Origin of the sequence: Mucilaginibacter lappiensis (assembly GCF_900155965.1) — a bacterium.
GTDB lineage: Bacteria > Bacteroidota > Bacteroidia > Sphingobacteriales > Sphingobacteriaceae > Mucilaginibacter > Mucilaginibacter lappiensis.
The window spans coordinates 115,344-225,758 of sequence record NZ_FTMG01000005.1 but is presented as its reverse complement, the minus strand read 5'-3'; the positions used below and the strand labels follow the sequence as shown (position 1 = coordinate 225,758).

The 110,415-nt window shown below is 40.7% G+C and carries 128 protein-coding genes and 3 tRNA genes (1 of these 131 cut by a window edge); 94 read left to right on the top strand and 37 right to left on the bottom strand.

Going from position 1 to position 110,415, the window contains the following annotated elements; all coding sequences use genetic code 11:
- Both BW976_RS29720 and BW976_RS12360 read left to right on the top strand, forming a co-directional pair.
- Nucleotides 1–190, top strand: a 190-nt coding sequence (locus BW976_RS29720; protein ID WP_217696244.1) for a hypothetical protein, incomplete at its 5' end; no start/stop codon positions are given.
- 253 nt (nt 191–443) lie between these two features.
- Nucleotides 444–689 (top strand): GlsB/YeaQ/YmgE family stress response membrane protein, encoded by a 246-nt coding sequence (locus BW976_RS12360; protein ID WP_076373599.1) that lies wholly within the window; start codon nt 444–446, stop codon nt 687–689.
- A gap of 83 nt (nt 690–772) precedes the next feature.
- On the opposite strand, the gene BW976_RS12355 is transcribed toward BW976_RS12360, so the two are convergent.
- A complete protein-coding gene (locus tag BW976_RS12355; protein ID WP_076373720.1) occupies nt 773–1,453 on the bottom strand; it encodes a GNAT family N-acetyltransferase in 681 nt (226 codons plus the stop codon).
- A gap of 127 nt (nt 1,454–1,580) precedes the next feature.
- On the opposite strand from BW976_RS12355, the gene tam reads away from it, so the two are divergent.
- Nucleotides 1,581–2,348, top strand: a complete 768-nt coding sequence (tam, locus tag BW976_RS12350; protein ID WP_076373598.1) for a trans-aconitate 2-methyltransferase — start codon at nt 1,581–1,583, stop codon at nt 2,346–2,348.
- Nucleotides 2,349–2,409: 61 nt separating this feature from the next.
- Here tam and BW976_RS12345 read toward each other — a convergent pair whose 3' ends face one another.
- Nucleotides 2,410–3,618 (bottom strand): FAD-dependent oxidoreductase, encoded by a 1,209-nt coding sequence (locus BW976_RS12345; RefSeq protein ID WP_076373597.1) that lies wholly within the window; start codon nt 3,616–3,618, stop codon nt 2,410–2,412.
- A gap of 6 nt (nt 3,619–3,624) precedes the next feature.
- On the bottom strand, nt 3,625–4,311 hold the full coding sequence (locus BW976_RS12340) for a GIN domain-containing protein (protein ID WP_084192172.1): 687 nt from the start codon (nt 4,309–4,311) through the stop codon (nt 3,625–3,627).
- 157 nt (nt 4,312–4,468) lie between these two features.
- Between BW976_RS12340 and BW976_RS12335 the strand changes: the two genes are divergently transcribed.
- Nucleotides 4,469–5,449 carry a helix-turn-helix transcriptional regulator gene (locus BW976_RS12335; RefSeq protein ID WP_076373595.1) on the top strand — a complete coding sequence of 327 codons (981 nt, stop codon included), beginning with the start codon at nt 4,469–4,471 and terminating at the stop codon, nt 5,447–5,449.
- Between the two features lie 95 nt (nt 5,450–5,544).
- On the opposite strand, the gene BW976_RS12330 is transcribed toward BW976_RS12335, so the two are convergent.
- The gene (locus tag BW976_RS12330; RefSeq protein ID WP_076373719.1) at nt 5,545–5,970 is read right to left on the bottom strand and encodes an SRPBCC family protein; all 426 of its coding nucleotides are present in this window, start codon (nt 5,968–5,970) and stop codon (nt 5,545–5,547) included.
- 237 nt (nt 5,971–6,207) lie between these two features.
- On the opposite strand from BW976_RS12330, the gene BW976_RS12325 reads away from it, so the two are divergent.
- From BW976_RS12325 to BW976_RS12315, 3 genes are all read left to right on the top strand, one after another.
- Nucleotides 6,208–6,627, top strand: coding sequence for an SRPBCC family protein (locus BW976_RS12325; protein WP_076373594.1), 420 nt, complete (start codon nt 6,208–6,210; stop codon nt 6,625–6,627).
- 44 nt (nt 6,628–6,671) lie between these two features.
- Nucleotides 6,672–7,139, top strand: coding sequence for a MarR family winged helix-turn-helix transcriptional regulator (locus BW976_RS12320; protein WP_076373593.1), 468 nt, complete (start codon nt 6,672–6,674; stop codon nt 7,137–7,139).
- Nucleotides 7,140–7,205: 66 nt separating this feature from the next.
- Complete coding sequence (locus BW976_RS12315) at nt 7,206–7,550, top strand: hypothetical protein (protein ID WP_245834687.1); 345 nt, start codon at nt 7,206–7,208, stop codon at nt 7,548–7,550.
- Nucleotides 7,551–7,602: 52 nt separating this feature from the next.
- On the opposite strand, the gene BW976_RS12310 is transcribed toward BW976_RS12315, so the two are convergent.
- The 3 genes from BW976_RS12310 to BW976_RS12300 form a co-directional block, all read right to left on the bottom strand.
- Nucleotides 7,603–8,658: a flavin-containing monooxygenase gene (locus BW976_RS12310; protein WP_084192170.1), complete on the bottom strand. Its 1,056-nt coding sequence runs from the start codon at nt 8,656–8,658 to the stop codon at nt 7,603–7,605.
- A gap of 136 nt (nt 8,659–8,794) precedes the next feature.
- Entirely contained in the window at nt 8,795–9,583 is a 789-nt protein-coding gene (locus BW976_RS29805) for a LuxR C-terminal-related transcriptional regulator (protein WP_076373592.1), read from the bottom strand.
- Between the two features lie 243 nt (nt 9,584–9,826).
- Nucleotides 9,827–11,005, bottom strand: coding sequence for a YXWGXW repeat-containing protein (locus BW976_RS12300; RefSeq protein ID WP_076373591.1), 1,179 nt, complete (start codon nt 11,003–11,005; stop codon nt 9,827–9,829).
- 562 nt (nt 11,006–11,567) lie between these two features.
- Between BW976_RS12300 and BW976_RS12290 the strand changes: the two genes are divergently transcribed.
- The 3 genes from BW976_RS12290 (at nt 11,568) to BW976_RS12280 (ending at nt 13,843) form a co-directional block, all read left to right on the top strand.
- Entirely contained in the window at nt 11,568–11,933 is a 366-nt protein-coding gene (locus tag BW976_RS12290; RefSeq protein WP_076373590.1) for a GntR family transcriptional regulator, read from the top strand.
- Nucleotide 11,934: 1 nt separating this feature from the next.
- On the top strand, nt 11,935–12,885 hold the full coding sequence (locus tag BW976_RS12285; protein WP_076373716.1) for a slipin family protein: 951 nt from the start codon (nt 11,935–11,937) through the stop codon (nt 12,883–12,885).
- Between the two features lie 70 nt (nt 12,886–12,955).
- A complete protein-coding gene (locus BW976_RS12280; protein ID WP_076373589.1) occupies nt 12,956–13,843 on the top strand; it encodes a retropepsin-like aspartic protease in 888 nt (295 codons plus the stop codon).
- A gap of 123 nt (nt 13,844–13,966) precedes the next feature.
- Here BW976_RS12280 and BW976_RS12275 read toward each other — a convergent pair.
- From BW976_RS12275 to BW976_RS12265, 3 genes are all read right to left on the bottom strand, one after another.
- Nucleotides 13,967–14,051: transfer RNA gene (locus BW976_RS12275), tRNA-Leu, on the bottom strand.
- Nucleotides 14,052–14,102: 51 nt separating this feature from the next.
- Nucleotides 14,103–14,175 (bottom strand) — tRNA-Gly (locus tag BW976_RS12270).
- Between the two features lie 68 nt (nt 14,176–14,243).
- Nucleotides 14,244–14,726, bottom strand: a complete 483-nt coding sequence (locus BW976_RS12265) for a regulatory protein RecX (RefSeq protein ID WP_076373588.1) — start codon at nt 14,724–14,726, stop codon at nt 14,244–14,246.
- 59 nt (nt 14,727–14,785) lie between these two features.
- On the opposite strand from BW976_RS12265, the gene BW976_RS12260 reads away from it, so the two are divergent.
- Nucleotides 14,786–17,248: a bifunctional UDP-N-acetylmuramoyl-tripeptide:D-alanyl-D-alanine ligase/alanine racemase gene (locus BW976_RS12260; protein ID WP_076373587.1), complete on the top strand. Its 2,463-nt coding sequence runs from the start codon at nt 14,786–14,788 to the stop codon at nt 17,246–17,248.
- A 97-nt stretch (nt 17,249–17,345) separates the two neighbouring features.
- A complete protein-coding gene (locus BW976_RS12255) occupies nt 17,346–17,942 on the top strand; it encodes a DUF502 domain-containing protein (protein WP_076373586.1) in 597 nt (198 codons plus the stop codon).
- A gap of 94 nt (nt 17,943–18,036) precedes the next feature.
- On the opposite strand, the gene BW976_RS12250 is transcribed toward BW976_RS12255, so the two are convergent.
- Both BW976_RS12250 and BW976_RS12245 read right to left on the bottom strand, forming a co-directional pair.
- Nucleotides 18,037–19,305, bottom strand: coding sequence for a TCR/Tet family MFS transporter (locus BW976_RS12250; RefSeq protein WP_076373585.1), 1,269 nt, complete (start codon nt 19,303–19,305; stop codon nt 18,037–18,039).
- Nucleotides 19,306–19,397: 92 nt separating this feature from the next.
- Nucleotides 19,398–20,654 carry a TCR/Tet family MFS transporter gene (locus tag BW976_RS12245; RefSeq protein WP_076373584.1) on the bottom strand — a complete coding sequence of 419 codons (1,257 nt, stop codon included), beginning with the start codon at nt 20,652–20,654 and terminating at the stop codon, nt 19,398–19,400.
- 336 nt (nt 20,655–20,990) lie between these two features.
- Here BW976_RS12245 and BW976_RS12240 point away from each other — a divergent pair, with 336 nt between their 5' ends.
- Together BW976_RS12240 and BW976_RS12235 are read left to right on the top strand one after the other, a co-directional pair.
- Complete coding sequence (locus tag BW976_RS12240) at nt 20,991–21,527, top strand: hypothetical protein (protein ID WP_076373583.1); 537 nt, start codon at nt 20,991–20,993, stop codon at nt 21,525–21,527.
- Between the two features lie 254 nt (nt 21,528–21,781).
- On the top strand, nt 21,782–22,927 hold the full coding sequence (locus tag BW976_RS12235; protein WP_076373582.1) for a TlpA family protein disulfide reductase: 1,146 nt from the start codon (nt 21,782–21,784) through the stop codon (nt 22,925–22,927).
- Between the two features lie 55 nt (nt 22,928–22,982).
- Here the strand turns inward: BW976_RS12235 and BW976_RS12230 are convergent, their stop codons facing one another.
- From BW976_RS12230 to BW976_RS12220, 3 genes are all read right to left on the bottom strand, one after another.
- Nucleotides 22,983–23,690 (bottom strand): LOG family protein, encoded by a 708-nt coding sequence (locus BW976_RS12230; protein ID WP_076373581.1) that lies wholly within the window; start codon nt 23,688–23,690, stop codon nt 22,983–22,985.
- A 4-nt stretch (nt 23,691–23,694) separates the two neighbouring features.
- On the bottom strand, nt 23,695–25,200 hold the full coding sequence (locus BW976_RS12225; RefSeq protein WP_076373580.1) for a sodium:solute symporter: 1,506 nt from the start codon (nt 25,198–25,200) through the stop codon (nt 23,695–23,697).
- A 163-nt stretch (nt 25,201–25,363) separates the two neighbouring features.
- On the bottom strand, nt 25,364–26,032 hold the full coding sequence (locus tag BW976_RS12220; RefSeq protein ID WP_076373579.1) for a DUF6624 domain-containing protein: 669 nt from the start codon (nt 26,030–26,032) through the stop codon (nt 25,364–25,366).
- Nucleotides 26,033–26,248: 216 nt separating this feature from the next.
- Here BW976_RS12220 and BW976_RS12215 point away from each other — a divergent pair, with 216 nt between their 5' ends.
- Nucleotides 26,249–27,682 carry a glycoside hydrolase family 76 protein gene (locus tag BW976_RS12215; RefSeq protein ID WP_076373578.1) on the top strand — a complete coding sequence of 478 codons (1,434 nt, stop codon included), beginning with the start codon at nt 26,249–26,251 and terminating at the stop codon, nt 27,680–27,682.
- 11 nt (nt 27,683–27,693) lie between these two features.
- Here BW976_RS12215 and BW976_RS29370 read toward each other — a convergent pair whose 3' ends face one another.
- The 5 genes from BW976_RS29370 to BW976_RS12195 form a co-directional block, all read right to left on the bottom strand.
- Nucleotides 27,694–27,930 carry a hypothetical protein gene (locus tag BW976_RS29370; RefSeq protein WP_175614099.1) on the bottom strand — a complete coding sequence of 79 codons (237 nt, stop codon included), beginning with the start codon at nt 27,928–27,930 and terminating at the stop codon, nt 27,694–27,696.
- A gap of 76 nt (nt 27,931–28,006) precedes the next feature.
- Nucleotides 28,007–28,480, bottom strand: coding sequence for a hypothetical protein (locus tag BW976_RS12210; protein WP_076373577.1), 474 nt, complete (start codon nt 28,478–28,480; stop codon nt 28,007–28,009).
- A gap of 29 nt (nt 28,481–28,509) precedes the next feature.
- Nucleotides 28,510–30,054: a serine hydrolase gene (locus BW976_RS12205; RefSeq protein ID WP_076373576.1), complete on the bottom strand. Its 1,545-nt coding sequence runs from the start codon at nt 30,052–30,054 to the stop codon at nt 28,510–28,512.
- A 138-nt stretch (nt 30,055–30,192) separates the two neighbouring features.
- Nucleotides 30,193–30,948 (bottom strand): DUF4595 domain-containing protein, encoded by a 756-nt coding sequence (locus BW976_RS12200; RefSeq protein WP_076373575.1) that lies wholly within the window; start codon nt 30,946–30,948, stop codon nt 30,193–30,195.
- 98 nt (nt 30,949–31,046) lie between these two features.
- Nucleotides 31,047–31,943: a DMT family transporter gene (locus BW976_RS12195; protein WP_076373574.1), complete on the bottom strand. Its 897-nt coding sequence runs from the start codon at nt 31,941–31,943 to the stop codon at nt 31,047–31,049.
- A 101-nt stretch (nt 31,944–32,044) separates the two neighbouring features.
- Between BW976_RS12195 and BW976_RS12190 the strand changes: the two genes are divergently transcribed.
- The 3 genes from BW976_RS12190 (at nt 32,045) to BW976_RS12180 (ending at nt 34,290) form a co-directional block, all read left to right on the top strand.
- Entirely contained in the window at nt 32,045–33,457 is a 1,413-nt protein-coding gene (locus tag BW976_RS12190) for an aminotransferase-like domain-containing protein (RefSeq protein ID WP_076373573.1), read from the top strand.
- Between the two features lie 77 nt (nt 33,458–33,534).
- Nucleotides 33,535–34,080 (top strand): DUF2975 domain-containing protein, encoded by a 546-nt coding sequence (locus BW976_RS12185; RefSeq protein WP_076373572.1) that lies wholly within the window; start codon nt 33,535–33,537, stop codon nt 34,078–34,080.
- A gap of 3 nt (nt 34,081–34,083) precedes the next feature.
- Nucleotides 34,084–34,290, top strand: a complete 207-nt coding sequence (locus BW976_RS12180; RefSeq protein WP_076373571.1) for a helix-turn-helix domain-containing protein — start codon at nt 34,084–34,086, stop codon at nt 34,288–34,290.
- A 96-nt stretch (nt 34,291–34,386) separates the two neighbouring features.
- Here BW976_RS12180 and BW976_RS12175 read toward each other — a convergent pair whose 3' ends face one another.
- A complete protein-coding gene (locus BW976_RS12175; RefSeq protein WP_076373570.1) occupies nt 34,387–35,877 on the bottom strand; it encodes an MAC/perforin domain-containing protein in 1,491 nt (496 codons plus the stop codon).
- 279 nt (nt 35,878–36,156) lie between these two features.
- Between BW976_RS12175 and BW976_RS12170 the strand changes: the two genes are divergently transcribed.
- The 8 genes from BW976_RS12170 (at nt 36,157) to BW976_RS12140 (ending at nt 42,200) form a co-directional block, all read left to right on the top strand.
- Complete coding sequence (locus tag BW976_RS12170) at nt 36,157–36,783, top strand: DJ-1/PfpI family protein (RefSeq protein ID WP_076373569.1); 627 nt, start codon at nt 36,157–36,159, stop codon at nt 36,781–36,783.
- 74 nt (nt 36,784–36,857) lie between these two features.
- Complete coding sequence (locus tag BW976_RS12165) at nt 36,858–37,439, top strand: dihydrofolate reductase family protein (RefSeq protein ID WP_245834686.1); 582 nt, start codon at nt 36,858–36,860, stop codon at nt 37,437–37,439.
- 669 nt (nt 37,440–38,108) lie between these two features.
- Complete coding sequence (locus BW976_RS12160) at nt 38,109–39,146, top strand: alpha/beta hydrolase family protein (protein WP_076373567.1); 1,038 nt, start codon at nt 38,109–38,111, stop codon at nt 39,144–39,146.
- Nucleotides 39,147–39,195: 49 nt separating this feature from the next.
- Nucleotides 39,196–39,813, top strand: coding sequence for a recombination mediator RecR (gene recR / locus BW976_RS12155; RefSeq protein WP_076373566.1), 618 nt, complete (start codon nt 39,196–39,198; stop codon nt 39,811–39,813).
- A 4-nt stretch (nt 39,814–39,817) separates the two neighbouring features.
- Nucleotides 39,818–40,651 carry a glycosyltransferase family 2 protein gene (locus tag BW976_RS12150; RefSeq protein ID WP_076373565.1) on the top strand — a complete coding sequence of 278 codons (834 nt, stop codon included), beginning with the start codon at nt 39,818–39,820 and terminating at the stop codon, nt 40,649–40,651.
- Nucleotides 40,638–41,453 carry an SDR family oxidoreductase gene (locus tag BW976_RS12145; RefSeq protein ID WP_076373564.1) on the top strand — a complete coding sequence of 272 codons (816 nt, stop codon included), beginning with the start codon at nt 40,638–40,640 and terminating at the stop codon, nt 41,451–41,453. The genes BW976_RS12150 and BW976_RS12145 overlap by 14 nt, the downstream gene beginning before the upstream one ends.
- Before the next feature lie 102 nt (nt 41,454–41,555).
- Nucleotides 41,556–41,720 (top strand): hypothetical protein, encoded by a 165-nt coding sequence (locus tag BW976_RS29365; protein WP_175614098.1) that lies wholly within the window; start codon nt 41,556–41,558, stop codon nt 41,718–41,720.
- A gap of 3 nt (nt 41,721–41,723) precedes the next feature.
- Nucleotides 41,724–42,200 (top strand): nucleotidyltransferase, encoded by a 477-nt coding sequence (locus BW976_RS12140; protein ID WP_076373563.1) that lies wholly within the window; start codon nt 41,724–41,726, stop codon nt 42,198–42,200.
- A 20-nt stretch (nt 42,201–42,220) separates the two neighbouring features.
- On the opposite strand, the gene BW976_RS12135 is transcribed toward BW976_RS12140, so the two are convergent.
- On the bottom strand, nt 42,221–43,165 hold the full coding sequence (locus BW976_RS12135; protein ID WP_076373562.1) for an ion channel: 945 nt from the start codon (nt 43,163–43,165) through the stop codon (nt 42,221–42,223).
- 277 nt (nt 43,166–43,442) lie between these two features.
- Here BW976_RS12135 and trpD point away from each other — a divergent pair, with 277 nt between their 5' ends.
- The 4 genes from trpD to trpA all read left to right on the top strand — a co-directional run bounded on the left by trpD (nt 43,443) and on the right by trpA (nt 47,119).
- A complete protein-coding gene (gene trpD, locus BW976_RS12130) occupies nt 43,443–44,432 on the top strand; it encodes an anthranilate phosphoribosyltransferase (protein WP_076373561.1) in 990 nt (329 codons plus the stop codon).
- Nucleotides 44,433–44,434: 2 nt separating this feature from the next.
- Entirely contained in the window at nt 44,435–45,079 is a 645-nt protein-coding gene (locus BW976_RS12125) for a phosphoribosylanthranilate isomerase (protein WP_076373560.1), read from the top strand.
- Nucleotides 45,063–46,244 carry a tryptophan synthase subunit beta gene (gene trpB, locus BW976_RS12120; RefSeq protein ID WP_076373559.1) on the top strand — a complete coding sequence of 394 codons (1,182 nt, stop codon included), beginning with the start codon at nt 45,063–45,065 and terminating at the stop codon, nt 46,242–46,244. Before BW976_RS12125 ends, trpB begins: the two co-directional genes overlap by 17 nt.
- Before the next feature lie 107 nt (nt 46,245–46,351).
- Entirely contained in the window at nt 46,352–47,119 is a 768-nt protein-coding gene (gene trpA, locus BW976_RS12115) for a tryptophan synthase subunit alpha (RefSeq protein WP_076373715.1), read from the top strand.
- A gap of 92 nt (nt 47,120–47,211) precedes the next feature.
- On the opposite strand, the gene BW976_RS12110 is transcribed toward trpA, so the two are convergent.
- Both BW976_RS12110 and BW976_RS12105 read right to left on the bottom strand, forming a co-directional pair.
- Entirely contained in the window at nt 47,212–47,832 is a 621-nt protein-coding gene (locus BW976_RS12110; RefSeq protein ID WP_076373558.1) for an L-threonylcarbamoyladenylate synthase, read from the bottom strand.
- A gap of 602 nt (nt 47,833–48,434) precedes the next feature.
- Nucleotides 48,435–48,977: a YceI family protein gene (locus tag BW976_RS12105; RefSeq protein WP_076373557.1), complete on the bottom strand. Its 543-nt coding sequence runs from the start codon at nt 48,975–48,977 to the stop codon at nt 48,435–48,437.
- Nucleotides 48,978–49,141: 164 nt separating this feature from the next.
- Between BW976_RS12105 and BW976_RS12100 the strand changes: the two genes are divergently transcribed.
- On the top strand, nt 49,142–50,782 hold the full coding sequence (locus BW976_RS12100) for an FMN-binding glutamate synthase family protein (RefSeq protein ID WP_076373556.1): 1,641 nt from the start codon (nt 49,142–49,144) through the stop codon (nt 50,780–50,782).
- 12 nt (nt 50,783–50,794) lie between these two features.
- On the opposite strand, the gene BW976_RS12095 is transcribed toward BW976_RS12100, so the two are convergent.
- Nucleotides 50,795–51,919, bottom strand: coding sequence for a hypothetical protein (locus BW976_RS12095; protein ID WP_076373555.1), 1,125 nt, complete (start codon nt 51,917–51,919; stop codon nt 50,795–50,797).
- 159 nt (nt 51,920–52,078) lie between these two features.
- Complete coding sequence (gene mgtE / locus BW976_RS12090) at nt 52,079–53,449, bottom strand: magnesium transporter (protein ID WP_076373554.1); 1,371 nt, start codon at nt 53,447–53,449, stop codon at nt 52,079–52,081.
- 271 nt (nt 53,450–53,720) lie between these two features.
- Between mgtE and ychF the strand changes: the two genes are divergently transcribed.
- Nucleotides 53,721–54,824 carry a redox-regulated ATPase YchF gene (ychF, locus tag BW976_RS12085; RefSeq protein ID WP_076373553.1) on the top strand — a complete coding sequence of 368 codons (1,104 nt, stop codon included), beginning with the start codon at nt 53,721–53,723 and terminating at the stop codon, nt 54,822–54,824.
- A 35-nt stretch (nt 54,825–54,859) separates the two neighbouring features.
- Complete coding sequence (locus tag BW976_RS12080) at nt 54,860–55,315, top strand: nuclear transport factor 2 family protein (protein WP_076373552.1); 456 nt, start codon at nt 54,860–54,862, stop codon at nt 55,313–55,315.
- A gap of 159 nt (nt 55,316–55,474) precedes the next feature.
- Here the strand turns inward: BW976_RS12080 and BW976_RS12075 are convergent, their stop codons facing one another.
- Entirely contained in the window at nt 55,475–56,905 is a 1,431-nt protein-coding gene (locus BW976_RS12075; RefSeq protein WP_076373551.1) for an MATE family efflux transporter, read from the bottom strand.
- A gap of 346 nt (nt 56,906–57,251) precedes the next feature.
- On the opposite strand from BW976_RS12075, the gene BW976_RS12070 reads away from it, so the two are divergent.
- A complete protein-coding gene (locus tag BW976_RS12070; RefSeq protein ID WP_139332285.1) occupies nt 57,252–57,470 on the top strand; it encodes a hypothetical protein in 219 nt (72 codons plus the stop codon).
- Nucleotides 57,471–57,536: 66 nt separating this feature from the next.
- Here the strand turns inward: BW976_RS12070 and BW976_RS12065 are convergent, their stop codons facing one another.
- The 5 genes from BW976_RS12065 to BW976_RS12045 form a co-directional block, all read right to left on the bottom strand.
- The gene (locus BW976_RS12065) at nt 57,537–58,559 is read right to left on the bottom strand and encodes an alpha/beta hydrolase (RefSeq protein WP_076373549.1); all 1,023 of its coding nucleotides are present in this window, start codon (nt 58,557–58,559) and stop codon (nt 57,537–57,539) included.
- 245 nt (nt 58,560–58,804) lie between these two features.
- Nucleotides 58,805–59,218: a helix-turn-helix domain-containing protein gene (locus BW976_RS12060; protein WP_076373548.1), complete on the bottom strand. Its 414-nt coding sequence runs from the start codon at nt 59,216–59,218 to the stop codon at nt 58,805–58,807.
- A complete protein-coding gene (locus BW976_RS12055; RefSeq protein ID WP_076373547.1) occupies nt 59,218–59,613 on the bottom strand; it encodes a hypothetical protein in 396 nt (131 codons plus the stop codon). The genes BW976_RS12060 and BW976_RS12055 overlap by 1 nt, the downstream gene beginning before the upstream one ends.
- A 2-nt stretch (nt 59,614–59,615) precedes the next feature.
- The gene (locus BW976_RS12050; RefSeq protein WP_076373546.1) at nt 59,616–60,236 is read right to left on the bottom strand and encodes a hypothetical protein; all 621 of its coding nucleotides are present in this window, start codon (nt 60,234–60,236) and stop codon (nt 59,616–59,618) included.
- Nucleotides 60,237–60,270: 34 nt separating this feature from the next.
- Entirely contained in the window at nt 60,271–60,918 is a 648-nt protein-coding gene (locus BW976_RS12045; RefSeq protein WP_076373545.1) for a LexA family transcriptional regulator, read from the bottom strand.
- Nucleotides 60,919–61,052: 134 nt separating this feature from the next.
- Between BW976_RS12045 and BW976_RS12040 the strand changes: the two genes are divergently transcribed.
- The 12 genes from BW976_RS12040 (at nt 61,053) to BW976_RS11980 (ending at nt 67,819) form a co-directional block, all read left to right on the top strand.
- Complete coding sequence (locus BW976_RS12040) at nt 61,053–61,292, top strand: helix-turn-helix transcriptional regulator (RefSeq protein ID WP_076373544.1); 240 nt, start codon at nt 61,053–61,055, stop codon at nt 61,290–61,292.
- A gap of 249 nt (nt 61,293–61,541) precedes the next feature.
- Nucleotides 61,542–61,934, top strand: coding sequence for a hypothetical protein (locus BW976_RS12030; protein ID WP_076373542.1), 393 nt, complete (start codon nt 61,542–61,544; stop codon nt 61,932–61,934).
- A 22-nt stretch (nt 61,935–61,956) separates the two neighbouring features.
- Nucleotides 61,957–62,256, top strand: coding sequence for a helix-turn-helix domain-containing protein (locus BW976_RS12025; protein ID WP_076373541.1), 300 nt, complete (start codon nt 61,957–61,959; stop codon nt 62,254–62,256).
- Nucleotides 62,253–62,696 carry a hypothetical protein gene (locus BW976_RS12020; RefSeq protein WP_076373540.1) on the top strand — a complete coding sequence of 148 codons (444 nt, stop codon included), beginning with the start codon at nt 62,253–62,255 and terminating at the stop codon, nt 62,694–62,696. The genes BW976_RS12025 and BW976_RS12020 overlap by 4 nt, the downstream gene beginning before the upstream one ends.
- A gap of 21 nt (nt 62,697–62,717) precedes the next feature.
- Nucleotides 62,718–63,413: a hypothetical protein gene (locus tag BW976_RS12015; protein ID WP_076373539.1), complete on the top strand. Its 696-nt coding sequence runs from the start codon at nt 62,718–62,720 to the stop codon at nt 63,411–63,413.
- A 129-nt stretch (nt 63,414–63,542) separates the two neighbouring features.
- Nucleotides 63,543–64,454: a hypothetical protein gene (locus BW976_RS12010; RefSeq protein WP_076373538.1), complete on the top strand. Its 912-nt coding sequence runs from the start codon at nt 63,543–63,545 to the stop codon at nt 64,452–64,454.
- Nucleotides 64,455–64,456: 2 nt separating this feature from the next.
- Nucleotides 64,457–64,645, top strand: coding sequence for a putative quorum-sensing-regulated virulence factor (locus BW976_RS12005; RefSeq protein WP_076373537.1), 189 nt, complete (start codon nt 64,457–64,459; stop codon nt 64,643–64,645).
- Nucleotides 64,646–64,773: 128 nt separating this feature from the next.
- The gene (locus BW976_RS12000) at nt 64,774–65,157 is read left to right on the top strand and encodes a hypothetical protein (RefSeq protein ID WP_217696243.1); all 384 of its coding nucleotides are present in this window, start codon (nt 64,774–64,776) and stop codon (nt 65,155–65,157) included.
- Nucleotides 65,158–65,211: 54 nt separating this feature from the next.
- A complete protein-coding gene (locus tag BW976_RS11995) occupies nt 65,212–65,844 on the top strand; it encodes a hypothetical protein (RefSeq protein ID WP_076373536.1) in 633 nt (210 codons plus the stop codon).
- Nucleotides 65,844–66,089, top strand: coding sequence for a hypothetical protein (locus tag BW976_RS11990; RefSeq protein ID WP_076373535.1), 246 nt, complete (start codon nt 65,844–65,846; stop codon nt 66,087–66,089). The genes BW976_RS11995 and BW976_RS11990 overlap by 1 nt, the downstream gene beginning before the upstream one ends.
- Before the next feature lie 36 nt (nt 66,090–66,125).
- Nucleotides 66,126–66,518: a PcfK-like family protein gene (locus tag BW976_RS11985; RefSeq protein ID WP_076373534.1), complete on the top strand. Its 393-nt coding sequence runs from the start codon at nt 66,126–66,128 to the stop codon at nt 66,516–66,518.
- Between the two features lie 2 nt (nt 66,519–66,520).
- A complete protein-coding gene (locus tag BW976_RS11980; RefSeq protein ID WP_076373533.1) occupies nt 66,521–67,819 on the top strand; it encodes a PcfJ domain-containing protein in 1,299 nt (432 codons plus the stop codon).
- A 2-nt stretch (nt 67,820–67,821) separates the two neighbouring features.
- Here the strand turns inward: BW976_RS11980 and BW976_RS11975 are convergent, their stop codons facing one another.
- Nucleotides 67,822–68,055, bottom strand: coding sequence for a hypothetical protein (locus tag BW976_RS11975; protein ID WP_076373532.1), 234 nt, complete (start codon nt 68,053–68,055; stop codon nt 67,822–67,824).
- Between the two features lie 116 nt (nt 68,056–68,171).
- Here BW976_RS11975 and BW976_RS11970 point away from each other — a divergent pair, with 116 nt between their 5' ends.
- The 11 genes from BW976_RS11970 to BW976_RS11920 all read left to right on the top strand — a co-directional run bounded on the left by BW976_RS11970 (nt 68,172) and on the right by BW976_RS11920 (nt 78,644).
- Nucleotides 68,172–68,669 carry a hypothetical protein gene (locus BW976_RS11970; RefSeq protein ID WP_076373531.1) on the top strand — a complete coding sequence of 166 codons (498 nt, stop codon included), beginning with the start codon at nt 68,172–68,174 and terminating at the stop codon, nt 68,667–68,669.
- Nucleotides 68,670–68,861: 192 nt separating this feature from the next.
- Nucleotides 68,862–70,037: an ATP-dependent DNA helicase gene (locus tag BW976_RS11965; protein ID WP_076373530.1), complete on the top strand. Its 1,176-nt coding sequence runs from the start codon at nt 68,862–68,864 to the stop codon at nt 70,035–70,037.
- Nucleotides 70,038–70,040: 3 nt separating this feature from the next.
- Nucleotides 70,041–71,510, top strand: coding sequence for a DEAD/DEAH box helicase (locus BW976_RS11960; RefSeq protein WP_076373529.1), 1,470 nt, complete (start codon nt 70,041–70,043; stop codon nt 71,508–71,510).
- A gap of 5 nt (nt 71,511–71,515) precedes the next feature.
- Nucleotides 71,516–74,032, top strand: a complete 2,517-nt coding sequence (locus tag BW976_RS11955) for a bifunctional DNA primase/polymerase (protein WP_076373528.1) — start codon at nt 71,516–71,518, stop codon at nt 74,030–74,032.
- A gap of 96 nt (nt 74,033–74,128) precedes the next feature.
- Nucleotides 74,129–74,599, top strand: a complete 471-nt coding sequence (locus tag BW976_RS11950) for a Panacea domain-containing protein (RefSeq protein WP_076373527.1) — start codon at nt 74,129–74,131, stop codon at nt 74,597–74,599.
- A 2-nt stretch (nt 74,600–74,601) separates the two neighbouring features.
- The gene (locus BW976_RS11945) at nt 74,602–74,973 is read left to right on the top strand and encodes a hypothetical protein (protein WP_076373526.1); all 372 of its coding nucleotides are present in this window, start codon (nt 74,602–74,604) and stop codon (nt 74,971–74,973) included.
- A 455-nt stretch (nt 74,974–75,428) separates the two neighbouring features.
- Nucleotides 75,429–75,905, top strand: coding sequence for a VRR-NUC domain-containing protein (locus BW976_RS11940; RefSeq protein WP_076373525.1), 477 nt, complete (start codon nt 75,429–75,431; stop codon nt 75,903–75,905).
- A 4-nt stretch (nt 75,906–75,909) separates the two neighbouring features.
- The gene (locus BW976_RS11935) at nt 75,910–76,089 is read left to right on the top strand and encodes a hypothetical protein (RefSeq protein WP_076373524.1); all 180 of its coding nucleotides are present in this window, start codon (nt 75,910–75,912) and stop codon (nt 76,087–76,089) included.
- Nucleotides 76,086–76,505, top strand: coding sequence for a hypothetical protein (locus BW976_RS11930; RefSeq protein WP_076373523.1), 420 nt, complete (start codon nt 76,086–76,088; stop codon nt 76,503–76,505). The genes BW976_RS11935 and BW976_RS11930 overlap by 4 nt, the downstream gene beginning before the upstream one ends.
- A gap of 2 nt (nt 76,506–76,507) precedes the next feature.
- Nucleotides 76,508–77,227 carry a terminase small subunit gene (locus tag BW976_RS28880; RefSeq protein WP_084192168.1) on the top strand — a complete coding sequence of 240 codons (720 nt, stop codon included), beginning with the start codon at nt 76,508–76,510 and terminating at the stop codon, nt 77,225–77,227.
- Entirely contained in the window at nt 77,202–78,644 is a 1,443-nt protein-coding gene (locus BW976_RS11920; RefSeq protein ID WP_076373522.1) for a PBSX family phage terminase large subunit, read from the top strand. The genes BW976_RS28880 and BW976_RS11920 overlap by 26 nt, the downstream gene beginning before the upstream one ends.
- Nucleotides 78,645–78,650: 6 nt before the next feature.
- On the opposite strand, the gene BW976_RS11915 is transcribed toward BW976_RS11920, so the two are convergent.
- Complete coding sequence (locus BW976_RS11915; RefSeq protein ID WP_139332284.1) at nt 78,651–78,860, bottom strand: hypothetical protein; 210 nt, start codon at nt 78,858–78,860, stop codon at nt 78,651–78,653.
- A 211-nt stretch (nt 78,861–79,071) separates the two neighbouring features.
- Between BW976_RS11915 and BW976_RS11910 the strand changes: the two genes are divergently transcribed.
- From BW976_RS11910 to BW976_RS11880, 8 genes are all read left to right on the top strand, one after another.
- Nucleotides 79,072–79,368 (top strand): SH3 beta-barrel fold-containing protein, encoded by a 297-nt coding sequence (locus BW976_RS11910; protein ID WP_076373520.1) that lies wholly within the window; start codon nt 79,072–79,074, stop codon nt 79,366–79,368.
- Between the two features lie 25 nt (nt 79,369–79,393).
- Nucleotides 79,394–79,612: a hypothetical protein gene (locus BW976_RS11905; protein ID WP_076373519.1), complete on the top strand. Its 219-nt coding sequence runs from the start codon at nt 79,394–79,396 to the stop codon at nt 79,610–79,612.
- 21 nt (nt 79,613–79,633) lie between these two features.
- Nucleotides 79,634–79,810, top strand: a complete 177-nt coding sequence (locus BW976_RS29360) for a hypothetical protein (protein ID WP_175614097.1) — start codon at nt 79,634–79,636, stop codon at nt 79,808–79,810.
- 88 nt (nt 79,811–79,898) lie between these two features.
- A complete protein-coding gene (locus BW976_RS11900; protein ID WP_076373518.1) occupies nt 79,899–80,225 on the top strand; it encodes a hypothetical protein in 327 nt (108 codons plus the stop codon).
- A gap of 83 nt (nt 80,226–80,308) precedes the next feature.
- The gene (locus tag BW976_RS11895; protein ID WP_076373517.1) at nt 80,309–80,494 is read left to right on the top strand and encodes a type II toxin-antitoxin system HicA family toxin; all 186 of its coding nucleotides are present in this window, start codon (nt 80,309–80,311) and stop codon (nt 80,492–80,494) included.
- Between the two features lie 89 nt (nt 80,495–80,583).
- Nucleotides 80,584–80,973 carry a helix-turn-helix domain-containing protein gene (locus BW976_RS11890; protein ID WP_076373516.1) on the top strand — a complete coding sequence of 130 codons (390 nt, stop codon included), beginning with the start codon at nt 80,584–80,586 and terminating at the stop codon, nt 80,971–80,973.
- 2 nt (nt 80,974–80,975) lie between these two features.
- A complete protein-coding gene (locus BW976_RS11885) occupies nt 80,976–81,368 on the top strand; it encodes a hypothetical protein (protein WP_076373515.1) in 393 nt (130 codons plus the stop codon).
- Nucleotides 81,365–81,952: a hypothetical protein gene (locus tag BW976_RS11880; RefSeq protein ID WP_076373514.1), complete on the top strand. Its 588-nt coding sequence runs from the start codon at nt 81,365–81,367 to the stop codon at nt 81,950–81,952. Before BW976_RS11885 ends, BW976_RS11880 begins: the two co-directional genes overlap by 4 nt.
- 336 nt (nt 81,953–82,288) lie before the next feature.
- On the opposite strand, the gene BW976_RS11875 is transcribed toward BW976_RS11880, so the two are convergent.
- The gene (locus BW976_RS11875) at nt 82,289–82,939 is read right to left on the bottom strand and encodes a DUF4145 domain-containing protein (protein WP_076373513.1); all 651 of its coding nucleotides are present in this window, start codon (nt 82,937–82,939) and stop codon (nt 82,289–82,291) included.
- A gap of 98 nt (nt 82,940–83,037) precedes the next feature.
- Here BW976_RS11875 and BW976_RS11870 point away from each other — a divergent pair, with 98 nt between their 5' ends.
- From BW976_RS11870 to BW976_RS11835, 7 genes are all read left to right on the top strand, one after another.
- The gene (locus BW976_RS11870) at nt 83,038–84,492 is read left to right on the top strand and encodes a phage portal protein (RefSeq protein WP_076373512.1); all 1,455 of its coding nucleotides are present in this window, start codon (nt 83,038–83,040) and stop codon (nt 84,490–84,492) included.
- Between the two features lie 357 nt (nt 84,493–84,849).
- Nucleotides 84,850–84,922 (top strand) — tRNA-Met (locus BW976_RS11865).
- Nucleotides 84,923–85,700: 778 nt separating this feature from the next.
- Entirely contained in the window at nt 85,701–86,021 is a 321-nt protein-coding gene (locus BW976_RS11860) for a hypothetical protein (protein ID WP_076373511.1), read from the top strand.
- A gap of 267 nt (nt 86,022–86,288) precedes the next feature.
- Nucleotides 86,289–86,534, top strand: a complete 246-nt coding sequence (locus tag BW976_RS11850) for a hypothetical protein (RefSeq protein ID WP_076373509.1) — start codon at nt 86,289–86,291, stop codon at nt 86,532–86,534.
- A gap of 359 nt (nt 86,535–86,893) precedes the next feature.
- Nucleotides 86,894–87,211 (top strand): hypothetical protein, encoded by a 318-nt coding sequence (locus BW976_RS11845; RefSeq protein ID WP_076373508.1) that lies wholly within the window; start codon nt 86,894–86,896, stop codon nt 87,209–87,211.
- Between the two features lie 87 nt (nt 87,212–87,298).
- Nucleotides 87,299–87,874: a DUF4468 domain-containing protein gene (locus BW976_RS11840; protein ID WP_076373507.1), complete on the top strand. Its 576-nt coding sequence runs from the start codon at nt 87,299–87,301 to the stop codon at nt 87,872–87,874.
- A gap of 178 nt (nt 87,875–88,052) precedes the next feature.
- On the top strand, nt 88,053–88,856 hold the full coding sequence (locus BW976_RS11835) for a DNA adenine methylase (protein ID WP_076373506.1): 804 nt from the start codon (nt 88,053–88,055) through the stop codon (nt 88,854–88,856).
- Between the two features lie 264 nt (nt 88,857–89,120).
- Here BW976_RS11835 and BW976_RS11830 read toward each other — a convergent pair whose 3' ends face one another.
- Nucleotides 89,121–90,317, bottom strand: coding sequence for a hypothetical protein (locus tag BW976_RS11830; protein WP_076373505.1), 1,197 nt, complete (start codon nt 90,315–90,317; stop codon nt 89,121–89,123).
- Nucleotides 90,318–90,876: 559 nt separating this feature from the next.
- Here BW976_RS11830 and BW976_RS11820 point away from each other — a divergent pair.
- From BW976_RS11820 to BW976_RS30035, 22 genes are all read left to right on the top strand, one after another.
- Nucleotides 90,877–91,545: a hypothetical protein gene (locus BW976_RS11820; protein ID WP_076373503.1), complete on the top strand. Its 669-nt coding sequence runs from the start codon at nt 90,877–90,879 to the stop codon at nt 91,543–91,545.
- Nucleotides 91,546–91,558: 13 nt separating this feature from the next.
- Nucleotides 91,559–92,221, top strand: a complete 663-nt coding sequence (locus BW976_RS11815) for a hypothetical protein (protein WP_076373502.1) — start codon at nt 91,559–91,561, stop codon at nt 92,219–92,221.
- A gap of 1 nt (nt 92,222) precedes the next feature.
- Nucleotides 92,223–93,305, top strand: coding sequence for a hypothetical protein (locus BW976_RS11810; protein WP_076373501.1), 1,083 nt, complete (start codon nt 92,223–92,225; stop codon nt 93,303–93,305).
- The gene (locus BW976_RS11805; RefSeq protein ID WP_076373500.1) at nt 93,305–93,649 is read left to right on the top strand and encodes a hypothetical protein; all 345 of its coding nucleotides are present in this window, start codon (nt 93,305–93,307) and stop codon (nt 93,647–93,649) included. The genes BW976_RS11810 and BW976_RS11805 overlap by 1 nt, the downstream gene beginning before the upstream one ends.
- A 3-nt stretch (nt 93,650–93,652) precedes the next feature.
- A complete protein-coding gene (locus tag BW976_RS11800) occupies nt 93,653–93,970 on the top strand; it encodes a DUF6706 family protein (RefSeq protein WP_076373499.1) in 318 nt (105 codons plus the stop codon).
- A gap of 17 nt (nt 93,971–93,987) precedes the next feature.
- Nucleotides 93,988–94,275: a hypothetical protein gene (locus BW976_RS11795; protein WP_076373498.1), complete on the top strand. Its 288-nt coding sequence runs from the start codon at nt 93,988–93,990 to the stop codon at nt 94,273–94,275.
- Nucleotides 94,268–94,729, top strand: coding sequence for a hypothetical protein (locus tag BW976_RS11790; protein ID WP_076373497.1), 462 nt, complete (start codon nt 94,268–94,270; stop codon nt 94,727–94,729). Before BW976_RS11795 ends, BW976_RS11790 begins: the two co-directional genes overlap by 8 nt.
- A complete protein-coding gene (locus BW976_RS11785) occupies nt 94,726–95,154 on the top strand; it encodes a hypothetical protein (RefSeq protein ID WP_076373496.1) in 429 nt (142 codons plus the stop codon). The genes BW976_RS11790 and BW976_RS11785 overlap by 4 nt, the downstream gene beginning before the upstream one ends.
- Nucleotides 95,155–95,189: 35 nt before the next feature.
- Nucleotides 95,190–95,756 carry a hypothetical protein gene (locus BW976_RS11780; RefSeq protein WP_076373495.1) on the top strand — a complete coding sequence of 189 codons (567 nt, stop codon included), beginning with the start codon at nt 95,190–95,192 and terminating at the stop codon, nt 95,754–95,756.
- A gap of 79 nt (nt 95,757–95,835) precedes the next feature.
- Nucleotides 95,836–96,384: a hypothetical protein gene (locus BW976_RS11775; protein ID WP_076373494.1), complete on the top strand. Its 549-nt coding sequence runs from the start codon at nt 95,836–95,838 to the stop codon at nt 96,382–96,384.
- Between the two features lie 32 nt (nt 96,385–96,416).
- Entirely contained in the window at nt 96,417–96,566 is a 150-nt protein-coding gene (locus BW976_RS29355) for a hypothetical protein (protein ID WP_175614096.1), read from the top strand.
- A gap of 2 nt (nt 96,567–96,568) precedes the next feature.
- Nucleotides 96,569–97,084 carry a hypothetical protein gene (locus BW976_RS11770; RefSeq protein ID WP_076373493.1) on the top strand — a complete coding sequence of 172 codons (516 nt, stop codon included), beginning with the start codon at nt 96,569–96,571 and terminating at the stop codon, nt 97,082–97,084.
- A 1-nt stretch (nt 97,085) separates the two neighbouring features.
- Nucleotides 97,086–102,098, top strand: a complete 5,013-nt coding sequence (locus BW976_RS11765) for a phage tail tape measure protein (RefSeq protein WP_076373492.1) — start codon at nt 97,086–97,088, stop codon at nt 102,096–102,098.
- Nucleotides 102,095–102,613, top strand: coding sequence for a hypothetical protein (locus BW976_RS11760; protein WP_076373491.1), 519 nt, complete (start codon nt 102,095–102,097; stop codon nt 102,611–102,613). Before BW976_RS11765 ends, BW976_RS11760 begins: the two co-directional genes overlap by 4 nt.
- Nucleotides 102,613–105,279 (top strand): SGNH/GDSL hydrolase family protein, encoded by a 2,667-nt coding sequence (locus BW976_RS11755; protein ID WP_076373490.1) that lies wholly within the window; start codon nt 102,613–102,615, stop codon nt 105,277–105,279. The genes BW976_RS11760 and BW976_RS11755 overlap by 1 nt, the downstream gene beginning before the upstream one ends.
- 5 nt (nt 105,280–105,284) lie before the next feature.
- Nucleotides 105,285–105,470 (top strand): hypothetical protein, encoded by a 186-nt coding sequence (locus tag BW976_RS11750; protein ID WP_076373489.1) that lies wholly within the window; start codon nt 105,285–105,287, stop codon nt 105,468–105,470.
- Between the two features lie 80 nt (nt 105,471–105,550).
- Nucleotides 105,551–108,097 carry a phage tail protein gene (locus BW976_RS11745; RefSeq protein WP_175614095.1) on the top strand — a complete coding sequence of 849 codons (2,547 nt, stop codon included), beginning with the start codon at nt 105,551–105,553 and terminating at the stop codon, nt 108,095–108,097.
- A 94-nt stretch (nt 108,098–108,191) separates the two neighbouring features.
- Nucleotides 108,192–108,566, top strand: a complete 375-nt coding sequence (locus tag BW976_RS11740; protein ID WP_076373487.1) for a hypothetical protein — start codon at nt 108,192–108,194, stop codon at nt 108,564–108,566.
- Nucleotides 108,553–108,939, top strand: a complete 387-nt coding sequence (locus tag BW976_RS29350) for a hypothetical protein (RefSeq protein WP_175614094.1) — start codon at nt 108,553–108,555, stop codon at nt 108,937–108,939. The genes BW976_RS11740 and BW976_RS29350 overlap by 14 nt, the downstream gene beginning before the upstream one ends.
- Nucleotides 108,858–109,400 (top strand): CHAP domain-containing protein, encoded by a 543-nt coding sequence (locus BW976_RS11735; protein WP_221283326.1) that lies wholly within the window; start codon nt 108,858–108,860, stop codon nt 109,398–109,400. The genes BW976_RS29350 and BW976_RS11735 overlap by 82 nt, the downstream gene beginning before the upstream one ends.
- Nucleotides 109,397–109,990 (top strand): hypothetical protein, encoded by a 594-nt coding sequence (locus tag BW976_RS11730; protein ID WP_076373486.1) that lies wholly within the window; start codon nt 109,397–109,399, stop codon nt 109,988–109,990. Before BW976_RS11735 ends, BW976_RS11730 begins: the two co-directional genes overlap by 4 nt.
- A 123-nt stretch (nt 109,991–110,113) precedes the next feature.
- Entirely contained in the window at nt 110,114–110,320 is a 207-nt protein-coding gene (locus BW976_RS30035) for a DUF6965 family protein (RefSeq protein ID WP_076373485.1), read from the top strand.
- Here the strand turns inward: BW976_RS30035 and BW976_RS11720 are convergent.
- Nucleotides 110,304–110,415, bottom strand: partial view of a hypothetical protein gene (locus tag BW976_RS11720; protein ID WP_076373484.1) — the 3' end only. The gene runs 278 nt beyond the window's last position; 112 of the gene's 390 nt are visible here — the last part of the coding sequence; its start codon lies beyond the right edge, outside the window; it ends in the stop codon at nt 110,304–110,306. The two genes, BW976_RS30035 and BW976_RS11720, sit on opposite strands and share 17 nt — an antisense overlap.

Genomic DNA, 110,415 nt, shown 5'->3' with positions numbered 1-110,415 from the left:
AACTCGCGACCCCGACCTTGGCAAGGTCGTGCTCTACCAACTGAGCTACTTTCGCGTTGGGAGTGCAAATATAGACAGAAAACCATATTCTGCAAGCAGAAAAATGAATTTGAAATTTTTGGTACCACAAAAAAGCTTAAAGTTATCAATGGACTTTTATCAAAATAAGGAAATAAAACCATCATCATAAAAAAACTGGTGTGATACAATTATATATCTTGTGTAGTGCTAATGTGTTGAATGTCAGTTTTAAATAATTGTACATGATATGAATAAGTATTACAAAATTATAGATACCTTTATGTAAACCTAAATAATTGAATAAGGGCATTTTCGCCCATGAAATTATTAAAACACGCTTCACAATACTCATGGCCTATAGTGTATAACGCAATATAGCCTAATTGCTCATTTATCAATTTTTAACTTAAACTCATATAATTATGCACTTATTATTTCAAATTTTATTAGGCGGTATTGCCGGTTGGCTCGCCGGGAAGGTGATGAAGGGGGATGGTTATGGAATTATCATCGACATTCTGCTGGGTTTAGTCGGCGGTTGGGTTGGTGGTGAAATTTTAGGATGGCTTGGTATCCATTGGGGTGGGAGTATTGGCTATCTTATTACAGCCTTTTTGGGTGCCGTGTTACTGGTATGGATCTCAAGACTCATCAAAGGCAATTCGTAGATAACTTATACAGCCGTTATCGTAAAATAAGGAGGCCCGGTATTTTTATGTCGGGTCTCTTTGTTAATAGTTATATAAATTCTTTAATTTTTCTGAATAATATTAAAGGTCATTTCTTTTCTAGCTACAAAGCCCAGTTTTTGATAAAGCTTAATGGCTGTTGCGTTATCAGTACGTGAGTGAAGATAGGGGATTCCTGATGCTGCTATAATCTGGCGTATGTGATAATTAATAAGCGTGCCGGCATAGCCCTTGCCATGATAGCTGGGGTGGGTGCACACGGCGCTAACTTCTATATAGGGCGATGGCTGCGTACGATACCCTGCCATCGCAATGAGCTCATCATTATGGAAGATGCCTTTGTAATTTCCAAAGTCAATAGTGCGCTCAGTAAAAGGCCCAGGATTGGTCATTTTGGTTAATGAAAGCATGGCTGGTATGTGTTGATCCTGTAAGGTAATCAATTCATGATTTAAAGTCTCTGGTGGTATCGGTCCATCAAATACCATCTGTAATATTTTCATATTGTTCAATACTTTCCACTGTGCAGGAATGGTAATCTCTTCTGCCGAAACAACAGCTAAAACCCGCTGCTCTGTTACCAGATCGTGTAGGGTATTAAAATTAGCGACTGAATAGTTTTCAAAGCCAACAAAAGGGGCTACGTTTTGGGCAAAATATTTAACCTGGCTGTTGCCATAGGCCAAATTGTTGTTTCCTGAAATTAAGGCATTCCAGATGGGGTTATCGAGCAGGTGTTCCATGATATAAGTGTGATGAGCAAAATTAAAAGAAATATCGAGGCTGATCGTCATTTTAAACTAATAACGAACAGAGTGTGTAAGACAACTTTTTTGCTCATATTATGTTTAATAGTAAACATAAAAATATATGAGTTGGTCATCAGAACAATATTCAAAATTTGAGAACGAACGAAACCGTCCTATCCGAGACTTGCTTTTTAATATCCCGATAACCCAGGTAAATACTGCTGCAGACATAGGATGTGGTCCTGGTAATTCTACAGAATTATTACGAGACCGGTTCCCTCATGCTCAAATAATGGGTATGGATAGTTCTGAAAATATGATTGAAGCGGCCCGTAAACGTATGCCCGATGTACATTTTGCGGTTGATGATATTTCAACATGGCGCGATCCTGGACCTTATGATGTTATCCTGGCGAATGCGGCTTTGCAGTGGGTATCTGATCATAAAACGTTATTCCCAGCATTGATCAGCAAGCTTGCTAAAGGAGGCTGCCTGGCTGTGCAAATGCCCGATAATTTTGAGGAGCCCGCGCACCGTCTCATGCGCGAAACCGCCGAAAACGGTCCCTGGGCTGCTAAATTAAACCAAGCATCAAAACGAATAAAAAGGGAAACAGCCGAATGGTACTATCGTAACCTGCGAGATAAGGTTGCTACACTGGATATCTGGCGTACAGTTTATCATCACCCGCTTCATGGTGGTGCCGCGGCAATTGTGGAGTGGTTTAAAGGAACTGGTCTGCGCCCCTTTATTGAGCCACTCGATGATGCCGAACGCAAGGCTTTTCTGGCTCAATATGAAGAAGGAATAGCGAAAGCATATCCTCAATACCCAGATGGTTCGGTATTGTTGCCCTTTCCGAGATTGTTTATTGTGGCAACTGTTTAAAACCCTATAAGCTCCTAAAAATAAAAAAGCCTCCCAATATTATTACCGGGAGGCTTTTTTGCTAATCATTCCATTCAATTTTATAGCTGTACTTCCAGTCGACCGCCCCTAATCCGAATAGTTTGAGAAAAAGTGACATGATGGTATCCCTAATCCAGGCCGAAGCAGGCGAGTGCACTTTTTTATCAGTATTATGTTTATTGGCGTCGGCACGTACTTTCTCTGTTCGTGGTTTTCTGATTGATTGAAAATCGAAAAAAGCTTTAGAATGCTCAGTTATTGTATGTTTTCTGAGCAGCTTGGCTAATAGCATGGCATCTTCCAAAGCTAACGATGCACCCAGGCCGCTGGTGGGGCTCACCGCATGTGCGGCATCGCCTATTAAAATTGTTTTGTCTTGGTACCATTTGGGTAAACTGGGCATATCATACATTACGGTTTTGATGATATGATCTGAGTTGGCTACCAGTTGGGGTACAGGCGAATAAAAATCTTTATAATCTGCTGCTAATTTATTCTTTAGTGCCCCGCTCGAAAGCTTCATTAAAGTTTGTTTAGCATCCTGCTCCGCTAATTCCACACTACACCACCACATGAGTTCATCTGTAGTCTGGAAATTAAACCCAAAGAACCCACTTAACCCAAATGACAAGTTAAGTGCATCATGATCATATTGGCCCAGGTATTGCTCAATAGTTGATTTTTGTACAAAGCCACCGGCGCCATAAAAACCGGTATATTCTTCGGGGAAAGCATCGTTAAAGATGATTTTCCGGGATGCGGAGTGGATGCCGTCGGCACCTATGATCAACGCACCTTCAAAACTGCTTTCGTCATCAAAAATGGCGGTTATTCCTTCAGTACTTTCATTAATGTCTTTTAGCCGTTTTTGAAAATTTACTTCAATGCCCTGTTCAAACACCTCCTGGTAAAGTATCTGCTGCAAAGCTGCCCGCGGGATCATCACGAATGGTTGTCCAAATTTTTTGATGGCATTGAGCTTTATCCGGGCCAGGAATTTTCCTTTATAGTTTCTGAAATTATTATAATCAACGATTTTTCCGGCATTGATTACTTGTTTGCTTAGTCCAAGCTCCTGCAATACATTTATGCCATTTGGGGCCAGACCTATACCGCCACCTATGTTCTTTGCATTGGGATATGCCTCAAAAACAGTTGAAGTGATGCCCGCTTTTTTCAAAAACAAAGCCAGGGACAGGCCAGCATACCCGGCCCCTATAATAATTACGGGTTTATGGTTAGTTTCCATCTTATTTTATTTAACGTGTTTAATCATGCCGTTTCCGTATTGTTTTACATCTGTTAATACAGCGTTGCCGGCGTAATGCACATCGCCCTGGCCCCAATGGGCAATACTGATCGATCTGTTAGCGTACAATTCTACATTACCCTCTGCCATATTTCTGATACTTAGCTCATCTGCATCCATTTCCAGGGCAAATAAATTTCCTTCACTCTGATTTTTGATAGTCAGTGTACCGCATTTACCTTTAAGGGTAACATTTCCGGAGCATTGGCTTAGTACTTTTATAGCAGGGGCACAAATGTTGAGGTTGGTATTGCCAATACTTTGTATTTTTATTTCAAGCGGGTTATCCAGCGTAATGGCCTTACTACAGTTTACATCGCCTCCATCGCAGCGTACATAAAGGGTGTCTATCTGGCGTAAATAAACCTTGATGATACACTTGGTAAAAGATGGTTTTCTGAATTTTGCTTCAGATGATATATACAGTGTACGGCCCGAGTTAACCACTTCAAAATAATCAAACAGGTTTTCGTCGGTTTCTATTATTACTTTTTCTTCATCAGATGGCAGTAATTCTATCAGCCCTTTTGCTGCCAGGTGTAGCCTGATAAATGAGCTTACGGGTATCTCTTTGGAAACTATGTTCCCATTTCCTTTTATTTCAATCATTTGTCTTAATTTTTTAAAATTCATTTTTTGATTACTATGCCTGGCGTCAGTAACAAGAAGTACTTTTCTGTATCTTACTATTGATAGCCTGGGTTTGATCAGTTTTTGTATTACAAAGGTGCCCGTAACCTGGCAGTCGCCTGTTACATCAAAAGGAGTATGATTTATATAATACGGAGCAATGCCATTTGAATTAAAAGATGCGGCCAGTAATAATATTCTGCATAGCCACGCGCTTAATGAGGCAGGCTTTAATACGGATGAGTTAAAAACAGAATTGGTTAATTTGAATTTACCGTTTGGGGATATACAAACGCGTATCTGGATATTTAATGGTATCCGGATGAGTTATTCAGAATCTGTTTTCAGGGAGCAGATTACCCTGGATTGGCGGGGCGATATGAAAATGGTAACCATGTACTTTAGCTTGAAAGGCAAATTGCTTATGGTAGACAAGTACCTGAACAAGCAGTTTGAGTTGAACACTAATCAGCACAATCTTTTTTATGGGAACGAGGCAGAAGGTAAGATGAAGGTAGAGGAATTAAAAATGCGATCGTTCATGATCCAGTTTACCGAAGATGCTTTCCTGAACATCACGCGCGATGGTAACGATACACTGAAAAGGTTTGCTGACAAAATATTAAAAGGAGAGCCGGCCGCGTTATCTGCAGATAATTTAAGTATCAATCTGGCCATTCAAAGCTGTATTAATGCGGTTGTTAGCTGCAAATTTGTGGGACCGTTGAAAAAGATGTTCCTGCTTTCCAAAGCCATCGAAATACTGGTTTTACAAGCAGAATCATATAATCAATTACTTAGCCCGATAAAAATATACGCTAAAACAGATTATGATAAGGAACGTCTGGTATATGCCCGGGATTATTTGATGCAGCATATGGAAGTACCGCCCAGTTTATCCCAATTAGCCCGTGCAGCAGGTATTAACGAGTATAAATTAAAGCGGGGATTTAAAGAGATGTTTGGTGCCACCGTATTTGGATATCTGGCCGAAAGCCGCCTGGAACTGGCCAAAATTGATCTGCTAGAGGCGCATAAATCAGTTACTGAGATCGCATTTGAATTGGGTTATTCATCCGTTCAGCATTTTAGTACTGCCTTTAAAAAGAAATTTGGGGTAGCCCCAAGCCAGTTAAGGTAATATATCACCCCATAAACAACAAAGCCCGATATAATATCGGGCTTTGTTGTTGGCAGAACAGAAAATCTATCCTGATCGCTATAAAAAAAGTTTTATTACAGAGTTTCGGTATACTTCTTGAAATTATCAAGAATAGCCTGCCATCCTCCGCGTTGCATTTCGATAGGGTTTGTACTTTCCGGATCAAAAGTTTCAATTACTTTAGTGCTGTTACCCTGGTCTTCAAAAATGATCGAAACCTTTCTGCCGTCGCCAACAGTGTATTCAATAAGGCGATTATCTTCTACAGCGGTGTAAATACCCCCAAAATCAAAGCTAAAACTGCCATCCTTAGCTGCCATAGTGGTTGTGAAACTACCACCCACGCGCAGGTCATTATCTGCATAAGGTGCATGCCAATCATCAGATGCCTGGCACCATTTGGTAATATGCTCGGGCTTTGTCCATGATTCCCAAACTTTTGCTACAGGAGCATTTACGATACTCTCTACAGTAATTGCGATGTTATTTGCTGTTTCCATTTTTAATTGATGTTTTGTTTTGATAAAATAAAGGTAGGGCAACATCTTTAAAAACGCAGGGGGCAATTACGACAATTATAGGGTGTAATTATTACGTCTCATTGTGGCTATAAACTGTTAGGTAGAAAACATGATCATAAGAGCTGAAAAAAATCTGAAGAAGTATTTTAAATTAAATTTGCATATAATATGTATACTTATTATATTTGAACATACAATAAACTAAATCTTAAAATCATGTGGCAAAGAACCTATTCAACCGTAACAACAGAAGTCACCAGAGAACAATTATGGAAACTGTTTGCAGATGTAAACAACTGGCATAACTGGGATACCAATATAGAGTTTGCCAAAATAGATGGCCGGTTTGAAGCCGGCAATAGTTTTATATTGCGGCCAAAGGGTGGCCCTGATGTGAAAATAAAGCTGCTTGAAACCATCGAGAATAATAAATACATTGATGTAACTAATTTCCCGCTGGCCAAAATGTACGATGAGCACTTATTTGAAGATACACCCGAGGGTGTAAAAATAACCAATACCATTTGGGTAACCGGGGTGTTAAGTTTTATTTGGGTGAAACTGGTGGCTCAAAAAATTGTTGATGACACACCAACTGATATGCAAAAACAAATTGCGGCTGCCAAAAAACTATAATATCTACCCGGATAGATTAACCCATCCGGCTAAAAACATAAAAAATGGAATCGACTGATAACACCTTTAGTGTCGACAAAGCCGAAGATAGCAGCGGCTTTTTATTGTGGCAGGTTACCAATTTGTGGCAACGGGAAATTAAAAAAGCATTAGTAAAATATGACCTTACTCATTCGCAATATGTGTTGTTGGCAAGTACACATTGGCTAGCCTTGCAAAAACAGGATGTAACCCAGGTTTTACTCTCCACACACACCAAGATCGACCCAATGACAACTTCAACGGTGTTACGCGCCTTACAAACCAAAGGACTGTTGCAAAGACAGGAGCATGCCACAGATACCCGAGCCAAGAGCGTTGCCCTTACCGAAACAGGTAAGCAGGTGATCAAACAAGCGGTGATAGTAGTAGAGGATTTTGACCGTCTATTTTTCGCAGCTTTAGGTGCAGGTGCTGCCGAATTTAATAAAAAACTGATAGCTCTACTGGCTTATACAAATGAAGCAGAGTAATTGGGCTGTTAGTAAAATAACAGGGACTTTCATTGGATCAACGAATATTCCAATAACAGATAAATATTGAGTAAGCTGAGTTTGTTCCCCATCATTATTGTTGTTCCTTTTCTTAAGGTAAGTGGTATGGCTATTTTTCCTTTTGTCCTGGTAAAACACCAGGATTTAAAAAACGATGATCAGCTCATCAGGCACGAAACTATTCATTTAATGCAGGAGTTGGAACTGTTGATCATACCCTTTTACATTCTTTATCTGGCTAACTATTTAGTTAACCTGATCAGATATCATGATCATGAAAAAGCATACCTGAATATTGTTTTTGAACGTGAGGCATACGCTCATGAAACCAGCAGTAGCTATTTAAAACATCGCAAGTTTTGGGGATGGTTAAAGTTTATAAAAGCTTAGATAGCTCTTAGAAACCGACAATTCGAAGCCGCAGCCTTTAAATTGAGTTGTATCAGCCTGTTTTTTTGATGTGTTCTGCAATATATGCTGCATCAGGGCCCACGCCACCCACCAGGCTCGAGGTTGAATTATATTGAAAAGGCATTCCGATAAAATAAAGACCTTTTTGATCAGGTACAATCCCTCTGGGCGCAATGGGCCATCCGTTTTCCTTTTTAAAGTAAAAATTTATCCATGAAAAATCAGGCTGATAGCCGGTGCACCATATCACAATGTCTGGATAAACCACTTCTCCATTTTCCAATTCCGGGAAACCATTATTTAATCTTACCACTCGCGGTTTACAGATAACCGCAGATTGATTGAGCCGGCCAAGTAATAACGGAGATATTGCACCTCCCTTAAGGTAACCTACTCTCACTTTTCTGCCCAACGGATTACGGATAGTGAAAATGTTTTTAAAGATCAACCAGGAAAATCTTCCAATTTTAAAAAGAAAAGCCGGTAAAACCGTTGTTGGCGCACCTGCAAGGGTAGGTTTCCTGCTGGCAGGTATCTCCAATGCTATTTCAACACCCGAGGTAGCCGAACCAACTATAAGTACCTCTCCATCTGGTAGGGATGTTATATTTTTATAATTTGATGAATGGATCTGAAATATTTTTTTATTAAGCTCTTCTGCAAACGAAGGGATTTTAGCAATATGGCTTGCTCCTGTGGCTATTACTACATGTTTGCAATTAATTATTCCGGATGTGGTAATTAGAGCATATCCCAATCTGGTTTTATCTAATCTCCATACACGTGTGCCTAATAATATGGGGAGTTTCAATTTGGCAGCATATGATTCAAGATAATCTGCCATGTTGTTTTTAGATGTACGACCCGAGGTTTCAAATTCATTTAATAATCCCGGCAATTCGTTATGAATTTTAGGAGTGAATAATTTTAGCGAATCCCACCTTTTACGCCAGGAGTTACCTATTTGCTCTTCTTCATCAATGATCAGAAAATCGCGCTGTTGTTCTTTTAGATAATATCCCATGGCTAAACCAGCTTGTCCGCCTCCAATAACAACTGTATCGTATACCATTATCTCGTCTTTCATAAAGTCTTCTTACCCTTTTTAATGAACGGAGGCAAAATTGTATTAAAATAGAGCATGCAACAATCACGGAAAATGATGATTTTTAAATACAATTATGAAAGATGCCGGAAAATTTGCCAGGAAAGAAGAGGCAAGATTATGAAACCCTGGCGGTACGACTGATCAGTTCGGCTGAGTTTTTTACTTTTAGTTTTTCCAATAAATGCCTGCGATGTGTTTCAACTGTATTGTTACTTATAAAAAGCTTATCCGAAATTTGTTTTGATGAAAGTCCTTCACCAATACATTTTAAAACCTCTTTTTCCCTTTTAGTTAACACGTCCAGATCTGCTGAATACTGATCAACCAAAGTTTGATCGGCACCTGGTTTGTTTTTAGATTCGAGTAATTTGGCCCAGGCTTTTACCATCACATTATCCTGCTCTTTTTTCAGGCGAAATTTTTCCAGGCTCGATTGATAATCATTTTTTTGTTGAGTAATATCGGTGAGTTTACCAACAGCCTTAGTTTGGTCAGGCTGGTGCTTATGAATAACAATTACTTTTGTCTCCCGTATCCATAAGTAATTTTGATCCTTCATCCTAAACCTAAACTCCACTACTTGTTTGTTGTTTTTTTTACCGGGAATAATTAGGTGATATTCGTTAATGGCATGAGTAAAATCAACGTATGCTGCCAGCACCCTTTCAACATCATCCGGATGGATAAGTGATACCCAAAGATCAAAGCCTTTGGCTTTAAATTGATCTTCATTTAAACCAATTTCATTTACAAGGGGGCCTTGCATGTAGCAAAGTTTATTGGTGTGACAATCAACAACAAAAAATGCACTTTCGCCGTCGTTAAATTTAGGTTTAAAAAAACTCTGAGGTATCTTGAAATCAGGACCCAGGAAAGCCGGCAGTTCCTCTAAAAAATTATTCATAAGTAAATAAAACTAAGATTTGATTTTTTCAATTCAGACCATGGATGCTTTATGATCAAATATTATTGGTTAACCAAAATTAACGTTTTATGTTTGCGATATAAAGTTAGATATTGCCTGCCAAATTTTATAACCAGTTAACAATGAGGATGTAATTTGAAAGGTGATAAAAGTCAGGCTTAAATAATATAAAATAAAAGAGCCATCGTTTTAAACGATGGCTCTTTTATTTGCCACTGGAAATTACCCGTGACGCTGATGGGAGATTTGTCTACTGGCTCTATTTTGTTGATGATTGATCTGTCTGTGCTGCTGAGCAGTCAATCGTCCGTCATTGGCTCGCCTGTCGGTATTAACATTACGGTTAATGTTTTGTTCGCGGTTTTCAGTCCTTGCAGCTTGCCTGTCATTCATTTGTCCGTTGCGGATTCCCTGAGCTATTCTTTGTTGCTGATTAGCTTTTCTTTGCCCAACTTCATTGTTACCATAATTGGCATTGTTAGCATTATGCTTATCTGCATCAATAGAATTGCTTAGTTTGTTCTGCTGGTTATTAACCTGATTGCGTTCCTGTCCGGTTAAATGCCCGCCATTATCCGCCCTGTCTGTACGAACTTCTTTGTTCAGGTTAGCTTCGCGGTTTTCGAGGTTTTTAGTTTCGCCGGCATTTAGTTTGCCAGACGATATACCATTGGCAATACGGCCTTGTTGATTAAAGCTGCGTCCGTTTACTCTATTCATAGCAGTAGTTGCCGGTGCGCCGTGATTAACAGATGCAAACTGATTATGATCGCGACTAGCGGTTTGCTGATGATCCATCTGATTTGATGTAGGCTGCATGTGGTTTTCATTCATAGCACTGCGTTCCTGCTCATTTGGACTTGCATTAACTCCCCCCGGGCCATTAAAACTGGTGCGATTATTATTTATAGTAGTATTATTATTGATCACTGTTTTATTGATATAGGTGTTATGTACAACGGTAGTGTTTACATTAGCTACAGCTGTATTATATCTAAAGACATTACCGGCCCAAACACCGCCACCAAAACCAACACCACCATAACCAAAGCCATAATTAACCCCACCATAAAAACCTACGTGAGGGCCCCAGTAACCGGCATGGAAGCCATAAACACCACCTACATAACCCCAATATGCGGGAGTCCATAATACGCCTACGTGTGGAGGCCTAACCCAAACACCAGGTACCCAGTAGTAACCATCCGGATCTGCATAGGCCCAATAACCGGGTGTCCAGATGTAGCCATCGCCAGGGCAAACGGGTTGTGTATAAACAGGTAAAGCTGGTGGTGCAATACGTGCTGATATATTAATACCTAAACTTACCTGTGCGTAAACCTGCGGCATTACGATTGTAAAAGCTACAAGTAAAACAATGCTTTTTAATATCTTTTTCATAGTCTGTTTTTTTCATAGAGACGATTGCCGGTTAAGAAGGTTTAATGAATATTTAATGAATAACTCTTTTTGATTTTTGAGAGGGTCTTTTAAGGTTGGAAATTCGCCGGACTATTTTATCCACTTGACCAATCCGGCAGAAACTATTGAAAAAGAATATTATTTAATTTGTTGTCGCTAACAAGAATATTTCCCCGCTTGCGGGTAAAAGATTATCAGTTCTGTTTGTAAAATAAAGCTGTTCCATGTCTTTTGTTGATGTTGTTTTGGTATCCTTAAAGCCAGCTTCATGGGCTAAAGCCAATACTTCATCAGGGGTAAAAAAACTAATGAAAGGGGTGCCCTCACGCCAGTATCGGGGCTTTTTTATGCGGAACAGGAACTGAACCCGAATTTCGTTTGCAGTGGCGGAGGTTCCTTTACCTTACCTTTTAACTAAAGTCATCTTGATTATAATTTGCAAAATAATTCTGATATGCTTTAGCATGACGAAAATTAAATTTTGAAAATTAAAAACTTGTTGTATGTTTGTACTATATGTATAGTACAATAGTATTTTAATATGATTAAGTTCAAATTAGATCCTAAAACAGGCACCCCATTTTATCGGCAGATAATTGATCAAATTACATTTGGAATAGCAGCAGGAAATCTGAAAACGGGCGAACAATTACCAACTGTACGTTCTTTAGCCGTGGATTTGAAAGTAAATCTGAATACGGTAGCGAAGGCATACAAAGAATTGGAAATTCAGCGGATTTTAGAAACACAGCAGGGGACGGGCACATTTATAAGTGAAATAAAAATTCAGATATCAGACTATGAGAGAAACGCCAAATTAAAAGACATCTGTAACGAGTTCTCCACCATTGCATTTAGCTATGGTTTTTCAACAGATGATATTATTAATCAACTTAAAAAACAATGATATGATAAATACTAAAAAAAATACCAAGTTGGCGTTTAATCCAATTTCAGGAATGATTTGTCTTGTATTGATAGGAGTTTCTATTTGGGGTTATTACACAGGATACATTAATGCCGTAATACTCGTTTTATTTCTCATCATTTCCCTGTTTATTGCTAATGCGGTAAATATTGCCGACCAATGGGAAAAAGCTGTTGTTTTGCGTATGGGTAAATACACGGGGCTAAGAGGGCCCGGCATATTTTTTACTATCCCCATAATTGACAAAGTAGATAATTATATCGACCAGCGGGTTAGAGTTACAGAATTTAAAGCCGAACAGACGCTGACAAAAGATACCGTACCTGTAAATGTTGATGCTGTAGTATATTGGACTGTGTGGGATGTTGAAAAAGCCGCGCTTGAGGTGCAGGATTATGAAGTAGCTATTGCTTACATCGCACAAACAGGATTAAGAGATGTAATAGGCAAACATGAACTGGCTGAGCTATTGCAGGAACGGGATAAGGTAACGGATTTACTACAAAGAACGCTGGATGAGCATACCAACCCCTGGGGGATAACCTGCCAGAATGTAGGTATTAAAGATATTGTTATCCCTCAATTATTAGCCGATGCCATGAGCAAGGAGGCCCAGGCCGAAAGAGAACGCAGGGCAAGGGTGATCCTGGGGACAGCCGAAACAGAAATTGCCGAAAAATTCGCTTTGGCAAGCCTGCAATATGTTAATAATCCCGTAGCCTTGCACCTGAGAGGGATGAATATGTTATTTGAAGGCTTGAAAGAAAAAGGATCTATGGTTATTGTGCCAAGTTCGGCATTGGATTCCATGAATCTTGGAGCGATGGGTGGATTGATCTCATTAGCAAAATCAAATGAACCGCAACAGATACATCAACCTGAACAAGTTATTGAACCCGAGAAGAAAAACAAACCCGGAAAGAAAGCATAATCCGGGAAATCTCCAAAAGTTGAGTTCAATTTATTCTACTATATTTATGAATAAATGAAAAAAGAATATCATGAAGGTCAATTACGTAATTTGCTTGTTATTGCTGCTGCCTTTTCACAGTTTTTGCCAGTCTGTTAATAAAGACGAAATTCCTTTCGAATTACTACCATCGGGGCATATCCTGGTTAAAGCAAAAATAGATAATGTACAAGGTAACTTCATTTTTGATACAGGAGCAGGGATAACCGTATTTACCAAAACGTTTTTTAAAAAACTGGTACACACTACGTTAGAAGATGGCGGTTATACAGCCTTTAGAGCCACCGGAGAACGCGTGGATCTGGATCTCTACCGGGTTGCTGATTTTGAGTTTGGGGGCTTGAAGAAGGCCGAAGAAGAAATAAGCTACGCAGACTTTGACATTGCAGGTATCGACGGAATTATATCTTTGAAGCTATTAGAGTCCAGGCCCTTTACTATTGACTTTGAGAAAAAGGTGTTGAGGCTTGAATCGCCGGCTAATCTCGCGATGATAAAAAGAACGGCTAAAAAGCTACCTGTTCAATTGGAACAATCCCGTGAAAAGTCCCTTGTTATTTTTTCATACTTTAAAATTAATGATAAGCTGAATTTACAACTTGCGCTCGACGCCGGAGCAGGAAAGGATATTTACAGGCTGAATACCAAATACCTTAAACCTTTAAATGTAGATATAGCCGATACCCTAAAGGTGAAGAAAATACAAAAGAAAAGCGAAATGAATGAGGCATTCGCTTCTACAATTTACATAACACATCTAAAAACCCTGGCCGCGGACGACCAACCAACCATTAATGTAAAAGACTTTTCAGTTCAATTTGTGAACGGCCTTATTTATGATGGTATTATCTGGATCAACTGGTTAGGAAAAAGAATAACTTTTGATCTTCAAGATAAAATGTTGCTGGTGCAGCGTTGAAATACAAGCATAGTGCATCCAACTCTCTGACTTCGGATGCACTATGCTTGTAGTCTTCAGACTACCGGAATAAAAAAGATATAAAAAACAAAAACCCTGATACGGGCATGTATCAGGGTTTTGTACTCAGAGCGGGAATCGAACCCGCACTCCGTTTACGGGAACAGGATTTTAAGTCCTGCGTGTCTACCAGTTCCACCATCTGAGCAGGTGTTAACCTTTTAAAAATAAAGCCCAACTTTTTGAAGGAAGGGCTTTGAGCGAAAGACGAGATTCGAACTCGCGACCCCGACCTTGGCAAGGTCGTGCTCTACCAACTGAGCTACTTTCGCGTTGGGAGTGCAAATATAGACAGAAAACCATATTCTGCAAATACAAAAATGAAATATTTTAAAGTTTTTTATAAGTCGCTGTTTTTCAAAACTTCAGCTATCAGGTCGGCTTCATATCCGCGGCTCATGGCGTACTGCTGTAGTTTGTACCGACGTTTAAACTCATTTTTTTCGTTTACAGCGGTTGCTTTTTTCTCCAGCAAGCGGGTCAGTGCAGCCATATAGTCGTCAGGGTCAATGGTGAGCAGCGCCTTTTTGATCAGTACATCGGGTACCCGTTTTAGTTTCAGGCCTTGTTTTATTTTGATCCTGCCCCAGGCTTTTTGGTTGAATTTGCCTTTTACATAGGCTTTGGCAAAACGATCCTCATTCAAAAAATTCCCCTCTATCAGTCGGCCGATAGTTTGTTCAACGGCATCGGGCCAAAGTCCCCATTCGTAAAGCTTGTCACGGACCTCCTGCTGCGAGCGTTCCTGGTAGGCGCAAAAATGTTCGGCCTTGGCCAATGCTACTTCCGGGTTGCTTATCTTAATTTTTTTAGGCTCGTCCATCAATGTCAAAATTCGTTAAAAATTCTTCTATTGTTAGATAATATACTCAAATTCGTGCCATGCATAACAATCAATACACCATCACCGAAGTTAAGCAGATCATTAACGCCGAAGGTAACATTGTAAACGACAGTATCGTGAGCACCCTGCTTACCGATAGCCGCCGGATCAGCAACGCGGCCGAAGGATTGTTTTTTGCATTGAGCGCCCGGCGCAACGGGCATGAGTTTGTGGCCGAGGCCTATGCCGCGGGTGTACGTAATTTTGTGGTGAAACACGGGCCAGAATTTAATCTACCCGGAGCCAATTTTTTGCGGGTTGAAGATCCGCTGGCCGCTTTACAGGCATTGGCTGCAGCTCATCGGTGCCAGTTTAAGTTACAGGTGATTGGCATAACGGGTAGTAATGGTAAAACCATTGTAAAAGAGTGGTTATATCAATTACTTACTGCCGATAAAAATATTGTACGTAACCCCAAAAGTTATAATTCGCAAATAGGTGTGCCGCTATCGGTATGGCAGATCAACAGCCGTAATGATCTGGGAATTTTTGAAGCAGGTATTTCCACTGTAAACGAAATGGAAAAGCTCTGGGCTATCATCAGGCCGCAGATAGGGGTACTGACTCACCTGGGTTCGGCGCATGACGAAGGTTTTACCAACAGACGCCAAAAGGTGCTGGAGAAGCTGTTGCTGTTTAAGAGGAGTAAAAAACTGATTTATCATTATGAGGATTTGCTCGATTATCAGAAAGATATTCCCGTAAAAGAGACTTTTACCTGGAGCCGCAAGTTTAAAGTGGCCGATTTGTATGTTTTCAGCGAGACGGTGATCTCCAAAAAATATTACCTGCGGGCTTACTATCAAAAGAAGGAAATAGAATGCCTCATTCCGTTTTCTGACCAGGCTTCGGTAGAAAATGCGATTACCTGCTGGGCCACTATGCTGGCCCTTGGCTATAGTCCGGCTGAGGTGGACAGACGAATTGAACGCCTTAACCCGGTGAGCATGCGCCTGGAGTTGAAGAATGGCATTAACAATTGCTCGGTTATTGATGATACATATAACTCCGATCTGCAATCGCTGGAAATTGCGCTTAACTTCCTGGGGCAGCAAAATCAGCATCAGAAAAAAACGCTTATCCTGTCAGATATCTTACAATCGGGTTTGCAGCAGGACGTGTTGTACTGCCAGGTAGCTACGCTTATCGGCACTCAAAAGATCGATAGGTTTATTGGTGTAGGTACTGCCCTCATCAATAACCAAACCTGTTTTGCACTACCCGAGCAGCACTTTTTTGCCGATACTAATGCATTGGTACAGCAGCTCAAGACGCTCAATTTTAAAGAAGAGACTATCCTGATCAAAGGTTCGCGCAGTTTTGAGTTTGAGCGCATCAGCAGTGCATTGACCCAAAAGGCGCATGAAACCATCATGGAGATCAACCTGAATACCCTATTGGGTAACCTTAACTTTTATCGCTCCAAATTAAAACCGAGCGTAAAAGTAATGGCCATGGTCAAAGCATTCTCTTACGGTAGCGGTACTTTTGAGGTGGCCAATATGCTGCAATACAACAAAGCCGATTACCTTGCCGTAGCCTATATTGACGAAGGAGTGGCCTTGCGCCAGGCTGGTATCAATTTACCGCTGATGGTGCTTAATCCCGAAGCTTCGGCATTTGATAAACTAACCGAACATAAACTGCAGCCAGTAATTTACAGTTTTGGCCTGTTGGATGATTTTGTATCCTATAGCCGAGATCATGGCCTGTCAGGCTATCCGGTGCACCTGAAAATTGATACGGGTATGCACCGCCTGGGATTTGAGGGCTTTGAGATAGATATGCTGTGCGATATGCTGGAGCAAAACCGGTATATTCGGGTAGAGTCGGTATTTTCGCACCTGGTAGCCAGTGAGGCCCCCCAACACGATGAGTTTAGCAAAAAACAGATCAAGAGTTTTGAAAAAGCTTTTAAGGAGATAGAAAGAACATTGGGCTATAAGGTGATCAAGCATATTTGTAATACAGCCGGCATTATCCGTTTCCCGGGTGCTCATTATGATATGGTGCGGTTGGGTATTGGTTTGTATGGTATCGATTCGTCGGTACCGGCCACCGATCAGGCTTTGCAACCTGTAGCACGCTTAAAAACCAGTGTTGCCCAGGTTAAAAAAATAGGAGCAGGAGATACCATTAGCTATGGCCGTAGTGGCAGCCTGTTAAAGGATGGCAAAATAGCCACTGTACGCATTGGTTACGCAGATGGTTACCTGCGTGCCTTTGGCAATGGGGTGGGTAAAATGCTGGTAAAAGGTACGTTGGTACCTACCGTAGGTAATATTACTATGGACATGTGCATGCTGGATGTAAGCGGCCTGGATGTTAGCGAAGGGGATGAAGTGATTATCTTTGATGATAAAAACCGCATTGAAGAACTAGCTAAACAAATAGGCACTATTCCCTATGAAATATTAACTAATGTTTCACAAAGGGTAAAAAGAGTGTATTTTTATGAATAAGTAAAGAGAAGTAAGAAATAAGAGTCAAGAATTAAGACTTCCTTGATTTATTTTTCTTGATTCTTGACTCTTATTTCTTGGCTCTATTAAAAAAGATATGAACAGATTAGTGGGCGCTTTATTAAGGTATTTTGTAAAAGGGTTGTTAGTGGTGGTACCCATAGGTGCGGCGTTCTTTTTAATTTATTGGGCGGTATCAACTATAGATAAGGCGCTGAACTTAAGTGATGTGCTTTGGGTTGATAAAGAAGGCAAACACGTATATATTCCCGGTTTAGGTATCCTGAATGTGCTGGTAGTTATCCTGATAGCGGGTATACTAGTGACCAATGTAGTTACCGACCCTATAAAACGCTGGTTTAATCGCTGGCTTAACCGTTTGCCGCTCATCAAATTTCTATATTCCTCTATTAAAGATCTGACCGAAGCCATTGTTGGGGAGGAGAAGAAATTCAATGAACCTGTTATTGTAGAGGTAAATGAATTCGGGTTAAAGAAAATAGGGTTCATTGTACAAAAAGATTTAACCTCGCTTGACCTCCCCGGCGAAGTAGCTGTTTATTTCCCTTATTCCTACTCTTTTGCAGGGCAGGTGGTGATCATATCCGCCACCAAGGTTAAACACCTGGACAAAAACGCAGCCGACATGATGAAGTTCGTCATTTCCGGCGGAGTAAGTGGACTGGATCATTAAGCCTGAAGCCGAAAGCTTAAGGCTGAAAGCAAAAGCTTTGATTGGCAGCTGAGTAAGCAACCTTCGGTTAGTGTAAAAAATGAGCTCTCCGCTTTTAGCCTTCAGCTTTAAGCTTTTCGCTTTGAGCCTTTGGTTTTCCGCTTTTGCTCTTTTTAAAGCTTCTGATGGCTAAAAACACACTGATCAGCATTAACACTGCTCCCAGGATATACGGTGCGCCAGGGAAATAGGCTGTAGTATTTCGATGGGTGAACAGGTGAAAAACAGAACTCATTAACAGTGGGCCAATAATAACAGCCACGCTGGTTAAGCTGGTTAATGAGCCCTGTAATTCGCCTTGTTCTTTTGGCGATACGGTGCCGGTAATTAGGCCTTGTAAGGCCGGTCCGGATATGCCGCCCAGGCAATAGGGTATCATATACAGGTACATGAGCCAGCCATGATTTGCAAAAGCTATCAGCGTTAAACCAATGGTGTAAAAAAGCAAACCAGCCACAATGTTTTTTTCCTGCCCGAATTTGGGGATGGTGTACCTGATGAGGCCTCCTTGTATGGCCACCAACACTACACCGATAAAAATACCCAGGGTGCCGATGCTGTTTAGCGTCCAGTTAAATTTTTCGATCAGGAAAAAAGATAAAACATATTCTACCGCTTTTTGGGCCACATAAACCAGGGAAAATGAAGCTACGAGCCCGGTAAGCGCCGGGTATTTGCCCAGGTTGCGTAAAGAACTGATGGGGTTTGATTTTTTCCACTCAAAGCGGCGACGGTTTTTAAGAGCCAATGACTCGGGCAGTACAAAATAACCATAAGCAGCATTGATCAAAGCAAAAGCAGCGGCGGCCATAAAGGGATATTTTACGTTAAGATCACCAAGATATGCCCCCAAACCTATGCCGATGATAAACCCTAGTCCGGATGCCGCACCTACCAGCCCGAAGTTGGCCGCCCGGTTTTTCCCTGTACTGATGTCGGCAATATAAGCTGTAGCGGTTGAATTACTGGCCCCGGTAATACCAGCAATGGTTCGCCCAACAAAAAGCCAGCCTATGGTAGGGGCAAAGGCCATAAAAATATAATCGATACCAAAACCAAGCAGCGAGCTCAGCAGTACGGGGCGGCGGCCATACCTGTCGCTCAAATTACCCAGTACAGACGAAAACAGGAACTGCATGGAAGCATAAGTAAAAGTTAAATAACCGCTGTACTGGGTAGCGGTACTTACATCAATATGGCCTAATGTTTCCAGTAATTTAGGCATTACCGGTATAATAACCCCCAGGCCAAGCACATCAACAAATAAGGTAACAAATATAAATCCCAGCGCTGCCGAGTGTTTTTTATTAGGTTTAGAGGTCATTAAAGGTATAAAGGGTTAAAGCGGATAAAAGTTTTGACATAACTCATTTTGCACTTTTACCCGGCTAATCAGGTTTCAAAAATTGATGATTTTTATGGCAACGATTCTACCTTTACTTCCTCTACCGGATGCTTCTTAGCGGTTCTGAAACTTCGTATGGCCAATATCGTGCTCAGCAGCATCAATACACCGCCCATCATAAAAGGTGCCCCGGCAAATTGTACTGGCGCGCCCTTGCTGGTAAAGTAAGCGAACAGGCTGGTCATCATTGGCGGCCCGACAATGGTGGTGGCGCTCATGAGGCTGGTTAACCCGCCCTGCAACTCACCTTGTTCATTAGGAGGCACCTCCTGGCTTATCAGGCCTTGTAATGCGGGGCCTGCTATACCGCCCAGACAGTAGGGAACCAGTATGGCAAACATCATCCAGCCTTTAGTGGCAAAGGCAAAAAGGAAAAGACCCGCACTATAAAATAATAAACCAATCCATATACTTTTTTGCTGACCCAGTTTGGGGATAGTGATACGAATAAGCCAGCCCTGTACCAGTGCCGACATCACTCCTACAAAGCCCAGCGAATAACCTACCCAGGCCTCGTTCCAGCTAAATTTTTCCATGGTGAAAAAAGTCCAGGTGCTTTGTACCGCCTGTGCAGCTATGTATATCAGGATCAATGATACCACCAAACCACTTATAGCCGGGTATTTTTTTAATTGCATTAACGAACCAACGGGGTTTGCCCTTTTCCACTCAAACTTGCGGCGATGATCCATCGACAGTGATTCTGGCAGAATGAAAAAGCCATATAGCGCATTAATGAGCGCCAATACAGCTGCCGCAATAAATGGTAGTTTGGTGCTGTATTGCCCAAGTATGCCTCCTAATACCGGACCGATGATAAAACCCAAACCAAACGCTGCACCAATAAGTCCGAAGTTTTGCGCACGTTTTTCAGGAGTGCTGATATCGGCAATGTAAGCTGAGGCTGTAGTAAAACTGGCTCCGGTAACACCGGCTATAAGCCTGCCCACAAACAACCAGCCTATGGATGGTGCAAAGGCCAGGAATGTATAATCGATACTAAAGCCCAGCAAGGATGCCAGCAGTACTGGTCGCCGACCATATTTGTCGCTCAGGTTACCCAGCAACGGGGCGCAGATAAACTGCATAAAGGCATAGGCAAACGCGAGCCATCCCCCATAACGCGAAGCATCGCTCAGATTACCATGAATAAGGTGTTGTATCAGTTTGGGTAAAACAGGTATGATAATACCAAAGCCAATAATATCTATCAACAGGGTAACAAAAATAAATCCTAAGGCAGCCTGGGGTTTAACTTTAGTATTCATGAGTATATGTTTTTTGCAAATTATTTACAGATCAAATTTACCTTCCTGTATTAAAACCTGAAAGGGGCTATTACGACACATTTAGGGGTGCATCGTGACATAATGATATCCTTTAGGTGATTAAAAAGTATTGGTAAGAAACTTAAAGATAGAAAAGACTCACTAATGTACTATTTGTTACAGAGAAGATATCCACAATGATAGTATTTGGTTGCCATTGAATGGCAGTGGTTCAAAATATTAATGTTAAATATTCTTAATTAATGTTAAATATTCTTAAAAAAACTGGATATATAATATTTTGTTCATAAATTAACTAAAAATATAGTTTAAGCTATGAAAAATCATAAATTCCTCCTTGTTTTGCCGGCTTTGCTGCTGCTTCAAAACGCTTTTGCTCAGGTTGGTCACCTCTCCTTATCCGATAGTTACCCTGCCGCTGCCGAAAAAATAAAAATAAGCTATAACCCGGTCGGAACGCCGGTTGAAGGGAAAAAGGATATTAGTGCAGAAGTTTTTTATATTGATGGTAAGGACTATCCTGCTGTTGATGTTGACCTTAAAGCAGATGGCAATACATTAACCGGTGAGTTTACTATACCAACAACTGCGAAAGCATTTTTTGTTAAAATATTTAGTGACGATGTTATTGATAATAATAATGATAAGGGCTACGTATTTTTAATTTATAAAGATAAAAAACCGGTTGAAGGTGCTTATGAAAGCAATGGCTTTATATTGGCGAGCGGCTTAGGTACTCATTTTGCTAAAATTAAGAAAGATAACGAAGCTGGTTTAACGCTGATGATAAAAGAAAGGGAATTATTCCCTGCAACTGAAAGAAATTCGATGAGGAGTATTATCGGCTGTTAATAGAAAAAAAAGATCCGCAATCAGAGGAAATAGTTACCAAAAAAATAGCCTTACTTGAAAAAAGTGATCAGGAAAAAGATCAAAGATTTGCATTAAACCTATTAGCATGGAGTAAGGGAAGAGCCGCCAATGACTCATTACAAGCCATCATAAAAACAAGATTCCCGAATGGTGAGACGGTGAAAAGTGCAGATGCGATGAGCATGTTAAAGGAAAAGGATTTAAGTAAAAAAGATTCACTGTTAAAAATATACATGAGTAAATACCCTGAAAAAACTGATGTGAAAGATTTTTACCTTGATTATATCAGAATGCAATTGGTCTCGGGTTATCTGAAAGATGGAAATATTGCGGAGAGTAATAAATATGCTGCTCAGGTAAAGGATAAATTAGGGTTGGCAAGAGGGCTGAATAATGTGGCCTATGAGTGGGCCCAGAAAGGTGCAAAACTAGCCGAAGCAGAAAAATTATCCAAACAATCATTGGATATTATGCAGGAGAGTATGAAAAAGCCGGTTGCCAGACCTTATAGTTCTCTTAAAAGTGTAATTAAAGATAATAACAAAACTTATGATGGGTATGCCGATACCTACGCATTTATTTTGTATAAAGAGGGTAAATACGCCGAAGCACTAAAATACCAACAAGGCGTATATGACCACAATACCAGTAATAGTACCGGAATAAATGAACATTATGTGCTGATATTAAATGCATTGGGTAAATATGCGACTTCTAAACCGATAATTGAAAATGCTATAAAAAGCAACAATAGTTCGGCTGTTTTAAAAGAGGAATTAAAGAAAGCTTATATTGGTTTAAACAAGAGTGAAGCAGGCTACGACCAATACCTGGCGCCGTTGATGGCTATTGCCAATAAAAAGAAAATAGAAGAGCTTGCCAAACAAATGATCAATCAACCGGCTATCCCTTTTTCATTAAAAGATTTGGATGGCAATACGGTTTCATTAGCTGGTTTAAAAGGTAAAACCGTAATAGTCGATTTTTGGGCTACCTGGTGCGGCCCTTGTAAGGCATCCTTTCCCGGGATGCAAATGGCCGTAAATAAGTATAAGGATGACCCCAATGTGAAATTTTTATTCATCGACACATGGGAACGTGAGGCTAATTACGTTGACGGAGTTAAAAAATTCATTGCTGATAATAAATATACTTTTAATGTGCTGCTTGACGAAAAGAATGATGCCGGAAAGCAAGCAAAAGTGGTATCACAGTTTGACGTTCCTGGCATTCCAACAAAGTTTATTATTGATAAAAACGGGATTATAAGATTTAAGAAAGTAGGCTTTGAGGGTTCGGCAGATGATCTGGTTGATGAAATCAGTACGATGATTGATCTGGCTAATGAGCCGCAATTGGCCCAGGTAGGGGGTAAATAAAATATTTAATAAAAAAAGAATGCCACCCGAAGCGTGGCATTCTTTTTTACAATTATTAAAAATTCGGCTTCAATACATACTTGTTGTAGAAACGGGTGATATGCTCCACGGCTTCTTCGGCGGTATCAACTACACGATACAGATTAAGATCGTCGGGGTTGATGTTGTGCTGCTCGGCCAGCATTTTTTCTTCCACCCAGTTAAACAGGCCCTTCCAGTATTCTACCCCAACAAAAATAATAGGGAAACGGGCAATTTTACCTGTTTGTATCAATGTGATCGCTTCGAACGACTCGTCCATAGTGCCGAAACCACCAGGCAGGATGATAAAGCCCTGCGAATATTTCATGAACATTACCTTGCGGATAAAGAAGTAATCAAACTCCAGTATCTTATCCCTGTCGATGTATTTATTATGAAACTGCTCAAACGGCAATTCGATATTTAAACCCACCGATTTACCGCCAGCTTCAAAGGCGCCTTTATTGGCTGCTTCCATAATACCAGGGCCGCCACCGGATATTACGCCATAGCCATGCTCGGTTAGCAGGCGGGCGCTATCTTCGGCCAGTTGATAATACTTGTTATCGTTATGGGTACGCGCCGATCCGAATATGGATACACATGGGCCTATTTTAGCCAGTTTCTCAAAACCGTCGACAAATTCGGCCATTATTTTAAATATCTGCCAGGAATCGGTCACTTTGATTTCCTGCCAGTTTTTGTTTTCAAACGCTTGTCTTATTTTTTCTTCGCCTGTCATTATCTTATTCTGTAGTGTAATTAACTATAACGTTGCTATTTTGTTTTTTTGATGTAGAGGTAAGCAACAATCCCACAAAAGTAATTAATCCGTTTACAATGATCAGCTCATTGCTAAAAACATAGCCTCCTAAAAGCGTGGCTGATTCTCTGCTCAAAAAGTAACATACCGCCGGCGATATCAGACAAATAAACGGCACCAGCTTGTCGCGTACCTGCCGGTTGCTCACAAACAGACCAAAGGAATACAGGCCCAATAGCGGCCCATAAGTATAAGAGGCCACCTCAAAGAGTTTACTTACTACCGCATCATTATTAATGGCATTAAATATCACAATGGTTAAAAACATTAGCCCTGAAAAAGCGATGTGCACTCCATGCCTGATGCCTACCATTTTTTTGCTGTTGAGGTCGCCTTTTTTGTTGAAGTTTAAAAAATCGACACAGAAGGAGGTGGTGAGCGCTGTAAGGGCCGAATCGGTAGTGGCAAAAGTAGCTGCCGTTAAGCCAAGCATAAACACCATGGCCGGTACTATGCCCAGGTATTTAAGGGCGATGGTAGGGTACAGATAGTCGGTTTTATCTACATGGATGCCATATTTGTTGGCATATATCCAAAGCAAAGCGCCCACGCTTAAAAAAAAGATATTGATCACCACAAACACGCCTGTAAAGCTGAACATGTTTTTTTGCGCTTCTTTGATGTTTTTAAGACTCAGGTTCTTTTGCATCAGGTCCTGATCAAGCCCCGTCATGCCCACGGTAATGAATAAACCACCCAGGAAAGCCTTAGTAAAATGGAGCTTGCTGCTCAAAAAATCGTTAAAGAAGAATATCTTGGAATAGCTGCTGTCTTTAATGGCATTGGCAGCTTCAAAAATATTCATGTGCAGGCTCTGGCAAATAAAATATATCGACAAGAATACAGATAGCACCAGGAAAAAAGTTTGCAAACTATCGGTAATAATAATGGTTTTTAAACCGCCCTTGAACGTGTACGACCAGATCAACAGCAAACAAATGAGCACAGTAACGGCGAAAGGGATATGGTAACTATCGAAAATGAACTTTTGCAGCACAATAACCACCAGATAAAGCCTGAATGCGGAGCCGATAACTCTGCTGATTAAAAATATACCTGCTGCGGTTTTATAGCTCCAGGTACCCAATGCGCCTTCGATATAACTATAAATGGAGGTGAGCTTAAGCCGGTAATACAACGGCAGCAGTACTGTGGCAATGATGATAAAGCCAGCGGCATTACCCAATACAAACTGAAAGTAAGAGAACTGATCGCCAGAGGGGGCGCCGACTTTGCCCGGTACCGAAATAAAAGTTACCCCGCTAAGCGCCGTGCCGATCATCCCGAAAGCCACCAGATACCATTTGGAGTTGCGGTTGGCCACAAAAAACGTATCGTTATCCGATGATTTTTTTGAAGTAAGCCATGATATAACTAATAGCACCAAAAAGTAACCAATGATAAATGAAAGTAGTATTCCGGGCGACATATGTTTGTTTTAAGTCTGCAAGACCGAAAGTCGGGGATTCCGGAAGTTCAGATCTCTGTTTAATCCGAAAGTCGGAAACTTTTTTTACAAAAGGTAATTTTGATTTCGGAATTCGCGTGTTGGGGTTCGGATTTTATCGGTGTGCCGGTTTTTATATTCAGCTTTAAGCACCCGGCTTTGGAAGAGGTAGGAGTTTGGGCTTATGAATCCCTTTTTGTTCAAAAAGAGATTTATTCGTCTCGAAATGTATCTGCGATATCCAGTTCAGGTAAGATTCGATGGGTTCCAGGCCAATCTCCTTCCTGCGCGCATTGACAGCCAGGCTATCAGTCAATGCACGGGGTATAGCCTGGCAACTATCATTACGATAAGTAACCTGGGTGCCGTATAGTTGTTTGCGGCCAGTGTTGAGGCGCACCCGGTCGGTTAAGTATGCAAAATTTTTAGGATCGGCATTGTGTTTGGTTAATTCGGGTTTCATTGCTGCCAATATCCTTTCCTGTAATGCCGGGTCATAATCAGAATGCTGAGCCATCAACCAGAAAGCATTACTGCTTTTTTCACCAACCAAATCGTAACCTGGGTAGCCATAGTGTTTCAAAATATTACTGAGCAAGCGTCCATGTGTTTGAAAAATGCTGTCTTTGTATTTCTGCCATTTTTCAGGCGGTAATTTATTGGTCTGTGTACTGGTAAAGCCGGCAACGGTTTGGTCAACAGAAGCCCATTTGATCAGGCTATCAGCAAGAGCTTGATTAAACTTTTTAGATTGAGCCTCAACCTTGCCGATGCAGCACCCCATTATGAGCAGGTATAAAAACAGGTTTTTCATAGTTAGGATATTTATAATCACTAAGCTAAAAAAAACAAAAGATCACTTTCATTTAAACCGGGTAATAATGCTATTACGTTTAATATATCGGGTTAATGCCCCGGTTAACAAACGGGTTAACGATTTTTTTATAGGGTTTAATCATTATTTAAGCACGAGTTCGCCTTATTATTGTTATAAATAATAACCAATAGTTAAACCTTAATACTTAAATTTATGAGCGTACAAAAAACTTTCTTTTTTGCGGTTTTGGGTGCATGCACCGCTTTGCTGAGTTGTAGCAAAGCCAGGACTATCCCACCAAATACTGCTAACACCGATGCGGTAAGTAAACAGCAACAACTCCATGTACTCAACTGCTCCAACTCCAACGATGCCATTGCAGATTCGGCTTATTCGGCTTTTAATGCGGCCTGTTTTAACTCCAATACTAATTTATATTATAGCACCACGAACAAGGACGGTATAGCCGCTATATGGACGCAGGCCATTTACTGGGATATGGCTATGGATGTGTATAATCGTACCCATAAACCAGCTCAACTGGCCCGCGTAAATGCCATGTACCAGGGTGGCTTTAATCAGTACGATGGCTACAACTGGAACAATACCACCACCTGGTTTATATATGATGATATGATGTGGTGGGTAATGGCCCTGGCGCGTGCCCATCAGCTCACCGGTAACGCTGCCTACCTGCAAAATGCCAAAGCTGGTTTCGATCGGGTTTGGGCTGGCTCTTACGATCCGGTTGATGGCGGCATGTTTTGGGATTTTAACCATAGCGGTAAAAACTCCTGCATCAATTTCCCAACCGTTATAGGGGCTATGCGCCTGTATAATATAACCCATGATCAAACTTATTTAACCAAAGCACAATCCATTTATACCTGGGCAAAAAGCAACCTTACGGATGCCAGTACAGGCGAGGTTTATGATAATAAGATCGGCAGCAACCCTCCGTGTGGGCAGGCTTATACTTATAATGCCGGTACGGCCATTGGCGCTGCTTATTTGCTTTATAAACAATCGCATAATGCCGCTTACCTGGCTGATGCCAAAAGATATGCCGACTACGTAAAAAACAACCTATGCACCGATGGCATCCTACCTGCCGAAGGCGACTTTAACGAGCAGGGCGTTATGAAAGCCATATTTGCCGATTACCTGATGCCGTTGGTAAACGAGGGTGGTCAAACTCAATACCTGGACTGGATCAAACAAAATTTAACCACCGGTTGGTTAAACCGCGACAGGGTCCGTAACCTTACTTACCGCAATTATGCGGTAACCTGCCCAACCGGTTACATCCAATCATATGAAGCCAGCAGTCTGGTTACTTTCCTGCAGTTGTTCCCCAAAAATGTTTGCCTGTTTCCGCCGGGAGTAACATTTTATGCCAATACCATGTATGGCGGCGCCGCTACCAAGCCTATTCCTAAAGGCAACTATACCTTGGCCCAGCTACAAACTTTTGGCTTTATTGATAACTGGGCATCATCGGCAAGTATACCTGATGGCTGGACAGTGACCATGTACAGCGATGATAATTTTCAGGGTACTGCATGGCAGCTGAATGCCGACACTCCGCATTTTCCTAATCTTACACCCACGGCTAATGATGTAGTGTCGTCGGTTAAAATACAATAACCTTTACTTTATTAAATCCCGAGCCTCCCGTTGTATAGCGGGAGGCTTTTTGTTTTAGATTCCAGCTTATAGTCGGTGTTATCACCATAGGTGTTCGGAAGATTCTTATTTTGGCTAAAGCCATCAAATACTTCTATTATCCGTCCCATAAATGGGACGGCAATGAATGGAAAACTTATTGATTTACCATTTATTGCCGTTGGTTTTAACCAACGGATTACAAGTAAATCGCTATTGGCTTTAGCCAAATCTGATGTTTAGTACTTATGTTGATTCTTCCGAACACCGGTGGTGAAAACACCGACCACAGACTAAAGATTATTTTTATTTAAACCTGAATTTCGAATCTGATTCTTCTAAGAAATCATGAGCATCTTGTAATTGTCGATTAATTATTGGTCGTAATGTAGGATCATCAGGTATCAATTCTAATTGGTTCCTATGAACATAGTCACTTATCGAGGTATGCAATTCTAAATAAAAAATATCTTTAAACCCTTGCTTTTTACTTCTCCACAAAAAGACATTATAAGTCTTAAATTGCAAATCCAGTATATGAGTGGCATATAAAATTGATGATATAATAGCTGACGCATAATGTGTTTGCAATGGGAATTTTTGATCATCGTCTATAATGTACTTATTGCACTCCTTAGCTTTGATTGTTAGTTTATTCTCTATGGCTGAGATTACTTGCAATCTTATTGTATAATAACCTACATATAAAGCCACGAGTAAGGCAATTATAGAGATTACAATAGCTATCCACGGAGCAAAATCAAATCCTGTTTCACACATTATAAAATCACTAAATTATTTTTCCAAAACTACGGTAACTTTTCAAAAAGCAAACTTTCAAAATTATAACCCCCGCCTGCTACAATAGATTGCAGGGTAATGGTCCTTTTGTTTCCATTACCGAACAAAACAAACGTATCGGCATCTATTTCCGAATTTTGCCATTTGAAGACAAATGTGTCTTTTTGGTATGGATATAACCAACCCTTGAATTGTGAAGACCTCTGTGAAGCAAACCAAAGCCGATTGTAGCGTAAGGTTATACTGATATTACCGAACCATTTGTCATGGTAATTACCAGTATATTTTTTTATATCGCTGATTTTATTCCCTTGTTCCTGGTGTACTTGTTTCCATACCTCGGCCTTTCGTTCTGCTGTTTTCTTTTCATTATTTTGTGAACGGGTAAGGTCCTCTGCACATCTGTCGGTACCGGTAACGCCTAAATAGCCATCTGTAATTTGATCTGCAATAGCGTAAGCGGCATTGCTTTCGTTATTGGTCAATACTATAATGCCTAATCCAATTTCAGGGATCATGGATATTTCTGATACCATCCCCACATCCTGACCTGTATGGAATATCTGTTTATAGCCTTTTACATCAAGAACAAACCAGCCCAAACCGTAAGCGGCAAAGTGCGTATGATAAATACCACCGTTACCAACAGGTATATTGGTTTGGGGTGTCCACAATTGCTTAGCCGTTTGTTCACTTAATAACTGTTTATCGCCATGCCTGCCACTATTCATCAGCATCAGAGCCCACTTGCTCAGGTCCTCTACGTTGGAGTAAATGCCACCTGCAGCATCATCTTTAGTAGAAGTATAGCGCGTAACTACCCTCATCGTATCATTTACTTTATTATGTGCATCAATTATATTGGTATTCAGCTTGCAGTCATTGTACGATGCCGCGCTTGAGTTCATTTGTAATGGCTGTAACAACCGTTGTTCTATAAAATCTTCCAAGCGCATTTTTGATACTCTGGCAATAATTTCTCCAGCAACAAGGTAAAGGTTATTATCATAAGCAAATTTACTTCTGAAAGAGTAGGCTGGTTTAATGAATCTGAGATTATAAATGATATCCTTTACAGTAAAATCCGTGGAGTCAGGATCGTGCATCAGGTCGCCGGCACCAGTTGCCAGTCCGCTGCGATGGCATAGCAGATCGCGAATGGTTAATTCCTGGGTAGCATAAGCGTCGTAAAGTTTAAACTCCGGGATGTATTTGATCACTTTATCGTCCCACTGAAGTTTCCCTTCATCAACCAGTAAGCCAAGCGCGGCCGCGGTAAACGCTTTGGTATTGGAGGCTATTCCGAAAAGAGTTTTTGAGGTAACAGGCTGCTGTGTACGCAAGGAGCGTACGCCAAAACCTTTGCTGTATATCAATTTTCCGTCCTTGATGATCCCGACAGCCAAACCCGGCACCTGGAACAGCCGCATGCCCCTTTGGGCTATGCTATCTATTTGTATTTTACTAGGTACTTGTGCAAAAACTGATGGTGCATTACTAAATAAAAATGCAATAAGCAGAAATGGAAAGCATAGGCTGCGAGGTGATTTCATAAAACAACTTTCAGCAAGTTATAAAAAAGTCGCTGCTATGGCAAGTGGGTTTTTATGATGGGTGATAACACCAGCCACGGCTAAATAATGGGAATAAGTAAATAAAGGTTAGAGATTTGTTCCCTAACCCATACTTACTTATTTACAATTATATTTCATATCCAGCACGTAGCCAAACTCATGTTTATCAGTAGTGGTAAATTTAACAATATTGCTTTTGGCATCTTTGTCATAGGTGTAATTCTCATAGAAACCATTGCTATCAAAGCTTTTTAAGGGTAAATTTTTGGAGGTTTTACCAAAATAGGCCTTTAAAGCTTTATTATAGTGCTGCGGTAACCAATTCACCAGTTGTTCATCAATCAAGTTATTTTTTGCTGCATCAGTAGTATACTGAATAGTAGCTGTATGGCTATAGTTGGGGTTGCTGTCTGTATAAGCATCGGATGTGAGGTTGCCATCGGTATAGGTATATTTTGATGAGGACCCATCGGTTGAAACCTCCTGAATTAAATAGCCATCGGTATTATAGGTATAATTTGTTTCTTGGTGACTATCAGCATAAATTGCTTTTATAATTCTGCCGCTATTATCTAATTTATAGGTAATGATGGCCCCATTGCTTCTTTTTACGGTTATCTGATCATTTGCATAAGTATATTGATCTAGATAAGGGTCATTGGCAGAGTCCCACTTTAAAGTAATTACTCTTCCCTTATCGTCATAAGTATAAGTGGTTTTGCCAACTTGTCCTACGCCTGTACGTTTAGCAGTATAGGTACCCTCTGTTAATGAACAGGTTTCTTCTTTTTTGTCTGGTTGTTTGTTATTGTCTTTTTTGCAGGAAGTTACAATCAGTAATGAAACTGAAAGCAGTAATAAGGATTTTTTCATTTTGTTTTTGTTTTTATCGATAACCGCCTTGCTCAAAGTCAGGAAAGCGTGACGGTTATACAGGTGTATTTATTTATTTTTCTGTAGATAGCAATTAATCATTTGGCAAATTTCTTTGAGCCGGCAACACACAAAATTACCCCGATGGTAACGCCTACCATGCCTATGCTTACCTTTTCGTGCAATAAGGAAGCTGCCAGGGCCAGGCCAAAAAATGGTTGTAACAATTGTAATTGACCCACGGCAGCAATACCTCCCTGGGCTAATCCCCGGTACCAGAATACAAAGCCAATGAGCATACTGAATACCGAAACATAAGCCAGGCCCACCCAGGCAGATGTCCCAACTTCCGAAAATGACGGCGGAAGCAGGAAGAATAGGATAGGTACCATAAAAGGTAACGAAAGCACCAGGGCCCAGGAAATTACCTGCCAGCCGCCCAGCGTTTTGGAAAGTTTTGCCCCTTCGGCATAGCCCAATCCGCATAAAATAATGGACAGTAACATCAGGATGTCTCCAATGGGCGATGCGGAGAGTCCCTGTAAAACGGCAAAGCCTATAACAAATAAGCTCCCCAGTATCGAGAATATCCAGAATGCCCGCTTAGGGCGTTCGCCGCCGCGTATAACACCGAATATGGCTGTGGTAAGCGGCAGCATCCCCAGGAACACAATAGAATGTGCCGAGGTGATGTGCTGTAGGGCTAGGGCTGATAGTAGCGGAAAGCCAATAACACAGCCTACAGCCACAATAGCCAAAGAAAAAATATGCTCCCTTGCCGGGCGCTTCTCTCTAAAGATCAACAGAACGCAAAGAGCAATCAAACCCGCGATGGTTGCGCGGGCAACCGTTAAAAATAGGGGGTTAAAACCCTGCACAGCGGCACGTGTGGCAGGCATCGAACCGCTGAATATCAGTATGCCGATGAATCCATTGATCCAGCCACTGTTACTGTTTGCTGCTAATTTATGAGGAATTGCTTTACTACTGATCATGGTATGATGGTTAATTATTATTGGGGCAAAAATAAATAAGGAATAATAAAGGTTACAGGCTCAGTTTTGTATATTTTGATGGATACAGTTATATTTGCAGCATGAGCAGGGATTTTCTTTACAATGAAATTGCAAATGGAATTGTCATCCAGATCACTGGAGGGGTTTTACAACCCGGAGACAAGTTGCCTTCGGTAAGAATGCTATGTAAGGAGCATGGCATCAGCATGAACACCGCCAAAAGAGTGTTCCTGGAACTGGAAGCGCAATCATTGATCGATTCCAAACCGCAGTCGGGATATTTTGTGAGCAGGTTACCTTATCAAAAACTTCCCCTCCCCGAAGTAAGCCGGCCATCATCGTTGGCTAACAGTAACGAACCCAACGAATTGATCAGTAAAGTATATGGCAATATGGGGAATAGCGGGCTCACGCTTTTTTCTATCAGTGCGCCCTCCGGCGAGCTGTTACCCCTGGCTAAGCTAAAAAAGGAAATAGTGCATGCCACACGGGAACTCAGGGAAGGCGGCACAGCTTACGAGCCTTTACAGGGCAATGTAAAATTGCGAAGAATGATCGCGGTCCGTTCTTTAGCCTGGGGAGGGAATTTGCATGAAAATGACCTGGTGACTACCGGCGGTGCCATGAACGCGGTTTCGCTTTGCTTAATGGCCCTGGTAAAGCCAGGTGATACTGTAGCTGTGGAAAGTCCTTGTTATCCCGGCATTCTGCAGCTGGCTATAAGTCTCGGATGTAAAATACTGGAATTGCCAACACACCCTGTTACCGGTTTAGAGATTGATGCTTTAAAAGAGGCCCTTCCCAGGATTGATATTTGCCTGTTGGTGCCTAACTTCAACACGCCGCTGGGTAGCTGTATGCCCGATGAGCATAAAAAAGGAGTGGTTGCTCTTTTGGCCAAACATCATATTCCGCTAATTGAAGATGATATTTATGGCGACCTGTATTTTGGTACACAACGCCCAAAATGCTGCAAAGCATTTGACAAAGAAGGCAATGTTTTATGGTGCGGCTCGGTTTCTAAAACTTTAGCGCCGGGCTATCGTGTGGGTTGGGTGGCGCCGGGTAAATACAAAGAAAAATTACTCAAGCTAAAACTGATTCATTCCATATCCTCTCCGTCCATAATGCAGGAAGCGGTAGCCAATTTCGTAACTACGGGTAAATATGAAAATCATTTGCGCCAGCTTCGCCGTACGGTGGAAGACAATTATCAAAACTATCTACGGGCTATAGCCCAATATTTTCCGGAGGGCACTAAAACCAGCAGGCCCCAGGGTGGACTTTCACTTTGGGTTGAATTTAACAAGGGAATTGATACCGCGAAATTGTATGATTTGGCTATTAAACAAGGTATCTGCATTGCGCCGGGGCGAATGTTTACCCTGCAGGATCAGTTTGAAAACTGCATGCGGCTCTGCATCGGCTTACGCTGGTCAGACGAGCTCAAGTTCAAACTCAAACAATTGGGCAATCTGGCCAAGATGGCTTGAGTATTTCAATAAAAAATTATTGTTTATCGATAAATGTTATCTATAATTGTGTAATTTTTCTTAAAAACGAAACCATTATGGAAATTACTACCAAACGGACGCTGCCCATATTGTTCGTCCTTTCCTGGATAATATTTGTTGGCGTATGTATTGAGGCCGGCGGGTTTATCTTAAACGCTTTTTTTGCAGTGGTGAATCCGGCTGTTGTAAAACATCTTTGGCACGAAGCCGATCTGTCGACCCTTTATCAGTATAGCATGTGGCATTTTGTTGCGGAGATGTTATTGATGAGCGTTGTAGCCGTAATGAAAGCCTGGTTGTTTTACCTGATCATTAAAATTTTGCACGATAAAAAACTCGATATGGCTCAGCCTTTCAATCGGGATGTGAGGCGGTTTATTTTTAATATAGCTTGTATTACCTTCATGATCGGGTTGTTTTCGTGGTGGGGTGTTCAATATACCGGCTGGTTGATTAGGCTGGGAATAGCCATGCCCGATGTACAATATTTGCGGCTGGGTGGTGCCGATGTGTGGCTGTTTATGAGCGTTACCCTTTTTGTAATCGGGCAGATATTTAAAAGAGGTGTCGAAATTCAGGCAGAAAACGATTTAACTATATAAGCCATGCCAATCATTGTAAATTTAGATGTGATGATGGCTAAACGAAAAATGTCATTAAATGAATTGTCCGAAAAGGTTGATCTTACCCTGGCCAATCTTTCTATCTTAAAAACAGGCAAAGCCAAGGCCATTCGTTTCAGTACGCTGGAGGCCATTTGCCAGGCCTTGGACTGTCAGCCGGGCGATCTGCTGGAGTATTCAAAAGGATGATTCGCGCTTGTAATGAAAAGGAATAAACCAGTGGCTGGTGATAAACACCGACCACTGGTTAAAGAGATTTTGAATACTTTTTTAAACTAATTTACTTTAGTTTAAAAAAGCATAAAATGCAACACCATCATTTGTCCAGGTACCATCGTACGGCGTTTTGTTCGGACTGAAATAATGATCCTCATAAGCATTTTTACCAGAGCCGCCCTGTGTTCTGAATGAATAAATAGGCACAGTTCCTGCAACATTTGTTGCGTATGCATAAAGTATAATGCCATTTTGCGCCCATGCTCCCCATCCTGGGTTGGGATTTGCCGAAAGTATACGATCGTTTAATTGTGGGTTATAATATTGATAAATGGGAACGGCTCCGTTATAAGGAGTAGAATATGCCTTAAACGGCTGACCGTTTGGATGCCAGCCATCGCTTAAATACTGCTGGTACATATTAGGATTTAAGTTATTAGCATGCCTACCCTGTTTATTGGTATAAAAGTCATAAACCTCCTGCGGCGCAAGTACTATCTGTTTATCGCTAATATGTTTGTCGACAGCCGCCTTAACCAGTGCTTTTTTAGCAGGATCGGCTATAAAATCATACAGATAAAGCGCGTTTCCTACGTCAATCAAAGCAGCGTTAGTAACACTGATACTGCTTTGCCAACTTCCGATATTAACGGTTTCGCTTGTGTTACCGTCTTTATCAACAGCTATAGTTCTGCCTGAATTTGTTCCGCCATAAAACTTTACGGTATATTCTTTCTGGCTTGTGGCTGTTGTAATTTGGGTTACTTGTTCTTTACTCTTATCAGCACTCAAATTAACACCAATGATGTTCAATACACTAACACCTAATCCTACTTTTACGTCCGACGTTTTTTTGGTATAATCAGTTTCGCCTAGTGTAGCACCGCTATAATTAAATCTTAAACGGCCACCTATACTAATATCCAGCATTACGTGGGTACCATATCTGGCTACTAACTGGTCGGCTGTAAGCGTGGCTACATTGTTGATGAATTCCGGGGTTAAATATTGCGTTAATAAGGCCGTGGTAGCGTCACCGGTAAATCTTATCCTTTTTATCTTTTGCGATACTTCGTAGGTTGAGTAGGAGTATCTGCTTGAATAGGAAGTTTTGTTTTCGTCAGAGCTGTTTACACTCAAGCTCCCGGTGAAAAGATTTGTAGAGCTCTTTGGCGTAGCACCTTCAATTTTAGGATTGCTGTTGCCATTAATGTCGAATGATTTTTTTGAACTAACATCTTGTAAGTAGTCCCAGGCGGTGGCTCCGCCGTAGTACTGCTCTGTACCTTCGGTGGTAGTATTTACATCAATTCTGGTAAGATAGTCGGTTGCAAATCTGTTTACATCAAAAATAGGGGCATCAGATACGCTGGAAGCGTTCAGTAAATCGCCGGTAACATCCAGGCCGTAGCCTAATAAATCCCACTTACCATCGCCGCCAGACCGGGTTTGAAGTTTTCCGTCGGTAGCGGGAGTATTGTTTTTGGAAGGTGAAATGTCGCTTTGGCGCTTGCATGACCAAAATAAGGGAATAAGAAGAAAAAAATAGAGTTTTTTCATGAGTGATAAATGAATGGGTTTAAATAATATGTGATAAACATACTATTTATAATATTCATAAAGCACAAACCCGAAAGAAAAATTTATGAGCTTTTTCAACTATGGGAAATTGTCGTCGAAAGGGTGGGTAAAGGCTTATAAATGTTGCCGCCAGCGAGACACTGGTGTGAGGGAAACCTGACTGTGTCCATTAAACTTTGTAAAACTGATACTGAATAAACTACAGGCGTCAATCTATATTTACTTTATAGTATTTTTTTATAACAAAACCTTTAAGGTATGCATATTGCTATTCTTACATTCGACGGATTTAATGAGCTGGATTCACTCATTGCATTGGGTATTCTTAACCGCGTTAAGAAGCCCGACTGGCGGGTTTCTATTACCTGTCCAACAGCTAAGGTTAGCTCTATGAATGGAGTTGTTATTGAGTCTCAAGCCACACTGGAAGAAGCATGCCAGGCGGATGCAGTTATCTTTGGTAGTGGAAAACGGACCCGAGAAGTCGTTGAAGATCAGGAAATTATGGCCCGCTTAAAATTTGATCCAACCCGGCAATTATTGGCCGCCCAATGTTCCGGCGCGCTTATTTTGGCTAAGCTGGGTTTATTAAATGGCACACCTGCCTGTACCGACCTGAAAACCAAGCCATGGGTTGTAGCTGCCGGTATAGATGTTTTAAACCAGCCCTTTTTTGCCAATGGTAATATAGCTACAGTGGGTGGCTGCCTGGCTTCGCATTATCTGGCTGCCTGGATCATAGCGCGATTGGAAGGCATCGAGGCCGCCAAAAATGCACTAAGCTACGTGCTGCCGGTTGGCGAACAAGAAGAATACATGGAGCGGGCCTTACGCAATATCATGCCTTACTTACCGGAACCGGTAACTGTAGAAGAATTAAATTAAGCGGTTATTAGGTTTATCTCCTAATTTCTTTGACGTAAAATACCCTTTTTTTGTCGCGGGTAACCCTGACCTGTATGAGACACGTCGCTTATTTTTGTAATATGAGAAAAGTATCATTTGGCATGAACATTAGTCTGGATGGCTATTGCGACCACACCCTGGGCGAACCCAGTGAAGAGCTGATGGAGTATTTTACAGAAATGATGGATGATGTGGATCTGCTTTTTTATGGTCGGGTTATGTATCAGCTCATGTTTCCCTACTGGGCCGATGTTGCGAGAGACCGTTCCGGTTCTGCCGCTGAGGTCCGATTCGCGGAAAGGCTTGTCGCCATTGATAAGGTGGTGGTGTCGCGATCCCTGGAAAGCGTGGATGGCAATACAACAATCATCCGGAACGACCCGGCAGCTGAACTACGGAAACTGAAACAGCAGCCCGGCAAAACAATTTCGGTAGACACCGTAAGCATGTTGCCGGAGCTGATGGCAGCGGGCCTGATTGATGAATTTTATTTAGTGGTGCACCCCATTATGGCAGGTGGTGGACGGCATTTACTCGATGCCGGCAGTCTCCCGAAAAGCTTTAAGTTGGACCTGGTAGAAACCCGGACTTTCAAAAATGGCTGCGTAGCGCTTAGCTACCGTAAAAGGGAATGATGTTAATGAATTGAAAAGGCAGAATAACGGGACGAGCGTCAGCATAACCGTGGCGATATTTTCCAGGTAATAACGGAAGTGTTCCGCTAAAAATAACACACATATTCTACGGGCTACGAGTATCCACGCTGTACGAAATCCCTGACTGCGGACGCTTGCGGTAGGGGGGCATATTGCTTTATTTTATGTGTTTCAGTTAGTAGGAAACACGCTGTCCGAAGTCAGAGACTTCGACGATTATGCCAGTAGTCTGCACCGTAGCCTTCATTTCCCCATCCCACAAAAATTTCGTATCTTTATACAAACATCAGCCCGGTTACCCTGCAAAAAGAGTAACCGGGCTGTTTAGTTAAGAGCAAAACAAGACCAAAAACCGATCGTTTGGTATGCAGTTATTTGACAATCAATATTTTAATACTTTTTAAAGTTTTTAAAACCGCTCAAAAATTTGTTAAAAAGTGTTAAAATGGCGTTAAAATTTAGTTAAAGTGCCCAAAAAGTAAGTGTTTTTGCCCTGATTTTGGCCAGAAAAGTGTTAAAATCCAGGGTTTAAAAAGTCCCCAGAGCTCAATTTTAACAAATTTCATTTATTGACTTTTGTCAAATTGATCACCACTCTGCCGCCGGATATTTGGACAAGGATAAATTAAAACTCCCGGGTAAGGATCAATGAAAAATATTGTACTTATTTTATGCCTGCTGATGGCCGCCCAAATAGCCCATGCGCAAACGGCTGCGGTAAAACTCGCCAAAGTAGGCACCGCCACTCGTGATTTTGTCGATAGCCGCCGCAGTAATTGGCTGGGCACCGGTCCGCGGCCGCTCCGTACGGTGATTTGGTATCCGGCCGGCAATGGGGGAGTGGAGGAGCAAATTGATGATCCACAGCAGTTTGCCTCGCCGGTGACTGTATATCGTGATGCTGCCATAGTTGGTAAACGTAAATATCCGCTCATCATGATATCGCATGGCGCGCAGGGCAATCCGGTACAAATGCGCTTGCTGGGCTATTACCTGGCTTCCAGGGGCTTTATAGCGGTCATTGTGGCTCATAATGGCACCACCCCCGAAGAACGTCGCGTAACAGAAAACGACCGTACCTTGTCTGATTTTTGCATGTGGGAGCGCCCCCGGGATATATCGGTAGTGATGGATAAAATACTGATGGACAAGGAGTTTAAAACACGGATAGACACCAGTAGAATTGCTGTGGCTGGTTTTTCACTAGGCGGGGCAACGGCCATTTGGCTGGCGGGCCCCATATTTAATATGGATAGCCTGGTAAAAAGTGAACCCGAGCCACCTGCCCAGATTCGCACTGCCATTAACCGGCTCATAGCCCTGTCTAAAACCGACCCGGTGATGATCCAATCGGCTAAACACCAAGGCAATTCCTTTCGGGACAGGCGCATCAAGGCCGTTTTCGCGCTGGGACCTGCTATTGGACATGCGTTTAGTAAGGGGAGTTTGCAAAGTATCACCGTGCCTGTACAAATTGTAGTAGGTGATGCCGACCTGATAGCTCCAAAGGAACTAAATGCGGTATACTACACAGAAAACATACCCACAGCCAGAAAACTCATTGTTTTACCCGGTGAACGTGGTCACTATACCCAACCGCAACTGGCCCATGAGCGTCCAGCTGAATTACAGGAGGTTAGCGAGATGGCCTACCAATTTTTTATAAGCACTTTAAAGCCGAATTGAGGACGTGCACGGTTTTTCTGAATTGCGGGTTATTCATTAACTTCGTGCTATGAATTTTTCGTCCAAATTGCTGGAGAATGCCGTAGCGGAGTTTGCCAAACTGCCGGGAGTAGGACAAAAAACCGCCCTGCGCCTGGTGCTGCATTTATTGAATCAGGATAAGCAGGAGGTGGAGCAGTTTAGCAAGACTATCAGTAAGTTACGAAACGAGATACAGTTTTGCAGTATTTGCCATAACATCTCAGACCAATCGGTATGTGAGATCTGCTCGTCGCATAAACGCGATCATAGCCTGATATGCGTGGTAGAGGATACCCGCGACGTAATGGCTATTGAAAATACCAACCAGTACAACGGCGTGTACCATGTGCTGGGCGGCTTGATATCGCCTATGGATGGTATCGGCCCATCAGATTTACAGGTGGATACTTTAGTGGAACGACTGAAGGCAAATGAGACCAAAGAGATCATTTTTGCCCTGAGCGCAACCATGGAAGGCGACACCACTTTGTTCTATCTTCATAAAAGAGTAAAAAACTTTAATATTACTATCTCAACTATAGCCCGTGGCATAGCTTTTGGAGGTGAGTTGGAGTACGTTGATGAGATTACCTTAGGGCGATCCATTGCTACACGTGTTCCGTATGAAAACTCACTGACAAAGTAGAAAGATGAAACTATCGGTTATCATTGTTAATTACAATACCTGCAACATGCTCCGCCTGGCGCTTAACTCTGTAGTAAGAGCCGCCCAGGACATCACGAATGAGGTTTTTGTGGTTGACAATGGCTCAACAGACCGCTCGTTGGCTATGATCCAGGAGGAATTTGCGGAGGTAAAGGTGATCGAGAATACCAAAAATGTGGGTATGGCTCAAGCCTATAATCAGGCCTTGAAACTGGTTTCGGGAGAGTATGTTTTAATGGTCAATGCGGATACTATTACAGGCAAAAAGACCATAGAGAAAACACTGGAGTTTATGGACATGCATACCGACTCCGGCGGACTTGGTATACGCATGATCACACCTGATGGCCGTTTCCTGAAAGAGTCAAAACATGGCTTCACCAAACCCTGGGGTATATTTTTTAAACTGACCGGGCTGGCTAAATATTTTTCAAAATCGCGCCTGACCGATGTGCTGCGTAAAGATTGGGTAGAGGAATTTCAAACTTCCGAAACCGATGTGCTGAATGGGGCTTTTATGCTGTACCGTAAAGAGGCCCTTGACCTGGCTGGTTTGCTGGATGAACGTTTCCATATTTACGGATACGATATCGATTTATCGTATCGGGTAAGGCTTACCGGGTTTAAAAACTACTATTTTCCAAAAACATATATCATCAACTTTAATACAAAGGGTAAGGCTAAATTTAGCTATACTTATATCAGGGAATTTTATGGTGCGATGATTATATTCGCCTCAAAATACTTGTTTAAGGTGCCCGAAATAAAAGTGGAGGGCTTACCGCAGCTTTACCCTCCATCATATGAAGTTGAATAATAAAATCGTTATCATCACAGGCGCCTCATCGGGCATTGGCAAATCGCTGGCTATTGAATGTGCTAAACACGGGGCAAATGTAGTATTGGCTGCCCGTCAATATGTTACCCTTTGTGAAATAGCGCAGGATCTGGAAAAGCAATACAATATTAAAGCCCTTGCCGTGCAATGCGATGTAGCTATTGAGGGCGATTGTGAACATCTGATCAAGCAAACATTAACCACCTTTGGTAAAATAGATGTGCTGATCAACAATGCTGGTATTTCCATGCGGGCCTTGTTTCAGGATGCAGATCTGAATGTATTAAAAACTGTGATGGATGTTAATTTCTGGGGAACGGTATACTGTACTAAATATGCCTTGCCCGAAATTTTGAAGACGAAAGGCAGTATAGTAGGTATATCGTCTATAGCCGGATATAAAGGCTTGCCGGGCCGCACAGGCTATTCGGCTTCTAAGTTTGCCATGAACGGCTTCCTGGATTCGATTAGGGTGGAGAATCTAAAGACTGGTGTTCATGTGCTTACGGCCTGCCCGGGTTTTACTACATCAAATATCCGTAACACGGCATTGACGAAAGATGGTAGTCAGCAGAGCGAAAGTTCTATGGACGAAAATAAAATGATGAGCAGCGAAGAAGTGGCCCGGATCATCGCTGATGGCATCGAAAACCGCTCGCGAACCCTTATCATGACTCGACAAGGTAAGCTGACCGTAGCCCTTAGTAAGTTTTTACCGGCATTTTTGGATAAGATGGTTTATAATGTTTTTTCAAAAGAGAAAAATCCGTTGCTGAAATAGTTTATTGGCTCATTGAGCTTATTTGCAGGGGAGTAACCCAATTAATAGAAGTGGCTTGTATGTACATTGTTTGTTGATGGCATTTTGTTTAAATTTGATTGTATGAAAAAGGCTGAAAAGATTTTTAGTGAGGCTGAGATAGAGCTTTTAAAAGAGGGGCTAAAACGAAGCTACAAAGAGCGTTTTCAAATGACCACCCGTTTATATAAAATTCAACAAACCCTAAGTAAAGCATCGATTTTACATAAATCTTTTATTAGCAAATAATTTGTGGATGTTTTTGACGAAGACATATTAAGTTTTTGGAGAGCGCTCCAAAACCACCAGGTTCAATATATTATGATTGGCGGATACGCCATAAATATGCACGGTTATCAGCGCTTTACGGGTGACTTGGACATTTGGTTAAAGGATGACCTGCTGAACCGTCAACAACTTCGGAAAGTTTTTATAGAGTGTAATATAGGTGACTATCCGATGATAGAGCACATGCAATTTATAGCCGGATGGACAGACTTTCACCTGAATAATGACCTTCGATTGGACATTCTTACAGAAATGAAGGGCCTTGAAAATTATTCATTTGATGAATGCCTGCAAATGGCCTCTGTGGCGGAAATTGATGGTATAATGATTCCTTTCCTCCATATAAATCAATTAATTCAAAATAAAAAAGTTATCAATAGGCCAAAGGATCAAATAGATGTAATGGCGCTTGAAGAGATAAAAAAGCTCAGAGGAGAATGAAAACTAATTCGCTACTGAACTTATGAAATCTTCTCAAAATCATTGATCTTATCCAGATGCAATACAACCCGGCCGTCCTGGTCGCGGTCAAATGTGGGTTTAAATTTGGCATCCCATACCATATCCTTATAGGTATAGGTAGTGCGGGAGTGGATGGTTTGGGAAAAGGTATCATCGAATATTCTTAGTAGTACCGAGAAAACTACCTGGGCTTTTTCAAAATCTTCCGGCGTAAAATCTTTCAGCGGACTATCCTCATCAATAGGATGTACTACAGTCCAGTTAATGGATAATATGCTTACAGCCTTACGTTCGAGTACCAATGGATAAAATTTACGTTCTGTTTTACCATTTACTTCTTCATTATAGGAAAAATTTACTTCAATATGCAAATCAATCAATACGTTATGCCTTGAGTTCGCCAACCTGAACATGAGTCCGGTTTTATCTCCTTTATACGGGGCAACAAGGATGTTTTCGCTGTATTTGATCTTGGCGGTAGGTTTTGAAAAACGGCCGTAAAGTAAGCCTGTAGCTAAAGCAAAAGCCAATAAACCCATCATGGATTCCAATGCTGCAACACAGTTGGCAGCCATCCCCTGCGGACTAATATGCCCGTAACCAACAGTAGATATGGTTTGTGCCGAAAAAAAGAAGGCATCCATAAAATGATCAAAAAGTGTAGCGCCGCTTTTACCGTCAAGACTATCTGGCCCCAGAGCAACATATATGCAGGCAAAGATGATATTGGCTACCATATAACCACTTAAAACAACCAGCCAGAACTTTGGCCAGCTCATGTTAATGAGGGTTTGGTAGCTGTTCAACCGGTTAAAAAAGGGGAGGCCAGTACGTTTTATATTGATAGATCCGTCTTTATTAATTACCGGCTGACTTTTTATAACCGGCTGTGTGCCAAAGCCAAGGTCGTCTTCCGGATTTACTTTTCGTGTGTTATGGTTCATTTGGAGTGTAAGCTTTTCGGCTTTTGCGTAAATTTATCATTCTGTTTGCTTTTAGTAAAAACTATTTCCATATTTGTGGCACAAATGAAAATGATAGTATCAAACAATAACTGGTGGTGGCTTAACGATTAATCGTAAGGCAATTCCGTTTTTTGTTTTTTAACATAATATTCAGAAGGGTTGCCATAAGGTAACCCTTTTTTGTTGCCCTCATTTTTTTGAGGGGTAAATTGAAGAAAAATTAATCATAAAAATCTCCCTGTAGGGGATAGGGCTTATGAAACAGATACTAAATCATCTTTTTGAACACAAAACCTTTACCCGGGAGCAATCAAAAAATATTTTGATAAACATTGCGCAGGGGCAGTATAACAACTCGCAGATGGCCGCCTTTATGACGGCATACTGTATGCGCAGTATCACGGTTGATGAGCTGGAAGGCTTTCGTGATGCAATGCTGGAACTTTGTTTACCCATTGATCTGGAAACTGGTCAGTTGATAGATCTTTGCGGTACCGGCGGCGATGGTAAGGATACATTCAATATATCAACCCTGGCATCGTTCGTCGTAGCTGGTGCGGGCTATAAAGTGGCTAAGCATGGTAATTATGGGGTATCATCGGGTTGCGGTTCATCCAATGTGATCGAATACCTGGGCTATCAGTTTACTAATGATACTGATAAGCTGAAGACCAGTATTGATAAAGCAAACATTTGCTTTTTACACGCGCCTCTGTTTCATCCGGCTATGAAAACGGTGGCCCCTATACGCCGCGAATTGGGTGTAAAAACATTTTTTAATATGCTGGGCCCACTGGTTAATCCGGCTAAGCCAGAGAATCAGTTGGTTGGTGTATTTAGCCTGGAACTCGCCCGCGTTTATGCATACCTGTATCAAAAATCGACCACCAAATACACCATCGTGAACGCACTGGAAGGCTACGACGAAGTATCGCTTACCTGCGATTTCAAAACGTTCTCTGCCGAAGGCGAAAAGATCAATACGGTTGAAGGTCTGGGTTTTGAAAAATTAGATCCCAAACAAATAACGGGTGGAGATACTGTGGCTGCATCAGCTAAGATATTTACAGATGTACTTAACAATCAGGGTACATTTGCCCAGAATAATGTAGTACTGTCAAACGCTGCACTAGCTATTAAAACCATTGGCCCTGAAAAAAGCTTTGCTGATTGTTATTATGAAGCAGAGGAAGCCCTTGTTGCTGGCAAAGCCCTGAATAGTTTCCATACTTTATTGCAGAATTAACAATGAAGATCAAAGTTTGTGGCCTAAAGCACCCCGAAAACATCAAAGCCGTAGCCGCTTTACAACCGCACTATATGGGCTTTATTTGTTACGAGCGTACGCCACGCTATATTGATACTTTGTCTGCAGATGCACTGGTCCCAATATCCCCAGAGATTCATAAAGCCGGGGTTTTCGTAAATGAAACCGCCGAAAACATCAGCTCGCTGATTGAGCAGTATGGTTTTGACACCATACAATTGCATGGCGATGAAAGTCCCGAATTTGGTGGTGCCTTTAAAGGTAAAGTAACGGTTATTAAAGCCTTTGGGGTTGATAACGACTTTGATTTTGGCAAGCTGAATGCTTATGCCGGTCATGTAGATTATTTTATGTTCGATACCAAGACGAGTATTTACGGTGGTTCGGGCAAGGCTTTTAACTGGGACATTTTAAATAAATATACATTAGATATTCCCTTCTTTTTATCTGGCGGCATAAGTTTGGATAATATAGAAGAAGTAAAAAATATAGCACATCCGCAATTTTACGCGGTTGATCTGAACAGCCGGTTTGAAGACGAGCCTGGGTTGAAAAATATCCAAAAATTGGAAAAAGCATTTGATATTATCAAAAAACAAACGATTAGAGATGAAATACGGAGTTAACGAACATGGTTATTATGGCGATTTTGGTGGTGCTTACATCCCCGAAATGCTGTATCCAAACGTTGAAGAACTAAGACAACAATACCTCAACATCATTAATGATCCGGATTTTAAGGCGGAGTTTGATGATTTGCTCAAAAACTATGTAGGCAGGCCTTCGCCCCTGTATCATGCCAAAAGATATTCGGAGAAATACGGCGCTAACATATTCTTCAAGCGCGAAGATTTAAACCATACCGGCTCGCACAAGATCAACAATGCCATCGGGCAGATATTGTTGGCCAAACGCTTGGGTAAAAAACGCATCATTGCCGAAACTGGTGCAGGTCAGCATGGTGTAGCAACTGCTACCGTATGTGCCCTAATGGGTATTGAATGCGTGGTTTACATGGGCGAAATTGATATGGCCCGCCAGGCGCCCAACGTTTCCCGCATGAAAATGCTGGGTGCCACCGTAAGACCGGCATCATCGGGCAGTAAAACGCTCAAAGATGCCACCAATGAGGCCTTGCGCGATTGGATAGCCAATCCGGTTGATACTCATTATATTATTGGTTCGGTGGTTGGCCCTTATCCATATCCCGATATGGTAGCCCGTTTCCAGTCGATCATATCCGAAGAAACTAAAAAACAACTCGTAGAACATACTGGCAAGGAATTGCCCGAATATGTACTGGCCTGTGTAGGCGGCGGTAGTAACGCTATGGGCATGTTCTATCATTTTTTAGATAATGAACAGGTTAAGCTGGTGGCCGTGGAAGCTGCCGGTAAAGGCGTTGACAGTGGCCATTCGGCGGCTACTACCTTTTTGGGCCATGAAGGCGTTCTGCACGGCAGTCGTACCATATTAATGCAAACACCCGATGGACAAGTGGTTGAACCGTACTCCATTTCGGCGGGCTTGGATTATCCGGGCATTGGGCCACAACACGCGTATTTGTACAAAATAAACCGTGCTCAATACGTAAGTGTTACCGACGATGAAGCCATGAAGGCCGGTTTACTTTGCTCGCAAATGGAAGGCATTATCCCGGCCATTGAGTCGTCGCACGCACTGGCACAGCTCGAAAAAATGAAATTTAATCTAACAGATAACGTCGTGATCTGCCTGTCGGGCCGTGGCGATAAAGATCTGGATACGTTTATCAAATATTTTAATTATTAGATGGTTCATGGTTAATAGTTCATGGATCATAGTGAAAAAAGAGTATGATCATAAACTATAAGACAAGAGATACCATGAACAATGAACCATCAACTATAAGCTACACAATGAACCGATTAAACCAGCTTTTTGCATCAAAGAAAGATAACCTGTTATCGATATACTATACAGCGGGTTATCCTGCCTTGAACACTACGGTGGATATTGCCGAGGCTTTGGAAAAAGCCGGGGCCGATTTCCTGGAAGTGGGTTTCCCATACTCCGACCCGGTAGCCGATGGGCCGACCATACAACATAGCTCCGAGCAGGCGTTGATCAATGGCATGACGCTCGATCATCTGTTTGAAGAGTTAACAGAACTGCGTAAACGGGTTACCATACCCATACTGCTCATGGGCTATTTTAACCCTATTGCACAATACGGCATCGAGCGTTTCTGCAAAAAAGCAGCTGAACTGGGTGTAGACGGCGTTATTGTGCCCGACTTGCCCATGTATGAATATGAAGCCTTGTATTCGACTCATTTTATCAATAACAACCTGAGTAATATATTCCTGGTTACGCCGCAAACATCGTCTGATAGGATCCGCAAAATTGATGAGCTGAGTAATAGTTTTATCTATCTGTTGTCGTCATCGTCAATAACCGGTGGCAGTTTGCAGCTTACCAATAGTATTGAGGATTATTACAAGCGCATCAAGGCTATGGAACTTAAAAACCCAACCATTATTGGTTTTGGTATCTCAGATAATGCTACCTTCACCAAGGCCTGTGAGTACGCCAACGGCGCTATTGTAGGCAGTAAGTTTGTAAAACTACTGGCCGAAGATGGCTATATGGAAAAAATACCCGCTTTTATACAGAGCATGAGATAGATCAAGGATTTTTGGAGGAAGGAATAAGGACTTTTATTTATACGGTGATCTGAAATCCTCGTTCCTTGATCTAAAAATCCTAAATCCAAAACCTACAAATACAATTCCAGATCCCCTTTACCTTCGCGGATGATCTCGAAATCGCCTTCGGTACAATCAACTACGGTAGAGGCGATGTTATCACCATAACCACCATCGATCACGATATCAACCAGGTCCTCATATTTTTCGTAGATGAGCTCCGGATCTGTGGAGTATTCTATAATATCATCATCGTCCTTAATAGAGGTAGAGAGGATAGGGTTACCCAGAACCCGCACAATCTCACGGGCTATCTCATTGTCCGGTACCCTGATACCCACCGTTTTTTTATTGGAGCTCAATAGCTTAGGTACCATATGGCTGGCATTGAATATAAAGGTAAACGGCCCTGGTAAAGCCTTTTTTAGCACCCTGAAGGTGGTATTGTCAATCGGTTTGATATAATCAGATATATGGCTCAGGTCGTAGCATATAAAAGAGAAATTAGCCTTTTCGGGTTTGATGTTCCTGATTTTGCAAATGGCCTCAATAGCTTTATGATTGGTAATATCGCAACCCAGGCCGTAAACGGTATCGGTGGGGTATATGATGAGGCCTCCTTTGCGTAATACTTCAACCACCTGCTCTATAGCTTTAGGGTTAGGATTTTCGGGATATATTTTAATAAGCATGATGTATAACAAATATACTTATAAGTTGGTTTAAAAATGGTGGGTGTTAAATGTCGACCGCCAGGATTTTAACATTTGGGGGTAAGGAAAACTTTTTAAACCTCTTATTTTAACACTTTTCTGCTCAAAAACGGGATGAAAACGTTCAAAAATTCATTCAAAACCACCAATTTTAACACTTTTTAACAAATTTTAAAACGATTTTGGGCCATTTTTGAAACTTTAAAAAGTATTAAAATATTGATATTCAATTATTTGACTTAATAATGGACGCTTTTTGCCCTTGTTTCTCTCTTAACTAAACAGCCCGGTTCTCTAATAAAAAGAGAACCGGGCTGCTATATATGTAAATATACGAAATTTTAGGGAGAGTAGATCGCTTCTTTATCACTCAAGTTCAGGATTACCTCTATTTTTATTGATCTATTAAAATCCTGCTAATCCTTTAAGCGTGTCAATAAAAAAAGTCACTTGCCAAAGGCAAATGACTTCATCATCATCATATATTTTAACCCGTTGAAGCGTTTTCAATAAACCGGGTTGCTACCTGGGCAACAACGCCGGCTTTTAAATGTTAAAACACAGCAACAGTATTAAAACAATTAAGCTTGTTTGGTCAACTGTAGGTTGATAAGCAATTTAATGTCCTCACCAACTACAACAGAGCCTGCTTCGGTTACTCCATCCCAGGTTAAACCAAACTCTTTACGGTTTATTTTACCTGTAATTTCAAAACCTGCTTTGGTGTTGCCATAAAAATCGGCTGCTGAACCACCGAATTCGGCAGTAAGGGTTACTGGTTTAGTAACGTCTTTTATAGTCAGGTTGCCTTTTAATTCGTATTCCTCATCATCAGTTTTGGTTAATGAGGTTGATTTGAAGCTGATCTTTGGATATTTTTCCGCGTCAAAAAACTCGCCGCCTTTTAAGTGCTCATCGCGCTGGGTTTGGTTAGTGTCGATGCTGTTAATGTCCAGTGAAAAATCCACTTCGGCATTGTCAAAATCATCTCCTTCGGTAATTACTTCACCGCCAAAGCTTTTGAAAAAACCACTTACGGTTGAGATAACTAAGTGTTTTACCTTAAATTGTACTTCTGAATGCATTGGGTCGATAACCCATTTTGTTGCTGTTTCTGTTGCCATGATTTTTTTTATTTGTTTTGTTGAGTCAAAGATAATAATAAAATAGATGTTTAAACATCTATTTTTATTTCATTACAATTCGCCGACAATCAAGTACAAGTTTAACCATACAATTGCGCTAATGTTTAACTTTAAGAGTTATTTTTATATTAAATAATCTATTTATGAAGAAGCTTTTCATTACCTCGTTCATTATCATATTCGCCGCGCTCATCGGGTGGACTATATTATGGAAGCCGGCCGCCTGGTCGTTCGTGATCATGGTACCTATATATGCCGTGGGCTTTTATGACTTGGTGCAAAAAAAACACAGCATAGTGCGCAACTACCCCGTGTTTGGTCATCTGCGTTTTCTGATGGAAGACCTCCGTCCCAAAATATACCAGTATTTTATTGAGAGCGATACCAATGGAACGCCGTTTAACCGCCAAAACCGCAGCGTGATATATCAGCGTGCCAAAAAGGTTGACGATACGCGTCCCTTTGGTACCGAACTGGATGTATATGAAAATGGCTACGAATGGCTTAACCACAGCATCGCGGCGGTTGATCATCATCATCTTGATCTGTCGCCAAGAGTAAAAGTAGGCGGTCCCGATTGTAAGCAACCTTATATGGCCAGCGTTTATAATATATCGGCCATGAGCTTTGGTTCGTTGAGCGAGAATGCCATCCTGGCCCTGAATGGTGGCGCCAAGCTGGGCAACTTCGCGCATAATACCGGCGAAGGTGGCCTGAGCGATTATCACTTGCAGCCTGGCGGCGATATTATATGGCAAATAGGTACCGGTTATTTCAGCTGTCGCCATACCGATGGTACTATTGATTATGATGCTTTTGCCAAGCGTGCCGTTTTGCCGCAGGTAAAAATGATCGAGATCAAGCTTTCGCAGGGAGCCAAGCCTGGTCATGGCGGGATATTACCCGCTGCTAAAGTTACACCGGAAATTGCCCGGATCAGGCTGGTAGAGATGGGACAGGACGTGGTATCGCCTCCATATCATACCGCTTTTAATGATCCTATCGGCTTAACCCAATTTATCAAGAAACTACGCGAACTATCTGGCGGTAAACCCATCGGCTTTAAGCTTTGTGTGGGCCATAAGAGTGAGTTTTTAGCGATATGTAAGGCTATGGTGAAAACTGGCATCTATCCCGATTTTATTACCGTGGATGGGGGCGAAGGTGGTACCGGAGCCGCACCGCTGGAATTCTCGAACTCCGTAGGCATGCCCCTGCGCGAGGCTCTGGCCTTTATTTATGATGCCTTAACTGGTTTCGACATTAAAAAATATATCAAGATCATCGCCTCGGGTAAGGTGGCTACTGGGTTCGACCTGGTGAAGAATTTCGCTCTCGGTGCCGATATGTGCAACAGCGCCCGCGGAATGATGTTTGCCCTGGGCTGCATACAAGCGCTCGAATGTAACATGAACACCTGCCCAACCGGAGTAGCCACGCAGGATAAAAGTCTGATGCGCGGCTTGGTGGTTGACGATAAAAAGGTGCGGGTGGCCAATTTTCATAACCAAACGGTAAGTAGTGCCATACAAATGATAGGGGCTGCCGGCCTGGTAAAACCATGCGATCTGCACCGTATGTTCATCTATCGCCGAATCAACCACAGTCAGATACAAACCTACGCAGAATTGTTCCCTTACATCCCTAAAGGCAGCCTGTTGAATACGCCATACCCCTCAAGTTTTGAACTGGACATGGCCATCAGCAACGAGGATAGCTTTGTGCCTGATTACAGCAACGTAACCAATATTGATTACAGTAATGTAAATTCGTATATGAGTTAGACGAATTAAAAGTTAAAATGGGAAGATATCTTCATAAGTAAAGGAGCCTTCATATCTGAAAATCTTTTTTAACCAAGATTTGGTAAAAGATTGAATGTGTGGTTTTGTGTTAAGGTATTCATTACTTTTAGAAGAGCAATAACAATCAATTATTAGATTATTTTCTTTTTTATCAAACTCTAAGGATTTAAAATCTGAGTCATTAATCAATTTGCTTTCATAAATCTTCGATTTAACTTGTGAAAGGAATTTATTTCCATTTTTTTCAATTATGTCATTTATTCTACTAACGTCCCAGACGTTATCGTAGAATCTGTTTTCTAATGTATCCCAAAATTGGAGGTTCAATTGATGGAGACTGTCATAATCATCTATGGCATTTTTTAATTTTTTAAAAGTTATGAAATCAATTCTTGAATATTGTTCTTCATTATTGATTAGAAATCGATTTATATAATTAATTCTATCTATAGTTGTTTCAGTAATATTTTCTTTATCAAATAATACTTTTTTGAAAATCACGTCAGATATGGATAATAAATTGAAATTATAAATATACTTTTCAGTTGTCTTTCTTCTGTTTTTGAGACTTTTAATCTCATATGATTGGGCCTTTATTAATGATGATATACTATCAAAAATTGAAGAATCTGAACGACCTTTTAAGCTATCTGTTTTAAATTCTTTGAATGCGAATATCGTTTCATCGTATTGATTTAGTTTTCTAATTAGTTGGGGCAAAGAATCTGATTGCGTTTTTAACTCCTCATTCCAATTGACTAATTTTACTTCGTAATTAAATTCATCGATATTGGATGAGAATGTCACCGGGAATAAATTTAAATTGTAATTCATTGCGGGTGCTTTTCTAGTTAAAAAAATCCAATCATATAGATCGCTTTTTTTACAACTTATGATTAAGGCAGTAACAAGTCTAAAGTCATCTTTTATTTGAACTTTATAGGCTACCATATCGATTTCTCTTTGTTGTGAAATGACATCATCAAGATAATATCTGGTATGAATAACTGCCCATCCTTTTTCTTCAAGCATAGTAGCCACTTGATGTTCTAAAATAAATCCGGTTTGTTTTATAGAATCGACAAGAGATATTTGAGTTTCACTTTTTTTATTCATCGTTATGTGATAAAGATATTTAGGTTTTTTATTTTATAAATTTAAGATTTATATATTGAAAAGGGGGAGCGAAAGCTCCCCCTTTTCAATATATCGTTCGGCTAAAATTGCATTACCAGTGCAATCACCTGGCTAGAGCTGAGCAAAAGCGTTCCCTCATTACAACATCACACCCTTCATGATCATCACAGCGATGCTGAAGTAAATGATGAGGCCGGTAACATCTACCAGGGTAGCCACAAATGGAGCAGACGATGTTGCAGGGTCGGCACCAAGTTTTTTCAGGATAAGTGGTAGCATGGAGCCTGCCAGTGATCCCCACAATACAACACCAACCAGGGCGCATCCTACGGTTAAGCCTACCAATATCCAGTGTGGCCCGTAAATGGGCGAAAACATGGTCCAGATGTAAATACGCATAAATCCTATTAATCCCAGTGTTAGGCCCAGCATTAAGCCCGACAATAGCTCACGGCGCATTACCCGCCACCAGTCCATAACAGTAACTTCACCCAGGGCCATAGCCTGTATAATTAAGGTAGAAGCCTGTGAACCGCTGTTGCCACCGCTTGATATAATAAGCGGGATAAACAGGGCCAGTACCACCGCTTTTTCAATTGATTTCTCAAAAAATCCCATGGCGGTAGCGGTCAACATTTCGCCCAGGAATAAAATGATAAGCCAGCCAACACGTTTTTTAACCAGCCGGAACAGGTTAATATCCAGGTACGGCTCGTCCAATGCTTCGGTACCACCAATTTTCTGGATATCCTCGGTATATTCTTCGTTGGCTATCCATAAAATATCGTCGACAGTTACAATACCCAGCAATATATGTTCATTATCCACCACGGGCAGGGCCACACGGTTATTCATCCTGAATATATTGATAGCTTCTTCCTGCGGATCGCTGGCACTGAGAGATATCAGGCGCCCGTCCATCAGGTCGCTTACTTTGGTTTCGGGTTTAACCAATAATATTTCCCGTATCCTGATGTCGTCAAGCAGTACGCCGTTTTCGTCTATTACATAGATCACATCAATGGTTTCGGAGTTTTTACCGTAGCGGCGGATGTGGGATAGTACACGTGTAACATCCCATGTTTTCTTAACGGCAATGTAATCGGGTGTCATCAAACGGCCAACACTGTCTTCCTCGTAACCTAATAAAGAGAGTGCTTCTTTACGATCATCCGGCGACAGGTGCAGGATCAATGTTTTAACAGCATCGCCATGTAATTCGCTAAAAAGGGCGGTACGGTCATCGGGAGGTAATGCGTTAATCAGGTCGGCAACTTTTTGACCGGAAAGCTTTTTGATGATACGTTCCTGGGTAGGAGAGTCCAGTATCCGGAAAACGTTAACAGCCCGGTTGAGCGACAGTGTTTCAATAAATCGGGGGCCATGTTCGGGTAATTCACCTATCAGTTCTTCAACGTCTGATATATTGAGGTTGTTCAAATATTCCTTTAATTGTTTATTGTTTTCCTGCTCCAGCAACAATTCTATTTGTTCAACCATTTCGTTCATAAATGTCCCCCTGTTGTTTACATGTTATTATTAATCTGTTTTGCCTTGATTTGACGATGGCAAAAGTCGTTTATTTTTTCAAATTATAGGCAAAATTTTGTGTTATCTTTGCGCGAATTTTATCGGTAGTCTGAATCAGAATTTTTCACTTGTTGCTTGTTTTTTTAAGGCGTTCAAGAGTACTTCGTAGTTTTCAGAATTAAAGGATTTTCAGAATTTGACTTTTGGGGTTTAGAATTTAGAGTTTAGAATTTACTGTTTATAATAAAATATGGGTTTACAATGTGGAATAGTGGGTTTGCCAAACGTAGGTAAATCGACACTTTTTAATTGCTTATCAAATGCCAAGGCACAGGCGGCTAATTTTCCGTTCTGTACTATTGAACCAAACGTAGGCGTAATTACGGTACCGGATGAACGTTTAACCAAACTTACCGAAATAGTACAGCCCAAAAGCATTGTACCCAACGTTATTGAAATTGTTGATATAGCAGGTTTGGTTAAAGGAGCGAGCAAAGGCGAAGGATTGGGTAACCAGTTTTTGGGCAACATACGTGCCACCAACGCTATTATACACGTATTGCGCTGCTTTGATAATGACAATGTGATACATGTTGATGGCTCGGTTGACCCGATACGTGATAAAGAGATCATTGATACCGAATTGCAACTAAAGGATTTGGAATCGATAGAGAAAAAGATCCAGAAAGTTGAAAAAATGGCCAAAACCGGTGGCGACAAAGAAGCCAAAAAAACCTTTGATGTTTTAACCGTTTACAAGGAGCACCTGCTAACAGGTAAATCGGCCCGTACCGCGCCGGTTGCTGAAGAGGATAAGGAATATGTTGCCGATTTGTGGTTGCTTACCGCAAAACCTGTCATGTACGTTTGTAATGTTGACGAAGCCTCGGTAAATACCGGCAACGCTTATGTAGAAAAGGTAAAAGCTGCTGTTAAAGAAGAAAATGCGGAAGTACTGGTGATTTCGGCACAGATAGAATCGGAAATAGCGCAGATGGATACTTACGAAGAACGCCAGATGTTTCTGGATGATCTGGGATTGACAGAATCGGGCGTAAATAAGCTGATCAAAGCAGCCTATAAATTGCTTAACCTGGCTACTTACTTTACCGCGGGTGTACAGGAAGTACGTGCCTGGACAATTACCCAGGGCTTTACAGCACCGCAGGCTGCAGGAGTGATCCATACCGATTTTGAAAAAGGATTTATCCGCGCCGAGGTGATTAAATATGACGACTTTGTTAAATTTAACGGCTCAGAAGCTGTTATCAAAGAGAATGGCAAGCTAGCTATTGAAGGAAAAACCTATATTGTACAGGACGGCGACATTATGCACTTCAGATTTAACGTTTAACATTATATTTGTTAAACACCAAATTTGAAAATCCTATGAAAAAATCTTTTTTATTAAAAGCCTTGCTTTGCTTTGCAGTAACCTTTATGCTCCATATGGAAAAATCTTCTGCTCAAAATTTAAAGCTGATTGCTGAGGTAACACAAGCCACTGAGCAATTACGTAAAGCCATGGTTGATGCCGATACCGTTACGCTGGAGAAATTGACATCGGGCGAGTTAAGCTATGGTCATTCAAGCGGCAAACTGCAAACTAAAAAAGAATTTATAAGTGATCTTGCTACTGGCGCATCTCATTTTGTATCTATAAACCTGACCGATCAAGAGGTTAAGGTAGTAGGTAATACGGCTGTTGTACGCCATATACTAACCGCGGCTACTAATGATAAAGGTAAAGGCCCTGGAATAACCAAGCTGGGTATATTGCTGGTATGGGTTAAAAATAAAACGCAATGGCAATTGCTGGCGCGCCAGGCAGTAAAAGTGCCGTAAGAAAATAAGCCGGGAAGTCCATAGTCAGTAAGATATAAACATAAAGATCAAAAGAAAAGTCCGAAAGTTTGGAGGGTTACACTCTCCAAATTTTCGGACTTTTTTACTTGCGGACTTCATGGACTATGGTCCATCGACTATGGACTTCCCGACTTCCCTCTAAACCTTAATTTTTTTCCACCTGCCACGCTTAAATAAAATATAGGCCCCTAAGGTAAGCCCCACTTCGGCAACCGGGATAGAAATAAAAACGCCTGTTGGGCCCATTTCAAAGTATTTAGCCAGTAAATAAGCAAAAGGGATCTGGAATACCCAGAAGGTGAAAATATTGATCTTGGTAGGTGTCCAGGTATCGCCGGCGCCATTGAAAGCGCTGGTTAAAACCATTCCCACCCCGTAAATAATAAAGCCCCCGCTTAAAATTTGTAAGGAGCGTGTAGCCACTTTTATAACCGCTATGTCCTCGGTAAAAAACGACGCGAATAAATGCCCGCAGGTTAAAAACAAAATGCTTACAATGCCCAGGAACACCATGGTGTATTTAATGGTTTGAAATACCGATTTTTCGGCCCTGTCTATATGGCCTGCACCTAGGTTTTGTCCTACCAGCGTCGCGGCTGCGTTGCTTAAGCCCCAGGCAGGTAACAGGAAAAACATCATTAACCGCAGGGACGTTTGATAGCCTGCAGAGCCGGCTTCGCCGCCTGTGGTAGCCACCAACTCGGCCAGGAATATCCAGCTGCAACTGGCTATTACAAATTGTAAAATACCAGGTGCGGCAATTTTGATGATAGCTTTAATCTGCTGCCAGTCGGGCACAAAATAGCTTAACCGTATTTTTAGGATATTTTTCCCGTTGAACAAATTGTAAACCTGATAGCTAACACCTAGTCCCCGACCAATAGTAGTAGCGATGGCGGCACCGGTTAAGCCAAAAGCCGGGATAGGTCCCAAACCCCGGATAAAAAGAGGACATAGGATAATGTTAGCGATGTTGGCTATCCAAAGGCTTCGCATAGCGATAGCGGCGTTACCTGCTCCTCTGAAAATACCGTTGATCAAAAACAGCATCACGATAATGATACTTCCGCCCATCATGATGCGGACAAAGTTTGTTCCATGATCTGCGGTTTCGGCAGAGGCACCCATGGTCAGCAGGATATCCCGGGCGTGTAATAGCCCAATAATGCTAATGGTAAGGTTGATAATTACAGCAATAATAATGGTTTGCATACCCGCTTTTGAGGCCGCCTCTGGATTTTTTTCACCAATACGACGGGCAACTACTGCTGTGGCTGCCATGCTCAAACCTATAGCCAGCGAATATATTACCGTTAATACCGATTCTGTTAAACCCACGGTTTGTATGGCGAGGCTGCTGTTTTTCAAATGCCCCACAAAATACAGATCGACCAATGCGAATACCGACTCCATGGCCATCTCCAGCATCATGGGGATGGCTAACAAAATAATGGCTCTTTTAATGCTGATGGAGGTTAGGTCAACTTCGGCGCCTTTAAGTGATTGCTTTAAAACAGAGAAAAAAGAGGATATTTTACTTTTAGGTTTGGGTTGAATTGTCTCTAACATAAATATACAGGATTATAAGGAATAGATGTTTAACCATTAATATGAAACCTTTTGGTTACAAATATAAAGAAGCCTTTTGGTTAGTCAAGCATTATTAAAAAAATATAATAATAGTTACGTTGAAAATAGGTAAAACGTTACGCCTTAGGTAAAAACGGGTAAACAGATTGGCGGCAAATGGGGTTAAAAATATCAGCTTTTTAGCTGTTGAGGCATTTTATTATATAAAATGTTATAAACTCATTAATTGGTTAGGAAAGTGGAAAAAGTGGCAAATACGCATCTAAAATCGCGTAAAAATCGTTAAATTAACAACACCAATTGATACCTTATTTGTATTACTATTATGGATACATTAGTCACTTATATGTTCCAGATTACGGTAGCCTTTATGATCATACAGGTATGCATACCTATTGTGATCATCATTAGAAACAGGCATAAAAACAAAGCAGAGTACAGCGGCTTAACGCAGCTTGAGGTAGAAGAAATGGAGCATCAGCATTTTCTCCAGGAGGTAGATGCCATTTTAAATATGAATCATATTTCACATTGTGACGATTGAGCTGATATCGAAAACCATATCCGATTGCTCATGACGCAACACTGCATTGTTGAAAGGATAGTGAGGTCACTTTGAGTTTGCAATCAGATTTTTAATCCATTCGAAATACAGATTGTTTGCAACCTCAGCAATTTTAATTGGCTCCAAATTAAATCCATGAGCCGCTTCCGGAAACAGTGCTAGGTAAGTTTTATTGCCTGCCATTCGCCAACGGGATTCCATAAAATTAGTATCATCGATAAAAGCATCGGCCATGCCACACATAAAAAATGCAGGCGGCAAATTTCTTAAATCAGCATATAGCGGCGACAATTGCGGATTTTGCAACTGCGCTATCGAAAATTGACCATACGCAGCTTTCATCATCTCTTCTAAAGTATATTTGTTTAGAACAGGTGTTTTTTCTGTAATTAAGCGGTGTGACGGCGTTTTACTCAAGTCAAAAATACCATATTGTAACCCTACACCAAGAATTTTATCTGCTGACTTCAAGGAATCCCGGATATAAATAATTGTGGCCGCTGCGTTTTGCGCTCCGGCAGAACCACCACCGACAAATATTTTTTCAGTTCCAAATTTCACCCGGGCATTTTTCAATAGCCATTTCGCAGCAGTGTTGCAATCAAGAATTTGCGCCGGATACGGAAATTCTGGCGCCAGGTGATAATCCACACTTACGATTGCAATATTACATTTTCGTGCCATCACATCGTTAATCGAATCACCAAACCGCGCACTTGCATAAATATTGCCTCCGCCATGTATATCCAAATAAACGGCATTGATTTTTTCTGGCCTGAATATCCGTAACCCTATTTTTCCGTTAGGCCCATCAATTTCTTCAACAGATGGCGTAAGTAAAGTGTGTCTTGGCTGCTTATCAATCACCTGTCTGAATGCCTTAATAATTGCCGGAGTTAGTTCGATTCGGGGAGCAGCAGGTTGATTTTTATAATAATTGCTTGTTTCAGTAAGATAACCACTGTAGTTCTCCGAAAAATTATTTTGCTGAGCTGAAAGCTTAATCACCCAAAGCATTAACAACAGGGATACACCTGCTTTAATCATTTGTTTTCTTCCTGTTTCCATTGTTCGGTAGTGTTTAATTGTTCTTTCTATATTTTTCCAGGCCCATACGGGGCATATATTAAAACGATTCTTTTAAATTTATTTACCTGATTAACAATGTGTTGCTAAAGTAGAAAAGCAGGACAACTGACTCAAATTTAACGTTGTCCTGCTGGGTGCTCCCGACGAGATTTATGCGTAATGTTTTATATCGTTATATATCAGTTTGTTGTGTTTGATTTATAAAAAAGGTGTTCTATTGGTGTCTACTTATTAGATAATTGTTGTTCAAGTTGTTTCAATTGTGCAGCCTGGCGCTCCACGATTCCTATTAAATGATTCTGATTGGCTTCTAAGATTTTCATCAGGTTTTTTAATGTCTCAAATTCAGTATTCAGGGTTTCCATATCGGTTATTACAGTTTTCTTTCTGGTTCCTTTATCAGCCGCTTTTCCTTTACCTGATGTGAACCATTCCTGATTTAATCCATAATTATCTACGAGTTTTTTTACAAAATCGTATCGAATGGGTATTTTACCAAGCTCCATATTGGAAAGGTTACCTTGGGAAACCTCAAGCTTTTTCGCCGCCTTATTCTGGCTTTTATCTATATAAGTAGTTCTAAAAACCTTTAGGCGGTTCGCCAGGTCGATGTCATTAATCTTTGAGATGGTCGTCATTATTCTGCTTTTGGTGTGTAAGTAAATTTGAACCAATGGTGATCATGTCTAACTGTTACTCCTCTGAATTCGTCTTCAAATAAAATGTCATTATAATAAGCATAGTCTAGGAGTAACTTTATTTGGCCAAACTGGTCTTCTTTTCTCTCTTCGTCATAGTCATCACACATATATATCACGAATCGTCCTGTTTTAGGAGTTAATTCATAGCCGAAAGCATTAACACAATATCCTATACAATCGGTTCCGCCTTGACTGTTGGCTTTAAATCCACCAGTAGGCCACAGTTCACTGCCGTAAAAACTACTGTTATGTATAATACGGAGCGCTGTATCGCACACCGAGCTTATTAGATCGAATTTAGCCTGATTGTTTGGTTTGAGCCTGCTCGCCATACTTATCCTTTCTTCTTTTTTACCTCTTCAAACCAATTTATAGAGAAGGTAAATATGTATTCGATCGTGGTACCGTTGAAAGAGATAGGCAACAGTATTCTTGATGTTATGTTATCGAATAAAGCCGGTTGGTGTCTTTTTGGCTTTTCGAATAACCTAGTCTGTTGCCAGCCTCCATAACTACCACTTGAATAATAGGCATAATCTGTCGGTGCTATGAGATCAGATATTTTAGCGCCTTTTATAATACCGCTCGGGGGCTGAGAATTATTCCTATCGAGATACTTCACACCTTTATGGAAGATTTTATGTGTTGTTCCGTCTTTGTCAATGTATGCAGCGTCATCCCAGATTATTTTGATTGTTTGTTCTGATTTGTTGGTTAGTATAAAATCAAACTCGGTTAGTGCGTAAAGCCAAATTATATCGATGTCCTTGTCGGTAAATATATATTGTGGATTGAAGGCATTGATTGTGCTATCAACTTTAATGTTACTGCTGTCAGCTGTTACCTTGCCCTGTACCTCAACCTTAGTAAGACGCGCTTTATAATCGCTTTTTTGCGCGAATACATGAAAGCCAATTCCTATGGACAATAGTATAATTAATAGTCTTTTTTTCATTTTGTGATAAGTATGATATGATGGTTTTTGAGTATCAGAAGAACTTCTTAATAGCACCCTTTACTCTAAAGACGTGAGTTATCACATCCTTTGGAATTGGTTGGGGATTATAGTCTTCACTTTTGTTATAGGGAATTAACATGAAATGATCATTGTCTGGACCTTTGCCAATGATTTTTACAGTTCGAAATCCATTGTCTGTTAAAATAGCATATATTTCTCCCTCTAAAAGGAATCTTTTCCATTCTTTAACTTCTTTTAAGGCAATAATGTCACCATGCGCTATTAATGGCCCCATGCTTTTACCTGTGACATTAACCCAATAATCAGCATCGTTAAATGGAAGAAAATCGATATAGAATGAAGGATTTACTTGGTGGCTATTGAATACTAAATCAAACCCTCCAATAAAGTCAATATCAAAATAAGGGACACCCTTGTTTTCTTTGTTAATCGATGGGTTGTTTGTTATAGGCGTATCACTTGCTTGAAATTCGCTAATATTTGTCAAGTCAATTCCAAGTTTTGTCTTTACTAATGTTATGGAGTCTTCTGATAAATAATCTTTGTTGCACCACACGCTTAGTGTAGGGCGTGAAATTCCAAGTCTTATAGCCGCTTCTTCTTGCTTTATTTTTGCTTTTTGTAAAGCTTGCTTTAAAGTTATTCCTCTGATTTCCAATTTATTGTGATTTAATATATATTTTATCTAACAAAAGTATTGACAAATGTTAGATAATGATTACATTTGTATTGTTCAATAACAACAAAGATAAACATAAACAATAAACGTGCATATAGCAAATAAGTACTACCATGAATCAGCTAATAACAAATTACGGTGTGCCTGAGATCAACTTTGAGGTTGGCATACTAACCAAAAGAGAAATTGAGATCGTTGAGCGATCACTGTTACCAGACAAGAACATTGCCTGGGATTTAAATATCAGCTATTACACTGTGCTATCGCACTTGAAAAGCATAAGGCAAAAGACTGGACTTCAGGATGGCCGGCAACTGGTTTACTTCGGTATCAAGAAAGGTTTAATCAATTAAATTTTATGCAAGTATTAACACCACAAAGAGGCACCTCATGGCCTAGTCTGATTGCAGACATTGTATTGATCGGAAAAGAACATGCGAGACCTTTCCCTTTGGATAAAGAGAGTTCTATCAGGCCAGCCATCAGTACACGAGTAAAGCTTAATTACCCAGACAGGGTATATGTAGCCAATAAAGAGGAAAGAGATGGATTGTTAGCAATCTGGGTATATCGAGAATCATAATTATTACAACCTACCTGCAATGTCAACTTTAACACTTCAAAAAACCAACATCAGCTTATTATCATTATTCTGCTCCGCAAATTTTGATACTAACAGGATTGTAATTGCTGATCACGAGCTTTCTGAGAACTTCCTGACGCTTTACTTAGAAGATAATAAACACCAGGTTGCTGATTTGGGTGATGCGGTAATGTATAAGTTACCCATATCAAAGTTTGCTGAGATCATTGCGGCTAATGATTTGAATAGTTATGAAGGAACCAAGTTCACCCACAGTGGTCGCACTTACACTGATCGTATCATTATTAACGAGCCTTTAAAATGGTTTATCCAGGATGCCCTGCCAGCAGAGCAAAATGTGGCCCTGAACTTAGTTAAACGTGCAGTCCTGAAATCATCCCTAACCAATTAAATTTTAACAGAATACAACTAAGATGGAAGGTATATCACTCGTTGAAACAGAAACACTACAGGCGTTGATTGGTGAGGTAAAGGGATTGAGGTCTGTAGTGATGTCTACCATTTCAGAACTGGCCGAAGCTAGAAAGCCATATTTAACAGTAAATGAGGCTATGGAGATTACAGGCTTTGGTAAGACCTGGCTAATGGCTAACAAACAAGATATTGGGTATTCCAGTGTAGGCGGATGCATCCGATTCAAACGCAAAGACGTCGAGGCCTACATGGAACAAAACTATTTTAAAACCAAATCATCAAGGAGGAAAATAGCATGATCATCACACACGAAACTACCATTGAAGAATATAATGCTTGGTTGGCTACTAACCCTGACTTTACCGCCTTCAAGGTAGCTGTTAGGTCCACTTTTAAAGCAATATACCGAACTATTGGAAGGGTTAAGCGACTAGTGCATAAGGTGAAAAACAGATCATGCTTAGCCCCCAAGATAGCTAAAACAATCTATCCATTATCCTACGATAAGAATGCCGGTTTTACCCACACTAGGTTTCGTAACTGGATGCGTGAGATTAGCTATGAACTGGATAGAACTACAGAGCATATTCGGTTACTAAACCTATTTGACTGCCTGGAAGACATACCATGCGTACGCAGCCTTTACAACCAGCGGCACGATATCATTTCAAAGGTCGAGGATCAGATCGCTATGGAAGAGGTTAAGGTAGAGGTATTGGAAATATTAAATAAAAAGTAAAAACACTATAAAATAAAACATATGAAAACTGAATTAGCAACTATCAAATCAATGCCGGTATCAGATATAATGACGATGGCACAAACCTTCGCTGACAGCGGAATGTTCACGGATGCCAAGCAAATGGGCCAGGCATTCGTTAAAATACAAGCCGGTCAGGAAATTGGAATACCTCCATTCGCCGCTATGAGTGGCATACATATTATACAGGGCAAGCCTACAATAGGAGCCGGATTAATTGCATCAACTGTAAAGGGATCTGGTAAGTATGATTACAATGTTATCCAATTAGATGACAAAGCTTGCGAACTTGAGTTTTTCCAAGGCACTAAATCAATAGGCAAAAGCAAATTCACAATTGATGATGCCAAAAAGGCCCAAACCAAAAACATAGATAAGTTTCCCAAAAATATGCTTTTTGCCCGTGCAATTTCCAATGGAGTTAAGTGGTATTGCCCTGATGTGTTCTCAGGCCCAGTATATACCCCAGAGGAAATGGAAACTATTGATATCCCCCATGAGGTAATGCCATTAGAGCCCCAAGTAAAGGAACTGCCAGCCATTACTGATAAAATGTTTAAACAATTATGTGATAAAATTAAGGCCGGCGACAAAGATGTTTACGGTAAGGCTAAGGAAGCATTCTCTTTCACCCAGGCACAATACGATACCGCTGATAGTATTATGCCGGAAATATCAGATCCTATCGCCGCCTAATGTCCTATTCAAAAGATGCTTTTATTCAGTTCCAGGAAGCTGAATACTACCAATCCGAGGCCTTTCAAATTAAACAACATTTACTAATGCCTGCTGTGAAAAATCAGCAGGCAACTAAACCAAAATCTCATGCAACTACCAAAGTTCAAAATTAGGGCCAGTGCAGCCAGTGAGATACTCGCCGGTTCAATTGGATTAACAGATGTACAGCTGGCTAAGCGGGATGAGTTATCAAATCGTAAAAAAGCGGCTGAAACCGGTGAAAAGGGTATTAAACCATTGACTCCAAATATGGAGGCTGAATTAGAAGCCTTAAACTATAAGCTCAACAATCCCGAACTGCCAACCGGCGCCAAATCATATTGCGAAAAATGGGTTAAGGAAAAGCTTTACGATCGCCGGAAAAACTTTGCAAATAAGTATTTGGAGAAAGGTATTGCATGCGAAGATGACAGCATAGAGTTTGCGGCCCAATCATTGGGCTGGGGGCAAGTTGCCAAAAACGAAGAGTGGTTTAGTGACGAGTGGATGGAAGGCACACCGGATATTATTACTGAGTTGTACAGACAGGAAGTTGTAGAGGATAATAATATCATAGAGATGTTTACGCCAACTGTCATCGATATGAAAAACGTATGGGACTGTTTTACGTTGCCGTTGTTCGATGATATTATACCCAACGAGGCATATAAAATACAGCTGCAGGTTTATTTGCACCTGGTTAGCATCGATTATGGTATTGACTTTAATGACGCGATACTATGCTACGCACTAATGGATGCGCCTTTGAACGTGATGGAAAAAGAAATGCGCTCATTATCGTGGGAGGAAGGTCATCGTGGCCTGATCACTGATGAGATCCGCCAAAGGGTTCATAAGGAAATGACCTATTCTAATCTTGGTCCAAATCTGCGTTTGAAAATATTTACTGTAAAGCGAGACCGGGCTGTAATCGAAGAGCTGAAGATCAGGGTTAAAATGTGCAGAAAGTACATTGATCAACTGGTTGAGAATAGTAAATACATACTTCAAGCAGCTTAATTATGTATACAGATAACACACCTATGCCCTGGGGGATGCACAAAGGCAAAGCAATGGCCAATGTTCCTGATAGTTACCTGCTGTGGATTTATACTGAAAATAAAGCTCACGGGGAGCTTAAGGAGTATATCAAAAACAACCTGGCCTCTATCAATACCAATATTAAAAAGCAATTACAAAAAGTCAGGTAATGTTAATTACCACCTATGAGATTACAACCGCCGTGGATTCGGAAGTTGTAATCACCACTATCGAAATAATTTAACCTGCCGAGAGGCAAATAATCAACCGCCGAAAGGCAATTAAAATCAAATCAAAAATGAGTATAGACAAAGATCTATCAGGGAGCATTGCGCTTACAAAATTAGTCCATGTGATGATGGACGCAAAAGGGAAAAACGGCCCCGTCCGTGGCATATTTATTCCTATCGGCGCAAACCTATTACTTGAAAAGGAAAAGGCAATTTATATGTCTGTAAAAGTAAAGGTGAAGGAGGAAGCAGATCAGTTTGGTCAGAACGGCTTCATTTCCAAAACTACTGACACTAACATCTGGAAAGGTCTAAACGACGCTCAAAAGGAAGAGGCTAAAAAGTTATCTCCAATACTGGGTAATATCAAAGATTGGAGTACATCAGTAAATGACACAGCTGGAGCTGCAAGTACAGAGACATTTACTGACGACGATGACCTTCCATTCTAATAGCCAAACCTAACAATGGCCTGTACATGTAAGTACAGGCCTTAAAATTCATTTATGAAAGATATTAATTCACTTCTGGAATTATTCGTTACCGATAGCGATGGTGGAAGCGATTGGAGTAGCACTCCTTTTAAAATAGGAGATAAGGTTTATGCTACTGATCGGCATGTAATGTTGATAATACCCTCAGAATTCGCTCCGAATATTCATGATTTAGAGGGATACGATAAGGATAACGTTTTAAAGGTAATACCCAAATCTGGGCAAGTTTTAAAAACAATATCAGCAAAGGATATTCTTATCGCACTGAAAGCAGTGCCCACGGTTAAAGAGGACAAAGAATGTGAATCCTGCAAAGGAGAGTGTCAGGTCGAGTTTAGATACACTTACAAAGGCCGGGATTACACTTCTGATGATGATTGTCCGGTTTGTGATGGAAACGGTTCATTAGACGATGCGAATGGGAAACTTATTCCTGACGCCTCTAAAGCTATAACTATAGGAAAATCAACCTTTTCGCCTTTAATCGTGAAGAAGATTTATCAACTCTGTAAATATTTCGACTTGTCAGATCTTGATTTGGTTAGCCAGGAAAGTATAGAGTCAGCAACTCTATTTTCAAAAAATCATATCTACATACTCGCAATGCCTGTAATCGAAAGAGAATCTGTTTACGAAATAAAATAATGCCATTCAACAATAGACTTATTGAAACAATACCAACTGTAGACATAACTGAGCGCGTGGCCTTCCATACATTACAGGAAGGCGAAAGGTACACACATACGCCAGAGGGTCATGTTTCGCAGGTGATTGAAGTAAAACCGGTTTTCCGCACGATACGCAGATATGATGATTGGTTGATCCATTGCAAGGCCGGGTGTTTTTTGTGGGATAAAATGGTGATAAAGGTCACCCCGCTGCGCAAGTAGCGGGGATTTGGTGGTAAAAGACAAACGAATTTTTTTATGAAAGCTTCAGATTCATTTAAAACTATCATCAGTGATCATTTGCTTAGTCTGGCTATAAATGATCCGTTGTTCGCTGAAACGCTTAATAAGCCGAATAAGAATATTGATGACTGTACAACTTACATTCTAAATCAGGTACAAAAGAGCGGTCAAGTCGGATTTGCCGATGCAGAGATCTTCGGTATGGCAGTACATTACTATGATGAGGATGTTATTGAGGTGGGTAAAACTGTTAATGCTCGGGTAGTGGTTAATCATCATGTGGATGCCCCGGCAAAACCTGTGGTTTCTGAAACCGCTCAGCGCTTTAGGGATACGCCAACACCACAACCTAAGCCTGTTAAAAAAGTAGTTAGCAAAGTAATTGAAAACCAAACAGCTCTTTTCTGATCATGAGACCAAGAACAAAATTACACCATGCGATACTTGCACTCAGTAATTCTTTGCCTGAAGTGACAAAGCACCAACGGGCATACGCCTTTAAACACTGCCTGCAGCATATTGGGTATCGCAATAAGAAAGGTATATCCTGTTTGGATTGCGGTCATACATGGGCTGGCCCAAAAGTTGGTAATAAAATTACCTGCCCATCATGTAAAACCAAACTAACTATTGAGGACACGCTTAAAAGAAAGTTTGATCAAGTTCGTAAATATATGAGTGTATTGGACGTTCGGATAGACTACCAGGTGGTTAGAATATTTGAATTATCAAGTTACCATAAGGTTGGCGAAACACCGTTACAATATTTCAGGGAGGTGGTGCAGCAATTCTTTCAAGTTGATGGGAATATGCATGTTGTTGCTCGAAATCGGGGGCATATGGGGAATTACGATAACTTCCATGGTGACCTTGAAATCAGAGGTACTGACGGATGGCACGGTAATAAATTCGATCTGTGGACAGATAAAACCTATCCGAAATTTAAAGTATTACCGGTCTTTGCCCGAAATGGATATACCTACCCAGTTCATGAAGTGTCATCATATAAAATATTGAAAGGTATACTGCGCAGCGCCAAATCAGAAACGCTGATCAAAGCCGGACAGATTGGTTTATTAGAAGCTTGTGTTAGTAATCGAGAAAATGATATATACCGGTATTGGAATAGCATTAAGATCGCAATCCGCAATAATATCATCATCCAGCCGGAAAATGTTATTACCTGGTTGGATTACCTGGCACTACTTCAATATTTTGATAAAGATCTGAACAGTCCACGCTATCTGTTTCCAGCCGATTTGAAATCAGCTCATGATCAACTGGTAGTTAAAAAACAGAAAGTTCAAAAGCTGAGGGAAGCTGAACGGAGGCGTCGAGAGGCAATTGAAATGCAGGAGGCATACGAGTCAGCTAAGAAAGCTTTTTTCGGTTTGGCGTTTACAAATGGAACGATAACCATTAAGGTACTGGAAAGTGTTCCAGAGTTCGCGGAGGAAGGTTTGAAATTACACCATTGTATTTTTACGAACGAATATTTCAAAAAGGAAAAATCTCTCATTCTTTCTGCCCGCATAGACGGCAAACCAGTGGAAACGATTGAGGTTGCACTCGATGAAATGAAAATAAAGCAGTCAAGAGGCTTACAGAATTTACCAACCCCGCATCACAATGATATATTGAAACTAGTGAGGAAGAATTTGCCTGTTATCCGGAAGGTTTATAGAGAGACTAAAAGTGTTGCAGCATGAGATTAATAATTGTACACAGAGCGGTAAATTTTTTGAATTTCTTTCCGGTGATCGTCGCTAATTTCAGGATTAAAAAAAATGGTAGCATGTTCGTTCCCCTGCCTACCCGGTTCTCCTTCAATGGCAATGAAATTGTCGGTAATCTCTGGATAATGTTGCTTTCTAAGGATAAATATCAATGCATTAAAAAGTTGATTTCTACGGTCGAGTTCTATTTCGTCAAATGGTTCTTTCATGCTTTTATAGTAATTAACCAATATGAAGATATGAAATATTTTATAACCTATTTCAATAACAGAAATAGTGAAGGCTTCACCCAGGAATGTTAATTAGATTATGATAAAGTAAAGCCATGACACCTCAACAACTCCTAAAACGCAACGCAGAAATCATCGAAAGATACATAGGCATGAAAGAAACACCTTCAATTATATCAAATACCACCGGTATATCTGTAAGCTCGATTGAAGCCATTATAAATCTTTACTGTGCACCGGTTATTCATGAAATGATCATGCAGTCTAAAGTTAACTATGGATTCAGAGATTGGTTTATATACAATAACTGGAACAAGCTGGCTATTCAGCAAATGGCAGAAGTTTTAGCTTGCTCAACATTAGTTATTAAGCGCCGCGCAAAGTTCTTGAAACTTGGTAAAAAGCAAAAGGTTGCGTTAAAAAAAGTCAGGTTTAATTATCGCGCCCGGGTGATCGTTCTGAACCAGATAACAGGTATCTACTATTTTTCAAATAATGAAGCTGCTGATTCTATCGGAATGAACCGTAGTACTTTCAAAGGAAAGATCAGCGGGCAACGTTCTAACGATACTTTTTTTCTAAAATTGGCTTAAAACTTATTAATATATTAATTGTAGAAATAAGTTTTTGTATATTTGAAACACGGTTTAGCGACCAAAACCACAAAATATTTAATCATTACCTCCGTAGGTCAACCACGCATCCATTTGCGGGTTTCCAAAGTCGCTAAACTATTGCCTGCGGGGGTAATGATGTTTTTTAATAGTAATTAACCACCCCTAAATATGCAATTGTCTAAAAAACAGGAACTCTTTCTTTCATCTATTCTTGATGGGAAAAATGTGTTTTTAACGGGTAAGGCCGGCACTGGTAAGTCATTCGTGGTAAATCTCGCAATTGAGTTATTAAAAAAGCAGAAAAAAAATGTAGTAGCCCTGGCTCCAACCGGGATTGCTGCAAATAATATAGGTGGACAAACGATACATTCCATGTTTTCTCTTGATCCGTTTGGGGTACTGACATATGAAACCTGTCGTTATTTCAAGTCTGAAAAGCGCCGGTTAATGGAAAAGATCGATGTTATTTTCATTGATGAAGTATCCATGTTGAGGCCTGATCTACTCGATGCCATAAATTGGACATTAGTTAAGAATGGATGTAAAAGTCTAAAATCTATTCAGATCGTATTTATTGGAGACCTTAAGCAGCTACCCGCCGTGATTGATGATAATATGCGCAGCGTATTATTTGGCATATATGATGGGTCGGAATTTTTCAACTCCAAGATCTATGATAAACTAGCAGTTGAAGATATTGAGCTTGATGAAGTGCTGAGGCAAACTGATGAAGAGTTTATTCAAAATCTAAATATTATCCGTGATGGTGGCAAAAGTGATTATTTCAGAAGGTTTATAGGTACTGAAACAAGGGGCGTTATTCTTGCGCCACACAAAGCAACTGTTACGCAATATAATATTGATGGCCTTAGAGCAATTAATAGCAAAGAGTATGTTTTTGATGCCATGATTACAGGAAAGGTAAAAATCACTGATTTTAACCTTGAATCAAAAGTTGTTGTGAAGGATGGCGCAACTGTGATGTACCTGATCAATTCTAAAAACAACAACCTTGTAAACGGTAAAATTGGAATCTTCCGTGTTATTAACGATTCCATATTTATAGATGTAAATGGCGTTAAGCATCCATTAGAGCCAATCCAATTCACCAAAAAAGAATATGTATTAAATGCAGCGCAGGATGGTTTAGAACTTAAAGAGGTGGGAAGCATCACTCAGATACCAATTCGCCTTGCCTATGCATTAACAATACATAAAAGCCAGGGATTGACCTTTGAAGAGGTTACAATAGATCTATCCCGTGACTGCTTTAGTAAAGGTCAACTTTATACAGCGCTATCTAGGGTTAAAAGTCCATCAGGCTTGGTAATTATAAACAGGTAGTGTATGAGGGTGTTAAATTATACCTTATACGATTACCAACAGGCCCTTGTTAAGGATATGGCTCTAGCATGTAAGGAGCATGATCACGTCATTGGCCAATCACCTGGCGGTACTGGCAAAACAAAGACTTTTGTTTATATCGGTACCCAAGTTTGCAATAAAGGAGGTGTTACCCTAATCCTTACAGAGCGTAAAAATGTTTACAACCAGAACCTCAATGAGGCTGCTGCAGTCGGTATCAACGATGAATCACCAAAATTTGTTCATATCGAAGAAGGTTGTTTTTATGTTGCAATGACCCAGACTTTGGAACGTAGGCAATCGATCATTGATCAGTTCAACAAGTTACAATGTGATCTATATATCATAATTGATGAATGTCATTCAGGTAGATATAGTAACGTTTTAAGAAAATTAACTAAAGGTAAACGATTGGGATTCACCGCTACACCTGATTATAGATATGCTAAGCATCTACCTGAGTTTTATAATAGCTGTGTCACCACACACCCAGTGCAATGGTTTATAGATAAAAATATACTTTGTGATTATCAGCACATACAAAGAAAGTCTGGAAAAGGTACTGATAAACTTGAAAAAAAAGCCGGTGATTTTACTGCTACTAGTCAACGCAAGTTTTTTGGAACTGAAGCCCATTACCAGGAGCTTTTTAACGATCTGAAGGAATATCCCTTTAAAAAGTGCATGTTGTTTTGCGCAAGTATAGAACATGCCGACGAGGTTTTCGCTAGAATGACCACTGCAGGATTCAAATGTTCAATAAATCATACCAAACGTAAAGATTCTGTTTACCAGGTAGCCAGGTTTGATACACTAGACGAAACAGACATCATTATTAGTGTTGGGGGAATGACTACTGGTTACGACTTTCCACTTGTTGATTTAATAGTCCTGTATAGGGCAACTACTTCGCTAATTATCTACCTACAGATGTTATTCCGTGGTGATAGGAAAAAAGAAGGCATGTTTTTCAGATGCCTTGACTACGGATCAAACTTTGACAGACACGGCGCATACTTCGCTGATCATCCATGGAAGGATATGTGGGATCAAAAATTAAAAAACAATTCCAAAGAGGATGCGGCCGCAATGACCACATGCCCGAAATGCGAAAGCATGATATCAGTATCCGCAAAGAAATGTAAATACTGCGGGTTCCTGATTCCAGAAAAGCCCAGGATAGTTGAACCGGGAATAGCAGAAGATGTAACTAAAAGGTTCGATGCTATCGCGGGTAAGAAGATTAGCGAGTTAACACCTAAAGAGTTGTCACTATACGCCAATCTAAAAAACAAAAAGATGTTTGCGATCAGAGTAGCTAAATCCCAGGAGCAGGTAACACCAGGGTTTTTAATAGAGTTCGCGGCCTCAATGGGGTATAAAAGTGGATGGCTTGATCATCAGCCAATACCAGAAGAAAGAATTGAATTTTTAGATATCGTTTTAAAATAATATAAATGAGTATTTCATTATCCGCTGTTTGGAGTCAAGTTGAGAAGCTTATATTGGATGGGATTTCAGTTATACCCGTTCGTGATAAGGATGATGAGGAATCTGGGCGCGTTGCTAAAACTCCTTTTGGGTCTTGGAAAAGGTATCAAGAAAAGCCAATAGGCAAAAGTGAGCTGTGGGCTCTCATGGAGCACCATAAGACTGAGGCCGTAGGCATTGTGTGTGGAAAGGTGAGCGGAAATCTGGAAGCAATTGACATTGATGTAAAATACCGTGGTGGTATCGATGCAATATTGTTTCAGGATATCAAAACCATTTATCCTGAACTGTTTGTCAAGTTAAGGATTCATAAAACACCATCGGGAGGATGGCATATTTTATACAGGGTTTCCGATGGCACCATTCCAGGTAATTTAAAGCTTGCCGGCCGAGAAGCAACTGAACAGGAATTAGAGGAAAGACCAAAGAATAAAACATACAACTTTATTGAAACACGTGGCGAAGGAGGCTATGTGCTTTGCCCTCCATCGTTGGGTTATGAAGTTTCAAAGGATAGACCTATTCCAATTTTAACCTGGGAGGAAAGATGTAGCTTAATATCACTTTGTGAGACATACAATGAGGTAATTAAAATTGCTCCTGCTTATAAACCTACAAAGTCAGAAAGCGAGTACTATACAGAGAACCCTTGGGATCACTTCAATGGATCATGTAACCCCGTAGAGTTTTTAAAGGAGTTTGGCTGGGAGGAGTTTAAAAGTAATGGCCACTTTATATGGTTTACGCGCCCTGGTAAAACTAAAGGTGTATCAGCATCATGGAATGTAGAAAAGCGAATTTTTTACATTTTTACATCTTCCACAGAGCTGGAGGCTTCAAAAGGCTATCATCCAGTTACAGTTTTGGCTGAACTGAAATTTGCAGGGGATAAACGTGCTACGTATCAATACCTAGTTTCTTGCGGATTTGGTAAGGTTAAGCCATCTATTGAAAAAGCGGTTGTAAAAAAACGCGCGACTGCGGGCCAGCCTATACCAAGTAACTTTAGTCATCATGCTAAAGCTCAGTTTGAGTCAATAAGGGAAACGCTCGAGCAAGATCACCCGTACGGCTTATTTTGGGAGCAGGATGAGGAGGACAAGTTTACCATAAGTAGAGAGGGTATTTACCAGGTATCTGCCGGATTGGGTTTTAAAACCTTCAATGGAGATATAGTCCAGATCATAGGTAATATTATTTATAAGCGAACTGAACGATACTACTATGATTCCCTGAAGGACTATATCCGTGAGGAGGATGCTAATCTGTACGAAGACATTTGCAATGCATATGAAAGCTTTATTCAACGTGCTGGTTCATTCACCATCACCAGGCTTAACGAGATCGATAAGAATTTGATATTGAGCGATACAAAAGATAATGCTTACAAGCTTTATAAAAATGGGTACCTGTCTATCGATGCTAATGATATCAATTTTTGCAGTTATGATATGATGGATAGGTTCATATGGGATCATAACATTCAAAAACGTGATTATAGGTATGGAGCTGATGGTAAATACATTGAGTATGTAAAGCTAGCTGTAACCGATTTTAATCAGGCTAAAAAGATATTAGGATATCTCGCCCATGAGTTTAAAGATGAGACTACCGGTTATATCATTGTTTTGACTGAGCAGTGTCCGGATCCTAAACAAGGAGGCGGCAGCGGTAAAAACGTGTTTTGTAATTTGCTAAAGCTTACAACAACTTACACCAGCAAGCCTGGCTCACAAGCGAAATTTGATGAAAAGTTTTTTCAAAGCTGGAATGGTCAAAAGATATTCGGTATTAGTGACGTACCTAAAAACTTTGACTTCGCATTTCTTAAAGAGCCATCAACTGGTTCATTCATTTGGAAAAAGCTTTTCAAAGATGAAGTTGAGGTTGATGTTAAAGATGCACCAAAGTTTATTGTGCAAACTAATTTTAGTTATGATAATACTGATGGCGGTTTGGCTCGCCGTATCATACCACTTGAGTTTACCGATTTTTTCACAAAAGCCGGCGGCCTGGATGTTTACTTTAATGCTCACTTCCCTAATGAGTGGGATGAAAACGATTATGCAGGGTATGATAACTTGATCGCCACCAGCATTCAGGAATGGATTGCCGGTGGCCGTAAGCTTGTTGCTACCGAGCTTACAAATACAGGATGGCAGAAGCAATGGGAGCAGACATTTGGCCACGCTACATCATTTGTTTTAAATAGTTGGGAAGATTGGACTGTAAAAGGATTTATTACCAATGAAGAGTTTAAAAAAACAATGGAGGCCTACTATAACGATAACCACGTCCATAAAACATACTGGCCATCATCTGCGAAGCTTAACCTGGCTATAAAGGCCTATGCTGACCATAATAAAATATCCTATATTACAGATAAGAAAATAAGGTTTGTTAATGGGGAGTTTAAATGCAGATTGTTTGGTGAGGTTGATATTGATGCTATAAGGGCAGGGGGGAGTGATAGTCCTTTTTAGATAGATGTAAATAAAAATTACGTCATGTAAAATAAAAGTTTGGTAGTTAAGTTTTTTTTACTAAATTGTTGCTAAATATTTTAGTATAATTGCATTATGTATTCAGCATCAACAGTAGCCGCAGCCATAGTTCAAAAAGCAATTGATGAAGGTAATCCAGTGACTCAGATGAAGTTACAAAAGATGGCATATTTCGCTCAGGGTTACAATTTGGCAAGGAAGGAGGAGAAGCTGTTTAAAGAGGAAATTCAGGCTTGGAAATTTGGGCCAGTTGTTCCAGTGATTTACAATGATTATAAGTTATATGGAAATAACCCTATAACCGATTTTGAAAAAGCCTTAAATTCTTATTCTTTATTAGGCAAGTGCCACATTGACTTCGATGATGATCTAAGAGATGCACTAGATTACACTTGGAAAGCTACTGGTAATTTAACGGCATTCAGCTTGTCTAATTGGACACATTTACCTGGATCACCTTGGCAGCAAGTTTACAACCCCAGAGATCAATCTATCATTATTGATTCTGAACGAATCAAAGAGTATTTCAAGGAAATTATTTATTGATCATGGCCGAGCCAAGAAATCCTGAAGAGTTAAATTTACAAGGGGACTCTACTGCTAACGAACCGATTGAAGAAGAAATTAGCTACATCGACAACCTTAGAAGAAATGCTGAAGCTGATCAAATTAGGGCCGCCGCAAAAGAAAGGCTAAAAGGACAAAGACAAGATAGAAGAGAAAGAAAGAAATATGCAGACTCAGTCTTTACGCTGGTTGCTATTTGGTTAATGTTCGTCTTGCTTATTTTTATGTGGTATGGAATGGGTAAACTCCAATATTCTGACAATGTAATAATTGCACTTTTAACAACGTCTACGGCCAATGTAATATTCATCTTTAACTTCGTGATGAAATATCTGTTTAAGTCTCAGGACTGATTTTCTTAAGATAATTACATAATCCCCAATAGGGGATTTTTTTTGTCCCTTCTGGAACGAACTTCATCATCACGGAACGAAGTCGGAACGAACATTTAATTAAGCTTCGTTCTAAAAAAAGTGCCTCTATAATACTTTAAATACACTTTTTATCTATTTGGAACGATGGAACGAATAATTTACTATTTAAATGTATCTATTGTATTTTTAATAAAGACATACATCTTATAAATTTTAATATACAAACATCAATAATGTGTTTCTACATAAGTAAGATACAATAGAGAAATTCTTCGTTCCATCGTTCCATAAATTCAAAATCTGCCTTTTTGATGCATTAAACCCGCTTTTTTCTGGAACGAACTTTTATTTAACGGAACGAACTTATTAATATATTAATTATAGAAATAAGTCTTATCTTTGTTATGTAATTAAAACCTTGCTTATTTCTAACCATGTCGGGCATTGAAACTAATTTTTCGGAAGCTAAAATTCAACAATTAGCTGTTGCAGAAATCAGAAACAAATTTCCTGAAACGTACGGTTGTTTATATCATGTTCCAAACGGAGGGCTTCGCGATAAACGAACCGCTTCAATCCTAAAGGGACAGGGAGTCGTTCCAGGCATACCAGATCTTCATTTTATCTGGGAAGGTAAAATATACCTTATAGAGGTTAAGGATCACGACGGACCTATAAGTTCAGAACAAAAGCTAATTCATGCCCAGCACAAGGTTCACGGACTTGACACATACGTTTTCCGAACTTCTGAGCAGATAATTTACTTCGTGACATACATTATTCAAGGCAAATCATTACATGGCTTCAATCGGTTCATTTCGCCTTATTCAGTCGCTGAAAACGTGGAGTTATACCGGGAAGAGCTCAGCGCTTTAAAAATAAAACGATTGCAGCAGAGAAAGGCTGCATAATAGAATGTCAGGCATACTTACACCAGCGATTAAAAAGTATCTCGATAACATGCAACCAGGTACAATCCTAAAAGTTTGGGAGCAACGATATCCAATAATCCTGATACATGCTGCCAAAGAATACATAGCCCAAGGCGGGCAATTAGAGTTTAGTAACGATTACGAACAATTAAAAAAACTATGAAATTATCTACAGTGGCAAAAGTGCTTGCCAAAAATTCACCAGAGCAGTACAGGGAGGCTGTTAAGCTTTGTCAACCCATGTTATCGCAGCCATCTATCATACCGGCTATACATGAGCGCATCAAGGAAACCTATCCCGAATTGGATCGGACCGATGAATCTATTCTTTTCGCTGCAACAGTTTACACAGCATATGCACCAGCCTGCCTATTAGCATCAGGTGTTGATCGCGCACCTAACGGTATACGTCAAACTATGTGCAAGGTCATGGGATGGAATGATGCACCAGTCGTAAATTATTATTGCGACCTATCCCGAGCCTATATCAAAGGTCCAAAGTTCAAAGAGAAGGTTGCTAACATTTTGTTAGGGTTTCAGCAGTTCTCTGTTAAGAGTAATCAAATCGAGCTTTTTTAATTATGGCTAATTTGACTGCAAAGCAAAAGAGATTCGTTGAGGAGTACCTGGTTGACTTTAACGCGACACAGGCAGCTATCAGGGCGGGTTACTCAATTGATACCGCGGCTGAGATGGGATATGAGAACCTCAGAAAACCTCATATAAAAACGGAAATCAATAATCGTCTTGATGCGCTTTCGATGGAAGCTGGTGAGATTACCAAACGCTTTACAAACCTTGCCAGAGGTAATATGAGCGATTATATGACAAAGAAGCTTGTTCCTCATACTCCACAGATAAAAGTGGGCTTAAAACGCCTTATTGAGCAGGAGCAGGCGCACATACTTCGAGAGGAAAAGTTTTGCGCGATCAAAGGGCTTACTGAAGATGATTATGATGAGTTTCAAAAGCAGCTGGAATATTCAAGGGATAAAATACTTCGTTGGGAAATTGAACTTGCAGATAACCCTTATGCGTACCGTATCGTTGATGGCGAAACGATCATGGTTGAAGAGGCCGGACTTGACCTGGTGAAAGTGATTGAAGATAAAGAGCGCGGCATTATTAAATCCGTTAAGCACACAAAAGACGGTATACAGGTTGAAATGTATCCGGCTGACAATGCCCTGGCGCAACTAGCAAAGATCCGGAAAATGATGAGTGATAAAGATGTCGACATAAACCTAAATGTTGACACAGTGGTAAAGGTTGGATATGGCGACAGCAACAAAGGAGCTTAAGTTCGATTTTAATCCGGACATTTTTAATAACGTTTTTTGGCACCTGAAGGCAGCATTTTTAAATCTTGCTATCAGGTTTATCTGGGTTTATGGTGGTTCATCTGCCAGTAAAACCTATTCGGTGGTGCAACTTATCATTATCCGAATGCTTGAGGCCCGAGACGAAAATACAATGGTGCTGCGTAAGTACGCAGTCGATATTAAAGACTCGATTTATTCAGACTTCAAAGGGATAATTACCAGCTGGGGCCTTGATGATTATTTCATCTGCCAGCAAAATTATATTGTTTGTAAGATCACCGGGTCCTACGTCAGGTTTCGTGGATTAGATGATAGTGAAAAGATCAAAGGCCTGGCTAATTTCAAACGTGTGGTATTGGAAGAGATAAGCCAGTTTGATGAACAGGATCTCAAGCAGATCAGGAAACGTCTGAGGGGGCGCGCTGGCCAGCAGATCATTGGCATATTTAACCCGGTATCGGAAGAGCATTGGATCAAGACAAAGGTGTTTGATCTGGAAACCCTAACCGAGCAACAAACCGATATCGCTGGTATGTGGGTTAATGAGAAGGGTAACCTGGTGATCATGAAAACCAATTACCTGGACAACAAATATATCGTTGGCCCGAACTTCGTGGATCAACATACCATTGATGATTTTGAAAAGGATAAGGCTAATGATTATGAATACTATCGTATCTATGGCTTGGGTGATTGGGGTAAGATTCGTACAGGTGGTGAGTTCTGGAAGAAATTTAACGCTTCACAGCACGTCAATAAAATTGGATGGGATAAATCATTGCCGATTTGGTTATCATGCGATGAGAACGTTAATCCATATCTACCATGGCAAGTTTGGCAACTTAAAGGTAAGCATGCGCAACAGATTGATGAAATATTCCTGGAAGATCCCCGCAACCGGGTAAAGGATGCTTGTTTGGAATTTCGTAAGCGTTACCCTTTATCTGAAGTCTCAGGGTTATTTGTTGGTGGTGACCGTACTTCGATCAAGGAGGATACAAAGAAAGAAAAGGGTGAAAACTATTTTACCGATATCATGAAGGACCTGAAGGATTACCGGCCAGTCTTAAAGATTCAGTCAGTTAATCCATCTGTTGTGCAGTCTGGCAACTTTATTAATGAGATTTATTCCGGTGACAGTCCATCAGGTATTACCATAGGTATCAATGAAAACTGTAAGAAATCAATTTATGATTATCAGTATACCCAAGAGGCCAGTGACGGTACGATCTTTAAAAGTGTAAAGAAACACCCGGTAACGAAAGTTCCGTATCAGGAGTTTGGACACGCTACTGATTGTAAGAGGTATGTGATAACTCACAATTTTGCTGCGGAATACCTGGCGTTTACGAATAAGAAAAAAGGATTGGGATTAAAGGCGCTCAGCGGTGTTTAATGGTGACTATGTCAGCTTTTGAAAGTAGTATTCTTTATCACCAATGGGTAAACTAAACCTTCGATCAGTGCCAAACTTCCGGTAAAACCATTGATAGTTATTAATCGATGGAAACATATCTGTCAGTTGTTTATGAAAGCCTTTCAAATTGGTATCAAAACAGATCACTTCATTATCGTGGACGGTTGCAAAAATAAAGGAAGTCTGTTTGTTCATGTTCAAATGTAAAATAATCATGGAGTATTTACAAATAAATTTGATAATGTAATTTAATCATGATATATTTACATTATCAAACAATAACGATCATGAAAACATCAAACTACACCAAGCAACTAACAGTAATCATACCTCGTCAAAATGGTACACCTGCCGGATTATCGGCATTGCAAGCAGCGTTATTGCGCGGAAAGGGATTGGTGAAATAATGAAAAGGCGCCTATTTAATATCGCATGGTCAATTGTAGATCAATTCAACAGCTTCGCTGAGGCATTAGCTCACGCATGGAAAGTTATTAAGCTGCAATATGCGCTTTGCACTCAGGCCCTAGTTAGGTTTAAGTATATCAAAGTATCTGACGGAAGTGTAAGGGAGGCAGTTGGTACACTGGATGGAGTCCCAGTCACTACAGGCAAGAAGGTCGTTAACTACGGTTTGCTGACTTACTTTGATCTTGATGCTGCCGGCTGGCGTTCATGCAGAATTGAGAACCTTATATTTTAATAACCTAATCCCTTAAATCTAAGTTATGAAAACAGAAACCATACAGAACAGAAAATCATTTGAATTTGGCCGGTATGTGGCCATAGCCGATGTAAAAGAAGATAATAAAGTGTACGTCACTTATGAATATTTAAGCACTGGTAATACAGTAGAAGAATGGGTGAGAGATTCTGATATGGAGATTGTATTAGGCATGGCTCGTAACTGGTGTGAAGCGAATGGATTAACGCTTTGGAGTTATTAATCAACACACACAATTAGCAACATGAGTGCAGAAAGATTTTTAGATCGTATGAGTAAAGATTTAATAGATAGAAATCATTTACTTAAAGTTTTGGAAACCATAAAATCAATAGCTGAAATAGATTCGTCTGGAGACAAATTTATAGAGGGTATAAATACGGCAATTGAATTTATCAAACTTGAAAAAACAGAATATTAGCCTTTAACCAACCCCTACCAGCGCAAAGGTTTTCGAGCCTTGTGCTTCTTTAAGTAATATTTTATCAACTTTTATTAATTTTGCATCAATGAAACCTAAATCATTAATACTCCTGCTGCTATTAATTACCCTGTTTGTATCGGCCTGCGTTAAAGACTATCAAATCGAACCCGTTAAAAATGATTTAACTGGTATTTGGACATCAAGTGATCGTACCATGACCTGGGCAATTGAAAATACCAAAGGCATAGGTTACAACGCCAAATTCACTGAGCTAAAGAAATCTGATGGTCGGTACCTGCGGGTTGAAATGCCGATGATCAATGAAACTTATAAAATTACTGAGGTGAATAAGCATGACATGATCCTGGTTGATAGTAAAAATTTCCAATTGAGCTTTAATAAGATTAGATAACAATATAAAGGTATAAAATAGTTTACTTTTTATTTGGTAAAAGGTAAACTATTTTATACCTTTGTTATAACAAAAAGGAGGTAATGAAATCATCAGAATTACTAAGATTAATCAAAAAAGCAGGCTGGGTGGAAGTCAGGCAAACAGGAAGCCACATTGTACTAAGGCATCCTGATCACACCGAACCTCTAATATTTGCTAACCATGGTTCAAAAGAAGTAAGCACAGGATTAGCAAACAAATTAAAGAAACAGGCGGGGCTTAAATAGCCCCACCTTTAACATATTACTAATTGTCATAAGCCGTACTTGTAGGCGATAATAAACAAGTCGAATGATTCACATTTAAAAAAGTTTGTATGACAACAATTAAATTTACTGTAGGTAAGACATCAACAGGTTTTGATGCTTACTATGAGAATAACGGCAATGTAGTTGCTGTTACCACCGGCGATACAATCGCCGAGTTAAAAATAAATGCTTTGGAGGCATATAACATTTACGCAGAAGAAACTGGGAAGAAAAGCATAACGGCTGAAAAAATATCGTTTGAGTTTGATTTACCATCATTCTTCGAGTATTTTCCAGTCATAAGCGCGAAGGCATTGAGCGCGCGCGTTGGCATCAATAATACTTTGTTATCACAATATGTCAATGGAATAAAGAAGCCATCCCATAAGCAGGTGCAAAGGATACTAACTGAGGTCAAGGTCATTGGGAAAGAATTGAGCGAACTGGAATTGGTGTAATCATGATAGCACAAGATTTAAGATTAGGTAACATAGTGAAGGGCATTACAACAGATTACTGTAAGGTTTACAGTATATCTTATGATGATGTAAGTGGTATTAGATTTCATTCTGAAGGAAGTACTAGCTCGACATGGAGTGGGGGTAAGGGGATTGAGCCAGTTGAATTAACTGAAGATTGGTTGATTAAATTTGGCCTTTCAAAAGATGAAGCATCTTCTAATGGTTCGGTAAGGTACAATTTTCGTTATCAAAGATTGACTATTAATTTGCATTCAGATGGGGAGCACCCCGTGTTTTTTGAAGGAAACTGTATTACTTGGGTCATGTTCGTTCACCAACTTCAAAACCTTTACTTTGTTTTAACTGGTGAGGAATTAACTATGCAATTATGAGTTGGTGTAAAGTTTTAAATGATTTCTGGGCGGGAGATGTTAATGCGATACAGGCGGTAGGCTCAATTGCCGGTGTTGTCATTACATTAGCCGGAACACTTTATGTTGCTATGACATTTCATCAGCAAAAGAAAATAAACAAGGCACAGGAAAAGTTAAACTTTATCGCTTTGGAGAAAGACAGACGGGAGCTTTTGCCTCAATTTTCTGGTTTAACTCTAGGAGATGGTACATGGGATGGGCCTGATTTAGAATTTACAAATTATCAGTTGTTCCTTAGGAACAATAAAGCACTGGATGTAGAAATATTTCCAATATCTTCTAATGGTAAAATATTAGGTCCAAGGTATCGCCCATCTCAGGTTGTTTTACCTGAAAAGGATTTTACCACTTTGAGTATAAAAATTGCTACTGATGTAGCTCCATCTGAATTTAATAAGCAGTATTTGATTTACTACACCGATGAGGTTAATAGACCATATACACAGGATGTTGGCCATGATGGTCATAAAGTAGTAGTATTATATCCGCAGAAAGTTGAAGACGATTTTAGGAAAGGGCTTCCGAAATGGCAAAGTATGTAAATAAAAAAATTGCAGTAATTGATTAAGGGCCAAATAACCAGGGAAATCGTCTACTGGAGCCTACGAAATATCGCTCACGTGGCAATAGTTGTGCTGCGAACAGGCAAATCAAGCAGCTGGCGCCTATGCATGTAATGATCATCATGTTTAAATAATTAGTGATAGGAAGATAGTAAAACGCTTTTAAATTAAATAAAAAAAAATAAAAGCCCGGAAACACTCGCTGCTCCGGGCTTTAACCTAAACCTTATCACAATATCGCCAGAATGGCGGTAATGAGGTGCAAAGATAAGAGTTGAGGTTAAATTTTATAATATTAGTTAATAATTTAACCTGTCAGGGCATAGCTTGAATCATTTGATCGGTTAAGTATTCAGTCTCTATCCAATGAGTTGTCAACTGGATTAGTTGTTTAAGATTATTGACATCCATGTTTACCCACTTTCTCACATAATGGGTCTCGTCATTTCCTAACCATGCTGCCCTATTTGCAATATCCTTTATCTTTTGACTATCAATGTGGTCTTTGATGCATGGACCTAGCAATTTCTTTTCAATAGTGCTTTTTTGTAGTGGATCTTTAAAGACGATATAATCCTTTATCAGAAATTCTAACGCCTTCCTAAATCCCATTCCACATACATCGTTGAGCCCGTAATCTTGGGAAGATTGTGCCTGTCTATATAAATCGACAAATGATGGCGAAATAGTGTTAATAATTTGAGGGTGTTTCACTGGCTCAGGACTCCCAAAAACATAACAGTCGATATGGTAATGACTATTGTGGTCTGCTTGATATACCACTAAAAAGTATCCTAAACAACTTTCTCTTGGGCAATTGAACGATAAATATAAAAAAGATTTATTTACGTATCCGAAAATATATTCTGGGACTAAACCTAAATGACAATGTGGACATTTATCTGGAAGTGAAACTACTTTAACTTCTCGATTCCCCAATCGTGTTCTAACTGTTTGTACTATCATGATAAAGTAAAATCTAAAGATATTAAATATTTACCAATCACATTTAGTAAACGCAAACGCTATACCCGTGCCTACCAGCATGGGTATTTTTGTTTACAATGGAATTAACCGAACTAAAAGCCCTCGTTTCAGACCCTGCAAAGCTTATTCCGGCATTAGAGGCGTTAGCCCCTGATATACCTGAATATGTATTTCACCTGGAACCTGAAAAACATAAGGTAGTTGATGACTTACAATACCGGCCAATGAAAGAGGTCGATGTTGCTACAGGTGTTTTGGATACTGATGGTAATATGACCTACCGGAAGGAGTCTAAGGACGTACATAGGATACCATCATCTACGCAAAAGCAGATTCTTGACTGGGCAGTACGCATGAACTTGAGCGGCGGCATTGAAATCGATGCTACTATTAGGGAAAATGCCAAGGCAACTGATGAAACTATGCTGGCCATGCTTAAAAGAACATGGGAGGATAATAAACTTGATTATGTAGCTCAGAAAATAGACAGGCTTAAAAAGAATTATACCCAGGCCTTAGTTGTGTGGTACTCTGTTGCTGCTGAAGATGGATTCTGGGAAGGCATCGCTCCAGACACGTGTAAGTATAAAATGCGATGCACCGTTTTTAGTCCTGAAGATGGTGATATTATCATCCCGATTTACAACCAGTATAAAGAGATGATCGGTTGCGCCAAGCAATACACTGTTGTTATCGATAGCAAGGATGTTAACAAGATGGATTTATTCCTTTCTGATAAGTATATCACCTATGTGGAGGGTACTGATGGTTGGAGGCAGGATAAAGAAACTTTAATAAAATACGGTAAGGCTAATTTTGTCTATCACGGGCAAAAGCGACCAGAGTATGCAGATGTTTTGCCAAAGATTGAGCGTGTTGAGGAAGTTGACAGTGATACAGCCGACGAAAACCAAATCAGCGCGTTTCCTATCCTGGCAGCTATTGGTGATATAGTAGATTCAACTGGTGGTGGCGCAAAGAATACCAGAAAGACATTCCAGCTACAGGGAGAACGAGCCGATCTGAAGTATGTAGAGGCCCAGGGATCGCAGCAATCAGCAACCGACGAACGGAAGAATTTGCGCCGGGATATATACGACGAAACCAGCACCCCGCAGATATCAATGGAGCAGATCACCGGTACCGCTAACATACCAGGTGTAACAATTGAACTAATGTTCTTACCGGCAACCAACAAAGCTAAGTCTAATCAGGATGGTGATTTGGGCATGGAATGGCAGCGGCACATGAATTTGTTGAAGTCATGTATGGCTGTTATCAATGTGGCCGTTAAGCCCAGTATTAGTATGCCGGTAAAACCAAAGTTTAAAATTGAATTGCCACGCAACACTACCGAGGAGTACGCGAATATCGTTAGCCTGGTAGGCGCCGGGCTAATGAGCAAGGACACCGCCATCAAGCTGCTTGCTTTCACGGATGACCCTGTTGCTGAGTATAACAAGATTAAAGCAGAAGCGGCTGAGGCTGCTAAGTTGGTGCCTACCCCGGCTACAGGAGGTGTTAATGCATAGTCATTTCACAACCCACACATTTGGAGATATAGTTTATCTCAAAACAGATCCTGATCAGCTCCCACGAATGGTTGTGGCCTTTAATATCAGGCCAACCGGTACGCTTTATGAACTTTCCCAGGGAGCAACAGGAAGTGATCACTACGAAATTGAAATATCAACTAAACCTGATCTAAATTTGAAGATGGGAATTAATTGTAATTAGCTATAAAACAGGATTGTAAAACTTTTTTTAAAAATAAAACTATTAATATATTAATTACAGAAATAAATTATATATTTGATTCATAATTGGTTTAGGATTGGTGAAAGGGTAAGATCAGTGAGGGAATCACTGGTCTTACTTTGTAAAAAACATGTGGGATAGAGCAGTCGGTAGCTCGTCGGGCTCATAACCCGAAGGTCGTAGGTTCGAGTCCTGCTCCCGCAACACGATTACCAGGCTCAATCAAAAAGATCTAAAGCAAGGGGATGGTTTCTTATCCGGTTTATTTCCGGTGATCTTCCATCTACGCCGGGGTAAGATATTAAAGAAGGTTAAAGCCTGGTTAAACGGACTGGCAAATTGAAAGGATGGATGCGCTACGCCAGCCGCCATCCTTAATTTAAAAACACTGGATAGCGTTGGAATATATGTTGTTATTCTTATGGTTTTTCTTGATTGGATTTATAAAATGGTCAATAGTTCTTGCACTATGGCATGATGATTTGAATAGGCAAGCACACAAGAGGAATATTAAAGAGATGGTTCAAAAATTATAAAAACCGCTTAGGGCAATCCTTGTAAGTCGGTTTCAAAGAAATAAAACAGGTTGAGCCTTGAGAGTTCATAAAACGACTAGGTACAAAGTATGCGAAAGTGATAACCCTGTTTTATAATATATGGCGCAGAGCACTGTTGTGTAAGCCTGTCGGACGCGGCAGGATAGGGTCCGTCGATTCGGGGTTGCGCCTCATTATACTGTGAGGTTTTTGCTCATTAACCGTGTGCATCCCGCTTGATGCAATGAGAACCACCATAATGCAAATACCGAGTCCCTCACAGGTGTAAAATTTATACTTGGTATTGATAAACGCGCGAGCAAGGTAATACATGACAGCGCCATGGTGGGAATAGCTGACTGATGGAAAGACATCGACAACTTCCCATATTATATTATAAGGTCAGCCATTGAGCTGGCCTTTGGTAGTAAGAAACAACCAATATTATGCGTAGAAATTTCACAAAAGGCCTAATCATGGGCGCAGCAGCATTGGCAGGATTAGCTAGCGCTGGTCAGGTTGCATCTGCGAATGCATTGGCCGCCGCCCCAGCTAGCACCGTTGAGTACAAAGCCACGCCAGAGCGTAAGGCTACTAAGGAAAAGATATCAGTAAATGATGTCACCGGAGGACTAAACTTCCCCCATTTATTCAGCCCCGGTTTATCACCCAAAGAATACGGCATGCGTTATGGCAATGGTGGCTCAAAGCGTAGCAACCGTCTACGGTATTCACATAACGCGAAGGTGAAACGGAGGAAGGGATAGTTAAATAATGTTTGAGATAGCCTGTAATATTATAGATATGACTAGTAAGAAAAAAGCAATTTTAAGTTTATCATTTTTCCATGAGGCTGTTTTTTGAACTTTACCCCAATTGTCCATAGCTAGGTCAGTTCTTATAATTGCGATGTTTTCTGGTGAATTTTTATACATCAGGTATGCGCTTATCAGACTTAGGATAACAGATGAAAGATTAATAATTAGGTGAATGCAATTCATAGTGAAAAATTTAAGCAAGTAAATATACCATTAATGCAAACCATACAACAAATACTAAAAAACACAGCTGTTAACGGGGTTATCAGCATTGACAAGGCATTGGAAGTCGCGAACAAATTTGATCAAGAGCGCACTGCTACAGCGGAGCTTCTAAAGAAATGCGAAAAGAATGTTGGTATGTACCTGGGTGAGGAAATCAATGCTCATGTGGCTAACATGACAGGGCAGCATTTTAGTGCAGTAGATTATCACTACGAAAAGCCGGTTGGGGAGCAATAACATGGAAAATTTTGATAAATACCATCCAGCGGTACAATGCGTAATTGTAATTGCCATAGCAACGTTTGGTTGTGTTGCAGTTTGGCAGTTTTGGAAAACAATGCGGGGCGAATAACCATGAAAGCAATTTTTACCATCCTTACCCTACTCACACTCGCCTCCTGCCAGGTCCACCACTACAAAGTGGAGGAGAAAAAAGCATATAAACAGTACCTAAAAAGTGCTGATTCGGCAACGGTTTATGACATAAGGCATAGTATTCATTAATGTCAATAATTATGAAATTTAAAGACCTTAAAAAATGGTCGCTATCTAAGCATATAGCCAAGCTGGTTAACCCCTCCTAAATCAATTTAATCATGAAAAAAGAAATTGAAAAACCTGAAGATGCAAACCGAGTAAAAAGCATTCAACAATTAATGAACCTTCCAATAGGTTCAGAAGTTCACAAGGTTGAAAATAACGATGTAAGAAGATACGTTATAGCCTGTCATTATCCCGACAAGAGCAATACAATAAAATCGGTACTTCTTACTTATGGTACGAGCGATTATGCAAATAAATGGATAAGCCAGATTACCATAGGAAAATTGTATTTAGATAGGAGGTCAGCAGTTCAAAGGCTAATTTCAGATATGGAGAGTGATCTAGAAGCGGTTAAACGTTTATATATCTAACCATGAAAAACAATAACCACCAACCCGAGTTGGGGCAATTACATTTTTAAATAAAAACTTTTAGATTAGTAGCCTAAATCTTAACACATGAAGGCTACTTTTTTATTTCTACTAATTTCCTGTTTCCTGACTGCTCACGCTCAAACTGGCAAAAGCCCAGTAAGTATAGATAGTACAACATCAAAAGTCAAATACGAAGTAATCATAAACCAGACGGGCTCTAAAGATGATTTGTTTAGCAAAGCTCAAAGCTGGATTGCCTCGACATTCAAAAATACCAAAGCCGTTATTGATGTATCGGATCGCGCTGGTGGCCAGCTGTTATTTTCCGGCAATGCTACTACTGTCTATATTGACACCCTGTTCAACAAAAAGCATGACGTTAAAAAAATATCCACTGTTGGTTGTCATGTGTTTTTTAAAGGAAAATTCTACGTTAAAGACGCTAAATATAAGTTTATCGTAACCGATATTTCAATGATCCAGGACTTTCTAATAGGTAGCGACCCTATGCCTTTAGACGTAAAATATGTTGAAATGTGGGCGACTGATACCTACAACGGGCCATTCACAAAATTGTTTAACGCTACCGATGTTGGCATTCGAAATTTAATTAGCTCAGCGACCACCTACATGGCTCAAAAATCAGAATCCGATTTTTAATCCCCTACTGCGTTTTATACACCTTATCGTTTTATCAAGCGCCCCCGGTAAGCCTTGATAATTTATTCCTAACAAGGCATATAGTACTTTTGGGCCATTAACGCATGACATAAACTATTTGAGATTGGTAGAGCAACCAGGCTTAAACAGCCTTTAACACTCAACTAAGTTTATTTATATGTCCAAAATCAATCTAAAAACGCCTATTAGTTATTACGGCGGAAAGCAATCACTAGCAAAAAAAATCTGTTCTTTGATACCAGAGCATACGCTCTACTGTGAACCTTTTATCGGTGGTGGTGCAATATTCTTTGCCAAAGAACCATCACTGATTGAGGTTTTAAACGATACCAATCGTGAATTAATGAACTTTTACAAGACCGTTCAAAATGAATTTGTAGGACTAGAGAAAGAAATCAGGATAACGCTGCATAGTCGTGACCTGTTTAGAAAAGCATCTGTAATTTACAATTACCCTGACATGTTTAGTGATATTAAGCGAGCCTGGGCCGTTTGGATATTAAGTAGTCAGAGCTTCAGTGCTAAGTTAGACAGTTCTTTTGGTTATGATAAATCACATCAAACAACCACCAAAAAGATTATTAACAATAGGGACCGCTTTACTGAGGAGTATGCCATCAGGCTGCAGAACGTCCAATTGGAAAGCGCGGATGCGTTATATGTGATCAGAAGCCGGGACACGAAAAATAGTTTCTTTTATCTTGATCCTCCCTACTTTAATAGTGATTGTGGCCACTATGACGGTTATTCAGAGCAGGATTTTGAAAATCTTTTGATACAGGCGAGTAAAATTGAGGGTAAATTCTTGTTGTCGTCTTACCCCTCTGATATCCTTACTAGATATTCAAAAGCAAATAACTGGTATATGTGGTCAGTGGAAAAGGGTGTCACAGTAAACCAAAAAAGTGGATATCTTAAAAGAAAAGTTGAGGTCTTAACATCAAATTACCCTATAGATTAGCATCTGGAACACCTAAAACGGTTTGATTATTATTTAGTCAAACCGTTCTTATGCGTGGGCGATTGTTATTTGAATGAGAATAAGCCCGGACGGCAATGTGATATTGCTGATAAAACATAGCGGGGAAGCCTTAAAAGCAACCCCTTGTCCGGGCTTTACTATTTAGATTGAGTAGAGCCTGTCTATTTATACTATGTTTTATCAGCGTTGCAAACTTATAAAATACTAAATATATTAGCAAATTTAATTGAAAAATTTAACCTATTACTGAGCACATGTTGGGCATGCTTTTACAGCAACATTTAACGTACCTGCGGGTGATGACCCCTTAGGACCATTAGCTATAGCTGTAATAGTTACAGACTTTTGAGTTTTAATATCTTCAAAAATTACTCCAGCATAAATGCCATTGGGATGTATTTCACCACCACCGGTTATAGTCCAAGTATAACTTGTAGCGTTTGGCGAAGGATTAGTAATAGTATAACCATTAGATTTGCCTGCTAATATTGAAGTTGGCCCACTAATTATTGGCTTTACCAAAACATTTGGTGCTACAGTTTTGGTTACCATTGATAAGCACCCACCTATATTGGCTATAACATTTCCTCCAGTGTCGCCAGGGGCGCTTACAGAAACAGTAGGTCCAAAAGAACTACCGACTATTTGAAGCCCACCAGTTACTGTCCACTGAAATGAATCTGATATTGTATATCCATTGGCTTGAACTACATAAACCGTTGGCTGATTAGGTTCAATTAAATCAGGGCCATTAATTGCCAGAATTGGGGTTTCCGCAATGGAGATATTCCCTACAACAACTACTTGGGGGTAATGATTGTTACCGTTTGATTGAAGAGAAAGCCATAAATATTCAAAGCATTGATCGGGTGTAAATTCAATGGATTTAGTACCAGGTGATTGACTAATATTAAAATCAAATTTGGGCTTGTCATTTCCAAAAATCACATTTGGACTAGTACGGCTATATAATTGAGCCGCTTGAGTAATATTATTTGTCAATTGGCCCTCTAGAATCGCGCCTAAATTATATGTATTACCTGCAGGTGTCACCTGATTAGTTCCCATTGAAATTTTATACGACTTTCCTTTCTTAAAAGGATACTGGATTGCAAAGCCTGACCCGTAACGATTGTTATCTGACCCGTCATAAAACATAGTTACGGCATTGGCTCCCGCTTGATGATATACCGCACCGTTGGTAGAAACAATTGTTACGCCAGATACTGAAAAAGGTGCTGAATGTGCAAAAGCTTCGTCAGAGGGGATATCCTCCCAATGAATAACTGTGGTTGTAGTAACAGCAGTTCCTAAAGTTGTTAATGGCTTGTCCGCTAAAGCATGACTCAAAGTCGTATTTTTTAGATTCTTATCTGGAGACTCCCTCTTGCAGGAAAATAAAATAAATAAGAGCATTAGGATTGGTAGAATCTTTTTCATGAATTTTTATTTGGTTTAAGTTGTTATTTACTGGCCGCAAATGAAAAAAATAAGGTGAACTAAAACAATAGGTGTTTTCACCGATAATTTTATTCCAAGTTTAGCTAACTAATATTACAGTTAAAACCTAAGTTCAGAAGTCTTTAAAAACCATTATTGCCAAGAGCTCTGGTAATAAATTTGATTAATGTCCAGGGTCCATCACTGGAAATTGCTCACCACCAGGTAATGGTTTGCCATTGTGATTAGGAGGGAAAACTAAACTAGCAAGCCACATGATTGCAACAAGGGTGGCAACGATTGCGATCGCAGTCCACTGTACACGCCTTATTTCCTTTTCGTAATCCATTAATAACAATATACGAAGTCTTTCCATTTAGTGCAAGACTTTTTCGCTATACCCCATTTTGTTTAAGTCACTTACTAACCCTCACACGTAAGCTTGTAAACTTTATCACCCGCCTACTCATGGGTATTTTTGGGTTCAATCAGATCAGCAAGGTGTAGACGAGTAATTAACGGATTCAACTTAGCAAAACACACAACAACTCAAAACATTATGTCACTAAAAATCAAGATTGCAGCACGACTGAAGGCGAAAGCAGCAGGAGTAAATCTATCTCAGAAACGAATCGATGCTATTGTAATACGGGCAGAAAAGGGCTTAACGGACGAATCGGACGATGCCGCCATTGACGCCAACCTCGATACCATCAACGAGCTTACTCCATTTAAGGAAATAGCAGCGCTTGATGATCACGAAAGAGCACGTACCGCGAAGGAAAAGGCCGATAAAGAAACTGCGAGATTGAAAGCCATTGAGGAGGGGAAAACACCTGAGCCAGAACCCGATCCGAACGAAAGCTCAACCGACAAGCTGTTAAAGGCATTAATGGCTAAGCTGGACAAACAGAATCAGGAAATAGCCTCCATAAAGGGCGAAAAAGTGACAACCACCCGCAGGGAGCAGTTCATCAAAGCGATGGCAGGAACTCCAAAAGAGTATCAGGCGCGCGAACTTAAAAGGTTCGACCGGATCAGCTTTAAAGACGACGAGGATTTTAACACATTCCTTGAAGATACCAAAGAAGATCATGCTGCCGCCATTCAAGAGGATGCAAACAGCGATTTAGGCAAAGACAGACCTGTTGGTGGTAAAGGTGGCGACACGGCCAAAACAAAATTAGCATCTGACACAGAATTGGATGCTGTAATGGAAAATTTATAAAACAAAACTAAAGATGGCAGAAGTCAATTTAACCAACGACTCGGAGCAAATAATCACAGGTAACGATAATATCGCTATCGTAGATGTATTCGCTACCGTAAGGGGTGGTCGCTCTCTAAACGTTTCTGGCTTCACGCCTGAAGTGATTTATGCAGGCCACCCAATAATCAAAGAAACCGCGACAGGTGATTACAAGCCTTTGCCAGCCACAGCTGATTCGGTTGCAGGTGTCGCCACATTAGGTACCGTAGTACCAGGTGCTGCATACACAAATGGGACCTATACCAACGTACCGTTATCAGGTGGATCAGGTAAAGGTGTTTTAGCAACTGTTGTTGTTGCCGGTACCGTAGTAACTACTGTAACCAAAACTAAAGGCGGTTCAGGTTACAAAGTGGGTGATTCGCTTAGTGTTCCAGCTGAATATGCAGGTGGTACCGGGAACGGAGCGTCGGTTCCCGTTGCATCCGTTGAATCAAATGTAGGTGTATATGGCGCATTACCAGTTGGCCATACCTACCAGGGCGTATTAATCGCCAGCATATTAACCAAAAAAGCCTTTGCCGGTATTATGACCCAAGGCACAATCAACCCGGTCGCTTGTCCTAATGACTTCGCTACAATAGCGGCGGCATTTAAGGCAGCAGTACCACTAATCGATCAACGCGCAGACTAATATGGAAACATCAGCATTTGTAAAATGGGTAGCTAAGTATCTCCCAGGTGTTACAATTCGTATCATCAAAACGCTTAATGACACTTCTAATCCGTTACCATATCTTTTCAAAACTTTGCTTAAACCGCAATTTTCGGTTGATGGTAAATGGGAAGCATTAATTCAGGAAAACGTATTGGTATCAGCTGATTATGTTGCGATGGATTCGTCCGCTCCGTTAAAGAAACGTGATTCTATGGGCAAAGCGAGTGGCGAAATCCCTAAAATGGCAATGGAGCTTTGGTTGAACGAAAAGCAGTTAACTGATCTTGATAGCTTAATTGCTCAAAATGGTAGCGATGCTCAAATCGTAGCTGAATTATTTAAGGATACCAAGAAAACATTAGGCGGTGCATATGAGCTTAATGAAGCTACATTTTTAGAGGCTTTATCAACCGGTCAAGCCATAGTCTCCGACGCTGACAATGTAGGGACAGGTATCAGAATGGACTATGGCTACTTATCGGAGAATAAATTCGGGGTTGCCAAGCTCTTGACTGATTCAACCTATAAGTATTGGGATGATGTGCAAAAAATTGTTGACAAGGCAACTCTTGATGGTAACGCTATCCAGGTTGCGTATACGGATGGTCCAACGATTAACTTAATCGCTGCGCTAGACCAAACAAAGCAATTGTATGCGTTCGGTCAGAACTTTGTTGGCAACAATATTCCAGCACCCGACATCGACCAATTAAATGCATTTACTAAGAAAAGATATGGGTTTGTCTTTGCTCCAGTAAACAGATCTATTCGTAAGGAGAAGAACGGCAAAAGGCAGACTAAAAAGCCATGGAAAGCCGGTTCAATCGTTTATACCTCCGCTGGTCAGGTTGGCTCATTGGTTTATGCCAAATTAGCCGAGCAAAACCACCCCGTTGCAGGTGTTACTTATGAGTTGGTAGATGGCTACATCTTGATTTCTAAGTATCGTAAAAATGAGCCTGCTGTTTCAGAATACACTAAAATGCAAGCTCGTGTGGTGCCGGTTATCTCTAATGTAGATGAAATTTATTTACAGGACACAACAACTATACAAGCATAATGGGATTACATCACGCAACAATAAAGGCGGCCGTAAAAGCTTACGGCCCCTTACATACCGAAGGTAAAACTGCCGACGAGGTAAAGGCCGAAATAGCCAAAGATGAAAAGGGATTTACTCCCGATGAGGTCGAGGAAGTATATGCAGCTATCACCGCTGATCCGACTGATGATAAACCGGAGTCTACACCAAAACCTAAAAAAGCCAAAGCCCATGTTGTGATCACCCAATTCAGGGACAAAAACAACTGGGATAAGCTATATGAAGTTGGAGACGATGTTTCACATTTCGATGATGAACGTAAAGCCGACCTGTTGGACCGTAAACTGATCGAAGCTATATAACTAATGACCATAAAAGAAGCCCTGACCAGTACTGTAAACTTTCCCTTGCCGGATTCCGCGATCGAGAAAGCGTTAATTGATGGTGACCTGATTGGAACCAATCCCTACGCTAAAAGTGATGCAAGGGCTGTAGGAGTGTGCATGGCTGGGCTTCTTTTTACTTTGATCACCAGTGCCGATGTTACTGAGGATGATGTTTGGATCAAGCTGCCTCAAAGGGATGTCTTATTAAAAGTCTATTCAGCATTGTGCAAGCAATGGGGCTTGCCTGATGTGTTGGCACCGGCAAAACCAACTGTTAAAAAGATCGCATTTTGGTAACGACAAGGCCACATATCATGAACTGGACTACTCCTGACACACCAGGCGGTACGGATGACGAAACCGGATATCCCTTACCTGGAATACCAGGAATCGCTAAGTCAGTGCCGTGTAGATTTCATTTAGGTGGTGTTAAGGTTTTTAAAAACAAAGACAACACCACTGTAAATCAAACCGGCCAAATCAGACTTGATGCTGGCGTAGATCTTCCAGAAGTAGGTGATCAGATCGAAGTCGTAGGACAGTTTAAAGGTAAAGTTCAGGATGTGTATAGGGGCCAGTTAAGCCATAGGATTGATGTTTAGTATACAGGCAAATTTTAGCACTAAGGATGTTGAGGAATATATCAAGGCTGAAACTGAAAAGTGGTTTCAGTCGCTTATTGAACCTTTCAGGATAACCGGCCGCGATTTAGTAGATAAAGCACGGGCGAAAACGCGAGATGATGGAGGCTTCGGAAATATCACCTGGAGGTTGCGCAGTTCCATTGGATACTTAATCATCTATAATGGTGAAATCATCGAAACGTACTTTCCACCATTGGAAACGGGCGAAGAAGGATCAGCTACTGGTGAGGATTACGCGAGAGAAATAGCCGCCTTGATCGACATGCACGAAGGTATCCAGTTGGTTATTGTTGCCGGTATGGAATACGCGGTATTAGTTGAACGAACAGGTTACCAGGGAAAGCAGCGTGATGTGATTACACACGTAGTAGGTGATAACATAGGGAATGCATTAAGAGCACTATTGAGATGAAAAATGGATTTGATATGATTAACGATGTGCGCTCTTTGATCAATGTACCCGCAGTTTTATCGCTTATTGATGGAAAGATCTATCCAGGTACCCGGCCGATAGGGAGAACGAATAAGGTTGATATCGTGGTCAATGCTTTGGGGGTTAACAATAACCAACTTCAAAAAGGTACTGCTAATATCAACATTTATGCACCAGGTATCCGGACTACACAGGAGGATAACAGTGTTCAATACCTGCCCGACTACGCGAAATTAAACGCAATTGTGAAAGTTGTAACACCATTAGTTGAGTCCCAGTTCAGAGCAACATTCAACACAAAAGTAACGGACCCCGGCACGCCGTTACAAGACGCTGATGGTAATTGGTTAGTGAGTATGCAACTAAGCTACCAGTCAATCCAAACTAATTACAAAAACATTTAAAAACCGCCGAAAGGCATTAAACAAACAAATAAATTATGTCAACATTCGTAGTAGGCGGGATTGAAAAAATTGAATACGCCCCCGCATCATTAACTGGCGTAATATTACCTGCAGCATGGAAGCCAATGCCAAATATTGCAGTTGGTAGTGTTAAGATGACTAAGAACATCGGCTCTAAGACTTCGATAAAACAGGAGGATGGTAATAAAACATTCCTAAACGTTTTTCAGCCAGCTGATGGTGATACTTTAACAATCGGTTTATTAGAGCAGAATCCAGATTTAGTCAAGGAGTTGTTTGATGTTGATTTTACCGCGGCAACTACAACCACTGAGTATTATGCTGGTGAGAAAATTGCTCATTTAGCAATCAGAATCACCACGGTGCCAATGAAGGATTCCCGTAAATGTATCATAACCATTTACAACAATGATGTACAAACTGGCTATGATAACAACATTACCTCTGACGCAGTTGAGCAGTTGGCATTAACAGCAAACATTGGTTCATACCGTAAAGCGGGCGACACTAAAGATAAAGTTTATACTAAGCAGTTCGTTAACGCCGATGGTACCGTGATTGATTCTACACCCGCTGGATAATTTCTCCAATCCCTAGCACTTAAAAGGCTGCATGCATTGATTACATGCGGCCTTTTTAATAACCTATAATTATTTACTCATGCAAGACAAAGAAATATACCAAGGTGTGGTAAATACCTTCACGGAGAAGCCAAAATATACGATTACAATCCCGATATCCTGGCGGCCAGAAGTTGAACCAGTGCCGCCGGTTAAGCGATCATTGTTTGAAAGATTGTTCCGCGGTAAACCTGTACAGATTGAACCGGAGCCCATCCCAACTGAAGAGACATTTACAATTTACCCATGCAAGGTGGCGAACATGTGGCGCGTTGCCGGTGCAGCGACTGAATTACCCGACGAAATTAAGAATGGAGAATTGGCCGAGGTCGTTTTGCCGCTGATTAATGATCATCTGGAAACCATCGTATATATCGTGGCTGCTGGTATTCAAAATAACCATGAAGAACCATCTGCTGACCTGATAAAGTTTATTGAGCGGAATTTTGATAATCAGGATTTACATACTGTTTTGCATTATGTACTCGAAAATGTATACATGCAATCTTTTTTGAATTCTATTGTCTTGGCGAAAGGAACAGTAAAAATTCTAAAACCAAAGACAAGTCCAACGGACGGGAGCGAGTAGATAGCCTCCCACATGCAGCCATCGGCTCAGCAATGAAATACTTCCACCAAACCGAATGGGATATCAAATGGAAAATGACATGGGAAAACTACATGCTTTACATTTCCTCTATCCCACGATATGATTCGGAGGAAGCAGCCAAACCAAAATTAGAGGTAAAGGATGCCTCAGAACTATTTTAACCATGGGACAACTAAGTAATTATATACTCCAAAAAGCGAGGGAGGCGGATATCTGCGAGCCTTGGGCTGAGCAGATATCTGAAACGGATAACGTTGACAGCCTGCTTGCAATGTATGTTCAAGGAATAGATTTCTGTTTAGAAAAGAATTTTCCATCAAATGAAGATCTGGTAAGACTTGGCGGCCATAAGCTTAAAGCCTATGGTATTTATGTGGATGCGGTTATTGATTGCCCGGTTCAGGACTTCATTGTGCTGCTGGGTGATTGTTCTGGCAAAATTTATAAATCTGGTTTCTCGGCCACGGAAATTTTCATAAAACACCGATCTACCAGTGCGATTCATGTCTCTGAAAATGCTTTTGTCATGATCGATTGCTTTGACGATACCACAGTTGATTTGGTAGCCTCTGGCAATGGTAAAGTGGCTATTAATGTCTATGGCAACGCGAACGTGACACATCAAGCCCTGGACAATTCCATAGTTAAAATAATTCATAAAAATAAAACAACATATTAAGATGGGGGGAGTAAAAGTAACAGGTGGGCAAGGCGGTGGATTGAATTTTACAGCCAATTTGGACATAAACCAGGCTTTAAAAGATGCTAAAACTCTTAATAAGGCGCTCGCGGATCTCACAGTAACCGCGAACGGGATTTCTAAATCATCTGAAACTCAAAAGACAGCAGCCGAAGGAGTAACAGATGCAATTAAGGCGCAGGCTGCAGCCAGAACCGCCCAAACAGCAGCTGATGGTGCCGCTATTAAGCCTTTGAGCGAATACCAGCAGAAACAACTGGAAATTAAGCAGCAGCTACTTGATCTCGCAAAAGACAAGGCGGCACAGGCTGCGGCAGATAAGTCTGCGTCTTTAGCGTTACAAGATGCCCTGAAGCAAGAACGTTTGGCCAGGGAGCAAATCAATACGCAGATTGCAGCTGGCAGGTTAGCTGCTCAGCAGGCAGCACAGAACCCGATTAAGCGTGTAACGGATGTTTCTAATTCACAGGCTGAGATAGATGCATACAATAGGTCTAAAAATGTAATAAATGCATATACTACAGCCCTAAATGCAGAAACAGTAGCTCGTGTAAAGGCAAATGCCGCCGCCGCCGCCCAAGCGGCCACAACAAATAATTTGTCGGTAGCCGGCTCATCCTACGTTTCATCTGTCAATTCCCAAACTACTGCTACAAATACCAATGTTTTGAGTAAAAAACAGTTGGCGCAAGCTTTGGCAGAGGAAAAATATAAGCAACAACAGGCCACCGCTGAGCTAAAGAATAATGCCCGCGAAATGTTAAATGCGAAGGGGTCTTTAGAGCAACGAAAGGCTGCTTTAGAGAGGCTAACAATAGCATACGGAAGGTTATCGGTTGCAGAACGAGAATCTGCTGCGGGTGCCCGGATGGCCAATATAATAAAGGGGGTACGAGATCAAATAAAAGATCTTGAGGATCAAACCAAAAGCAGCCGAGGCGGTATATCAGGATTATTTGATAGCATTAAAAGCAGCATCCTGGGAACATTGGGGCCTTTGGCCTTAATAACCGCTGCATGGACCGCTTTAAAAGCTGCGTTTTCTCATAACGTAGAGATATCAGATAATTTTGTTGATGTTCAGCGTACCGCTAAATTATCTGCCGATGAAGTAGATAGGTTAGGAGAACAACTAAAAAAAATAAACACCAGAACCCCGCTAGAAGGTCTTTTGGATATCGGATTTATTGGTGGACGGTTAGGCGTTGCTAAGGATGATTTGGTTGGTTTCGTTCAAGAGGTTGATGAACTTGCTGTAGTACTGAAAAAGGAATTCCCAGGGGGCGCTGATGCTGTTGTTACTGCATTAGGTAAAATTATATCAGTTTATAAAATTACTCAACGAGAGGGGATATCTCTTCAAGATGCACTAAGAAAAGTGGGTAGTTCCATATTGGAAGTATCTCACAATGGTGGCGCGACAGTTCAATATCTTCAAGAGTTTTCATTAAAAACCGCTAGTATAGCTCAGGTTGCTAGTATTTCGTTGCCTACGATACTTGCGTATGGTGCTGTATTATCAAAAGCTGGTGTTCAGGCTTCGACCGCCGCTACCGGTGTTACCAGGTTGATATCTGATTTGTCCACTAAACGGGATAAATATTTTGCCATTGCTCAATTGGCTGATAGTACTTTAACTCTTGAAAAGTTTACTAAACTGATTAATACCGATACCAAAGCGGCTCTCGAGTTATTCTTTCGTGGATTGAAAGCCGGTAATCCTACTCAAACTGAGACGGCGGATAGACTTGAAACCTTGCACCTTACTGCCGGTCGTGTTAAAACGACTGTTATCTCCTTAGCAGAAGCTCAGGAGCAGCTTTCTGAAAAAACAGCTATCGCCAACAAAGGCTATGAAGATGGTACCAGCGTTGCCCACAACTTTGAATTAGCGAATAACAGCTTAGCCGGGTCTTTTGATAAACTTAAGAATAGCATTGTCAATTCATTCACCAATTCATCATTTTCCAGAAGGTTAGCGGAGCTTTTAAATGGGATGACCGATAATAGAACAGAGGCTGAACGGTTATCCGATGCTTACCTTAATAATAAGCATAGCCTTGATGAACTGGAATCTTCATTAAATCCAATTGTTAAACGCTATGATGAGTTAAAAGGAAAATCAAAACTAAGCAGCATCGAACAAGACGAGCTAAGAAAGGTAACTGCGCAAATCGGCGAATTATTACCTGGTGTAACTAACGCTTTTGACAATTATGGTAATGCGATTGATATAAACCGTGGTAAGGTTGAGCAATTAACAAAAGCGCAGCGTGATTTACTGGAATTACAGAACCGGGATGCCCTAAAAAAAGCAACCAAACAATTCAATGATGCTCAGGCAGCTTTACCCATTGCAAAAAGCGAAGCTGTTAACGAGTCAAGCAGGCCAAGAGATATTATAGATAAGTTTCAGGACCTTTTTGGTGGTGATATTAAGAAACAACGTGTTCAGGCTACCAAAGACAATATTACAACATTATCAGCTCAGGCATATGAAGCTGCTAAGGCCATTAGGACGCTGGGCGGTACTTTAACACAGGCTCAAAAAGACGTAATCAATTATTACGAAGTTGTAAATAAGCCTAAGCCGAAAGTTAAACAGAATGCAACTATTACAGGCGATGGTGACAGTGATGCTGATACTCCTGTTACCAGGACTGTAGATGATATCAAGGCCGATATCAAACGTGTTACAGAGTTGAAAAAGCCACTTGATGTTGCCAGTAAACAATACAAAGACTACGTAGAGCAGCTTAAAGGATTTAAAAAAGAATTGAAGCTGGCAAATGGAGGTAAGGATACAGAAGCTATAGCTGCCGAGAATCAATATAAATCAGCTTTAAAATCCCGTAATGACCTACAGTCGAAAATTGATGAACTGACAAAAAAGGGGACTGATAAGCAATTAACCGCAGATGAGCAGGAAGTAGAGTCTGTAAGGGACAGGTATAAAAAGATGAAGGAGGCTGCGGTCGCCTTCAATAACGACCCTGAAAATAAGAAAAAAGGGTTGCGTGTAGACTCTGGGGGATTAAATCGGGCCCAGGATAATGAATTGGTAGCATTAAGGGATAAACAGGATACCGAGAAACTAAAAGTAACTCTTGATTCACAAAAGAAGCTTTATGATGACTATGAGGCTTATAAAACAAAGGTCGGAGAAGATAATGCCAAAAAACGTTATGCAGGCCTGATCGATACTGATAAAACTTACTTGCAAAACCTACAGGCCCAGGAGGAGGCGTTAACAGATCCTGAAAAAAGTAAAGGCGGCGCTGATACTGATAACGCTGCCAATAAGTTGAAGCTGGAATTGCTCAAAAAAGAGATTGCTGCTGAAAAACTTCTAATTCAGAAAAAGAACGATGACCTATATGCTGAAGCTTACCAGGCGGCACTGACTAGTTCACAGGCGTTGTTAGCAATCGAGTCAGATTATCAGAATAAGGTTAAAGCATTGGACAAGGATGCTACTCAGGAGCAGATTGACAACCTTAAGCTACAAAGAGATGAGCGTATAAAGCGCGAGAATGAGGCCAATGCTTATGCCAAAGGTGGATACGAAAAGCTCATGGATCATTATGATGAACTAACGCGGGGTGAGATATTAAAAAGGTTAGAACTGATTAAGGCCGGATATCAGCAACAATATAAGGAGGGTAAATTAACGGCTGATCAGTTGGCAAAATTGATGGGTGATATTAATTCTTCAATTAATAATATAAAAGGTGATAATGTATTCAATCGAATTAAACAAGCCATATCTGATTATAGGGATCAAGTCAAATTCACTGGCAAGGACAGCGAAGGTGCCAAAAGGAAGCTATTGGACTTGTTCTCCGCAATATCAGCTGGGGCCGATGGTGCTAATCAGGTAATAGGAGCGCTCTCATCCTCTTTCGAACAACTGGGTATAGGTGGCCAGGGATTACAGGACACGTTAAAGAACGTTCAGGGCATGGTCAGTGGATTAGGTACACTAGCCAAAGGCATATCAACAAGAAATCCGATTGACATAGTTACCGGCTCAATCGGTCTACTTACCTCTGCCATCAGTCTGTTCAGCCATAAGGACAAAGACCTTCAAAAGAAAATTGATGGTTACCAAAAGCAGTTAAATGCCTTAAGTCAAGCATACAAACAACTTGATCATGACGTGGCTAGTGCCGTTGGTGAAAGTGTGTATACAGACCAGGAGGCCCAGATCAAGAATTTACAGGCTCAGCAAGCTAAGTTAACTCAGATGCGGGATGCTGAGGCGAGTAAGAAAAGGGCCGATCAGAGCAAAATTGATGATTATAACAATCAGATAGCTGATATACCAAATCAGATTGCGGATATCAACAAATCGATCAGTCAGAACCTTATTCAGACCACCTTTAAAGATTTATCAAAATCGCTTTCTGATGCCTTTGAGGAAGCTTTTGCCTCCGGAGAGGATTCAGCCAAGAAATTCGAGGACGTTTTCAACCAGGTTATCGTTAACGCGGTTAAAAATAGCCTGCAATTAAAATTGCTTGATCCAATCATCAACGATTTTACTAATGACCTGACCGAGTATGCAAAACAGCATGACAATAGTGTAGTAGGCTTTGATTTTGATACCTGGAAAAAGGCGATTCAAGAAAAAGGCGAATTGTATACCAAAGGTTTGGAAGCTATTAAGGATTATTTGCCTGATCCTAATGATACATCTTCAACGGCAAAAGGCCAGATACAAGCTTCTATAACTGAAGATACTGCGACAAGGTTATACGGTGTATTCGCCGGTACCCAAACGGCCACACTTCAAGTCAGGGACATACTATCAGCACAAGGTAAGACAATCGGTGACCTATACCAAACTGCACAGGGTAACTTTGCTCAACTGGTGAAAATTGAGGAAAATACACGCAGGGGGGCGGATAATACCGATGGATTAATCCCTGCTCTTAAGGAGATCATCAATAATACAAAAGGTACATCAATGAGAGGCGCGGGGCTAGGATGATAAGCAAAATAAACGGTTATGATCTATATCTGGGTGTCGCTATAATATTAAATGGTGACAGGTCTACTACTAGTAGTTTTGAAGCTCCTAATGATGTTAACCCTGTCTTTTCACATACGTGGGAAGATGGGGTTACAGAATACGATCTAAATGCCATACCCACGCTGGTTGCGAGAGTGTTTCAAATGAGCGGATGGATGGTTGTAGATAATCTTGACGATTATTTGGCATCCAAAACGGCGTTGCAAGGCATCATTTATCAGAACTACGTGACGTTTGAAGACCCTGAACAGGGAATACAAGTCAACGCCCGTTTGAAGCCTGGTTCTATCAAGTGGAATAGATTAACGCCCTTAGATGCTCCTCGTATTGTCACTGAGGTGTCGATGCAGTTCGATGAAGTATTACAGGATGCTCCTTTTAAGAACGATGGTAATGGTGGAGGTTTAACTTATTACATCGGTGATAACGGGAAATATTTTTTAACAGAGGATAATGAAAATTATATAAAATAATGGCAAAGACGCAGAAATTTAAGGATTTACCTCTTATTGCCGATTTAACCGGGGTTAATGTAGTGGGGCTGACAGCCGCTGGGCAAGATATCCGCGTGCCTTTGGCCGGTATTGTTAGGAATAGTTTAGGCGATTTTAAAACCACAGATACCGCACCGGTTGGGCCGTTACTGAACCAGACCGTTAATTTAATAGGAACAGGAGACGGTTCTAAACCACAAGGTACATATACAAATTTGTTAAAAGCGGCTGCAACGCCGATAGTTATACCAGTACCTGCTGCCGGAAACGGTATTTTTGAAGCCAAAGCCAGATGGACAGGCTCTTTTTGGGTTCCGTCATGGTGGGAGGGGCCTTTACCTGCTGCATCCAATAAAATTGCTCCCTGGGCACCACAACCATATAGCGTAAATGACCAGGTTAGCAATCTTGGCAAGTTTTGGTATGCGAATGCGGCTACCACCGCAGCGGACATTCCGGGAACATCAACTAAGTGGTCAAGCCTTTTAACGCAGTATGATGCAAAACTGGATAGCAGCTCATTAGGCACAGAGACTGTTTATACTGATAACTTGGTAGACAAATCTACATATCAGGATAATACTACAATTAGAACTGATACCGGAGGCTTATTGGGTGCAGCCGGTGCACGAGTGTATACCTTCCCTGTAAATCCAGCTAAAGGTTTCATTTCCATCAGTGGTATATATGCCAGTGGATCTAAAGCATATCGGTTTATTGATTCTTTAAACAACGTTCTCGGGTATGCGGGTATAGGAAATACCCAAAATCAGGTATTAAATATTGTTATTCCAGCGAACGCTTTTGCTGGGCAGGTTGTGGGTAAGAGCGAAACTAATCCGGTAACCGCAGCTGATGCATTGATGGTTAATTATGGTGCAACTGCTAAACCGTGGGTGCCTTTTAGCTATACATATGTCAATTCTGTAAACAGCACCCCGATAAATCCAAAACCGAAACCTGTTAGTGCGGACAGTGATCAAGCAACAGCCATCCCGTTTTTAACTTTAGGTGCGGACGGATTTATTAGGACGGTACCAGGGTTTACCTATAATCCGGCTTCAGGCGCAATGCTCTCGGTAGGCTTGAATGTTAATAGTCAAAATTTAACAGGATTAAAAACAGCGGTCAACGATTCTGATGCCGTACCTCTTAGCCAAGTTAATAGCGCGCTATCTCCAATAAATCAAGCCACAGGTAATCAAATTTTAATACCAATACCTGATTTAATGACTGATCCTGATGTGCCCGTTATTGAAACAATTTCAACGGCCTCTGCCTTCTCTACCGCTTCGACTGTAGGCTGGAATACCGGGATCATATCAATTTTAGGAGGAGCTTTAACACAGGCTTCTACGGGCTATCCACAAAGTGGATACGGTGTGCCGAGATATGCAACCGGGGCTAACCTAAATCCTCCTGTTACTATTGAGTTTACTTTTACTGGTAGTACTTTTGAGTTCCTGACTATGGGGCAAGGACAGGTTTTCCGCCTGCTAGTCGATGGGAAATTTGTAAGTAGGTCCTTTACCTCAATAGCCGCAAACGGCAATATCTATTTTCAGAAGATAACTTTTGCGACTTCCAAAAAACGCCGTATTACTATTGAGGGTGCTCTTGGGTTTTTCTTCGGAGGTATCAGGTATCCTACTGGTAGTAGTGTTACACCATCTGATAGGACTGCGATACTTGATAACGTTACCATAGGTACGGCTGTTCATTACTTTTCTCGTATGCCAGGTATGCTATTGGTTTTTGTATTGAGCGATAGCTTTGGCGAGCCAACCGGCACAACAGGTCAGCAAGGTTATGCCTTCATCATGGGTAAAATGTTGGCCTGGAACCTAGTTGCTTCCGGAGCTGGCGGCACCGGTTATGTTAATCCTGGGCCTGCAGGTCGAGTTAAGTTCGGAGACCGTTTCGCCAATGACATTGCGGCTTTCAAGCCGGATATTATTGTATTGGCCGGAGGCATTAATGACGGTGCACAACCAACAGCTACTTTCACCGTTGCTGTCAAAGCACTATTTGACCAGGCAAAAGCTGTCACATCTGCAAAAGAGGTCATAGTAATGAGTTCATGGCGTAATAAAGGGCCGCAATACACACCAGCACAACAGATAACAAATGATGCTGTGCTGAAAGCGAAAGCTGCTGAATATGGTTTTATTTTTATTGATGAGTCAGGACTGATCACAGGAAACGGAAATTCCGGCGCTCCCAACGGTTCAGGTAATGCTGATCAATATGTGGGTGGCGATGGTACGCATTACAATGATGCTGGGCATACTATGTTAGGGTTAAATTCAGCGCAAACTTACATCAGACAAAAAAACAAGTTCATATCGAGCGGTACGCCTGCCCGCCGCATGATAGATACTGTTGACGCAGATACAACCGGCGTTGCTAATTCTGATGGTCAAAATTTGTCACAAATTACTGCCAACAGGGTATATACTCCACCTGCAATTACGGATGGTAAGAGCTTCAAGATCATAAATTATAACACAGCTGCGGGTTTTGCCTGGACCTTCGCCGCCGGTACGGTTAAGGATGTAGCTGGTAATGCAGTTACTGCGATCCCTAACGGCTCTATAATAAATCTATTCGGCTCATTAAAAGCGAATACCTGGATAAAAGAATAATCAACATGGAAGACGAAGTATTAAAAATAGATGACCTGGTAGATACATTTCCAGAAAATCCAGACGCTGGACTTGTGGGAAGGATTGATAGTATTTATCCTGATGGCACATTATCCGTCATTTTGGAGGTCACACATCAAGAATTTCCTTACAGACCTGATGATGTTAAACTATTCAAGGACGAGAACTAATGTATTTACCTATATATTTTAACAATCAGATAGTTTCACAGCTCCCTGTTTATGATGACCTACCTATAAACAGGGCGTTAATGGCAGAGGATGAAATACCTGCAATTATTGAATTGCCAGGTACTTTACATTGTCCCATTGGCGCGTACATTATCTATAGAGGACAAAAATATACAGTCAATACTATCCCAAGCCCTCAGATGACGGGAGATGCATCAGGGCTTAAATACACATACAACATTACATTTGAGGCGGAATTATATAAATTATACAATAAAAAGTTTAAACACCTCAACAATAAAACCTTCACATTTTACGGGGATCTATCGAGCTTAGCTTATCTCGTGGTTGATAATATAAACTCTATTGATTCGGGCTGGTCTGTTGGCTTTTGTGACAATCTAGGGCTTAAATCTGTAAATTTCGATAAGCATAATTGCCGTACAGCTCTCGATACGATTGCCGAGGCGTTCTCATGCGAATGGTACATGTCCGGGATTGGGAAGACGATCAATTTCGTTAAGCAGGCCGGAAGTTTAACTACGCTCGTATTTAAATATGGTAGGGGTAACGGTTTGTACTCATTGGGTTACCAATACCAAAATGATGAAAATATTGTCACTAGGGCATTTGGGTATGGTAGCAGTCGCAACCTGCCTAAAAACTATCGCAATGGTGCTACAGAATTAATGTTTGATGGATTTTATATTGATGGTAATGTAGATCTTTACGGTGTCAGGGAGGGGGATTATGTAAATGAAGACATCTACCCCAAAATTGATGGTCATGTAACTGCGGTGAGTGCATACGACCCGAATGCTACTGCATTTACTATCACAGACAGTGGACTAGCCTTTGATTTAAATACTTATTTTACTTCTGATACGCCAAAGGTTGGTTTTACATCCGGACAGTTACAAGGGCAGGAATTTGAGATTCTATCATACAATAAGGCCACTAAGATTATCAAGTTAAAGGTAGCTACAGATGCTGCTAATAATACACTACCCTCTGATGTAATACGCCCCGTTGTTGGTGACACGTATACGTTATTTGATATGGACCTGCCTACTGAGTGTCTTACTGCTGCTCAGCTACAACTAAAGGATGAAACTCAGGCCTGGTCAAATGAAAATAAAGTTCCTCGGGTGTTATACAATCTGGAGCTTGACCCGCTGTATGCCCGTGCCAATAATATCATGTTAAAGCCTGGCGATAAAATTACAGTTCAACATGATGCATTGGGGATTAATGCACTGATACGGGTTACGAGTATCAGTTATCCGGTTAACTTTCCGAATGTCATAACGCCTAATACTAAGATCACTGCGACAATCGCGAACTTCATACCCTATACCACAACTGAACGGGTAATTTCTGATACAATCGATAACCAGCATGATATAAAAGTTGTGAACCGCACCAGTGCTGAAAAGGCGCGACTTAATGCTCTGAACTTAAAAAAACTTCAAAGCAGGATCTTTAATCCGGATGGTACATTATTTACCGGTACTGATAGTTTAGTTGCGGGCATGGCCACATTTGGTTATGATTCCCAAAACTTCAACCTCAACAATGTAACTTTTTCCCCCAATCATGGCGCCGATGTTAACGCATTAACGATATCAGGAGGCCAGTTGATACACCGGATTTATAAAATTGATGGATTGGGCTATACCTGGACAGTTGAACCGAACGAATGGACAGGGCTTAATCCTGCAAAGTTTTACTATGTATATGCCAAATGTTCAAAGGTTGCGCTTACCGGAACTTGGGAGATATCTGAAACGCCCGTTAATGCAAATGATATCGTTGGATACTATGCCTTTAACGTAGGTATACTTTACGAGGTAAATACAGATGGGTACCGTGATTTTGAATTTACCAAGGGCATGACCTACATTGTGGGTGATCAGATAACTACCGGTCGGATAAAAGATATAACCGGTCAAAACTATTTTGATTTGAATGCAGGTGAGTTTAATCTGGGTGATTCGGATAATGGCCTAGATTGGAATATCACGAAGCCTGCTACATTGACAATTCGCGGTTTTACGGTTGCTAAAGTTGTACAGGTTGGTTCTGCAGGTTTGATCAATGCACGTATATCTGGAATAACTGATAAGGGCTCACAGTCGATAAGGTTTGCGGCCGGGGCTAATGATGAATTTAAGGTGTTGGATGATGGGAGTATGGTTGCCACAAAAGGTAATATAGGCAACTGGACTATTTCTCAGAATGGTTTGGTGAATACCGAAAACAAAGATGCTCAGATTAGGCAAATACGTACGTTCCCTGACGGTAAAATTAAAGAGGCAAGCATAGGCACTGGTATATCGAATACTTTCAATACTGTGGCAGTATTTAGAAATGAGGAGCCTTCTGGAGAGCAAAATGTTGCCGCTTATTTCAATGCACAAGGTGGTGGTGGAGCTGGTGCTGATATACTTAAGAATATTGCCGTTTGGATCGATAATGGAACTCTTTACATAGGTGGTGATGTAGTTTCAGGAGGGGCCCCCGGCCAATCCTTTATTCAAGTCTACAAAGGTGCAGATGGCAATAACTATTTTAATGAGTTCAGAAATGGTATATCCATTCGTAAAGGGCCAGGCACAGGATCATAACCTTAACCACCTCTTTATCATTCCCCATACGTAAGCTTACAAACGGTTTCTTGATTTTGTATAGAGGTAAATTTGAGCATGATATCAATTTCTCATGACTTTAGAAACCTATACCATTAACAACATTGTAACTGTTTTTTGCTCGGTTGGATTTGGCACCGTGGTAACGCTTTGGGCCACACGAAAGAAAATAAAGGCAGAAACCAATCTTTTCAACACCGAAATATATAGTACCATGTTGGGCGATTTGCGAGCGCAAATAAACATGCAGGGCGAACAGATTAAAAACCAAGCTCAACAGATTCAAAATCTTCAGGAGAAAGAGACTGAAAACATAAAGGTGATTAATCTTCAGCAGAGGAGAGAGCGGCATTATCTAAATGAGATAAAGGATCTTAAGGCAACTATCAAAAACTTGGAATCAAAATTAGAAAGTATACAAAATCAAATATCAAATGAACAATCTTAAACAAACGTTACGCATGCTTCGGTCAAAAATGAAGTTGCTGGCCATTCAACACACAGAGTATATTGGTATAACCGTAGCCTTATTGCTGTTGCTAATCTTCCCACCTATCATTCGTCTTTACGATCCAACAGCAGCACCTATAGACGCCGGCGCATTGAGCGGAATTTTATTGGCCGTAGTATCGGTCTTAATATTCCTTTCAGTTACCTGGTGGTTTATACGAGCGATATGGCCAGTGTTTGCCGAATATTCTAATACTGATTTTACTACTGACTTTAAAAATTTACAACCTTGGCAAAAAATAAAAATTTATATCGGCTTTTACTCATTTGTGGTATTGGCCTTTTTAGCAGCTTTAGTGGCGATCCTGTAAGGGATCGGGTACAAAAGGCTTATACCGCTGAAATTGGTGTTCGTGAAAAGACCGGCCATAATGACGGAATTAAGGTAGAAACCTATCTGCACTACGTTGGCCTTCCAAAAGGTAATCCGTGGTGCGCGTCCTTTGTATGCTGGGCCTATGGGCAAGCCAGCGTTAAAAATCCTAAGAGTGGGTATTGTCCAGATCTGTTTGCCTCCAGGTATGTTATTTATAAGCGCGGAATAAAGATCAATAATGAGGCGCCCCAGAAAGGTGATGTATGGGGGCTTTACTTTCCGGAGAAAGGCCGCGTCGCCCACGTTGGTTTTGTTGATGAATGGCAAAGCAAATATGTGATAACTGTAGAAGGCAACACCAATGATGCCGGTTCACGTGAGGGTGATGGTGTATACCGCAAACGTCGGCTGACCAAATCAATTTATGTGGTGGCTAATTATATCGATAAGAGATGAAGAAGCTTTTAATTATTGCCTTTATAGCTATTTTCCTATCCGGATGCGCGGAGAAAACGCATCTATTGGATAGCTCAAAAGCTTCAAAATCGGAAAAGAAATCGGTTGATAGTACCGGAAGCCAAAATTTAAAGCTGGTGGATAAGTCAGTAATAACGATCGAGCGAACAGCTGATACAAGCGTTACCGTCACTGGTAAAGCTGTCACCGGCGAAATTGATACCGGGTTGGCGGGAGATAGCGGTATTGTTAACCAGCATTTTGAAAATGGAGACGTTGATCTCGATCTGTCATTTAATAAGAATACCGGTAAGATATCCGCTACAGCGAAACCTAAGCCTAAGAAAATACCGTTTAAATATCATGAAAGGCTGACCACTCGATACGATATTACCAAAACCGACAACTCTAAATCAAAGGTTAAAAGCAGCCTGGAGTTGAAGTCAGATACCACTCAAAAACGTGTGTCTGATCATAGGGGGCCGGTTAAATCGCTGGGAACAATAAAGTGGCTCATCATCTGGCTGATACTGGCCATAACCTTTGTTGCAGTTCTAGCTTTAGGAATTAAACGATACTTCAAAATATAAGGATTAACCACTGTAAACAAAAAGGGATAGTTTTTTAACTATCCCTTTTTGTTTACAGATTGGGATGGTGTCACTTAGCACTAATATATTAATATATGGCTTTCGATCTTTACCTTTGCCAACATGTCAATCGAGGAACTTGAAGCATTTTTTAAAGATGTCGATTTACCGAAATCATTCCGGATTAGCCGAGGTATTAATATCGTAGACGTTAAACTATTCCTTGAAACTCAATTCACAGTAATAAAATCATATGGAATCGACAGTAAACCTGGTGCTCCTTGCTATGATCGGTTAATCGAATTTAAGAACGCTATTTCTTCTGACTAGGCTTTTTGTTAACCTCATTTTCTGAGCTTATTTTTTTTGCATAATCCAAAACACGCTGTATAAATTCACCAGTCTTGGTATGGGCCTCCACTATA

What these genes read in the sequence shown, in the direction of transcription:
- BW976_RS12330 (WP_076373719.1), bottom strand. Translation starts at nt 5,970, where the DNA reads ATGGAAACAGCAAATAACATCGCAATTACTGTAGAGAGTATCGTAAAT.
- BW976_RS11930 (WP_076373523.1), top strand. Translation starts at nt 76,086, where the DNA reads ATGAAATTATCTACAGTGGCAAAAGTGCTTGCCAAAAATTCACCAGAG.
- BW976_RS12175 (WP_076373570.1), bottom strand. Translation starts at nt 35,877, where the DNA reads ATGAAAAAACTCTATTTTTTTCTTCTTATTCCCTTATTTTGGTCATGC.
- trpB (WP_076373559.1), top strand. Translation starts at nt 45,063, where the DNA reads ATGAAATACGGAGTTAACGAACATGGTTATTATGGCGATTTTGGTGGT.
- BW976_RS12110 (WP_076373558.1), bottom strand. Translation starts at nt 47,832, where the DNA reads ATGCTTATTAAAATATATCCCGAAAATCCTAACCCTAAAGCTATAGAG.
- BW976_RS11785 (WP_076373496.1), top strand. Translation starts at nt 94,726, where the DNA reads ATGAAAAATGGATTTGATATGATTAACGATGTGCGCTCTTTGATCAAT.
- BW976_RS11960 (WP_076373529.1), top strand. Translation starts at nt 70,041, where the DNA reads ATGAGGGTGTTAAATTATACCTTATACGATTACCAACAGGCCCTTGTT.
- BW976_RS12150 (WP_076373565.1), top strand. Translation starts at nt 39,818, where the DNA reads ATGAAACTATCGGTTATCATTGTTAATTACAATACCTGCAACATGCTC.
- BW976_RS12210 (WP_076373577.1), bottom strand. Translation starts at nt 28,480, where the DNA reads ATGTGTGAAACAGGATTTGATTTTGCTCCGTGGATAGCTATTGTAATC.
- BW976_RS12280 (WP_076373589.1), top strand. Translation starts at nt 12,956, where the DNA reads ATGAAGGTCAATTACGTAATTTGCTTGTTATTGCTGCTGCCTTTTCAC.
- BW976_RS11995 (WP_076373536.1), top strand. Translation starts at nt 65,212, where the DNA reads ATGAAAGATATTAATTCACTTCTGGAATTATTCGTTACCGATAGCGAT.
- BW976_RS12070 (WP_139332285.1), top strand. Translation starts at nt 57,252, where the DNA reads ATGGATACATTAGTCACTTATATGTTCCAGATTACGGTAGCCTTTATG.
- tam (WP_076373598.1), top strand. Translation starts at nt 1,581, where the DNA reads ATGAGTTGGTCATCAGAACAATATTCAAAATTTGAGAACGAACGAAAC.
- BW976_RS29805 (WP_076373592.1), bottom strand. Translation starts at nt 9,583, where the DNA reads ATGAATAATTTTTTAGAGGAACTGCCGGCTTTCCTGGGTCCTGATTTC.
- BW976_RS11875 (WP_076373513.1), bottom strand. Translation starts at nt 82,939, where the DNA reads ATGATAGTACAAACAGTTAGAACACGATTGGGGAATCGAGAAGTTAAA.
- BW976_RS12265 (WP_076373588.1), bottom strand. Translation starts at nt 14,726, where the DNA reads ATGGACGAGCCTAAAAAAATTAAGATAAGCAACCCGGAAGTAGCATTG.
- BW976_RS12320 (WP_076373593.1), top strand. Translation starts at nt 6,672, where the DNA reads ATGGAATCGACTGATAACACCTTTAGTGTCGACAAAGCCGAAGATAGC.
- BW976_RS12290 (WP_076373590.1), top strand. Translation starts at nt 11,568, where the DNA reads ATGATTAAGTTCAAATTAGATCCTAAAACAGGCACCCCATTTTATCGG.
- BW976_RS11800 (WP_076373499.1), top strand. Translation starts at nt 93,653, where the DNA reads ATGACCATAAAAGAAGCCCTGACCAGTACTGTAAACTTTCCCTTGCCG.
- BW976_RS12010 (WP_076373538.1), top strand. Translation starts at nt 63,543, where the DNA reads ATGCAACTACCAAAGTTCAAAATTAGGGCCAGTGCAGCCAGTGAGATA.
- BW976_RS11945 (WP_076373526.1), top strand. Translation starts at nt 74,602, where the DNA reads ATGGCCGAGCCAAGAAATCCTGAAGAGTTAAATTTACAAGGGGACTCT.
- BW976_RS12195 (WP_076373574.1), bottom strand. Translation starts at nt 31,943, where the DNA reads ATGATCAGTAGTAAAGCAATTCCTCATAAATTAGCAGCAAACAGTAAC.
- BW976_RS12310 (WP_084192170.1), bottom strand. Translation starts at nt 8,658, where the DNA reads ATGAAAGACGAGATAATGGTATACGATACAGTTGTTATTGGAGGCGGA.
- BW976_RS11770 (WP_076373493.1), top strand. Translation starts at nt 96,569, where the DNA reads ATGGGACAACTAAGTAATTATATACTCCAAAAAGCGAGGGAGGCGGAT.
- BW976_RS11750 (WP_076373489.1), top strand. Translation starts at nt 105,285, where the DNA reads ATGGAAGACGAAGTATTAAAAATAGATGACCTGGTAGATACATTTCCA.
- BW976_RS11895 (WP_076373517.1), top strand. Translation starts at nt 80,309, where the DNA reads ATGAAATCATCAGAATTACTAAGATTAATCAAAAAAGCAGGCTGGGTG.
- BW976_RS11810 (WP_076373501.1), top strand. Translation starts at nt 92,223, where the DNA reads ATGGAAACATCAGCATTTGTAAAATGGGTAGCTAAGTATCTCCCAGGT.
- BW976_RS11740 (WP_076373487.1), top strand. Translation starts at nt 108,192, where the DNA reads ATGACTTTAGAAACCTATACCATTAACAACATTGTAACTGTTTTTTGC.
- BW976_RS11830 (WP_076373505.1), bottom strand. Translation starts at nt 90,317, where the DNA reads ATGAAAAAGATTCTACCAATCCTAATGCTCTTATTTATTTTATTTTCC.
- BW976_RS11860 (WP_076373511.1), top strand. Translation starts at nt 85,701, where the DNA reads ATGCGTAGAAATTTCACAAAAGGCCTAATCATGGGCGCAGCAGCATTG.
- BW976_RS11870 (WP_076373512.1), top strand. Translation starts at nt 83,038, where the DNA reads ATGGAATTAACCGAACTAAAAGCCCTCGTTTCAGACCCTGCAAAGCTT.
- BW976_RS12080 (WP_076373552.1), top strand. Translation starts at nt 54,860, where the DNA reads ATGAAAAAATCTTTTTTATTAAAAGCCTTGCTTTGCTTTGCAGTAACC.
- BW976_RS12205 (WP_076373576.1), bottom strand. Translation starts at nt 30,054, where the DNA reads ATGAAATCACCTCGCAGCCTATGCTTTCCATTTCTGCTTATTGCATTT.
- BW976_RS12225 (WP_076373580.1), bottom strand. Translation starts at nt 25,200, where the DNA reads ATGTCGCCCGGAATACTACTTTCATTTATCATTGGTTACTTTTTGGTG.
- BW976_RS12360 (WP_076373599.1), top strand. Translation starts at nt 444, where the DNA reads ATGCACTTATTATTTCAAATTTTATTAGGCGGTATTGCCGGTTGGCTC.
- BW976_RS30035 (WP_076373485.1), top strand. Translation starts at nt 110,114, where the DNA reads ATGTCAATCGAGGAACTTGAAGCATTTTTTAAAGATGTCGATTTACCG.
- BW976_RS11985 (WP_076373534.1), top strand. Translation starts at nt 66,126, where the DNA reads ATGAAAGCTTCAGATTCATTTAAAACTATCATCAGTGATCATTTGCTT.
- BW976_RS12200 (WP_076373575.1), bottom strand. Translation starts at nt 30,948, where the DNA reads ATGAAAAAATCCTTATTACTGCTTTCAGTTTCATTACTGATTGTAACT.
- BW976_RS12325 (WP_076373594.1), top strand. Translation starts at nt 6,208, where the DNA reads ATGTGGCAAAGAACCTATTCAACCGTAACAACAGAAGTCACCAGAGAA.
- BW976_RS11905 (WP_076373519.1), top strand. Translation starts at nt 79,394, where the DNA reads ATGAAAACAGAAACCATACAGAACAGAAAATCATTTGAATTTGGCCGG.
- BW976_RS12050 (WP_076373546.1), bottom strand. Translation starts at nt 60,236, where the DNA reads ATGAAAAAAAGACTATTAATTATACTATTGTCCATAGGAATTGGCTTT.
- BW976_RS11845 (WP_076373508.1), top strand. Translation starts at nt 86,894, where the DNA reads ATGAAAAAAGAAATTGAAAAACCTGAAGATGCAAACCGAGTAAAAAGC.
- BW976_RS11915 (WP_139332284.1), bottom strand. Translation starts at nt 78,860, where the DNA reads ATGAACAAACAGACTTCCTTTATTTTTGCAACCGTCCACGATAATGAA.
- BW976_RS12345 (WP_076373597.1), bottom strand. Translation starts at nt 3,618, where the DNA reads ATGGAAACTAACCATAAACCCGTAATTATTATAGGGGCCGGGTATGCT.
- BW976_RS11820 (WP_076373503.1), top strand. Translation starts at nt 90,877, where the DNA reads ATGTCACTAAAAATCAAGATTGCAGCACGACTGAAGGCGAAAGCAGCA.
- BW976_RS12135 (WP_076373562.1), bottom strand. Translation starts at nt 43,165, where the DNA reads ATGAACCATAACACACGAAAAGTAAATCCGGAAGACGACCTTGGCTTT.
- BW976_RS29355 (WP_175614096.1), top strand. Translation starts at nt 96,417, where the DNA reads ATGAAATACTTCCACCAAACCGAATGGGATATCAAATGGAAAATGACA.
- BW976_RS12095 (WP_076373555.1), bottom strand. Translation starts at nt 51,919, where the DNA reads ATGAATAAAAAAAGTGAAACTCAAATATCTCTTGTCGATTCTATAAAA.
- BW976_RS12055 (WP_076373547.1), bottom strand. Translation starts at nt 59,613, where the DNA reads ATGGCGAGCAGGCTCAAACCAAACAATCAGGCTAAATTCGATCTAATA.
- BW976_RS12355 (WP_076373720.1), bottom strand. Translation starts at nt 1,453, where the DNA reads ATGGAACACCTGCTCGATAACCCCATCTGGAATGCCTTAATTTCAGGA.
- BW976_RS11780 (WP_076373495.1), top strand. Translation starts at nt 95,190, where the DNA reads ATGTCAACATTCGTAGTAGGCGGGATTGAAAAAATTGAATACGCCCCC.
- BW976_RS12030 (WP_076373542.1), top strand. Translation starts at nt 61,542, where the DNA reads ATGTCAACTTTAACACTTCAAAAAACCAACATCAGCTTATTATCATTA.
- BW976_RS11815 (WP_076373502.1), top strand. Translation starts at nt 91,559, where the DNA reads ATGGCAGAAGTCAATTTAACCAACGACTCGGAGCAAATAATCACAGGT.
- BW976_RS11980 (WP_076373533.1), top strand. Translation starts at nt 66,521, where the DNA reads ATGAGACCAAGAACAAAATTACACCATGCGATACTTGCACTCAGTAAT.
- BW976_RS29350 (WP_175614094.1), top strand. Translation starts at nt 108,553, where the DNA reads ATGAACAATCTTAAACAAACGTTACGCATGCTTCGGTCAAAAATGAAG.
- BW976_RS11890 (WP_076373516.1), top strand. Translation starts at nt 80,584, where the DNA reads ATGACAACAATTAAATTTACTGTAGGTAAGACATCAACAGGTTTTGAT.
- BW976_RS11970 (WP_076373531.1), top strand. Translation starts at nt 68,172, where the DNA reads ATGACACCTCAACAACTCCTAAAACGCAACGCAGAAATCATCGAAAGA.
- BW976_RS29360 (WP_175614097.1), top strand. Translation starts at nt 79,634, where the DNA reads ATGAGTGCAGAAAGATTTTTAGATCGTATGAGTAAAGATTTAATAGAT.
- BW976_RS12060 (WP_076373548.1), bottom strand. Translation starts at nt 59,218, where the DNA reads ATGACGACCATCTCAAAGATTAATGACATCGACCTGGCGAACCGCCTA.
- BW976_RS11900 (WP_076373518.1), top strand. Translation starts at nt 79,899, where the DNA reads ATGAAACCTAAATCATTAATACTCCTGCTGCTATTAATTACCCTGTTT.
- BW976_RS12300 (WP_076373591.1), bottom strand. Translation starts at nt 11,005, where the DNA reads ATGAAAAAGATATTAAAAAGCATTGTTTTACTTGTAGCTTTTACAATC.
- BW976_RS12285 (WP_076373716.1), top strand. Translation starts at nt 11,935, where the DNA reads ATGATAAATACTAAAAAAAATACCAAGTTGGCGTTTAATCCAATTTCA.
- recR (WP_076373566.1), top strand. Translation starts at nt 39,196, where the DNA reads ATGAATTTTTCGTCCAAATTGCTGGAGAATGCCGTAGCGGAGTTTGCC.
- BW976_RS12100 (WP_076373556.1), top strand. Translation starts at nt 49,142, where the DNA reads ATGAAGAAGCTTTTCATTACCTCGTTCATTATCATATTCGCCGCGCTC.
- BW976_RS12000 (WP_217696243.1), top strand. Translation starts at nt 64,774, where the DNA reads ATGAGTATAGACAAAGATCTATCAGGGAGCATTGCGCTTACAAAATTA.
- BW976_RS11955 (WP_076373528.1), top strand. Translation starts at nt 71,516, where the DNA reads ATGAGTATTTCATTATCCGCTGTTTGGAGTCAAGTTGAGAAGCTTATA.
- BW976_RS11975 (WP_076373532.1), bottom strand. Translation starts at nt 68,055, where the DNA reads ATGAAAGAACCATTTGACGAAATAGAACTCGACCGTAGAAATCAACTT.
- BW976_RS12215 (WP_076373578.1), top strand. Translation starts at nt 26,249, where the DNA reads ATGAGCGTACAAAAAACTTTCTTTTTTGCGGTTTTGGGTGCATGCACC.
- BW976_RS11850 (WP_076373509.1), top strand. Translation starts at nt 86,289, where the DNA reads ATGCAAACCATACAACAAATACTAAAAAACACAGCTGTTAACGGGGTT.
- BW976_RS12240 (WP_076373583.1), top strand. Translation starts at nt 20,991, where the DNA reads ATGAAAAATCATAAATTCCTCCTTGTTTTGCCGGCTTTGCTGCTGCTT.
- BW976_RS11940 (WP_076373525.1), top strand. Translation starts at nt 75,429, where the DNA reads ATGTCGGGCATTGAAACTAATTTTTCGGAAGCTAAAATTCAACAATTA.
- BW976_RS12005 (WP_076373537.1), top strand. Translation starts at nt 64,457, where the DNA reads ATGTATACAGATAACACACCTATGCCCTGGGGGATGCACAAAGGCAAA.
- BW976_RS12105 (WP_076373557.1), bottom strand. Translation starts at nt 48,977, where the DNA reads ATGGCAACAGAAACAGCAACAAAATGGGTTATCGACCCAATGCATTCA.
- BW976_RS11920 (WP_076373522.1), top strand. Translation starts at nt 77,202, where the DNA reads ATGGCGACAGCAACAAAGGAGCTTAAGTTCGATTTTAATCCGGACATT.
- BW976_RS12025 (WP_076373541.1), top strand. Translation starts at nt 61,957, where the DNA reads ATGGAAGGTATATCACTCGTTGAAACAGAAACACTACAGGCGTTGATT.
- BW976_RS12065 (WP_076373549.1), bottom strand. Translation starts at nt 58,559, where the DNA reads ATGGAAACAGGAAGAAAACAAATGATTAAAGCAGGTGTATCCCTGTTG.
- BW976_RS12335 (WP_076373595.1), top strand. Translation starts at nt 4,469, where the DNA reads ATGCCATTTGAATTAAAAGATGCGGCCAGTAATAATATTCTGCATAGC.
- BW976_RS12190 (WP_076373573.1), top strand. Translation starts at nt 32,045, where the DNA reads ATGAGCAGGGATTTTCTTTACAATGAAATTGCAAATGGAATTGTCATC.
- BW976_RS12220 (WP_076373579.1), bottom strand. Translation starts at nt 26,032, where the DNA reads ATGAAAAACCTGTTTTTATACCTGCTCATAATGGGGTGCTGCATCGGC.
- BW976_RS29365 (WP_175614098.1), top strand. Translation starts at nt 41,556, where the DNA reads ATGAAAAAGGCTGAAAAGATTTTTAGTGAGGCTGAGATAGAGCTTTTA.
- BW976_RS12075 (WP_076373551.1), bottom strand. Translation starts at nt 56,905, where the DNA reads ATGTTAGAGACAATTCAACCCAAACCTAAAAGTAAAATATCCTCTTTT.
- BW976_RS12040 (WP_076373544.1), top strand. Translation starts at nt 61,053, where the DNA reads ATGAATCAGCTAATAACAAATTACGGTGTGCCTGAGATCAACTTTGAG.
- BW976_RS11880 (WP_076373514.1), top strand. Translation starts at nt 81,365, where the DNA reads ATGAGTTGGTGTAAAGTTTTAAATGATTTCTGGGCGGGAGATGTTAAT.
- BW976_RS12170 (WP_076373569.1), top strand. Translation starts at nt 36,157, where the DNA reads ATGCATATTGCTATTCTTACATTCGACGGATTTAATGAGCTGGATTCA.
- BW976_RS12260 (WP_076373587.1), top strand. Translation starts at nt 14,786, where the DNA reads ATGCATAACAATCAATACACCATCACCGAAGTTAAGCAGATCATTAAC.
- BW976_RS28880 (WP_084192168.1), top strand. Translation starts at nt 76,508, where the DNA reads ATGGCTAATTTGACTGCAAAGCAAAAGAGATTCGTTGAGGAGTACCTG.
- mgtE (WP_076373554.1), bottom strand. Translation starts at nt 53,449, where the DNA reads ATGAACGAAATGGTTGAACAAATAGAATTGTTGCTGGAGCAGGAAAAC.
- BW976_RS11840 (WP_076373507.1), top strand. Translation starts at nt 87,299, where the DNA reads ATGAAGGCTACTTTTTTATTTCTACTAATTTCCTGTTTCCTGACTGCT.
- BW976_RS11745 (WP_175614095.1), top strand. Translation starts at nt 105,551, where the DNA reads ATGGCAGAGGATGAAATACCTGCAATTATTGAATTGCCAGGTACTTTA.
- BW976_RS11755 (WP_076373490.1), top strand. Translation starts at nt 102,613, where the DNA reads ATGGCAAAGACGCAGAAATTTAAGGATTTACCTCTTATTGCCGATTTA.
- trpA (WP_076373715.1), top strand. Translation starts at nt 46,352, where the DNA reads ATGAACCGATTAAACCAGCTTTTTGCATCAAAGAAAGATAACCTGTTA.
- BW976_RS11795 (WP_076373498.1), top strand. Translation starts at nt 93,988, where the DNA reads ATGAACTGGACTACTCCTGACACACCAGGCGGTACGGATGACGAAACC.
- BW976_RS12180 (WP_076373571.1), top strand. Translation starts at nt 34,084, where the DNA reads ATGCCAATCATTGTAAATTTAGATGTGATGATGGCTAAACGAAAAATG.
- BW976_RS12340 (WP_084192172.1), bottom strand. Translation starts at nt 4,311, where the DNA reads ATGAATTTTAAAAAATTAAGACAAATGATTGAAATAAAAGGAAATGGG.
- BW976_RS11885 (WP_076373515.1), top strand. Translation starts at nt 80,976, where the DNA reads ATGATAGCACAAGATTTAAGATTAGGTAACATAGTGAAGGGCATTACA.
- ychF (WP_076373553.1), top strand. Translation starts at nt 53,721, where the DNA reads ATGGGTTTACAATGTGGAATAGTGGGTTTGCCAAACGTAGGTAAATCG.
- BW976_RS11935 (WP_076373524.1), top strand. Translation starts at nt 75,910, where the DNA reads ATGTCAGGCATACTTACACCAGCGATTAAAAAGTATCTCGATAACATG.
- BW976_RS12160 (WP_076373567.1), top strand. Translation starts at nt 38,109, where the DNA reads ATGAAAAATATTGTACTTATTTTATGCCTGCTGATGGCCGCCCAAATA.
- BW976_RS12165 (WP_245834686.1), top strand. Translation starts at nt 36,858, where the DNA reads ATGAGACACGTCGCTTATTTTTGTAATATGAGAAAAGTATCATTTGGC.
- BW976_RS12235 (WP_076373582.1), top strand. Translation starts at nt 21,782, where the DNA reads ATGAGTAAATACCCTGAAAAAACTGATGTGAAAGATTTTTACCTTGAT.
- BW976_RS12125 (WP_076373560.1), top strand. Translation starts at nt 44,435, where the DNA reads ATGAAGATCAAAGTTTGTGGCCTAAAGCACCCCGAAAACATCAAAGCC.
- BW976_RS12020 (WP_076373540.1), top strand. Translation starts at nt 62,253, where the DNA reads ATGATCATCACACACGAAACTACCATTGAAGAATATAATGCTTGGTTG.
- trpD (WP_076373561.1), top strand. Translation starts at nt 43,443, where the DNA reads ATGAAACAGATACTAAATCATCTTTTTGAACACAAAACCTTTACCCGG.
- BW976_RS11990 (WP_076373535.1), top strand. Translation starts at nt 65,844, where the DNA reads ATGCCATTCAACAATAGACTTATTGAAACAATACCAACTGTAGACATA.
- BW976_RS12245 (WP_076373584.1), bottom strand. Translation starts at nt 20,654, where the DNA reads ATGAATACTAAAGTTAAACCCCAGGCTGCCTTAGGATTTATTTTTGTT.
- BW976_RS12250 (WP_076373585.1), bottom strand. Translation starts at nt 19,305, where the DNA reads ATGACCTCTAAACCTAATAAAAAACACTCGGCAGCGCTGGGATTTATA.
- BW976_RS12185 (WP_076373572.1), top strand. Translation starts at nt 33,535, where the DNA reads ATGGAAATTACTACCAAACGGACGCTGCCCATATTGTTCGTCCTTTCC.
- BW976_RS12230 (WP_076373581.1), bottom strand. Translation starts at nt 23,690, where the DNA reads ATGACAGGCGAAGAAAAAATAAGACAAGCGTTTGAAAACAAAAACTGG.
- BW976_RS11790 (WP_076373497.1), top strand. Translation starts at nt 94,268, where the DNA reads ATGTTTAGTATACAGGCAAATTTTAGCACTAAGGATGTTGAGGAATAT.
- BW976_RS11730 (WP_076373486.1), top strand. Translation starts at nt 109,397, where the DNA reads ATGAAGAAGCTTTTAATTATTGCCTTTATAGCTATTTTCCTATCCGGA.
- BW976_RS11765 (WP_076373492.1), top strand. Translation starts at nt 97,086, where the DNA reads ATGGGGGGAGTAAAAGTAACAGGTGGGCAAGGCGGTGGATTGAATTTT.
- BW976_RS12255 (WP_076373586.1), top strand. Translation starts at nt 17,346, where the DNA reads ATGAACAGATTAGTGGGCGCTTTATTAAGGTATTTTGTAAAAGGGTTG.
- BW976_RS12015 (WP_076373539.1), top strand. Translation starts at nt 62,718, where the DNA reads ATGAAAACTGAATTAGCAACTATCAAATCAATGCCGGTATCAGATATA.
- BW976_RS11910 (WP_076373520.1), top strand. Translation starts at nt 79,072, where the DNA reads ATGAAAAGGCGCCTATTTAATATCGCATGGTCAATTGTAGATCAATTC.
- BW976_RS11760 (WP_076373491.1), top strand. Translation starts at nt 102,095, where the DNA reads ATGATAAGCAAAATAAACGGTTATGATCTATATCTGGGTGTCGCTATA.
- BW976_RS11835 (WP_076373506.1), top strand. Translation starts at nt 88,053, where the DNA reads ATGTCCAAAATCAATCTAAAAACGCCTATTAGTTATTACGGCGGAAAG.
- BW976_RS12145 (WP_076373564.1), top strand. Translation starts at nt 40,638, where the DNA reads ATGAAGTTGAATAATAAAATCGTTATCATCACAGGCGCCTCATCGGGC.
- BW976_RS11775 (WP_076373494.1), top strand. Translation starts at nt 95,836, where the DNA reads ATGCAAGACAAAGAAATATACCAAGGTGTGGTAAATACCTTCACGGAG.
- BW976_RS11805 (WP_076373500.1), top strand. Translation starts at nt 93,305, where the DNA reads ATGGGATTACATCACGCAACAATAAAGGCGGCCGTAAAAGCTTACGGC.
- BW976_RS11965 (WP_076373530.1), top strand. Translation starts at nt 68,862, where the DNA reads ATGCAATTGTCTAAAAAACAGGAACTCTTTCTTTCATCTATTCTTGAT.
- BW976_RS11950 (WP_076373527.1), top strand. Translation starts at nt 74,129, where the DNA reads ATGTATTCAGCATCAACAGTAGCCGCAGCCATAGTTCAAAAAGCAATT.